This is a genomic window from Nostoc sp. DedSLP04 (genome assembly GCF_034530775.1).
Classification (GTDB): domain Bacteria; phylum Cyanobacteriota; class Cyanobacteriia; order Cyanobacteriales; family Nostocaceae; genus Nostoc.
This window is the reverse complement of record NZ_JAVRCL010000026.1, coordinates 19,210-100,576: the sequence shown is the minus strand read 5'-3', so window position 1 is coordinate 100,576 and position 81,367 is coordinate 19,210. Positions and strand designations below refer to the sequence as shown.

Annotated in this window: 68 protein-coding genes, 2 pseudogenes and 1 CRISPR repeat array; of the genes and pseudogenes, 32 read left to right on the top strand and 38 right to left on the bottom strand. The window is 41.7% G+C overall.

The features are described from left to right. The first annotated feature begins 860 nt into the window (after positions 1–860). From RMX89_RS16895 to RMX89_RS16885, 3 genes are all read left to right on the top strand, one after another. Positions 861–1,745 (top strand): WecB/TagA/CpsF family glycosyltransferase, encoded by an 885-nt coding sequence (locus RMX89_RS16895; RefSeq protein WP_322689711.1) that lies wholly within the window; start codon positions 861–863, stop codon positions 1,743–1,745. A gap of 102 nt (positions 1,746–1,847) precedes the next feature. Further along, positions 1,848–2,093, top strand: coding sequence for an STAS domain-containing protein (locus tag RMX89_RS16890; protein WP_322689710.1), 246 nt, complete (start codon positions 1,848–1,850; stop codon positions 2,091–2,093). 288 nt (positions 2,094–2,381) lie between these two features. Beyond that, a complete protein-coding gene (locus tag RMX89_RS16885) occupies positions 2,382–3,041 on the top strand; it encodes a sugar transferase (RefSeq protein WP_322682876.1) in 660 nt (219 codons plus the stop codon). A 395-nt stretch (positions 3,042–3,436) separates the two neighbouring features. On the opposite strand, the gene RMX89_RS16880 is transcribed toward RMX89_RS16885, so the two are convergent. Next, positions 3,437–4,234 (bottom strand): hypothetical protein, encoded by a 798-nt coding sequence (locus RMX89_RS16880; protein ID WP_292731256.1) that lies wholly within the window; start codon positions 4,232–4,234, stop codon positions 3,437–3,439. Between the two features lie 503 nt (positions 4,235–4,737). Between RMX89_RS16880 and RMX89_RS16875 the strand changes: the two genes are divergently transcribed. Continuing rightward, complete coding sequence (locus RMX89_RS16875; protein WP_322675018.1) at positions 4,738–5,184, top strand: molybdopterin-binding protein; 447 nt, start codon at positions 4,738–4,740, stop codon at positions 5,182–5,184. Positions 5,185–5,743: 559 nt separating this feature from the next. On the opposite strand, the gene shc is transcribed toward RMX89_RS16875, so the two are convergent. Further along, positions 5,744–7,666: a squalene--hopene cyclase gene (shc, locus tag RMX89_RS16870; protein ID WP_322689709.1), complete on the bottom strand. Its 1,923-nt coding sequence runs from the start codon at positions 7,664–7,666 to the stop codon at positions 5,744–5,746. 124 nt (positions 7,667–7,790) lie between these two features. On the opposite strand from shc, the gene RMX89_RS16865 reads away from it, so the two are divergent. Both RMX89_RS16865 and RMX89_RS16860 read left to right on the top strand, forming a co-directional pair. Then, positions 7,791–9,002, top strand: a complete 1,212-nt coding sequence (locus tag RMX89_RS16865; protein ID WP_322689708.1) for a glycosyltransferase — start codon at positions 7,791–7,793, stop codon at positions 9,000–9,002. Positions 9,003–9,027: 25 nt separating this feature from the next. Beyond that, positions 9,028–9,180, top strand: coding sequence for a hypothetical protein (locus RMX89_RS16860; protein ID WP_322689707.1), 153 nt, complete (start codon positions 9,028–9,030; stop codon positions 9,178–9,180). Here RMX89_RS16860 and RMX89_RS16855 read toward each other — a convergent pair. The 3 genes from RMX89_RS16855 to RMX89_RS16845 all read right to left on the bottom strand — a co-directional run bounded on the left by RMX89_RS16855 (position 9,160) and on the right by RMX89_RS16845 (position 10,690). After that, positions 9,160–9,774: a pentapeptide repeat-containing protein gene (locus RMX89_RS16855; RefSeq protein ID WP_322675015.1), complete on the bottom strand. Its 615-nt coding sequence runs from the start codon at positions 9,772–9,774 to the stop codon at positions 9,160–9,162. The genes RMX89_RS16860 and RMX89_RS16855 overlap by 21 nt on opposite strands. 120 nt (positions 9,775–9,894) lie before the next feature. Further along, the gene (locus RMX89_RS16850; RefSeq protein ID WP_322689706.1) at positions 9,895–10,308 is read right to left on the bottom strand and encodes an HNH endonuclease signature motif containing protein; all 414 of its coding nucleotides are present in this window, start codon (positions 10,306–10,308) and stop codon (positions 9,895–9,897) included. A gap of 1 nt (position 10,309) precedes the next feature. Then, positions 10,310–10,690 (bottom strand): hypothetical protein, encoded by a 381-nt coding sequence (locus RMX89_RS16845; protein ID WP_322689705.1) that lies wholly within the window; start codon positions 10,688–10,690, stop codon positions 10,310–10,312. A 253-nt stretch (positions 10,691–10,943) separates the two neighbouring features. Here RMX89_RS16845 and RMX89_RS16840 point away from each other — a divergent pair, with 253 nt between their 5' ends. After that, on the top strand, positions 10,944–11,180 hold the full coding sequence (locus tag RMX89_RS16840) for a hypothetical protein (RefSeq protein WP_322689704.1): 237 nt from the start codon (positions 10,944–10,946) through the stop codon (positions 11,178–11,180). Between the two features lie 227 nt (positions 11,181–11,407). Here the strand turns inward: RMX89_RS16840 and RMX89_RS16835 are convergent, their stop codons facing one another. Then, positions 11,408–11,758, bottom strand: a complete 351-nt coding sequence (locus RMX89_RS16835; protein ID WP_322689703.1) for a helix-turn-helix transcriptional regulator — start codon at positions 11,756–11,758, stop codon at positions 11,408–11,410. An 80-nt stretch (positions 11,759–11,838) separates the two neighbouring features. Between RMX89_RS16835 and trxA the strand changes: the two genes are divergently transcribed. From trxA to RMX89_RS16810, 5 genes are all read left to right on the top strand, one after another. Then, positions 11,839–12,162, top strand: coding sequence for a thioredoxin (gene trxA, locus RMX89_RS16830; RefSeq protein WP_292829099.1), 324 nt, complete (start codon positions 11,839–11,841; stop codon positions 12,160–12,162). Positions 12,163–12,366: 204 nt separating this feature from the next. Further along, positions 12,367–13,161, top strand: coding sequence for an SDR family NAD(P)-dependent oxidoreductase (locus RMX89_RS16825; protein WP_322689702.1), 795 nt, complete (start codon positions 12,367–12,369; stop codon positions 13,159–13,161). Between the two features lie 132 nt (positions 13,162–13,293). Continuing rightward, positions 13,294–14,406, top strand: coding sequence for an alkene reductase (locus tag RMX89_RS16820; RefSeq protein WP_322689701.1), 1,113 nt, complete (start codon positions 13,294–13,296; stop codon positions 14,404–14,406). A 228-nt stretch (positions 14,407–14,634) separates the two neighbouring features. Beyond that, the gene (locus RMX89_RS16815) at positions 14,635–15,066 is read left to right on the top strand and encodes a YybH family protein (protein WP_322684230.1); all 432 of its coding nucleotides are present in this window, start codon (positions 14,635–14,637) and stop codon (positions 15,064–15,066) included. Between the two features lie 98 nt (positions 15,067–15,164). Continuing rightward, on the top strand, positions 15,165–15,830 hold the full coding sequence (locus RMX89_RS16810; RefSeq protein WP_322689700.1) for a nitroreductase family protein: 666 nt from the start codon (positions 15,165–15,167) through the stop codon (positions 15,828–15,830). 257 nt (positions 15,831–16,087) lie between these two features. On the opposite strand, the gene RMX89_RS16805 is transcribed toward RMX89_RS16810, so the two are convergent. Next, the gene (locus tag RMX89_RS16805) at positions 16,088–16,219 is read right to left on the bottom strand and encodes a hypothetical protein (RefSeq protein WP_322689699.1); all 132 of its coding nucleotides are present in this window, start codon (positions 16,217–16,219) and stop codon (positions 16,088–16,090) included. Between RMX89_RS16805 and RMX89_RS16800 the strand changes: the two genes are divergently transcribed. Then, entirely contained in the window at positions 16,218–17,507 is a 1,290-nt protein-coding gene (locus RMX89_RS16800; protein WP_322689698.1) for an MFS transporter, read from the top strand. The genes RMX89_RS16805 and RMX89_RS16800 overlap by 2 nt on opposite strands. Before the next feature lie 14 nt (positions 17,508–17,521). Here RMX89_RS16800 and RMX89_RS16795 read toward each other — a convergent pair whose 3' ends face one another. Then, positions 17,522–18,415: a phosphorylase gene (locus RMX89_RS16795; protein ID WP_322689715.1), complete on the bottom strand. Its 894-nt coding sequence runs from the start codon at positions 18,413–18,415 to the stop codon at positions 17,522–17,524. Between the two features lie 488 nt (positions 18,416–18,903). Here RMX89_RS16795 and RMX89_RS16790 point away from each other — a divergent pair, with 488 nt between their 5' ends. Further along, entirely contained in the window at positions 18,904–20,160 is a 1,257-nt protein-coding gene (locus RMX89_RS16790) for an HhoA/HhoB/HtrA family serine endopeptidase (RefSeq protein ID WP_322689697.1), read from the top strand. 270 nt (positions 20,161–20,430) lie between these two features. Here the strand turns inward: RMX89_RS16790 and aroF are convergent, their stop codons facing one another. From aroF to ldpA, 8 genes are all read right to left on the bottom strand, one after another. Beyond that, positions 20,431–21,489 carry a 3-deoxy-7-phosphoheptulonate synthase gene (gene aroF, locus RMX89_RS16785; RefSeq protein ID WP_322689696.1) on the bottom strand — a complete coding sequence of 353 codons (1,059 nt, stop codon included), beginning with the start codon at positions 21,487–21,489 and terminating at the stop codon, positions 20,431–20,433. 286 nt (positions 21,490–21,775) lie between these two features. Beyond that, positions 21,776–22,246 (bottom strand): PAM68 family protein, encoded by a 471-nt coding sequence (locus RMX89_RS16780; protein ID WP_322668932.1) that lies wholly within the window; start codon positions 22,244–22,246, stop codon positions 21,776–21,778. Between the two features lie 11 nt (positions 22,247–22,257). Continuing rightward, positions 22,258–22,527 (bottom strand): 30S ribosomal protein S15, encoded by a 270-nt coding sequence (gene rpsO, locus RMX89_RS16775; RefSeq protein ID WP_041565894.1) that lies wholly within the window; start codon positions 22,525–22,527, stop codon positions 22,258–22,260. 313 nt (positions 22,528–22,840) lie between these two features. Next, positions 22,841–23,161 (bottom strand): hypothetical protein, encoded by a 321-nt coding sequence (locus RMX89_RS16770; protein ID WP_322689695.1) that lies wholly within the window; start codon positions 23,159–23,161, stop codon positions 22,841–22,843. 13 nt (positions 23,162–23,174) lie between these two features. After that, a CRISPR array of direct repeats spans positions 23,175–25,397; the repeat unit is 37 nt; unit sequence GTTTCAATCCCTAATAGGGATTTTAGTTGATTGCGAT. Between the two features lie 346 nt (positions 25,398–25,743). Next, the gene (locus RMX89_RS16765) at positions 25,744–26,067 is read right to left on the bottom strand and encodes a hypothetical protein (RefSeq protein WP_194046858.1); all 324 of its coding nucleotides are present in this window, start codon (positions 26,065–26,067) and stop codon (positions 25,744–25,746) included. A 179-nt stretch (positions 26,068–26,246) separates the two neighbouring features. Then, positions 26,247–26,426, bottom strand: a complete 180-nt coding sequence (locus RMX89_RS16760; RefSeq protein ID WP_099103697.1) for a chlorophyll a/b-binding protein — start codon at positions 26,424–26,426, stop codon at positions 26,247–26,249. Between the two features lie 449 nt (positions 26,427–26,875). After that, positions 26,876–28,609, bottom strand: a complete 1,734-nt coding sequence (locus RMX89_RS16755; RefSeq protein ID WP_322689714.1) for a R3H domain-containing nucleic acid-binding protein — start codon at positions 28,607–28,609, stop codon at positions 26,876–26,878. Positions 28,610–28,692: 83 nt separating this feature from the next. Further along, the gene (gene ldpA / locus RMX89_RS16750; protein WP_322689694.1) at positions 28,693–29,853 is read right to left on the bottom strand and encodes a circadian clock protein LdpA; all 1,161 of its coding nucleotides are present in this window, start codon (positions 29,851–29,853) and stop codon (positions 28,693–28,695) included. Between the two features lie 296 nt (positions 29,854–30,149). Between ldpA and RMX89_RS16745 the strand changes: the two genes are divergently transcribed. Further along, on the top strand, positions 30,150–34,871 hold the full coding sequence (locus tag RMX89_RS16745) for a PAS domain S-box protein (RefSeq protein ID WP_322689693.1): 4,722 nt from the start codon (positions 30,150–30,152) through the stop codon (positions 34,869–34,871). Then, complete coding sequence (locus tag RMX89_RS16740) at positions 34,868–36,493, top strand: response regulator (RefSeq protein WP_322689692.1); 1,626 nt, start codon at positions 34,868–34,870, stop codon at positions 36,491–36,493. The genes RMX89_RS16745 and RMX89_RS16740 overlap by 4 nt, the downstream gene beginning before the upstream one ends. A gap of 51 nt (positions 36,494–36,544) precedes the next feature. On the opposite strand, the gene RMX89_RS16735 is transcribed toward RMX89_RS16740, so the two are convergent. Next, on the bottom strand, positions 36,545–36,685 hold the full coding sequence (locus RMX89_RS16735; protein ID WP_322689691.1) for a hypothetical protein: 141 nt from the start codon (positions 36,683–36,685) through the stop codon (positions 36,545–36,547). A gap of 244 nt (positions 36,686–36,929) precedes the next feature. On the opposite strand from RMX89_RS16735, the gene RMX89_RS16730 reads away from it, so the two are divergent. From RMX89_RS16730 to RMX89_RS16720, 3 genes are read left to right on the top strand one after another with little or no spacing between them, the layout of a single operon-like run. Further along, positions 36,930–37,760, top strand: coding sequence for a Mu transposase C-terminal domain-containing protein (locus RMX89_RS16730; protein ID WP_322689690.1), 831 nt, complete (start codon positions 36,930–36,932; stop codon positions 37,758–37,760). 3 nt (positions 37,761–37,763) lie between these two features. Beyond that, entirely contained in the window at positions 37,764–38,606 is an 843-nt protein-coding gene (locus RMX89_RS16725) for a TniB family NTP-binding protein (protein ID WP_322689689.1), read from the top strand. Continuing rightward, entirely contained in the window at positions 38,606–39,109 is a 504-nt protein-coding gene (locus RMX89_RS16720; RefSeq protein ID WP_322689688.1) for a TniQ family protein, read from the top strand. The genes RMX89_RS16725 and RMX89_RS16720 overlap by 1 nt, the downstream gene beginning before the upstream one ends. A 40-nt stretch (positions 39,110–39,149) precedes the next feature. On the opposite strand, the gene RMX89_RS16715 is transcribed toward RMX89_RS16720, so the two are convergent. The 3 genes from RMX89_RS16715 to RMX89_RS16705 all read right to left on the bottom strand — a co-directional run bounded on the left by RMX89_RS16715 (position 39,150) and on the right by RMX89_RS16705 (position 40,290). Beyond that, on the bottom strand, positions 39,150–39,326 hold the full coding sequence (locus RMX89_RS16715; protein ID WP_322689687.1) for a hypothetical protein: 177 nt from the start codon (positions 39,324–39,326) through the stop codon (positions 39,150–39,152). Between the two features lie 153 nt (positions 39,327–39,479). Further along, entirely contained in the window at positions 39,480–39,785 is a 306-nt protein-coding gene (locus RMX89_RS16710) for a helix-turn-helix domain-containing protein (protein ID WP_322689686.1), read from the bottom strand. Beyond that, positions 39,778–40,290, bottom strand: a complete 513-nt coding sequence (locus RMX89_RS16705) for a hypothetical protein (protein WP_322689685.1) — start codon at positions 40,288–40,290, stop codon at positions 39,778–39,780. The genes RMX89_RS16710 and RMX89_RS16705 overlap by 8 nt, the downstream gene beginning before the upstream one ends. 172 nt (positions 40,291–40,462) lie before the next feature. Between RMX89_RS16705 and RMX89_RS16700 the strand changes: the two genes are divergently transcribed. Continuing rightward, positions 40,463–40,639, top strand: coding sequence for a ribbon-helix-helix domain-containing protein (locus RMX89_RS16700; protein ID WP_322689684.1), 177 nt, complete (start codon positions 40,463–40,465; stop codon positions 40,637–40,639). 139 nt (positions 40,640–40,778) lie between these two features. On the opposite strand, the gene RMX89_RS16695 is transcribed toward RMX89_RS16700, so the two are convergent. Together RMX89_RS16695 and RMX89_RS16690 are read right to left on the bottom strand one after the other, a co-directional pair. Continuing rightward, the gene (locus RMX89_RS16695) at positions 40,779–41,087 is read right to left on the bottom strand and encodes a HigA family addiction module antitoxin (RefSeq protein ID WP_322689683.1); all 309 of its coding nucleotides are present in this window, start codon (positions 41,085–41,087) and stop codon (positions 40,779–40,781) included. Between the two features lie 14 nt (positions 41,088–41,101). Next, positions 41,102–41,386: pseudogene (locus RMX89_RS16690) on the bottom strand (type II toxin-antitoxin system RelE/ParE family toxin). A 316-nt stretch (positions 41,387–41,702) separates the two neighbouring features. Here RMX89_RS16690 and RMX89_RS16685 point away from each other — a divergent pair. The 6 genes from RMX89_RS16685 to RMX89_RS16660 all read left to right on the top strand — a co-directional run bounded on the left by RMX89_RS16685 (position 41,703) and on the right by RMX89_RS16660 (position 55,199). Further along, positions 41,703–45,101 (top strand): CHAT domain-containing protein, encoded by a 3,399-nt coding sequence (locus RMX89_RS16685; protein ID WP_322689682.1) that lies wholly within the window; start codon positions 41,703–41,705, stop codon positions 45,099–45,101. 193 nt (positions 45,102–45,294) lie between these two features. Beyond that, complete coding sequence (locus tag RMX89_RS16680) at positions 45,295–47,841, top strand: CHAT domain-containing tetratricopeptide repeat protein (protein WP_322689681.1); 2,547 nt, start codon at positions 45,295–45,297, stop codon at positions 47,839–47,841. Between the two features lie 244 nt (positions 47,842–48,085). Next, positions 48,086–50,383, top strand: a complete 2,298-nt coding sequence (locus RMX89_RS16675) for a caspase family protein (protein WP_322689680.1) — start codon at positions 48,086–48,088, stop codon at positions 50,381–50,383. A gap of 59 nt (positions 50,384–50,442) precedes the next feature. Then, positions 50,443–52,641 carry a CHAT domain-containing protein gene (locus tag RMX89_RS16670; protein WP_322689679.1) on the top strand — a complete coding sequence of 733 codons (2,199 nt, stop codon included), beginning with the start codon at positions 50,443–50,445 and terminating at the stop codon, positions 52,639–52,641. 87 nt (positions 52,642–52,728) lie between these two features. Next, on the top strand, positions 52,729–54,048 hold the full coding sequence (locus RMX89_RS16665) for a tetratricopeptide repeat protein (protein ID WP_322689678.1): 1,320 nt from the start codon (positions 52,729–52,731) through the stop codon (positions 54,046–54,048). Continuing rightward, complete coding sequence (locus tag RMX89_RS16660) at positions 54,045–55,199, top strand: tetratricopeptide repeat protein (protein WP_322689677.1); 1,155 nt, start codon at positions 54,045–54,047, stop codon at positions 55,197–55,199. Before RMX89_RS16665 ends, RMX89_RS16660 begins: the two co-directional genes overlap by 4 nt. A gap of 196 nt (positions 55,200–55,395) precedes the next feature. Here the strand turns inward: RMX89_RS16660 and RMX89_RS16655 are convergent, their stop codons facing one another. The 9 genes from RMX89_RS16655 to RMX89_RS16615 form a co-directional block, all read right to left on the bottom strand. Then, a complete protein-coding gene (locus tag RMX89_RS16655) occupies positions 55,396–55,917 on the bottom strand; it encodes a hypothetical protein (protein WP_322689676.1) in 522 nt (173 codons plus the stop codon). 154 nt (positions 55,918–56,071) lie between these two features. Then, on the bottom strand, positions 56,072–56,611 hold the full coding sequence (locus RMX89_RS16650) for a hypothetical protein (RefSeq protein ID WP_322689675.1): 540 nt from the start codon (positions 56,609–56,611) through the stop codon (positions 56,072–56,074). Beyond that, positions 56,608–57,375, bottom strand: coding sequence for a TIGR04255 family protein (locus tag RMX89_RS16645; protein WP_322689674.1), 768 nt, complete (start codon positions 57,373–57,375; stop codon positions 56,608–56,610). The genes RMX89_RS16650 and RMX89_RS16645 overlap by 4 nt, the downstream gene beginning before the upstream one ends. A gap of 134 nt (positions 57,376–57,509) precedes the next feature. Beyond that, the gene (locus RMX89_RS16640; RefSeq protein ID WP_322689673.1) at positions 57,510–57,857 is read right to left on the bottom strand and encodes a M48 family metallopeptidase; all 348 of its coding nucleotides are present in this window, start codon (positions 57,855–57,857) and stop codon (positions 57,510–57,512) included. Continuing rightward, positions 57,854–61,033: an HsdR family type I site-specific deoxyribonuclease gene (locus tag RMX89_RS16635; protein WP_322689672.1), complete on the bottom strand. Its 3,180-nt coding sequence runs from the start codon at positions 61,031–61,033 to the stop codon at positions 57,854–57,856. The genes RMX89_RS16640 and RMX89_RS16635 overlap by 4 nt, the downstream gene beginning before the upstream one ends. Continuing rightward, positions 61,030–62,220: a restriction endonuclease subunit S gene (locus RMX89_RS16630; protein WP_322689671.1), complete on the bottom strand. Its 1,191-nt coding sequence runs from the start codon at positions 62,218–62,220 to the stop codon at positions 61,030–61,032. The genes RMX89_RS16635 and RMX89_RS16630 overlap by 4 nt, the downstream gene beginning before the upstream one ends. Next, positions 62,217–62,396, bottom strand: a complete 180-nt coding sequence (locus tag RMX89_RS16625) for a hypothetical protein (protein ID WP_322689670.1) — start codon at positions 62,394–62,396, stop codon at positions 62,217–62,219. The genes RMX89_RS16630 and RMX89_RS16625 overlap by 4 nt, the downstream gene beginning before the upstream one ends. Positions 62,397–62,441: 45 nt before the next feature. Then, positions 62,442–62,654, bottom strand: coding sequence for a PIN domain nuclease (locus RMX89_RS16620; protein WP_322689712.1), 213 nt, complete (start codon positions 62,652–62,654; stop codon positions 62,442–62,444). Then, on the bottom strand, positions 62,651–62,905 hold the full coding sequence (locus tag RMX89_RS16615) for a DUF2281 domain-containing protein (RefSeq protein ID WP_322689669.1): 255 nt from the start codon (positions 62,903–62,905) through the stop codon (positions 62,651–62,653). Before RMX89_RS16615 ends, RMX89_RS16620 begins: the two co-directional genes overlap by 4 nt. A gap of 459 nt (positions 62,906–63,364) precedes the next feature. Here RMX89_RS16615 and RMX89_RS16610 point away from each other — a divergent pair, with 459 nt between their 5' ends. Then, on the top strand, positions 63,365–63,820 hold the full coding sequence (locus RMX89_RS16610; protein WP_322689668.1) for a hypothetical protein: 456 nt from the start codon (positions 63,365–63,367) through the stop codon (positions 63,818–63,820). A 144-nt stretch (positions 63,821–63,964) separates the two neighbouring features. Here the strand turns inward: RMX89_RS16610 and RMX89_RS16605 are convergent, their stop codons facing one another. Together RMX89_RS16605 and RMX89_RS16600 are read right to left on the bottom strand one after the other, a co-directional pair. Continuing rightward, positions 63,965–65,608 carry a class I SAM-dependent DNA methyltransferase gene (locus RMX89_RS16605; RefSeq protein WP_322689667.1) on the bottom strand — a complete coding sequence of 548 codons (1,644 nt, stop codon included), beginning with the start codon at positions 65,606–65,608 and terminating at the stop codon, positions 63,965–63,967. Positions 65,609–65,653: 45 nt separating this feature from the next. Beyond that, entirely contained in the window at positions 65,654–66,106 is a 453-nt protein-coding gene (locus RMX89_RS16600; protein WP_322689666.1) for a MerR family transcriptional regulator, read from the bottom strand. 68 nt (positions 66,107–66,174) lie between these two features. Between RMX89_RS16600 and cas12k the strand changes: the two are divergent. After that, positions 66,175–68,084: pseudogene (gene cas12k / locus RMX89_RS34530) on the top strand (type V CRISPR-associated protein Cas12k). A gap of 1,331 nt (positions 68,085–69,415) precedes the next feature. On the opposite strand, the gene mutL reads toward cas12k, so the two are convergent. Together mutL and RMX89_RS16580 are read right to left on the bottom strand one after the other, a co-directional pair. Then, on the bottom strand, positions 69,416–71,170 hold the full coding sequence (gene mutL, locus RMX89_RS16585; RefSeq protein WP_322689663.1) for a DNA mismatch repair endonuclease MutL: 1,755 nt from the start codon (positions 71,168–71,170) through the stop codon (positions 69,416–69,418). A gap of 252 nt (positions 71,171–71,422) precedes the next feature. Further along, positions 71,423–72,472 carry an adenosine deaminase gene (locus RMX89_RS16580; protein ID WP_322689662.1) on the bottom strand — a complete coding sequence of 350 codons (1,050 nt, stop codon included), beginning with the start codon at positions 72,470–72,472 and terminating at the stop codon, positions 71,423–71,425. Positions 72,473–72,855: 383 nt separating this feature from the next. Here RMX89_RS16580 and RMX89_RS16575 point away from each other — a divergent pair, with 383 nt between their 5' ends. Further along, the gene (locus tag RMX89_RS16575; protein WP_094352741.1) at positions 72,856–73,065 is read left to right on the top strand and encodes a hypothetical protein; all 210 of its coding nucleotides are present in this window, start codon (positions 72,856–72,858) and stop codon (positions 73,063–73,065) included. A 365-nt stretch (positions 73,066–73,430) separates the two neighbouring features. Here RMX89_RS16575 and RMX89_RS16570 read toward each other — a convergent pair whose 3' ends face one another. Both RMX89_RS16570 and RMX89_RS16565 read right to left on the bottom strand, forming a co-directional pair. Beyond that, on the bottom strand, positions 73,431–73,742 hold the full coding sequence (locus RMX89_RS16570; RefSeq protein ID WP_322684240.1) for a threonine dehydratase: 312 nt from the start codon (positions 73,740–73,742) through the stop codon (positions 73,431–73,433). A 106-nt stretch (positions 73,743–73,848) separates the two neighbouring features. Beyond that, entirely contained in the window at positions 73,849–74,724 is an 876-nt protein-coding gene (locus RMX89_RS16565) for a phosphodiester glycosidase family protein (protein ID WP_322689661.1), read from the bottom strand. Positions 74,725–75,142: 418 nt separating this feature from the next. Between RMX89_RS16565 and RMX89_RS16560 the strand changes: the two genes are divergently transcribed. The 3 genes from RMX89_RS16560 (at position 75,143) to RMX89_RS16550 (ending at position 80,148) form a co-directional block, all read left to right on the top strand. After that, entirely contained in the window at positions 75,143–76,333 is a 1,191-nt protein-coding gene (locus RMX89_RS16560; protein WP_322689660.1) for a sigma-70 family RNA polymerase sigma factor, read from the top strand. 25 nt (positions 76,334–76,358) lie between these two features. Further along, positions 76,359–77,552 (top strand): DUF1822 family protein, encoded by a 1,194-nt coding sequence (locus RMX89_RS16555; RefSeq protein WP_322689659.1) that lies wholly within the window; start codon positions 76,359–76,361, stop codon positions 77,550–77,552. Between the two features lie 208 nt (positions 77,553–77,760). Continuing rightward, positions 77,761–80,148, top strand: coding sequence for a CHASE2 domain-containing protein (locus RMX89_RS16550; protein WP_322689658.1), 2,388 nt, complete (start codon positions 77,761–77,763; stop codon positions 80,146–80,148). A gap of 799 nt (positions 80,149–80,947) precedes the next feature. Here RMX89_RS16550 and RMX89_RS16545 read toward each other — a convergent pair. Next, complete coding sequence (locus RMX89_RS16545; RefSeq protein WP_322689657.1) at positions 80,948–81,262, bottom strand: hypothetical protein; 315 nt, start codon at positions 81,260–81,262, stop codon at positions 80,948–80,950. Between the last annotated feature and the right edge of the window lie 105 nt (positions 81,263–81,367).

The window sequence follows — 81,367 nt, the reverse complement described above, 5'->3', positions numbered from 1 at the left end:
GTAGTTCTTGATACTCTATTAATTAGTGTACCTCACAAACCTCGAAAGTGCTGTAAAAATGACGAGAGAAACAGAAATTCTCACTCGCTAATGGAAATATTTTCACTCAACATATCATCTGTTCAACATCAATTCTGGGTGGCAATAATTGTTTGTTATCTTATTTCTGTAGTTGTCAAAGCTCTGATTTTTTTGGTTTTTTATGTCCTGTAGTCAGTCAATCAGTGTTAAAAAAGTAAGCTATGTAAAGAAATGTAAATTCGCTGAATAGCTTATAAGTTGGTTACTGTACAGGTTTGAAAAAACTAAACATACGTTTGTTTTTCCGTGCCTAATTATCTTATTATGAAATTTATACTATCTGTACGCCACAGCCAAACGGATAGTTAGCTGGATAATTTTATTCCTCATTAGGATACTGTATAAAAAATAATTTAAGTAGCCATCAGATAGTATTTTCTATCGGTATTTGCGTAAGAAAGTATACGTAGAGTTCACTAAGTCTTGACTCAACCTCGCGAACAAAGTCTCAAGTCCTATCAAATCTATGGCGTTGCATGAATGCGGTATAAATTGGCAGTTGAAACAATTGAAAGGCCGTTCAAAACTGAGTGAAATCATCCCATAATTCAGCAACACCAAATCTTTTATGGTGCTTATGCGTAGCAATGCAACTGTATTAAAAGCTTTGACAGATAAAAATTGAAGTCTGGCAACAGACATTGTTCATATTTTTAGCATTTATATGGTTTGATATCACCCAAACGTAACACTCTAAATATACCCGCATAAGCAGAAAACATCGGCAATGTTCTAAATTTTACTATTTCTCAATTGTAGATAGCGAACTTCAAAGTTATATGGCACAAAAAAATAGTCTCTTTAACATTCGCTTTGACCGTATTTTCTCATCTGAAACACTCAGTTTTTTCCTAGTACAACTTTTAAGACATCAGGGTAAATCCTTTGAATGGGAGAACAACCAAGTACAAAAGGTTAATCTCTTAAATATTGAGATTAACAATGTCTTGACAACAGAAGTTTTAGAAAATCTTAAATATGGTACTGTATTTACTCCCAATGTAGATCACATAATGAAATTGCAAAACGATCGTGAATTTCTTGAAGCTTATAAGACTGCTGATTACAAACTATGTGATAGTCAAATTTTAATATATGCATCTCGTTTCTTAGGTCAGCCCATCCAAGAAAAAATTTCCGGTTCTGACTTTTTTCCAGCATTTTATAACTTCCACAAACAAAATGAAACAATTAAAATATTTTTATTAGGTGCAGCACAAGGTGTAGCTATTAAAGCTCAAGAGAAAATTAATGCCAAGGTTCATAGAAATATAATTGTCAACTCATATTCACCACCTTTTGGATTTGAAAAAAAAGAAGCGGAATGTAAAAAAATAGTTGAGATGATTAATTCTTCAGACGCCACAGTATTAGCCGTTGGGCTAGGCGCACCAAAACAAGAAAAATGGATATATAAATACAAAAACCAACTGCCAAATATCAAAATATTTTTAGCAATAGGTGCCACTATTGATTTTGAAGCAGGTAATATACAAAGGGCACCAAAATATATAAGTAATATGGGTTTTGAATGGTTATATAGAATGGTATCGGAGCCTCAAAGATTATGGAAAAGATATTTAATAGAAGGATTACCATTTTTTTGGTTAATTTTGCAACAGAAATTTCAGATAAATAAAATAACAAATAATCCTGGCTCTTAAATACCTTATCAGTTAAATATAATGAAACGAGTATGTGTGGTAAACCACACAGTTTCATGCTTTTGAAAGTCAGCTTCTTAGTTAATTAAATCTATAAAACTTATGACTCTGACACAAGAAAGGCAACCGATCGTGATTCAAACTCAGCAATGCTTAGATTTTGAGCATGGTAATACCTTAAGGGAACAGCTATCTAGCTTAGTACCTCACCCCAAACATCTCTGGGTGATTGATCTAGTCAAAGTAAATTTTATGGATAGTTCAAGCTTAATCGCTTTACTTAAGGAGGTTTTGTCTAGACGTTCAAGTGCCTATTTTTCGGTAATTTGCAAGCACTTGTTCGGATGATTTTTGAACTGACTCAGATGGATTCAGTGTTTGAAATTTATGATAACTAAATGCCGTCGTAATGATGTTGAATGCTTAAATATGAAGCATCGATCGCTACCGTCATTGCAAATATCTTAAAGAACAGATTGACTGGTGACATATTTACTTGCTTAACCTAATTAGAAAATCTCATTCTCGCTTTTACAGGGTACTGAAATAAGTAAATGTACAGACGATCGAGTTGATCGACTTACTACTGAAACTGCAATTACCATGTCTAATACTTTTACTCCCCATCGTTTTGATATGCAAGTTCTAGATGATACCCATACTCTTCCTAAAGTTAAAGTTCCAGTTCATCCCTCTGTCATCAGTAAAGCCAAGCGAATGATTGACATCTTGGGTGCTGTTATTGGGCTATCGATTACAGTATTCTTAGCAATTCCGATTGCGATCGCGATTAAGTTAGATAGCCCAGGTTCTATATTTTACAGTCAAATTCGCTGTGGTTTGAATGGGCGTCACTTCCGAATTTGGAAGTTCCGTTCGATGTCAGTTGGAGCTGACCAACTTAAGCATCTAGTTAAGAATGAAGCTCAAAGCGATCGGATATTCAAAAATGAGAATGACCCCCGCATTACCTGTGTAGGAAGGTTTCTCCGCCGCACTAGCTTAGATGAACTCCCTCAGTTTTGGAACGTGCTGCTGGGGGAAATGAGTCTAGTAGGCACCCGCCCTCCTACTCCTAATGAAGTGATACACTACTCAAAGCACCACTGGGAACGTTTGAATGTCAAGCCGGGTATGACTGGTGAATGGCAGGCTCATGGCCGCTCCAGTATTAAAGATTTTGAAGATATTGTTCATATGGACTTAGACTACCAACGTAAGTGGTCTATAGTTTATGATATTAGTCTAATCTTCAAAACTTTAAAAGTTGTGTCAGATAAGAGTGGTGCCTGCTAACGCAGAGTTAATCGAAAAAAGTTATAACTTCACTGAAAAATAAGCTTGCAACAGTTCCTCCGAAATTGTGTAGGCGAACGCAAGTGCATCTCGTAAAAAAACCGTCGTAGACATCGCAGATTGAAATATTGTCTCTGACTCAATTAAAGGATTTAAGAGGTTGTTTGAAAAGTGTTTTGTTGTGACTTTAGGCACTTTTATATCCGTCCTAACCCACCTGAAAAAGGGAATTTAGAGGAAGCTAAAACTTTTGATAACGACAACGAACTTTTCAAACATCCTCTCAGTTCAACTTTATTCAAACAAGACACGATTTATTGCGTCTCTACATGAGTATTTTGGACAGCAGCGGATTTGATTTGCTAGTTCAATAATTTTAAAAAAACCTAACTAATTTACTCAACTTCCTCACAATGAATTAACAGCTTTTCCATCGCTTCTGCTAGAGAAATCAATTCTGTCCAAGAGGAACCACTAACTAAATTTTGGGCGTGAGCTAATCGGTTTCGCAACTGTTCAGCAGACTTGAGGAAACGTTCGCCAAACCGTTTTGATTTTAGTCCTAGTTGCTGGAGAAGTTCTGGTTGATTTAAAATCAACTCTCGCTTATCGCAGAATTGTAGATAATCTAATAAATCGGTGGCTTCGTTTCTTTCCTGACTTTCTCGCCATAGTCGTTGAGCAACTTCTAAGCGCTCAGGTTTAAGGACTTTTTGCCAAGAATCTTGAGGATAGTAAATCCGCACCAGCCGTAGTAAATTCATTTCTAGCAGCGTTACTAAGCCAAATAGTAACATTCGCACCGGTGCTTTCTGCAAGTCACCACAGGTGACAATACCACTTACCTGATTGCAATCTAAGACAAACAATCGCGGAGTTTGTTGCAAAATGGGTAGCAACTTTATCAGTGGGGTGGAAATGGCAATTAGTTCTTTGGGATGAAACACTCGTTGATAGTCGCTACATTTACCTTTTTTGCCTGGGATCAAACTAGAGCGTTCTACATAACCGCTAATAATATCTCCCGTCTCCACGCCGATAACATCAAAATTTTGTGCTTGCATCCAATGCAGCACTTCTTTCGCCTCCGCATCAGCTGGCATAGCTTTTAGGGGTTCTGCCACGTATTCAATGGTGATATTGTTCTCAAATAAACTCCGCAGGTCTTGAGAACGTGATTTTAGGTGTTTCATCCTCCGGCTGTGAACTCACGTTAAATAATCCTACGTCACTCACGCGATGTCTGCGACGCGCTATTCGGCGTCGCCAGTGGAATTTTCTGTTAGGGACTGACAAATAAAAAAATATCCAATTAACTCTTGTGGGGTGGGCGTCTCGCCCGCCCTATGGACTGGGCGGGCGAGACGCCCACCCCACAATATTGGATAATTTATTTCTTGGAGTTCTCTTAGATTATCCTTGCGTAAGCGTAGCTATCCCAACAAATACCATAGACCAATGTTATACCAACTAAGATGGTATCATTTTGGTGATGATTTAGACAATCTCAAGTAACAAAATATTTCGCATCTAGAAAAAAATAAATATATATGTAGTTAACTATATGAGAATAGTTGATTAATTGCGGTAGAAATGCCGAAAATACCAACAAAAAAATGTTATTACTAAAACGACGTATCGAATTGATACTTGGTAGAATCTTACCAAGATAACCAAAATTGATAATAATATTATTATGCCAAGAAAAGAACAAGGATGGGTTACATTTCAAACCTCAGAGGATGAGCGGAAGATTCTAGAGGAGTTCTGCGAACAGTCTCAACGCACTAAGACTGAGATTCTGCGGGAACTCGTGCGTAGTCTCACTCAGCAAAACTTAGCACCAATATCACCACCAACTCAGCAGGAACAACAGGCAGATATCTATTACACTCAAAAGCCTAACATAGAAAGTAGTATTCAAAAAAAACCACTAAAAGTTAGCTCTCGCAATATTCTTAAAGGTGTGGTTAAACGAGTTGTTTATGGAGCAGTTAATAGTGAGGTTACTTTGGAGATTATTCACAAAGTAGAATTAACTTCGATTATCACCAGAGCTTCCGCAGAAGAGTTAGAATTATCTGAAGGAAAAGAAGCTTATGCAGTTATTAAATCTAACGATATTGTCATTGCCAGAGAATAGAAATACGTTGATTTGGGGCGTTATATAGCAATCCTATTTGATTCCTGATTACTTGTAAAGATCGGGGACTAGGGACTGGGGACTGGGAAGATAGGAATAAAGGTGTACTGAGTTTTTTCAGAAATCAAATATGAGTCCTATAGTTAAATATTAAGAGAATAAACTTTCTTTACTTGAGTAAATATAGTTGATGGATCGCTTATGTAATAACCAATACTTTTGGGTTAAGGGGGAAAGGGAAAAGGTTTGAATTTACCTTTATCCGCAAACCCATTAGCCTTACCCCCAGACCAAAAAAGAGATTGTTGGGTTTATCCGAAAAGTATTGATGTAATAGCTGGTTTTCGTATTAATGGAATACACGCTAAGAGGATGTCTGAAAACTTTTTAGTGTTGTATTCGAGACTTGTAGATCCCCCTAAATCCCCCTTAAAAAGGGGGACTTTTAGAAGTTTTCCCCACTTTTCAAGGGGGGCTAGGGGGGATCGGACGAAATATTTAATACTTCTCAGACATCCTCTAAGGTAGCATAGGCGTGCTACCTTACTAAAAACGAATGTTAACCTTCTTTGATCGCAATCGCTGCTTGATAGCGACCTAGTGCGATTAAAGGAAAGTATTGTTGATACAGATGATACTTGAGATAAAAATGGCAAGGGAAACCAGTACCTGTAAAGTCTGCCTCAAACCAAGTACCATCTGGCTTTTGAGTTGCCACCAAATAGCCAATTCCCCGCTCGATCGCACCAAGAGCTAATTTACCTGTTGCTTCACCTGCTGCCAAAAGACCAATTAAAGCCCAAGCCGTTTGAGATGCAGTACTGTTTCCTTTGCCTTTGAGACTGGGATCGTTGTAACTACGGCAAGTCTCGCCCCAACCACCATCTGGGTTTTGACATCCAACTAACCAAGCTGCTCCCCGTTCTATACTGAGTTTGTGTCTTTGAGGATCGATTAACGCTAAGGCTGACAAAACGCCACTGGTGCCGTAGATATAATTTACACCCCAACGCCCAAACCAACAGCCTTCGGTTTCTTGTTCGCGCAAAAGATAAGTAAGCGATCGCTCCAAATTATCACTATCAATTGACAAATCACAAGCACCCAGCATTTCTAGTACCCTAGCGGTAACATCTGCGGTGTTTGGATCGATCATGGCTTTCAAATCACCATAAGGAATGGAGTTAAGCCAATCTTGATCGTTATCCAAATCAAAAGCAGCCCACCCGCCTGGTTTACATTGCATAGATGCAATCCAGTTTAAGGCACGAGCGATCGCAGCTTGCTTGATTTTTTCATTTGGGAGTTTTACCAAATGTAGTGCCATCACCACCACCGCCGAATCGTCTACATCGGGATAAAAGCGATTGTCAAACTCAAAAGCCCAAGCCCCTGGTTTTCCTTGGCGATTTTTTACAGCCCAATCTCCGTAATCTAAAATTTGTTTTTGCAACAACCATTCGCCAGCTTTTACCACGACAGGATGATCTGGTGCAAAGCCAGATTCTATCAAAGCACGCATCGCCCAAGCTGTATCCCACACTGGTGAAACACATGGTTGTATCCGATAGCTATTCTCTGTTTCAATGACAAAGTTATCAATTGCTTGCAAACCTCGTTCCACAATGGGATCGCTTCGGTCATAATTCAGACACCGCAAAGCCAGCATGGAATTCAACATCGCCGGAATAATCCCGCCCCAGTCGCCTGTAGCTTCTTGGCGTTCTAAAATCCACTTTTCGGCGGCTTTGATGCCTTCTTCACGAAAGGGTACTAAATTCAGGCTTTCTGCCAACTTGAACCCTCGATCGAGAGTGAGGAATAAATCCGTCCAATCGCCACTTTCAGGTAATTCCCACCGGACTCGATCGATACCTTCAGCGTATAGCTCATCTAGGTTGATAGCTGAGTCGGTAAGAAAAACAGGTTTGCGATCGCATACAATCAGTAATGGTACTGTACTAGAACGTGCCCAGCTAGACATCTCGTAGATATTGACAGGGAAAGCTTTCGGCAACAGCATTATCCAAGGTGGTAGCGAGGGAATGCCGCGCCAGTTGTAGCAGCCAATCAAGGCTAGGTGCAACTTGGTAAAAATCCGAGTTTTGCCGATCCCACCCCGTTGAAGAATAAAAGCTTGCGCCCGAATCATCGCCGGATCGGTTGCTGGTACACCTAGCAATCTTAGAGCCATGTAGGCTTCAACCGAAGTGCTAAGTTCTCCGCCATCACCATAGTAAAGTTCCCAGCCGCCATGCTCTCGTTGCTGTTGACGCAAATATGTTTCAACTTTGTGTAAAGGTCTGGTTTGGTCTGTTCCCCAAATTTTATGCAGGAGGACGACTTCAGCAGTGATGGTGACATTAGACTCCAACTCTGCCCACCAGTAACCTGTCGGATTTTGAATTGAAAGCAGATATTCTTGGCTAGCTGCGATCGCATCTGCAACTTTATTGACTTTTACCCTGTCTTGTGTTTGCATGAAAAACTATTTAACCTCAACACCCAACACTAGATATGAACGCGGTATTACAGCAAAAAAATTTTTTTTCCTCTATCAATAGACATAGTATTCTGTCTGAGTCACTGATAATTTGCAATAGGTCATGGATGTAATTGTATTAGGATTGATGCTCTTATCGTTGACAATTTGGTTAGTATTACTGGGTTTTTGGGGACAGTTTTGGCAAACAGACCAGCAATTAGAGTTTACAGAAACTCAGCTAGAATCGTTACCTGTGGTTTGTGCGGTCGTTCCAGCGCGTAACGAAGCTGAGTTAATACCAACTAGTTTGCGATCGCTCCTACTCCAAGATTATCCTGGTTCTTTCAACGTGTTTTTGGTAGACGATCGCAGCACAGACCGGACAGCAAACTTTGCCGAAGGAGTTGCACACGCTGTTGGGAAACCTCAGCAATTGCATATTATTTCTGGCGCTTCACTACCTCCTGGTTGGTCGGGTAAACTTTGGGCAGTTGAGCAAGGTATAAAAAGTGCGAGTTTATTAGCACCTGACTATTTTTTGCTGACTGACGCAGATATCGAACACGATCCTGGTAATCTCCGCCGACTCGTGAAGAAAGCTGTGCAGGAAGATTTAGACTTGGTTTCGGTAATGGTGCGACTCAGGTGTGAGAGCTTTTGGGAAAAACTTTTGATTCCAGCTTTCGTCTTTTTCTTCCAAAAACTCTATCCTTTTCGCTGGGTGAATAATCCCAACAATCCCACAGCAGCCGCCGCCGGGGGATCTATTTTGATTCGTAGAGAAGCTTTAGAGCGAATCGGGGGAATTCAAGTGATTCGTCAAGCTTTAATTGACGATTGCGCCCTGGCTAAAGCTGTTAAGAAGAGTGGGGGACAAGGGGACAGGAAGATTAACTCAATGCCCAGTCAAGGTCGTATCTGGCTGGGATTGAGTGGCTTGACTCGAAGCTTGCGCCCTTATGACTCGCTAGCGACGATTTGGGATATGGTTGCTCGTACTGCCTATACCCAACTGAATTATTCACCATTAATATTATTGGGAACTTTGGTGGGAATGCCTCTAATTTATTTAGCTCCACCTGTATGTGTGATTCTGGGTGCAGTTTCGAGTAATTGGGCGATCGCACTTACAGGTATATTAGGATGGCTATTAATGACTTTTGCTTACTACCCGACGATCCGCTTTTATAAATGTTCTGTCTGGTTCGCTTTTAGTTTACCTGCGATCGCTTTTCTTTATACTTTAATGACTCTAGACTCAGCACTCCGTCATTGGCAAGGGCGCGGCGGCGCTTGGAAAGGAAGAGTTTATCACAGCCCAGATAATTTATAGCTGGGATAAAATTAGATTTAAAAATTTGAATCAAGAAGCAAAAGACCTTATTCAAAATAAGATAGCTTTACGTGTTGATAATAAAAACAAGCCAATTGATTCACCTCTTAAATCATCTTTACTGGCTGAAACTTCAATGACTGATCATCTGCTAGATTCAGGGATTTCTGTAGTATAGACCTTGGATGATCTCACCATCTGGAAACGAGGTTTCCAAGAAGAGAGCGCCTCTGCTACTGGGAAAGAGCATTCCAGTTTGTTCCAAGGGTGGAATACCCAGTTTCTTGGCTCCCCGGAAATCAGTATTGGTCAGGATAGTCCAATCCAAATTAATCCCAGCGAACTCAACATCAGTCAAAGTAGCACTGTCCAAAACAGCCCCCGTAAAATTAGCATTGGTCAAGTTAGCGCCATCCAAGGAAGAGCAAGCCAAATTAGCACATCTCAGGTTACCGCTGGTCAAATTGGCATTAGACAAAATTGCCCCTCTCAAATCGACACCTCGCAAATTGGTGTAACTCAAATTGGCACGCATCAACCTAGCATCCTCAAGATTGGCACCGATCAAGTCAGCCCCTTCCAAGTTGGCATCCTCCAGAAAAATATATGCCAAATTAGCTTCTCTCAAACTAGCTCTAGCCAAATTAGCTCCCCTCAACTTGGCTTCACTCAAATTAGCTCTAACCAAGTTAGCTCCTTCCAAGTCAACCCCACTAAAATCTCTCTCCCCAGCAGCATATCGCTGGAGCAACTCCTGAGCAGTTATCCTCATCTATAGACCTCCGCAATAAATTCTGGAATGAACTATATTTCAATTTCAGTAACATTAACATTTCTTAAGTTTACTCAATTCCCTATTACTCTGAGAGCAAAATTGGACTTGATCTTATATCTACGGGTACTGTCCTTGACTTATCAAAACTTGTCGAGAAAGCACCCGATTGGGAACATTAAATTGAAGTAACCTTGCAGTTCCTTGACCAATCTGAGTTTTTCCTTCTATCCTGGCATTTTCAAGATAAAAATGTTCATCCCAAACCAGGCGACGCGGATTAAACAATGGGACAATTTCTTGAGTAAGTTGGTCTATGGTAGCGAAATCAGAGCCTTTATGACGGTTACAGGATAAACATGAAAGTGCCAAATTGTCAGCAGTAGTTTCACCCCCATGTTTGACGGCAATAATATGGTCTACTTCATGGGTATAAATAGAAAAGTTTTGATGGATTCGGCAATATTCGCAGCGTGCTGAAGCTCTGTGAATAACTAACCTACGGAGTTCCACAGAAATCGAATTAGAAGTCATGTTAGCTCATTGCAGAATAAGCTCGTGCTTTTAATAAAATCATCATCTGCTCTAGCTGCTCGTAAACATCTAATTCTGCTAATTCCATTTGACTGAGTGTTGCAGAGCGATTTTTTTCCAATAATTCTTGTAGGCGTGTTTGAGATTGAAATGAAACTTTAAAATTAATAATTTCTTCTGGTTTTGGCCCCTTAATCAAAAAATCAATAACTTCTTGATAAACTGCTGGAATATTTGTAGTCTCAGGACTAACTGTTGGCTGAATATTTGTTGGTAGATTAACAACGTCTAGTAATCGCCAAAGCAATTCGGGTAAGCGATTTTGCAGAGGTTCTAAACGTTGAGCTAATTCATCGGGAATTTGAATAGTGAATTCTGCCATTGGTGCTTTTGTTGCGATTTTGCACTTTTAAGAATATGTGTTGTATCCTAATTATAGCTTTCAAACCTACCTCTGCATCAGATGCTATTGCCTCAATTAGGGCATCACACCCCAATACTTAGCGGCAGATAGATTTTTTTAGATCGCCCGCTTTATATTTCGTCATTGATTTGTCCTTCTCAAATACCGTGGCGTGATATAAGGCGTGAAAGCTAAAATTAAAGTAAGCCAAAAGTGGTTGATTAAAAGAATTATGACAACCGCAACACAAACAGATAATCTTGTTATTGTCCCTAAAAAGCTGCCTTTTTTGGAATCAATTTGTTGGCAAACTGCTGATGTATATCGGTTTACTCCAGAAGAAATGCTGAGTCGCTACGAGCGTGGTTGGCAATATCGCAACCTATTTAATAATCTTGAGGGTGAAGAACTCAATTTTCTTCAGGAACTCGCCAGACGCTATAAATCCTGGTTGCAAGTTTATTTATGACCTCCAGATTTGAACATAATATATAAAATTCTCACAGTTCTTGAATCCTTAGATTCGGACATACTGTCGATCTAGCAGTTCTCAGGCTGCGATCGCCAATACCTCAAGTATCAATTGAAAAAGCTGAAAAAGCATATCAGGTTATGCGCCCTTTGAAAAGAGCGATTGCCCCATACCCCATACCCCATACCCCATGCCCCATGCCCCATGCCCCATGCCCAATACCCCTAAATCCTTGAAACTGTTTGTTTAGTACTGGCAGATTCAACAGGTAATGGTTGAGCAGCTTTCAATACCACATCCAATAACCCTGGAAACAGCACCTCTAAATCTTCACGCCGCAGGATGTTAATATGGTGTGTCCCTTCTTTGCGTGTCAAGACTATCCCCGACTCCCGCAAAATCTTGAAGTGGTTGGACATAGTTGATTTGGCGATCGCAAAATCAAACTTCGCACAGCATTGTTCCCCCTCAGTCGCCAACAGCCGCACAATCTCTAGCCGCACCGGATCGCCCAATGCATACAACACGCCCGGTAAAGAAATATTTTTTCTATCTGGATGATAAAGGAATCTCATAGTTGCATTATCTCATCAGGTGGCATATATTTTTATTATTCGATATTATCGAATTATAGAATTAAGTAGGAAGGCAATTTATGTCATCCATTACAAACGTCACAGAAGCCACATTCAAGCAAGAAGTCTTGGAAAGTGAAATTCCGGTATTAGTAGACTTTTGGGCACCGTGGTGCGGCCCTTGCCGGATGGTGGGCCCAGTTGTCGATGAAGTTGCTGTTGAATACGAAGGACAGGTGAAATTTGTGAAGTTGAACACAGATCAAAATCCTACTGTCGCTAGCCACTATGGAATTCGCAGCATTCCGACATTGATGGTTTTTAAAGGAGGTCGCCAGGTTGATACTGTCGTCGGGGCGGTTCCAAAAACTACCTTGAATAAGACCTTAGCACAGCATCTTTAATTTAAGTTAAGGGGATTAGGGACTGGGGACTGGGGACTGGGGATTGGGGAGAGACTTGTTGAATATTCTTTGTCCCCCTTCCTTGTTCTTCTAAAGTTCTGAGCGCCGACTTCCGACGCTTAGACCTTTGTGCTTGTCCCCCTCGCATTCTCCCCAGTCCCCAATCCCAGATCATTTTGTTTCAAATAACGGGGAAAGAGCGAAATGGACTTGAAATTGCATGGTAAATCCGCACTGGTCAGTGGCTCAACCGCAGGTATTGGTTTGGCCATCGCTCTTGGGCTAGCTCAAGAGGGTGCATCAGTAATTGTCAACGGTCGTTCTGAAGAACGAGTAGCTCAAGCGATCGCTAAAATTAAGCATTCTACACCCGACGCAAAAGTTTCTGGTGTTGTTGCTGACACAGCCACTGCATCAGGGATAGAGAAACTCATTCAAGAGGTTCCTCACGTTGATATACTCATAAACAATGTGGGTATTTATGAGCCAAAAACCTTCTTTGATATTACTGATGAAGACTGGTTAAAAATATTTGAGGTTAACGTTCTCAGTGGAGTTCGTTTGAGTCGGCAATATCTGCAAAAGCAGCTAGAGCAAAACTGGGGGCGGATAATTTTTATCTCCAGCGAATCTGCTATTCAGATCCCAGTGGAAATGATTCACTACGGCACAACTAAGACAGCACAGCTAGCTATTGCCAGAGGTCTAGCAGAAATGACTGTGGGGACTGGAGTTACAGTAAACTCTGTCCTCCCAGGGCCAACTCGTTCCGAAGGAGTTGAAGATTTTATCACCAACCTGGCACAGGAACGCGGTATTACTCGCGCTGACGTTGAGGCGGAGTTTTTTCAAAATGTGCGTCCAAGTTCCTTAATCAAACGCTTTGCAACAAATGAAGAAGTAGCAGCGATCGTAGTTTACCTTTCTAGTCCCGTAGCATCGGCAACTAATGGTGCAGCTTTGCGGGTAGATGGTGGCGTTATTCGATCGATTGTTTAGTGTGTGGGATTAGGGACTGGGGACTGGGGACTGGGGAATGGGGACTGGGGACTGGGGACTGGGGAATGGGGAAGAGTTACCAATGCCCAATGCCCAATGTCCAATGACTAAAATAATTTGGAGATATAACCAATGACTACTGAGATCGACTTATTCTCTCCTTACCAATTAGGAAATCTGGAACTACCTAACCGGATAGTGATGGCACCCTTAACCCGAAACCGCGCAGGTGAGGGAAACGTACCACACCAACTGAATGCTACTTACTACGTCCAACGTGCTTCCGCCGGACTGATTATTTCTGAAGCAACACAGGTAACTCCTGAAGGACAAGGCTATCCCGCGACACCAGGAATTCATTCACCAGAACAGGTGGAGGGATGGAAGTTAGTAACCGATGCCGTACATCAGCACGGCGGCAGAATTTTTCTGCAACTATGGCACGTAGGCAGGATTTCTCACCCTGATTTACAACCGAATGGAGTTTTACCTGTGGCACCTTCTACTATTGCTCCTAAAGGTGATGCCTCAACTTATGAGGGGCCAAAACCCTTTGTTACTCCCCGTGCTTTAGAAACTTCGGAAATACCGCAGATAGTCGAACAGTACCGTCAAGGAGCCACAAATGCCCTAGCGGCTGGGTTTGATGGCGTGGAAATTCACGCAGCTAATGGTTATTTAATAGATCAGTTTTTGCGCGATCGCACCAATCAACGCACAGATAAATATGGGGGTTCGATTGAGAATCGCGCCCGATTTCTGTTAGAAGTGACAGAGGCGGTAACTAGTGTGTGGGATTCCAACCGAGTAGGGGTACGTCTCTCTCCCAGTGGGACTTTTAACGATATAGGTGATTCCAATCCCCTGGAGACATTTGGTTATGCGGCTCAAGCCTTGAACCAGTTTAATTTGGCATATCTGCATATTTATGAGGCAACAGAAGCAGATATTAGACATGGCGGGATAACTGTACCCACTAGCCATATACGCGATCGCTTTACAGGTACACTGATCGTCAATGGTGGTTATACCCGTGAAAAAGGCGATGCAGTACTGGCAAATAAAGCAGCAGATTTAGTTGCCTTTGGCACATTATTTATATCAAATCCCGATTTACCCCGACGCTTGGCTTTGAATGCACCACTAAATGAACCAAATCAAGCAAGCTTTTATGGCGGCGGTGAAGAAGGATATACAGACTATCCATTTTGGTCGCCTGCTAACGAGCAGATGGTCAATGCCTAATTCCAATTCGTAATTCGTAATTCGTAATTCGTAATTAAGAAAGTCAGGTAGGGTCAGGGTTTCGGGGTTTGAATCTGTTGCCAGATTTTAGAGAATTGGTATAATTCTTCTCATCTAAATAATCAAAACCCACTTTCTGCACTCTAAAGTATCAAATCAAACTGAGGATTTTTAGATTTTTCCCAGATACAACATCAGTAAAATGATTGTAAAAATTGGTTGTGAACTATGAAAGATACTTTAGATGCAGCAAAAATCAAAGAACGCGTTAACGATTGGCTAGCTGCGTTTAGTCCAGGCAACAAATCCTTTGATTTTTCTCTTTTAGACAATCTCTACTGGCAAGATGAACAATTCCTTGCCTTCGATACCCTCTCACCCCAGACTACTCGAATTCAAGGATGGCAATCCTACGAGGAAATATGGAAGCCGTTCATGACAGCAATAACCCAGTGGCAAGTTAAATCAGTTGGGGATATTCAGATATTTCCAGGTGATAACATTACCGTCTCTGCTTTGATCTTCCACAGTACAGCAACCACCATAGGGAATGAGGCGGTTGGAATTACGGCTCATGCGACACTTGTATGGGAAAAGCGAGAGGGACAATGGCGCATTATCCACGAGCATATCTCTAACCCAGTTAACATTGCCAATTAGAGAGGAACATATTTGGATTGTCCTGCTCTTTAGAGCTTTTAATCACTTGAGATATAAAATCTGAAACCCTCTTATAATCCAACTATCAGGAGAATATCATGAGTTCCATCATCCAAACCCAACCTTTAGATGTACCCAGTGCGATCGCTCAACGTCGTTCTATCAAAACTTTTAAAACAGACCCCATCGCCCCAGAACTGCTCAAGCAACTGGTAGAGTTAACCGTAGCAGCACCCAGCAGCTATAATCTCCAGGACTGGCAAATTATTCTTGTGCAAGATGAAGCGCAAAAGGCAGCACTGTCAGCAGCATCTTTTAATCAACAGCAAATTGTTCAAGCACCTGTAACCTTCGTTTTTGCCGCCGATCCTAACGCAGGCGAAAAAAACTTGGCCCCAATTATAGAGCAAGGACTGGAAACTGGGGCATGGAATGAAGGCACAGTAAACTACTTTAAAACCGCCATTCCGCAATTTCAAGCAACGCTAGGCGAGAAGCGACGCGAATATGCGATCAAAGATGCGATCATTGCCGCTACCCATTTGGTGCTAGCGGCAGAAAGTCTAGGATTGTCCACTTGTTTTATGAACGGTTGGATTGAGGATCGAGTAAAACAAGTGATTGGTGCAGGAGATAATCCAGATTTAGCGATCGCTGTTTTAGTTCCTGTGGGTTATGCAGCCGAACCACGCTTAAATCCAGGTCGTTTGCCATTCTCTTCTAACGTGTCTGTAGACAGAATTGGCAACCCTTATGCAGGGTAGTTCTCTCTAAATTGGCAATGGGAAATGGGGAATAGAGAATGAGTCTTTGATACTCATGAATGAGTCTTTGATACTCGCCGACGAGTGTTTGATACTCATGAATGAGTCTTTTATACTCGCCGACGAGTCTTTTATACTCGCCGACGAGTCTTTTATACTCGTGAATGAGTCTTTTATACTCGCCTACAAGTCTTTGATACTCGTGAATGAGTCTTTTATACTCGCCGACGAGTCTTTGATACTCGTGAATGAGTCTTTTATACTCGCCGACGAGTCTTTGATACTCGCCAACGAGTTTTTGAACCTGCTCCCCCTGCCTCCCCTGCTCCTCTGCTCCCCTGCTCCCCTGCTCCTCTGCCCCCTGCTCCCCACTCCCCCCTCCAAACCATGTCCTTACCCTCCTTCCTAGCGCGTCGTTCGTTCCACTATGCTTGGATCGTCGCGGGTTTAACATTCCTAGCCTTGCTGGTGGCAGCCGGAATCCGCTCTGCTCCTGGGGTTTTTATAGTGCCTCTTGAACAAGAGTTTGGCTGGAGTAGAGCGACTATATCTTTGGCAATCTCCATTAACTTAGTACTCTACGGATTAATTGGCCCTTTTGCTGCCACAGTTATGGAGCGAATCGGCATTCGCCGGATGATGGTATTCTCACTTGCTGTCATCGCGCTTGGTGTCGGTTTAACCACTTTGATGTCAGCTTCTTGGCAACTAGTTTTGCTGTGGGGTGTAGTTGTCGGTTCTGGTAGCGGAGTTATTGCCCTAGTTTTGGGTGCTATTGTCGTCAATCGCTGGTTTTTGGAAAAGCGGGGTTTAGTTCTGGGGATCTTAACCGCCAGTACAGCCACGGGACAACTAGTGTTTCTGCCGATGTTGGCCTCAGTAGCCGATCGCTTTGGGTGGCGAACTGCGGCTCTGGCTCTGACTGGTGCAGCACTTCTAATTATTCCAGCGATCGCAGTCTTTATGCGCGATCGTCCGGCGGATGTCGGTTTGCGAGCCTTTGGCGACAACAGCGAAATTGTGCAAGTGTTACAGCCTAGAGCAAATTCTATTGCCTCCACCCTTAACGCCCTTTGGCTGGGAATGCGTAATCGAGACTTCTGGCTGTTATTCAGTAGCTTTTTTATCTGTGGCGCAAGTACAAATGGGTTAATTGGAACTCATCTAATTCCTGCTTGTATTGACCACGGTATCCCTGAAGTCAAGGCTGCTGGGCTTTTGGCAATTATGGGACTATTCGATTTTTTTGGAACTACCATGTCCGGTTGGCTATCTGACCGTTGGAACAATCGCTACTTATTGTGCTGGTACTACGGACTGCGGGGTTTATCTTTGATTTTCTTGCCCTTCAGTTTCAACTTTTCCTTCTATGGACTTTCCATTTTTGCCGTCTTCTATGGACTTGATTGGATTGCCACCGTACCACCAACAGTCCGTCTTGTTGCCAACGCCTTCGGTAAAGAAAATGTCGGCGTGATGTTCGGTTGGATTGTCGCAGGACATCAGCTTGGTGCAGCGACAGCTGCATTCGGAGCCGGAGTCTTGAGAACTTGGACGGGTAGTTATTTACAAGCGTTTATTTTATCAGGCGTTCTCTGTCTGATTGCCGCAGTTTGTGTGCTGCAAATTGGTCAAACTCCCACTAAGGATAATTATCTTGTAGAGAAGAATTCGTAGAGTGTGCGTAAGTATTAGGATACAGCAACATTTTTGAGGATAGTCATCGGCCCTTGGGTTTTGAGAATCTCCATTTCTGCTGCGTTTCGCACCAGCAGCGCACCAGCGAATCCTAATGAATTCACAGAGATAGATTGGAAATGCTCTTGCGATCGCGGTACGATTAACATCCATTCTCGTGTCGCTAACAGATTGTAAGCACCAGATTGCTTGTCATCTAAACCGACAGCGTGACGCAAAGTGTGATAAACTTCCAACGTTGCTTGCCCTCCTGCAAATGGCGATCGCACCCAATTAGAATTTAATGGTGCGAAAGCGTGTACAAAAGGAAGTTTTGCTGAAGGTGGGTTCGATTGAAATTGTGCTGATGTTAGTAAAGTTTCAATCGGTATTTGCAACCCTGAAGGGGCAAGTGGTAGAGGTACTAATTGTAAGTGCTTGTGTCTCTGACTAGCACCTGCGGTTTTGCTACTGTTGTAAAATGCTAAACCATCGAAATCAGCCAAACACGCCCACATAGCCGTAAAATCTTCCAGGGTGAGTAAGCTTTCTTGTTCCTCGAAACCACGGGTGATGATTAGCAGATGATAATCTACAACATTGAATTTATTTAAAATACATACATGGGTATCGGAGATATCCGCCACAAATAAATCCTCTTCGTAGGGCAAAAAAGGATTAAACTCTACACCAGAAGTAACAGATTGTTTTTTCTGTTTATCCTTCGCTGCTTTTTTGCGATTCAGGTTAGACAAAATCCGTACCAAAAAGCGCACGCCATCCTGTTCAACAAATTCAAATTCTGTTGGAATCGAGAGTAGTGCCCCGCATTGCAAAGCATATTCAGTTCGTTCTTTAACACTTGTCCATAAAGTGTCAGATTTAAGTAAAATTTTCCCCTGTGCCATTTTCATTCCTTCAGGCATGATCAAGAGTGCTGAGTTTTGAGTGCTGAGTTCTGAATTTAAAGACCGCCCACAAGGGGTCTTGCTCAAACCCAAGTACATAAATACTGAGTAATTCTTCATTTAACGTGAGTTCGATGAACCTCTCCCAGACAACCTCCCTCTCCCACGGGGAAAGGGAGGAGCAACAACGAAAAATTAGGGTTTTGGCTCCCCTCTCCGCGTCGGAGAGGGGGTTGGGGGAGAGGTCAAAAAAGGGCTTGTCTCACATTAATTTACTCAGCACGCGCTAAACGCCCCGCTTCCGCTAATAGCACTCAGCACTGAGATTGGTAAAGAGTACGCAGCGATGTAGGTCTCTACGAATGACTATATTCCAATACGGTTCAATAAAATACCAAAGCTTTCACAACAACGCAATACCTTTGCAACAAAACTGTCATAAATCATATCTACATTAGTAATACATCTAAATATCCTTCCAGACAGCAATGCAAAACGAATCTCGCGACAGAGAACACCCATCAAATAGCATTTTACATAACACTGCTGATGCCAAATATTATAAACCCTGGCGAAAAGCTGCCGCCTCTCTATCGCTGGTGCTGCTGGGATCGGGGATGACATTGGCAGGCGGTTATATAGCTGGACACTCTCAGCAGGTGTCTGAAAATGCATCTAATTTGGCAGTAAGTCGAGTAAATGCTGCTCCTCCAATACCAGCAGGCACAGATCCTAACTTTGTTACCCAGGTGGTGCAAAAGGTAGGGCCTGCTGTAGTGCGAATTGACTCTTCCCGAACCGTAAAAACCCAGTTACCAGATGAATTTAACGATCCACTCTTCCAACGCTTTTTTGGTTCTCAAATACCGCAACAACAGGATCGCGTAGAACGGGGTACAGGTTCAGGTTTTATTATTAGTGCCGATGGTCGTATTCTTACCAACGCTCACGTAGTTGATGGTGCTGATACCGTAACAGTAACACTCAAGGATGGGCGTAGCTTTAAAGGAAAAGTGTTAGGAAAAGACGAGTTGACCGATGTTGCTGTTGTGAAGATTCAGGCAGATAATCTTCCGTTAGTAGCCTTGGGTAACTCAGATCAACTACAACCCGGAGAATGGGCGATCGCGATCGGCAATCCCCTTGGGTTAGATAATACAGTAACTACCGGAATCATTAGTGCCACCGGACGTAGTAGCAATCTCATCGGCGCTCCCGATAAGCGAGTAGAGTATATTCAAACCGACGCTGCAATTAATCCCGGTAACTCCGGCGGGCCTTTGCTAAATTCTCGCGGCCAGGTAATTGCCATGAATACTGCCATTATTCAAGGGGCACAAGGATTAGGCTTTGCTATTCCTATCAACACAGCACAACACATTTCCAGTCAACTAATAGCTACAGGTAAAGTACAACATCCTTACTTGGGAATTCAGATGGTGGGGTTAACACCTCAGCTAAAACAAAATATCAACTCAGATCCTAACAGCGGTTTGAGTGTGAATGAAGATAAAGGTGTATTGGTTGTAAAAGTTGTACCAAATTCACCAGCTGCTAAAGCAGGGATACGTGCTGGTGATGTGATTCAAACCCTTGGAGGTCAAGCAGTCACAGATGCCAGCAGTGTCCAAAGGGCAGTAGAAAATAGCCAAGTCGGGAGCGATTTACGTATGGAATTACGTCGCAATGGGCAGAATCTTAACATAGCCGTGCAACCTGGTGCTTTCCCCACGCAAGTGCAATAAAAGTTTTGCGATCGTTTTCTATCAATATGAATAAAAGCGAATTTTCTGGGATGGGTATTTTACCCGTCCTTTTTTTAGATAGTTAGGCATAATTAAACATATAAGAAAATCTTAGTTTGTAGTGAGCGATTTATCGCTTCTTCAGATTTATCAAAACTCATGTCCTGACCCTTCGGGTTCGTTAGTCGCTTATGGGGGAAACCCCAAGACCGCGCTAACTCACTACAAACTTTAATTTATTTATGCCTAGCAATAAGTTGCAACTGAATTTTAAGCTAGAGCCACTGCTGGTTGCTTCCAGCGTCCCACTGCCTTACCAATTACTGACAATTCTTGCATCAAGTTATCGAAACGGTCTGGTGTCAGAGATTGGGGCCCGTCGGATAAAGCTTTGGCAGGATTAGGGTGAACTTCTATCATCAGGGAATCTGTGCCAGCTGCGATCGCAGCCATTGCCATTGAAGGCACAAATTCAGACCAACCTACGCCGTGGCTGGGATCAATCATAATTGGTAGGTGAGTCAGCTTTCGCAACACTGGCACTACCGATAAATCCAGTGTATTTCGCGTATATTGACGGTCAAAGGTGCGTATTCCCCTTTCACACAAAATTACATTGGGATTGCCAGATGCCAAAATATACTCGGCTGCCATCAACCAATCTTCAATAGTCGCTGCCATTCCGCGCTTCAGCAGAACTGGTTTCGGCTGCGCTCCCACTTTTTTGAGCAAGGAGAAATTTTGCATATTTCTTGCCCCCACCTGAATCACGTCAGCAACTTCGGCAATTTTCTCCAGGTCTACCGCATCCATCACTTCTGTAATAATACCTAGTCCGCTAACTTCCCGCGCCTTCGCTAACAAATCCAAAGCACTCTCGCCGTGTCCTTGGAAAGCATAAGGTGAAGTCCGGGGTTTGTATGCCCCTCCGCGCAAAAATGCGGCTCCAGCAGCCTTGACGCGCCGCGCTGTCTCTACAATCATTTCTTCATTTTCTACGGAGCAGGGGCCAGCAACGACTACCAAAGGCTGATGTTCGCCAAATACTACCGCTCCATCAGGAGTATCAACCACGACATCTGACGCTTCGCCGTGGCGGTACTGACGGCTAGCTCGTTTGTAAGGCTGCTCTACCCGTAACACCTGCTCAATCCAGGGGCTAAGTTCCTGAATTTGTAGCGGATCTAAGCTGGCGGTTTCACCTACTAGACCAATAACCACTTTGTGTTGACCAACAATTTTTTCTGGAGTTAGCCCCCAGCTACTAAGTTCCTCATCAATGCGGTTTATTTCCGCCTCTGGGGAACCACTTTTCATTACTATAATCATCTGAAAGTTCCTGATTAATTAATTGAGTAAAATTTTCTATGAATAGGCTAACTTTATTGTTGCCTATTGGCCTAATTACAAATAGTTAAAAATAAAATTTGTTTACAAAATAAATAGATAAAATGCAGCGCTCAGTCAGTATTTTTACTGCTAAATAACTAGAAATAGGGTATAAAAATGATTGTAAAATTTTAACTAGCAATGTTGAACCGATCAAATTTCAACTTCAACATTAACTTTTTCATTTACCCAATATCACAGTTACTTAATACCTGAGCGCCGTTCGTCATAAGTTTTTTTGCCGAGTTTCGCGCCAAGCTGCCACCATTCGTCCCAAATTGGTGTTGAACTCACCCAAACCCAGAAAACTTCCGACTTTTTCTTCATCCCAAGAGGCAGAGAGAACGCCATAAGTTATCCCTAAAACCCCCAAACCAAATAATCCCATGTTCACCAATAACACGGCGATGGGAGGTAGTCGGATATCAGAGTAGGCAGCAAGCAGATAGCTAGCAACCAAAGCGCTAATGCCCAAAGCTGTTGGTACACCAGAGAACCCAGCTACCCGTCGGATCATCCGTTGGCTGACTACTTGGGGAATTGCCATCTCTTGTTTGGTGTAAACCACTTTTTTATCAGCCTTTTTGACAGATTCTTGGGGCTGTGCTGCTGGTTTACTTTGAGCTTTTGCGGGTTTTTGGCGCTTTTTGTTCGGTTCAAAAGGCAAACGACTGCGTTCAGATTCTTCAGCAGACATAAGCGGTAGTCCTATCCACGAATACCGAGACGAGCAATCAAAGCTTGATATTTTTCCCGGCTTTCCTGCGATATATAAGCTAGAAGACGCTTACGCTGTCCGATTAGCTTCAACAGTCCTCTTCGGGAAGAATGGTCTTTTTTATTTGCTTGGAGATGTTCGCTGAGGCGGTTAATGCGCTCAGTTAGCATAGCGACTTGGACATCGGCCGAGCCAGTGTCAGTTTCGTGAACTTGGTAGTTGGAGATTATTTCTTGTTTCCGCAGTTGCGTGAGGGCCATGGTCGATTCAGTTTCTAGTTTTTCTAAAATGTATGCAGCAGTCTCCTATAATATCACAGCCCTCAAGCTGGATGTGGAATGACCCTTGAAGTAATTTTTGTAATTTTTAATACTATTTTCAGAGGCTAGCTCTCGGTATACTTCGTTCCAATACCTGATAGGGATATTGATTGCGATCGTATTGCACCATCAGGCGATCGCACCAAGACGATAGAAGAAAAGTTTCAATGCCTAAAGGGATTTTAGTTGATTGCGATCTCTACAACATCGATTCTGGCTCTGAGAGTTTCTGTTTCAATGCCTAATAGGGATTTTAGTTGATTGCGGTCGTTGGATCTTCCCGTCCAATTCCTAAGTCTAGTAACTTACTTTTTACTCCCACTGGCTCAGTCCCACAGTAGTAATATTTTTTGTTACGGAGATCAGCCAGGTAATAGCCAGCTTTGTCGCTGTTAATTTTGCGTAGCTCAACCGCTACCTGTTGCTTGCTGATGCCGTACAGAAGCTCAAAGTCGCTCATGTCAACAGCAAATGGTAATGTTGTGTGAAATAATTCACCTTTCTTAAATAACCATCCATTAGAGACGCGCTCAATTATGCGGTAGTAATCAGGATGATAAACAATTGTATTCATAAGCTATGATCCTATTTCAATCCCTAATAGGGATTTTAGTTGATTGCGATCCAATCTGGAAATCATTGGCGGTTGCCGATGTGTTTCAATCCCTAATAGGGATTTTAGTTGATTGCGATCCGATTATCCTCAAACGCGATCGCGCCTTCATGCGGTTTCAATCCCTAATAGGGATTTTAGTTGATTGCGATCTGTTGAAGCTGCTTTAACTAGTGGCGGCACTTACAAGTTTCAATCCCTAATAGGGATTTTAGTTGATTGCGATGCTGTTGGTCGCTATCACCTGGAAAAGGAGCGATCGTGTTTCAATCCCTAATAGGGATTTTAGTTGATTGCGATACGCATCGCTGACGAGCGTCTGTTCACGATTCAATATTACAGTTTCAATCCCTAATAGGGATTTTAGTTGATTGCGATTTATTTGGGATGTAGTACAAACATTATTGATTATGTTTCAATCCCTAATAGGGATTTTAGTTGATTGCGATTTTGAATATTTTGTAATCCAGTCGCACCCAAATAGCCGTTTCAATCCCTAATAGGGATTTTAGTTGATTGCGATTTGAGCATTCCACCTTGCAGCATGAGTCTTAAGGTTTCAATCCCTAATAGGGATTTTAGTTGATTGCGATTTGCAAAGTGCTAGGAAGATTCATGCAATGCAGAGTTTCAATCCCTAATAGGGATTTTAGTTGATTGCGATGGAAAAATAAACTAATTGTCACTGCAAGAGATAGAGGTTTCAATCCCTAATAGGGATTTTAGTTGATTGCGATCATCATCGCTATAGCCTAGATCGGATGGTTTTTGTGTTTCAATCCCTAATAGGGATTTTAGTTGATTGCGATTTGAGCGCGCTACCTCCCATGTTGGCATCAACGCCCCGGATGGTTTCAATCCCTAATAGGGATTTTAGTTGATTGCGACTTAGGGTGCTAATCGTCACGGCGGCTGATTCGTTTCAATCCCTAATAGGGATTTTAGTTGATTGCGATTAGGAACCCAGAGAGCTACTGTCAGCCTTAGAGGTCGTTTCAATCCCTAATAGGGATTTTAGTTGATTGCGATATGTCAAGCTAAAGGGTAACCGTGATTTCTGCTTCTCTTAGAGGTCGTTTCAATCCCTAATAGGGATTTTAGTTGATTGCGATTTTACCCGACAATGCGCTAGTAAGTGCCGATGATGTGTTTCAATCCCTAATAGGGATTTTAGTTGATTGCGATATAAAATAGATTCGTCTGTATTATCTGGGGCTAAGTTTCAATCCCTAATAGGGATTTTAGTTGATTGCGATGCGAAATCCGGCGAGGATTCACACGCATTAATGGGTTTCAATCCCTAATAGGGATTTTAGTTGATTGCGATTCGCCGACCTGTCGTGGTCTTAGGGGCGTCGGGGGTTTCGTTTCAATCCCTAATAGGGATTTTAGTTGATTGCGATATACCAGGACACCCAAATAGGATTAACTGGCTAGACGTTTCAATCCCTAATAGGGATTTTAGTTGATTGCGATGCCGTGGGAGACTACCGAGGTGTCAGGGGTTTCTTGGTTTCAATCCCTAATAGGGATTTTAGTTGATTGCGATTTAGATTCCGTACGGCGTTCGGGTTTGGTAAACAGGTTTCAATCCCTAATAGGGATTTTAGTTGATTGCGATGTGTGCCTCCATTACCGATTGTAAAAAGGTACGATCGGTTTCAATCCCTAATAGGGATTTTAGTTGATTGCGATGCCTAAGTTGATTACGGATTTACAGGAGTTCATAGGTTTCAATCCCTAATAGGGATTTTAGTTGATTGCGATCTAAGGTGCGCACAAACGAGTTAGCATACACAGGTTTCAATCCCTAATAGGGATTTTAGTTGATTGCGATTGGGGGTTTTGCCATGAAGGTTGGTTGGGCGTAGCGTTTCAATCCCTAATAGGGATTTTAGTTGATTGCGATCCTAGCGTACACATCAGGCTCAGTCAGGTTAACTGTTTCAATCCCTAATAGGGATTTTAGTTGATTGCGATGCTATGGGCGCAGGTTCTACAGTTACCGTAGTGCTGTTTCAATCCCTAATAGGGATTTTAGTTGATTGCGATTTGAACTACTTTGACCTCATCAGCTACGACTTGTCTGTTTCAATCCCTAATAGGGATTTTAGTTGATTGCGATATGCACACAGGGGAATCTATTTTGGCAGCCTACAGGTTTCAATCCCTAATAGGGATTTTAGTTGATTGCGATGCAGGCGTCTGAAAGACTTGTGTTATTTGGTTTTCAAGGTTCAATAGCGCGAATGCAAAAATCATAACATAAGGAGTGGCAATTGTGCTAAATGTAAATAGCTGAAACTCAGTCTACATAAGGTGCGCGGATGGTTTGAAGATGCTACAGCCCTCAAAACCTTACATATAGGGCAATTCAGCTATTTTTGTATTCCCCCCTTCCTCAACACCTACCCATCCGCGCATTTAGCTAAAAAACTAATTTGATTAGAAAGCTGTTTACTATAGATATCCCACTCAACTAGGTCAGATGGCTTTAAGGTGATGCCTACGCTTACGCAATTCCAACATCCCCATAACTAGCCTTATTTGGCAACGTCTTCAAAGTCTGTTATCGCATAAGCAAATTCTCTAAAAGCTGTTTTAATCAGAACCTCTTTCGTTCCTCTTTCCAGAGAAGAGTTGCGGATGAGGTCTGTTAATTCTATGAACAACAGAGAAAACATAAAACGATCTTGGCGGTCAACTTGTTTTAAGCAAGACGATATAAACTGATAAAGCTCTGTTTTTCTGGGTTTAGTTTGTTCATCCCATATTTGCAACCCAAGCCGAAAAGTTCTCAAGCGGATTTCATTGGTGTTGAAGGACGCGTCTTTGTAGCGGACTGATACGCGTTGGGGTAGTTCCATGAGTTTTAGCTATACATATTCAATGTAAAGTAATTATTCACTTATATTTTGGCTTAACCGGAAAAATCTGATATTTTGCACCAATGGCAATAGCCGCCAGATGTTAGAAACGAATGACTGGCGTAGAATATAGAGAATTTTGCAGGGTAGTATAGCAGTTCTACCCTGCGATCGCCAATTTAGAGGATACCCCAGAAATGGAGTAGCCCTTGACCAGAAAAAGCTTCAATTAAAATTGCAGAGACAAAACCAATCATTGCAAGACGACCATTCCAATTTTCACTCTGAGGAGTGAAGCCAAAACGCACAGCATTAGGATCTTCTGAAACAATAGACGCAGAATTCTTAAAATCTGACATGAGCATAACTCCAAAATTCAAGTGTTGTAGCAGTTATAACTGTCTGTAAAGTAATGTAACAGATGTTTAAAAAAATGCAAGATTGAGTGAATTAGGGCTTACTCACTCTTTACGAATTCTTTGTCTATGAGACGCTGCGTAATGTTGATGATAACAGCGAATTAGGGCGAGAAAATTGGACTATTAGCTTGAATGTAGATAATGATTTTGGCGATTTTTGATAGTTAAAGCGCTTTCCAAATCCATAAACTTTTCTCCTAAAAGGTTACGCTGTACACATAAGTTATCCGATTACCCGAAAGTCCTCCAAAACTTCACCCTGTCTTATCCTTAGTCAGGATAGGACAGGGTGAGGTATCTCAGGGGCTATCTACGAGACTAACCGTAAATTACCTTGACAAAAGCTTGTGTGTACATCGTAAGTAAAGTTTTTGGTAGAGTTATTAAAGTTACGCCGGATAAATCCGTAATCTTCTATTTGGTTCTTCGCCAAAACTATGCGACTTGAGGCGATAATGTTCTACCAACTCATGTTGCATTTTGCGGACTTGGGGAGAACGCGGCAATAACTCGACTGGTTGTCCTTTAGGAATCACAATTTGCTCAACGGCAAGTCTAGCTTCTTCAAGAGCATCCATCTCATCATCGCTACCATTGTGTAAAAACAATTGTAGTTCTCTATCATCGGCCATCTCTGGGTCGTCAATATTCAGCAACCGCCGCAAACCACGGGTAATTTGGGGAATGGTGCTGGACTTAATCATGTGAATGGGTACATGACGAGCTTTGGCCATTTGGCGTAATTTGGCGTGGTTTTTGACGTGCGATCGCAGTGCTAAAATTGCATCAGCACTATCTATATCTTTTGTCAATAGTACGGGCAAAGTTAGCACGCTAATCACCTGTTCCAGTTGGTGACGGCTAACGCCATAAGGGTAAACGTGCAATGGCAAATCTTCACCATTGGGCCCTGGGTGTCTGGTAACAGTATCAAAATCAATGCTCTCAGAATAATTGAAGGATTCATCCAGCAAACGGTCAAACTCACTGCGTCCAGTTACCCGCTCTACAGGCAATTGCGGTAGTGCAACCATTTGTCCAGATGAACGCCAGCCATTAGACGGTCGCGCCGGTGGGAAAGAATCCTCTACTGTTCCTAGCTGTCCACCACGACCGTTGACAACAGCTAACTGCCTTGTAACCGCGATTTTGCCGTGGTCATCAACGGTTCTCGTTTGTGGAGTAGGCTGACGCCCCCGCAGCAGATTATCTACGGTGTCAGCAACACTTTCGTGTACTGTCCAGCGTTGGCGTTCCAACATTTCCACTGCAATTTCAAAGGTAGGTGGGGCTTTCCGCTCCAAAACAGTCTTTTGAGAGCCTCGCCGTCTGGCTTCATCGTCTCCCAAGGTCACAGCTTGGATACCCCCAACTAAATCAGCCAGGGTGGGGTTTTTAATCAGATTTTCGATCTGATTCCCGTGGGCTGTACCTACCAACTGTACGCCCCGTTCTGCAATGGTACGAGCCGCTAAAGCTTCCAGTTCCGTGCCAATTTCATCAATAACAATGACCTCTGGCATGTGGTTTTCCACTGCCTCAATCATTACCTGATGCTGTTCGTTTGGATGAGCCACTTGCATCCGTCGAGCGCGACCAATGGCGGGGTGAGCAACATCACCATCCCCAGCGATTTCATTGGAGGTGTCAATAATCACTACTCGCTTTTGCAAATCGTCCGCTAAAACACGGGCTATTTCCCGTAAGGCGGTAGTTTTACCCACGCCTGGACGCCCCAGCATGAGAATCGATTTACCAGTTTCTACCAAATCGCGGATCATGCCAATGGTTCCGAATACGGCTCGACCAACGCGACAGGTCAAGCCAATAATCTTACCAGTGCGGTTGCGAATAGCGCTGATCCGATGCAAAGTTTGCTCAATTCCTGCCCGATTATCTCCGCCAAAGATTCCGACTCGTTGAATGCAATCATCTATTTGTTCTTGAGTAACGGGTACTTCGCTCAAATACTCAGCTTGATTAGGAAAGCGAGCCTCTGGGCGACGACCCAAATCCAAGACCACTTCTACTAAACTATCTCGTTTGGGATGACTCTCTAGTACTTGTTGCAGGTCTTGGGGCAAAATGTCTAATAACTTTTGGAGATCGTCTGTAATCGTCATGCGTTCTATGGTGACGTTTTTAGAGATAGCGAGGACATTTGCGTGCAGGAGAACCCGCTCTGGGGATTTTTCCGAACGAGCAATTAACGCTCCTGCTGTGACTTGATCTGGGAAACGAGAGAATGGGCAAGTTCTACAGCTTGCCAAAGTAATACTTCATCTTCTTCTAGGCGAACAGTCGCCTTCATATTGGTGTTACTTACCTCCTTATTCTCTAACTGTTCGAGAATTGGTGACAGCAGTACGCGGGCGTAGCTACCGTAGGCGACCCCAGAAATTTTGGATTTTGGATTTTGGATTTTAGATTGTGGATTAGCTTCTTCTAATCTAAAATCTAAAATCGGCAATCCAAAATCTTTGAGTAGTTCCATTGCCTTTAACTTAGCAACGGTATACTTATTTGTGCCGCCTGCTAACTGCACATATCCTGGTAACTTAGCTGCCAAAACTTTTTGCCCTAATTTCACTGCGGCTATTGTAGTGCCATCGCCAATATCACCACTCATCGGACGACCATCGGTTTGCCAAATTAAAGCACCCTTGAATGGGGCAATCCTCTCGTAGAGCGTTCTTAAGTAATCAATCATCCCTTCACTATCAGGACAGCTGATGGCTAGTAACTTTAGTTTATCGACCCACGGTGAAATTGCTTGCCATAATCGCTCAAATTCTGCCAATCGCCCGACTTTTGTATGGATTTCTACGGCATCTACTCCCGTTGACATTACCAATGGCGCGATCGCTCCTGGCGTTGTCACGTATGAAGCTGTATAAATTATACCATAAGGGCAAACTGGAATGCAACGACCGCAGCCATAACACTTTTCGGATACTACTCCTGAAAAGTCTTCTTTGATACTGTCAAACACAATCGCTTGTGCCGGACAAATCCGTTCGCAGGGTCTAGGGCAGTCTGTAGGACACTCATGAGGATTAAATTCTGCTTTGCGAAAATGGGGGTCTTCTCCATCGTTTAGGCTGACCATCAAAAAGGGTAAATTGCCTTTGTAGTCAAAGCCTCGCTTTTGGGCATCCTGAGCCAGAGATTTGGCTGCTTGTAGCCCTGATTGCGCTGCTGCAATTACTGCTGGATCAGCTGCAACATCTATGCAGTCAGCGCCCGCCAAAGTATAGGCTAACGTTAAACTTCTGACTGCCGGCAAATGCTGGAAGCTGGCTCCGCAGATCAGCTTGAACCAGTCACCTTGTTTGAGAGATTGTAAAGGGGCGAACAGATCAGTCACTATTCTATTATGCGTTTATACGACTAAAAATAGTAGTCTGCGATCGAGAAAAAGTCCGAATTTGCTAATTTAGGGGGCATGGGGCATTGGGGACTGGGGATTGGGGACTGGGGATTGGGGACTGGGGATTGGGGAAAACAGTGTTGAGTAATGAGTAATCAGTGCTGAGTTAGGAGTTATTCTCCCCCTGCTCCCTGCTCCCTGCTCCCTACCCCCTCATCTCCCTGCCTCCTGCTCCTCTGCTCCTCTGCTCCCCCACTCCTCACTCCCGCAGCTGTCTTTAGGAGGGCGACAACATGACAACTATATTTTTTGTAGAAGACTCTGCTGAAGATAGAGCTTTGTATCGACGCTTCCTAGAGCGGGACGATCGCTACACTTATGATATTTACGAATTTGAATCTGGCAATCAGGCGCTACAAGCTTGTCAAGGGAAAATACCAGATGTGATTTTGTTGGACTATCGATTACCAGATTTAGATGGGCTGGAATTTCTCACTCGGCTACAGAGGCAAACTTCTAACAGTCAAATTTCAGTAATTCTACTGACTGGACAGGGAGACGAAACGATCGCAGTTCAAGCGATCAAGAGTGGGGCGCAAGATTATCTAGTCAAGGGAAAACTGACTTCTGATAATTTACGTCGAGCGGTTCATGGGGCGATCGAGCAGATGCAGCTAATGCGGCAGCTAAAACAACAACAGGAACAACAAAAGTTAGTAGGAGCGATCGCTCTTAATATTCGCCAATCGTTGAAGCTTCAAGATATCCTTGCCACGAGCGTTCAAGAAGTCCGCCAGTTACTAGATGTCGATCGAGTACTGCTGTATCAATTTACGCCTCAAATGCGGGGCAACATCGTCGCGGAGTCGGTATTACCCCAATGGACACCAATCTTCGGAATGCAGATTGAAGATACCTGTTTTCAGGAAAATCAGGGGGGAGAATATCGCCGAGGAAAAATTTGGGCGGCGACAAACATCTACGAAGCAGGTTTAAGTGATTGCCATATTCAACTTTTGGAACAGTTTCAGGTGAAGGCGAATTTAGTTGTCCCGATTTTGTTTGAGAGCAAGGAGACTCAAACAGTTGAACTTTGGGGGTTATTTATTGCACATCAATGTTCTGCCCCGCGACAATGGCAGACATTTGAGGTAGAATTGCTCTCTTCACTGACGGTGCAACTAGCGATCGCTATCCAACAAGCCGAACTCTATCACAACCTCCAAATTCTCAACACTGAGTTAGAAGCCAAGGTACAAGAACGCACTGCCAAATTGCACCAAAGCGATCGCCGTTTCCGTGCCATCTTCAATAATACTTTCCAGTTCATCGGACTGCTAACGCCAGCTGGCATTTTACTGGAGGCGAACCAGACGGCGCTAAGTTTTGCCGGACTGAAACTAGAAGATGTCATCAATCGCCCTTTTTGGGAAGCACACTGGTGGACAATTTCACCGCAAACTCAAACAGAATTAAAACAAGCGATCGCTCGTGCAGCCCAAGGAGAGTTTATCCGCTATGAAGTTGATGTTCTCGGTGCAAATAATCGGGTAGCAACAATCGATTTTTCACTCCGTCCGCTTTTAGATGAGACAGGTCAAATTGTTTTGTTGATTCCAGAAGGGCGAGATATTACCGAACTCAAACAGGCTAAAGAAAAACTCCAACAAAGTGAAGCACTGCTAGCCACTACTCAACAAATCGCCCATGTAGGCAGTTGGGAATTGAATTTAGAAACGAAAAAGCGCTCCTGGTCAATGGAAACCTTTCGCATCTCTGGTCTAAATCCCACTCAAGGCGAACCCAACCAGACGGAACTTCTCCAAATAGTTCATCCAGACGATCGCGCCTGGATAGAGGCTCAACTGGAACAGGCGATGTCTACGACAGACTACGCTCAACAAGCCCCTTTCAATCTTGAGTATCGAATTATCCGACCTGATGGTTCGGTGCGCTACGTTGAGTCGAAAGCAGAGATAGCTTATGATGCTCAAGGGCAGCCAGTTAAGCTATTGGGAGCGGTTCTAGATATTACAGAACGTAAACAAAATGAGTTAGAAATAATCCGTAGTCGTGACCTGCTAGAAGCTGTTTATAACGAATCCGCTGATGCACTTTTTTTGGTAGATGTTGAAACATTACTGATCGCTGACTGTAACGATCGAGCAGTGAAGCTATTTGCAGCCTCTAGCAAAGCCGAATTAATTAACATTAAAGGTAACACTCTGCAAAAACAACCGTTTACTTCCGATGAGATTGCCACCTTTATACAAGAAATTCACCAGCAAGGGTTTTGCAGTCGAGAAGTTGAATATATTACTAAGCAGGGCAAATCCTTTTGGGGAAACATCGCAACCAAACAAATTACGGTCGCTGGTACTGTGATGCAACTAGTACGAATCACGGATATTACTGCCCGGAAGGATGGTGAAAAAGAGCAGCAACGGGCAGAAATAGCTCTCCGAGAAAGCGAGGAACGACTACAATTAGCCCTTGAGGCTTCTGGGGATGGTTTGTGGGACTGGAATTTTTTGACTGGAGAGGTGTATTACAGCCCTCGCTATTTAGAAATGCTCGGATACCGCTTTGATGAACTCCCACAGAATTTGAGTACTTGGGAGCGATTAGTTCATCCAGACGATCTACCTTGGACAAAGAAAATCTTGGCAGCTCATTTCAAGGATAGTTCAATACCGTACAAATTTGACTATCGACTTTGCACTAAATCGGGCGAATGCAAATGGATTGCCAACTACGGCAAGGTTGTGATGCGAGATGCAGATGGTAATCCTCTGCGAATCACTGGTACTCATCGGGATATCAGCGATCGACAAGCCGCACTACGCGAACACAAACAAGCCGAAGCAGCCTTAGCCAAAAATGAAGAACAACTGAGACTAACGTTGGAATTTAATCACATCGGTCTTTGGGATTGGAATGTTCAAACAGGCGAAGTTATCTGGAACGACAACCATTTTCGTTTGTTAGGTTTAGAGCCAGAAATATCAGCCAGCTATCAATTATGGCGCGATCGCGTGCATCCAGAGGATGTTGACGGAATTGAACAGACTGTATCAAATGCACTGGCACAACATATTAATTTTCAAGCTGAATATCGAGTGATTTATCCCGATGGCAGGGTTCGCTGGCTCACGGGAAAAGGGCGTGCTGCTTACAACGAAGCAGGCGAACCTGTACGGATGTTAGGAGTAATTATTGATGTAAGTGAGCAAAAGCAAGCAGAAGCAGCTTTGCAAGAAAGTGAAGCCCGATTTCAGGCATTTATGAACAACAGCCCAGTGCTAGCTTGCATCACCGATACAGATGGGCGTGTACTTTACTTAAATCAAACATACCTGCGGACATTTAAATTACTACCCGAACAGGTGATTGGGCAATATATTTCTGACCTCTACCCAGATGAAATTGCTAGGCAGCATTTCGATCACCTTCGCACAGTCATAGAGACAAATCAGGCAATTGAGGTGATTGAATTTGCTCCTCAACCAGACGGTTCCCTCGGTGAGTTCTTGGTATACAAATTCCCGATTCTCGGATTGTCCGCACAAAAGCTAGTGGGTAGAGTGGCGATTGATATCACAGAACGCAAGATTCTAGAGCGAGAAGTAGCTCACAAGCAAAAGTTATTGGATACCTTCATCAATAATGCACCTGTTGGTATAACCATTCTCGATCGGGAACTGCGTTATTCATTGATTAATGAAGCATTAGCAGAAATTAATGGCATTCCCGCAGCAGAGCATATTGGTAAGACACCGTGGGAGATTGTCCCTGATATTGCACCAAAGCAAAAGCAACTCTTTCGACATGTCTTAACAACAGGTGAACCAATTTTAGATTTGGAAATCAGTGGAGAAACCCCAAAATTTCCAGGTGTAATCAGGACTTGGCTAGCTTCCTATTTTCCAATTCAGTCTGAAGCTGATGAACCTATTAGCATGGGCATTGTGGTAGTTGAAATCAGCGATCGCAAACGCGCTGAACAAATGTTAGAGTTGCAAGCAGTCATTACCCGCAACATGGCGGAGGGAATTTGCCTAGTTCGTGCAACAGATGGCGTGTTTGTCTACGCCAATCCTAAATTCGAGCAGATGTTTGGTTATGAGCCTGGTGAATTAATCGGTCAGCATGTATCGATCGTCAACTATGGTGATGAAAATAATACACCTGAAGATGTTAATCAGGCGATTAGCACTGCTGTTTTAGAATGCAGTGAAGTAATCTATGAAATTTATAATATTAAAAAAGATGGTACTCCATTCTGGTGTAGCGCTACCGCTTCCGTTTTTGAACATCCTGAGTATGGAAGTGTCCTTGTGGCTATCCAACAAGATATCACCGAGCAAAAGCAAGCGGAAGAAAAAATCAAAGCCTCTCTAAAAGAAAAGGAAGTATTACTCAAAGAAATTCATCATCGTGTTAAGAACAATTTAGGAATTGTCAGCAGTTTGCTGCAAATGCAATGCAGACGAACACAAGATCCTGTGGTGACAGCTATTTTGCGCGATAGCCAAAACCGCATTGCTTCCATTGCCCTAGTTCATGAAAAACTATACCGTTCTGAAGACCTCGCTGATATCGATTTCGCTCAATACATTCCAGATTTAACAACTCATTTATTTGATTCTTATAATGTCAGTTCTAGCCAGATTCAACTACATATTCAAGTTGATAATGCTAGCCTTGACATCGAAACCGCCATTCCTTGTGGTCTAATTATCAACGAACTGGTTTCTAATGCTTTAAAATACGCTTTTGTTGGTAATCGTGGAGGCAAAATTGAGGTTAAGTTTTATCAAGAACCCGCATCTACTTTGACACTCATTATTAGAGATAATGGTGTTGGCTTACCCGAAAACTTTGATAGTAAGAAAACTAAAACACTGGGTATAACACTTGTCCAGGGTTTAGTCAAGCAGCTAAGAGGAAAACTTGAAATTGACTCTCAACAAGGAACAGAGTTCAAAATTACTTTTACAAACAGCCGGATATGAACATAATTGACCTCTCACCAAACACGCACACAAAAGAGACAGTTCGAGTCCTTGTTGTTGAAGATGAATATATCCTTGCTATCAACTTACAAGAAACTTTAGAGTCTTTAGGATATGTTGTTTTAGATATTGCCGATTCTGCCGAAGAGGCAATTGCAAAAGCAACTGAATTACGCCCAAACTTGATTTTAATGGATATCAGATTACGCGGTGAAATAGATGGTATCCAGGCATCAGAGCAAATTTGGCATCATTTGCAAATCCCGATTATCTACGTCACCGGGCACTCCGATCAAAGTACTGTCGAGCGAGCAACGCTGACATCCCCCTTTGGATATATTCTTAAACCCATTAAAGAGCAAGAACTTTACGTTGCCATTCAAACAGCACTCAATCGCTACGATCGCGAGCAATTTTTGAGTTCTGTGCTTCGAGGAATGGGCGATGGGGTAATTGTAGTCGATACTAATTTAAATATTAAATACATCAATCAGGTAGCTGAAGCTCTAACAGGGTGGCAATGGAATGAAGCTAAAGACAAGACGTTAACTGAAGTTATCAAAATCATTGATGAACAAACTCAGTTGCCGACAGAAAATCCAATTATTGCAGCCCTCCAACAAGAAACTACTATATATTTAGGCAGTGGTGTTCTACTAGTTGCTAGAAACGGGACAACTACACCAATAGCTGATAGTGCTACTCCCCTGAGAAATAATAATGGTGTAATTACAGGAGCCGTATTTGTTTTCCGAGATGACACGCAACGACGGTTAACCGAAGAACGCAATCTCGCAGCTGAACGTGCCCAACAACTAGAAGTTCGAGTGGCAGAACTGCAACGCCTGAACCAATTAAAAGAGGATTTTCTGGCAACCACTTCTCATGAAATGCGAACGCCCTTGTCAAACATCAAAATGGCAATCTCTGTGCTAGAAAATATTCTCGATCGCCAGGGTATCTTAAATTCAAACACACTTCCCCCATCTGAATCTGTAGACCGCTATTTACGTATTGTGCGCGAACAGTGCGAACAAGAACTGGATTTGGTTGACAATTTACTGCATCTACGAATGATTGATGCAGATGTCTATCCATTGGAATTAACATCAATTCAACTCCAAAACTGGCTGCCTCACGTTGCCGAGTATTTTCAAGAACGCGCTCAAGCTAGAGAACAGTCTTTGCAAGTTAGTGTTTCTCCAGATTTACCACCTTTAGTTTCAGACTTGGCTAGCCTGACTGAAATTATCTCAGAGTTACTCAACAATGCTTGTAAATACACTCCACCTGATGGACAGATTGTGTTAAACGTTCAGCTAATTTATATCACAAAAAGTCCGATCGATGAGGATGCTAAATCTGGTGTATTAGATAATTTTCAAGTTCCTTATTTTCAAATCACATTTAGCAATTCTGGGGTGATAATTCCAAAAAAAGAACAATCTCGAATTTTTGAGCCGTTTTACCGGATTCCTGAAAGCGAACGCTGGCAACAAAGTGGCACAGGATTAGGTTTAACATTGGTTAAGAAGTTAGTAGAATATCTCCAAGGCACGATTGAAGTTACCAGCTCTCAGGGCTGGACAACGTTTACAGTTCAGCTGCCTTTAAGTTTGTGATGGTATTTGTCATTTGTTATTTGTCATTAGCTCGACTTTATCCATTTTTGCCTACGGGTCATCACAAATGTAGGCGATCGCTAAAAGATGCGGGTTTCTGCTGCATACATAACATTTAAATACAGCCTTGGCGAATAGTGATGGCACAAGTAATACACTGAGGCTGAAGGATAATTGTGTGTATCTTCCCATGAATACAACAATACCATTTGAAATTGCCAATATCCTACTAACGTAATGGATATAGTCGAACTTAGGACAAATAATTTGGCAAACGACACAGGTAGTAGCCCTTGCACTGCGTCATGCAATCTTACCAAAGCAGTATGGGTCAGAATATGCACTCCATTGTGATTGGGGAACCTACGGGAAGCCAGAACACTTTTATACTGATGGCGGTAAAGATTTTCGCTCCAACCATTTGCAACAGATTGGTGTGCAGTTGGGATTTGCTTGTCATTTACGCGATCGCCCCAGTGAAGGTGGCATTGTTGAGCGTCCTTTTGGCACTTTTAATACTGATTTATTTTCCACTTTGCCAGGGTACACAGGCTCAAATGTACAAAAACGTCCAGAGCAAGCTGAAAAAGAGGCTAGTCTCACTTTAAGAGAGTTAGAACGTCTGCTTGTACGCTACATCGTGGACAAGTACAACCCAAGTATTGATGCCCGTATGGGCGACCAAACTCGTTATCAACGGTGGGAAGCAGGGTTAATAGCTGCTCCTAATTTAATTTCAGAAGAAAATTTGCGTATCTGTTTGATGAGGCAAACTCGGCGCTCAATCTACAGGGGTGGATATCTGCAATTTGAAAATCTGACCTATCGCGGGGAGAACTTGGCAGGTTATGCAGGGGAAAACGTGGTACTGCGATTTGACCCCAAAGACATTACAACTGTTTTCGTTTATCACCAAATAGGTTCTAAAGAAGAGTTTCTAGCTCGTGCCTATGCTCAAGATTTGGAGACTGAGCAATTGTCTCTGGATGAGGCTAAAGCAATGAGTCGTAGGATTCGGCAGGCTGGCAAAGAGATTAGTAATCGTTCGATTTTAGCAGAGGTACGCGATCGCGACACTTTTGTAAATCAAAAGAAAACCAAAAAGGAACGCCACAAAGAAGAACAATCTGTAATGCAAAAGGCTAAACAACCTTTGCCACTTGAACCAGAAGAGGATGTGGAAGTGGCATTTACTGAAAGTGAAGCAGAATACCAGATGCCAGAAGTATTTGATTACGAACAAATGCGTGAAGATTACGGGTTTTAGAAAATGAATTCCAAACAAGCCCAAGTAGTTGCTCAACAATTAGGTGATATCCCACAAAATAATGAAAAATTACAAGCAGAAATACAACGATTGAACCGAAAGATTTATATCCCACTGGAGCAAGTGGAGATACTGCATGAATGGCTGGAAGGAAAGCGTCAAGCACGTCAGTGCTGTCGAATTATAGGAGAGTCGCGTACAGGCAAAACTATTGCTTGTGATGCTTACAGGTTGAGAAAGACAAATAAGCCAATACAGGAGCCAGGTAAACCTCCAATAGTTCCTGTTGCTTACATTCTAGTTCCTCCTGAATGCAGTTCTAAGGATTTATTTAGACTAATTATTGAGCATCTAAAATATCAAATGACGAAGGGAACCGTAGGTGAAATTCGAGAGCGGACTCGGCGGGTTCTCAAAGGTTGTAGTGTGGAGACGTTAATTATTGATGAGGCTGACCGCTTGAAGCCAAATACATTTAAAGATGTACGGGACATTGGTGAAGAATTAGAAATATCTGTTGTTCTAGTGGGAACTGACCGTTTAGACGCTGTAATAGGGCGGGATGAGCAAGTAAAGCGCCGCTTTCAGGCTTGTCATCGGTTTGGCAAGTTTTCTGGGGAAGACTTTAAGCGGACAGTAGAAATTTGGGAAAAGAAGGTTTTGCAGCTGCCAGTTGCTTCCAATCTTTCTAGTAAGACGATACTCAAGGTTTTGGGAGAGGCAACTGGGGGTTATATTGGGCTACTGGATATGATTCTGAGAGAGGCAGCAATCAGATCATTGAAGAAAGGATTACAAAAAATTGATTTGGAAACGCTGAAGAAAGTAGCAGGAGAGTACAAATAATGGAAGTGGCAGAGATTAAACCTTGGCTGTTTCGAGCGGAACCCTATCAAGGTGAAAGTCTAAGTCACTTTTTAGGACGTTTTCGACGGGCAAATGATTTAACCCCTACTGGGTTAGGTAAAGCCGCAGGACTTGGCGGTGCGATCGCTCGTTGGGAAAAGTTTCGGTTTAATCCCCCACCGTCTCGGCAGCAGTTGGAAGCATTGGCTGTTGTAGTGGGGGTTGATGTCGATAGGTTAGTGCAGATGTTACCACCTGTTGGGGTGGGAATGAAAATGGAGCCGATTCGGTTATGTGCTGCTTGTTATACCGAGTCGCCCTGTCACAAGATTGAATGGCAGTTGAAGGTGACACTGGGATGCGATCGCCACAAGTTAAGCTTGCTTTCAGAATGTCCCAACTGTGGGGCAAGATTTAAGGTTCCAGCGTCATGGGTGGATGGTTGGTGTCAAAGGTGTTTTATGACATTTGCTGACATGACAAAGTATCAGAAGTGTTATTAAATACTAATATTTGTCCTAACTAGAGAGGGATTCTGTCTAACTACACCACTTCCAGATTAAATATAATTGTAAAAGTCGCACTTGGTATAAGTTGGCGCAGTACTTGTGAATGGGCTTCTGCATCGCTTCGACGACGAAAACGAGCAACAATTTGGTGTTGCATACTGGGGAAATGGCGGACGACACACCAAGGATGAAGTTTGTCAATGTAGCTCACAAAAACCTCCTGACAATACTTGTGATTTAGCCGATTACTTGAGTGGTTAAAGCTTACTTGCTCACAAAATTTCCTAGACAAAAGCCACTCTACTGTGAGAGTGGCTGGTAAAAAAATGTCAGAATGATATTGAAATTTGTTGACTTTTAATCTCTATTTACTCTGGTTAGTTAAACAGAGCTTGTTTAAAAGTCCTTCAGGAATCTCCTCAAAGTCTTCTAGCAATAAATCCATGAGGGCAAGATGGCGTAAATCGGAAGGCATGGGACGGCGGTAGTTGCGCCCTTTAGAGAACCAGCGCCGGACAGTTGAAAGTGAACGAGAGCAAATTCGAGCGATCGCCTCATGATTAACGTCCCATTTGGTATAAAATTTATTGGGTGTCATCCCTAGTTGACAATGGCTGTAAAAGTCAATCAGGTTTTGCTCGCGTTCTTGTAGAGGGCGGGGATTAATCATATACTGGCTCTCCTTCCAGTGGTTCTAAGTCCTCCTCCCAAGCGATATCGGCAGATGTCCAAGCTGCACTGAGGCTGTCTTTGCTTAACCAAATTAGGTAGCACCAACTCCAGCAGCAAAGATGTGCGGCAAAGCTGTAAAATCTGCCGATCGCAATTCCCCAGTCGGTGTCAGAATCAAGCCAGCGTAATCTATCGCCGTACAAAAAGCGGGGTGTTTTAGCTGTATCAGGAAAATCGTCGGGTAAATCAACAGAAAGTTTCTGGTTAGTCAACTCTGGAAATAAATCTTGGTGATTTTTAGCGATCCCACTCAAATAATTAGCTATCAGTTCAGCATCGATGCTCTGGGTTAGTTGATAAATCAACACTGCCGCTAAAGTTTCTTGTTCTTGCTGCTCACCATAATCGCTGAGTTTTGCCAATAGTTGAGTTATTCCGAAGTCATCTAAAGCTTGTAGATAACTTCTGTGTTCATCTGTTTTGTAGCAAACAGGCTTTAACATGGAATATGTCTCCTGTATAGAGGGGGCCAAAAGTCAGCGTCTTCCCTGCAAAAGTTGAGCGCTGGCTTTTGACTTATCAGTAATTATACATAATTTTAATGATATTTTATTTTTATTTATGTGTTTTTAGTGATTTAATATAGAAACACATAACTAAGTTGATGATAGTCACATGGGGAAAGTTGTAGTAAGTATTTACATGGAAGAAGAAGACAAGGAAGCTCTGCAACAACTGGCGGATGCAGAGGAGCGTTCTTTGTCGCAAATGGCAGTGTTAATTCTGAAACGAGCTGTTAAACAAGCGCAGACGGAAGGGATAATTTCGCTAACTCAGGAGAAGGGTAAATGAGGCGTAGATGCTTGCCCTTAGATATCACCTGTAAACCAATTAAGTTTTGAGAAAAAATATCAGGAGATTACATCAATAGAAAATAATGGTTAAATAAAAATATTTACAAAATAAGTAGTTTCGGTATCTGAAAATAAGTTCAGGCTACATCATTAAACGGAAGTTGAGGAATTTGATTGTAAACTTCTGCATTTTCTTCAAGAGCTTGACGTAAATCGTATTGCGTTTGTAAATTCAACCAAAACTGAGCGCTGTTCCCAAAATAGCGCGATAGACGCAAGGCTGTATCTGCTGTAATACTACGCTTTCCTTGTACAATTTCGCTAATTCGTGTTTGATTTACACCTATATCTTTGCTTAATCGATAAGGTGTGATATTCAACGGTTCCAAGAATTCTAGTTGCAGGATTTCGCCAGGATGGATATTTGGCAGACGGTTGTTATTCATAATCATTTTTATACTTAGTGGTAATCGACTATTTCAATTTCCGAAGCATTGTTTTCATTTGTCCAAACAAAGTAGATTCGCCATTGATCGTTAATACGAATACTGTACTGCCCAATTCTATCGCCAACTAGCTTTTCTAAGCGATTTCCAGGTGGAACACGCAAGTCATTAATTGATGTTGCTGCGTCAAGGACAAGCAGTTTTCATAAAGCAGTCTTCTGGATATTGGGCGGCTATTGAGGAGATATGAAGCCTTCAAAGATTAGCTTTGTCTCTTCAGATTTGAAACTGACAATCACAATACTATCGTTTCGCATTACTATCGTCAAACGTTAGTATACATTGTCAAGTGATGGATTTTTACTGTCCCCTTCAACCTGTAAACTTGTATTTGCTTGGGCAAAGGCTGTGCAAGTTCCTCTGAATTTTAGAGCAAGTCAATTTTTTTATGGAGTTTGACGTTTATTCTTATCCCTCGCAGCCAGATTTTAATGACGTAGTTTAGCAAGAAATACCGAATTAGAAGCTGATTTAATAAATTTCCGAAAATTCTGCTCGAAGTCTTGTGTTTATTTCATAGAATTTGCGGATACATCAAATTATTAAATTGACATAATGCTTCTAAGTAGTGTTGATCGCTTGAGAGTCATGCTTGTAACTCTACTGTTATCGTTTGCTGTCACGGGAGAACTCAAAGCTGTTGCAGCCGTTGCAAACCTAACTTTGGCACAGGCACAAACTGCTCAAAATCCAAAAGATGAGGCAGATAGACTGCTAAAAGAGGGTAAACAAAAACTAAACCAAAACCAGTTTCAAGCAGCACTAGAGGCATTTGAAAAAGCCTTGGCTTTATACCAGCAAGGTAAAGACCGCAAGGGTGAAGGTGATACACTCTACAGTATTGGCGATGTTTACTACTATCAAGATAAATTTTCCCAAGCTATAGAATTTTCTCAGCAAGCTTTAGTAATTCGCAGGCAACTAAGAGATCGCACTCAAGAAGGCACAACACTCAATCATATTGGCATATCCTACAGCAATTTAAGCCAGTACCCCAAAGCCTTGGAGTACTTACAGCAAGCTTTAGCGATTCGTAAACAAATCGGCGATAAAGCAGGTGTTGGCGGTAGCCTCAACAACATTGGCTTTATTTACAAGAGTCTCGGACAGTACCCCAAAGCCTTGGAATACTATCAGCAAGCTTTAGCCATTAGCAAACAAATCGGCGATCGTTCAACTGAAGGCACAACGCTCAACAACATTGGCGGAATTTACAAAAGTCTCGGACAGTACTCCAAAGCCTTGGAGTACTTACAGCAAGCTTTAGCGATTCGTAAACAAATCGGCGATCGCTCTGGTAAAAGTCAAAGCCTCAACAACATTGGCTTAATTTATTTTAGTCTCGGACAGTACCCCAAAGCCTTGGAGTACTTACAGCAAGCTTTAGCGATTAGTAAACAAATCGGCGATCGTTCAACTGAAGGCACAACCCTCAACAACATTGGCTTAATTTATTTTAGTCTCGGACAGTACCCCAAAGCCTTGGAGTACTTACAGCAAGCTTTAGCGATTAGTAAACAAATCGGCGATCGTTCAACTGAAGGCACAACCCTCAACAACATTGGCTTAATTTATTTTAGTCTCGGACAGTACCCCAAAGCCTTGGAGTACTTACAGCAAGCTTTAGCGATTAGTAAACAAATCGGCGATCGTTCAACTGAAGGCACAACCCTCAACAACATTGGCTTAATTTATTTTAGTCTCGGACAGTACCCCAAAGCCTTGGAGTACTTACAGCAAGCTTTAGCGATTAGTAAACAAATCGGCGATCGTTCAACTGAAGGCACAACCCTCAACAACATTGGCTTAATTTATTTTAGTCTCGGACAGTACCCCAAAGCCTTGGAGTACTTACAGCAAGCTTTAGCGATTAGTAAACAAATCGGCGATCGTTCAACTGAAGGCACAACCCTCAACAACATTGGCTTAATTTATTTTAGTCTCGGACAGTACCCCAAAGCCTTGGAGTACTTACAGCAAGCTTTAGCGATTAGTAAACAAATCGGCGATCGTTCAACTGAAGGCACAACCCTCAACAACATTGGCTTAATTTATTTTAGTCTCGGACAGTACCCCAAAGCCTTGGAGTACTTACAGCAAGCTTTAGCGATTAGTAAACAAATCGGCGATCGTTCAACTGAAGGCACAACCCTCAACAACATTGGCTTAATTTATTTTAGTCTCGGACAGTACCCCAAAGCCTTGGAGTACTTACAGCAAGCTTTAGCGATTATTAAACAAATCGGCGATCGTTCAACTGAAGGCACTACCCTCAGTAATCTTGGTTTTCTCTTAGATACACAAAAACAACAGGAACTAGCAATTGTTTTCTTAAAGCAATCTGTCAACGTCACAGAAACGATTCGGCAAGATTTGCAAGTGCTACCCAAAGAACAACAGGAATCATATACAAAAACCGTTGCATTTACCTATCGCCGTCTTGCTGATTTATTACTACAAAAAGACCGCGTACTTGAAGCGCAACAAGTTTTAGATTTGCTAAAAGTACAAGAACTGCAAGAATACCTCCGCAATGTCCGGGGTAATCAGCAGACACGACAGGGACTAGATAATCTGCCGCCAGAACAAAAAATTTCTGACAGCTACAATCAGCTTTTAAATCAGGCAATTGAAATCGGCAAAGAACTTACCGAACTGCAAAAGATTCCCTATCCTCAACAAACTTCTACACAAAAACAACGTCTTGCTCAACTTACGAACCAGCAAGGGCAAATCGTCAAAATGTTTGAAGAATTTACCCGTCGTCCAGATGTGGTTGCCAGTGTGCAACAATTACGCCAAACTGCTAAAGACGAAAACGTCAGTTTGCAACGATTGAGAAACATTGCTGATGACCTGAAGCGATTAGAACAAAATGCCGTCCTGCTGTATCCTTTAATTTTGGAAGACCGTTTAGAACTAATTTTAGCAACACCTGGTTCACCACCCATCCGGCGTACTGTGGCTGTCAAGCGTCAAGATTTGAACCAAGCAATTGTCAACTTTCGCAGTGCTTTGCAGAATCCTAACATGGATGCAAAAAAACCAGCAAAACAACTATATGACTGGTTAATCAAACCTATAGAAAACGATCTGCAAAAGGCAGATGCCAAAACTATTATTTATGCTCCCGATGGGCAACTGCGTTACATTCCTTTAGCAGCTCTGTACGATGGTAAACAATGGTTAGTAGAACGTTTGCGGGTAAATAATATTACGGCTGCATCCTTAACTGACTTTACTACAAAACCGCAACCACATCTAAAAGTTTTGGCAGGTGCTTTCACCCAAGGGCATTATGAATTTCAATTAGGCAAGCAGCACTTCAACTTGTCTGGACTACCCTTTGCTGCAAAAGAAGTTGCCGACCTGGAAACATCTATTCCTGACACAACCAAACTGTTAGATAAAGATTTTAGCACAACCGCCATAATTCCCCAAATGAATCAAAACTCAGTGATACATTTCGCTACTCACGCGGCTTTTGTTCCTGGTTTACCAGAAGATTCATTTATTCTATTTGGTAATGGCGATAGAGTGACTCTGCGAGACATCCAAGACAAATGGTTTTTAACCAACGTTGATTTAATGGTGTTGAGTGGTTGTGAAACAGGATTAGGCGGGACATTAGGCAATGGCGAAGAGATTTTGGGATTTGGCTACTTGATGCAAAATGCCGGAGCAAGAGCTGCGATCGCTTCTTTGTGGTCAGTTAATGATGGTGGTACTCAAGCTTTAATGGATGTCTTTTACGCCAAACTCAAACAAGGTACTTTTACCAAAGCCGAAGCTTTAAGACAGGCACAAATAGCTTTGATTAATACTAGCAAAAATACTGAAAGCAAACAACGCGGGAGCAGTATTGAAATCGAAGCCTTACCATCAAATGTCAGCGATCGCCTCAGTCATCCTTACTACTGGGCACCATTTATTTTAATTGGTAACGGATTGTAATTCGTAATTCGCAATTCGCACCTCAACCTACATATTGCGATTTCGAGAGTCGCTAACATAGATTTTGCTTTAAGTTGATTTAGCAATAAATTCTTAGTTAAAAGCTTATTTAATAAATTTTCCGTAAATTCTGCTTGAAATCTTGTATTTTTCCCTAGAGTTTGCGTGCATATAAAATTATTAGGTTGACAATATGCTTTTAAATGGTGTACAGCGTTTGAGAGTTATGCTTGTAACTCTGGTGTTGTCGTTTGCTGTCACAGGAGATTTTGGATTTGTTGCAAACCAGACTTCGGCACAGGCACAAACTACTGAAAATCCAAAAAATGAGGCAGATAGACTGTTAACAGAAGGGAAACAGAAACTAGAGGAAAAGCAGTTTCCAGAAGCACTAGAGGCATTTGAAAAAGCCTTGGCTTTGTATCGGCAAGCTAAAAACCGCAAGAGTGAAGGTGATACTTTCTACAGTATTGGTGATATTTACTATGCTCAGGCTAAGTTTTCCCAAGCGATCGCATTTTATGAGCAAGCTTTGGTAATTTGCAGGGAAGTAGGCGATCGCACTCAAGAAGCCAGAACGCTCAACGGTATTGGCACATCTTACACTAATTTAAGCCAGTACTCCAAAGCCTTGGAATACTTTCAGCAAGCTTTAGCCATTATCAGACAAATCGGCAATCGCTTTCAGGAAGGACGAAGCCTCAACAACATTGGCTCTATTTACTCCAGTCTGGGACAGTACCCCAAAGCCTTGGAATACTTTCAGCAAGCTTTAGCCATTATTAAACAAATCGGCGATCGCTCTGGTGTTGGCACTACCCTCAACAACATTGGCTTGATTTACTCCCGTCTGGGACAGTACCCCAAAGCCTTGGATTACTATCACCAAGCTTTAGCCATTCGTCAACAAATCGGCGATCACTCTGGTGAAGGCACTACCCTCAACAACATTGCCGGAATTTACTTACGTCTGGGACAGTACCCCAAAACCTTGAACTATCTTCAGCAAGCTTTAGCCATTATTAGACAAATCGGCGATCGCTCTAGGGAAGGCGGTAGCCTCAACAACATTGGCTTTATTTACTCCAGTCTGGGACAGTACCCCAAAGCCTTGGAGTATCTTCAGCAGGCTTTAGCCATTCGTCAACAAATCGGCGATCGCTCTGGTGTTGGCACTACCCTCAACAACATTGGCTTGATTTACTCCAGTCTCGGACAGTACCCCAAAGCCTTGGATTACTATCAGCAAGCTTTAGCCATTATTAAACAAATCGGCGATCGTCCTCATGAAGGCATTAGCCTCAACAATATTGGCGGAGTTTACTATGATTTGAAACAGCACGCTGATGCTGAAAAAAGCCTATTAGCCGCCGTTGAAATTTGGGAATCTCTGCGACCTGGATTAACTGATGAAAATAAAATCTCCATCTTTGAAACTCAAGAGTTTACTTACCGAGGTTTGCAATTAGCCTTAGTTGCTCAACAGAAGAATAATCAGGCGTTAGAAGTGGCTGAAAGGGGGCGGGCAAAAGCATTTGTTGAGTTATTAGCATCTCGGTTATCCCCCGAACTGCAAAAGCAGAATCCCGAATCTCTGCAAAAAAAATTCATCATTAATCTTGAGCAAATCAAACAAATTGCTCAAACACAAAGTGCTTCTGTGGTTGAATACTCCATAGTTTCCGATAAATACCTCTACATTTGGGTTGTCCAGCCTACAGGTAAAGTAGAGTTTCGCTCGGTTGATCTCAAAAAATCTTTAAACACCTCTCTAGCAAACCTTGTTACTAACAGCCGTGAGTCAATTGGTGTTAGAGGACGTGCAAGCATTGAGATAGAGGCTATAAATGATACCGCAGAACAAAAAAACCGATTACAGCAACTCCACAAATTGCTGATTGATCCCATTGCTGACATTCTCCCCAAAGATCCGAACTCTCACGTCATCTTCATTCCTCAAGGTCAACTGTTTCTAGTTCCCTTTCCAGCTTTACAGGATGCTAATGGGAAGTATTTAATTGAAAAACATACAATTCTCACTGCACCTGCAATTCAGGTTCTAAATTTAACCCATCAACAAAGGCTAAAGCCACACCCCGCAGATTTGCAAGAAGCATTGGTTGTGGGTAATCCCACTATGCCTAAAGTCACCACAAAACTTGGCGATCCACCTCAGCAGTTGTCTAACTTGCCAGGGTCAGAAGGGGAAGCAAATGAAATTGCTAAACTATTTAAAACTAAGGCATTTATAGGCAAACAAGCCGTCAAAGCCAAAATGTTACCCAAGCTATCGCAAGCGAGGATAATTCATTTAGCAACGCATGGGTTATTAGATGATTTTAAAGGGTTGGGTGTACCTGGAGCGATCGCACTTGCTCCATCTGGTAATGGTCAACTCAACGATGGCTTACTTACCGCCGATGAAATTTTAGACTTGAAACTCAATGCAGAGTTAGTTGTCCTGAGTGCTTGCGATACTGGGCGAGGTCAAATCACTGGTGATGGTGTAATTGGTCTATCCCGTTCCTTGATTACCGCAGGTACACCCAGTGTTATTGTTTCGTTGTGGTCTGTACCCGATGCACCTACGGCTGAGTTAATGACTGAATTTTATCGAAACTGGCAAGAGCGCAAGTTAGATAAAGCTCAAGCATTACGTCAAGCAATGCTCAAAACTATGGAAAATCATCCGAATCCCAAAGACTGGGCAGCATTTACGCTTATTGGCGAGGCAGAGTAATATCTAAAATCGATGCCAAATTGATGACTCTAGACAGCGTTTTTTGCTCAACCTGATGGCAGCTTTGTTTGTCTATAAATATTGGTAATAGCGTTGTAATCTTTCTTTCATCCTCAATACTACAAATTATTTCAACACACTCAATTTTCTTGCTATTTCTGTATTAATACGTATATACAGATGATAATCTTCATCAGCGAATCAAAATTTATCTATTTTGGAGATGTGGGGAAAAGACTAGGCTATGTCAATCATTAAGCGTCGTCAGTTTTTGCAGTTCGCTGGTTCAGCTTTAGCCACTCTGGGGATTAGCCAATTAGAAATTGAGCAGCAAGCTGTTCGCTATGCCCAAGTTTTAGCCCAAAATACGCCACGCAAAAGGGCTTTGTTAGTAGGGATTAATGATTACCTAAAAGTAAATGATTTTCAATGGTATCCACTGGAAGGGGCAGTCAATGATACTCAAATTCAGAAAGAACTTTTGATTAATCTCTTTGGCTTTCAATCTGATGACATCCGCATTCTACACGACCAAGAGGCAACCCGTAAAAACATATTACAGGCTTTTGAAGAACATCTAATTAAATGGGCGCAACCTGGAGATGTGGTTGTATTTCATTACTCTGGGCACGGTTCTCAAGTTGCCGACGCAGATAAAATTTTTGAAGATGGACGAGTCAGCACAATTGTACCCATCGACAGTCACCTCCCACCTGGATATCCAAATAAAGGAGGTAAGGTTAATGATATTACTGGGCATACTCTGTGGTTATTAATGCAAGCCATCAATACAGAAAACGTCACCTTTGTGCTGGATAGCTGTTACTCAGGTGGCGCAAGAAAAGGAATTTTGACAGTGCGATCGCGTCCCGGCGATCAAGAATTATTGCGTATTAAAGATTCTAAAATCCAGCTTTTAGCAAATACCGAAGAACAAGAATATCAAAAACAACTGATGTCTCGGCTGAAGTTGACAAACTCAGACTTTGTAAAATTGCGTCAACAAGGTGTGCCGAAAGGAGTCATGCTTGCTGCTGCTAGACGAGACCAGTCAGCTATTGATACGCGCTTTGCTGATACGCCTGTTGGTATTTTTACTTATATACTCAGTCGTTATCTTTGGCAGCAAACATCCTCTGAGTCAGTTAATCAGGTAATGCTAAGTGCGATCGCCACAACCCAAAGAATACTGCAAGAATATTTCCCTACATCCGGCATTGTGCAACAACCAGAATTTAACGTCAAACAGGGAAGTAATAACGACAAACAAATAGTTTACTTTACCAATCGAAAAAAGACACCAGCCGAAGCAGTAGTTACCAAAGTACAAGGAAATCAAATTGATTTGTTTTTAGGCGGGATAGATCCTCGGAGTTTAAAAGCCTTTGGACGAGGTGCAACCTTTACGGTGGTAGATAGTCAAGGGCGAGAACAAGGGCAAGTAAAAATCGAGTCACGGCAACAACTTAAAGCACAAGGCAAACTGATCCAGACAACAACTAGAGGAGCGGCGATCGCAGCTGGTGCATTATTACAAGAGCGATCGCGGGCAATTCCCAATGACCTGACTTTGCGAATTGGACTAGATTCATCGTTAGGGCAAGATATAGAATCAGCACGACGGGCACTTAGGGCAATTAACAAACGAATTGAGCCTGTATCAGCTAATCAGCCAGATATAAATTACATCCTGGGACGAGTGACACAGGAGTATGTCAAGCAGTTGCAAAAATTGAATATTAAAAAGTTACCTGAAGTTGGCAGTATTGCCCTGTTTTCTCCAGCTGCCGATCTAATTCCTGGTTCTGATGGTTCTGGTGGAGAACGTGTATCTGAGGCAGTAAGTAATCGCTTGAAGGCAAAACTCAAATCTTTATTAGCCGCACGCTTGGTAAAACTGACTTTAAATACAACCTCTTCAAAATTGAGTGTGGCCGCTGCAATGGAAACAGTGGATGGCGGTGCTATTCAGGCAGAAGCATTTACGGTCAGAGGAGCAACTGTTGCACCCCTGAGTCGTAGTCGAGGACAAACCACTCGCTCATCTAATGTCCAACGCATTACACCTGGAACCTTAGTCCGCTTTTTAGTTCAGAATAACGAACCTCACGATCTCTACATCAGTGTGCTGCTCATCAGTGTAGATGGCGAGTTGTTAGTTCTCTCACCGCTACCGGGAAATGAAGATGCTCCTCCCATTGCCGCAGGGCAACAAATTCAAGTCCCTGACCCAGATCGCGGCGAATTGTATAAATTTAGGATTGCTGGTGAGCCTGGTGTCGCGGAAGTACTAGTAATTGCCAGTACGACACCTTTCAAAAAGGCGATTGAGTTATTGCAGGCACTTGCAGCAGAATCAGATAGCCAACGGGGAATACCTGTGAATTTAGATAAAAAACCAGATGAGGCAATTGTCAGTTTACTAAACGATCTCGACGAAGGTACTCGTGGTGCAGGCATAACGCGAGTTGATGGAACCAGCCAAATAGACACACAGCAGATGGCTGCACTATCGATTACATTTGAAATCTTGCCATCTTAGTAAGTCGATCGGTTGGGTCATTGCTAAGAATGAATATTCACTTTTGCATTTAAAGTAGTATGCGATTTAAATTTTCCTGGCTCAAGCTTAATGTTGCTTGCTTCTCAGCACTTCTGGTTTTCCTGACAACTAGTTTATTGACTCCTTTGCCAGGGTTGACACAGCCCCAACAGAATCAAATAAACGCTGAAACGGACAGGCTATTGAAGCAAGGGCTAGAACAGATCGCACTTCAGCAATTTGAGCCAGCAATTCAATCCTTGAAGCAGGCGATGCAGATATCGCAACGATTAGGCGATCGCAAATCTACCATCCTTGTCCTCAAGCATCTAAATACAGCCTTAGACAATTTGGAGAAATCTTTTCCCGTTAAAGCAAAAGAGCAACGCGAGCAAATTCTGTCTACACTACCTACTGACGAACTGACCGTCTTTCAAGGATGGAATGGCGAATTCGATCTGAATTTGGCAGGTTGGCAAATGCTCATGGATTTAGGCGATGACTATGTTAAATCAGGTAATTATACTGCTGCAACTCAGCAATATAAGAAAGCGACGATTATTGCCGAACTTCCAACAGAGCAAAACGGAATACCACCGTTCATCGTTCCCAAGCAGGAAAGAGGTCTATTGATTGCTCAAGCCAGAACTTTAACAAAACTGGGATGGACTTTGGAGAAATTGGGTGATTTACCAAATGCAGAAAAAACATTACGATCTTCTGGAAAAGTCTGGAGCGAACTCTGGAAAAAGACGCAAAGAGAAGATCAAAAGCAGCAGGTTGATTTTCTATCTAGAAGCAATGCTGTACGTTTAAAGATATTTGATATTGGAGAGCAGCAGGCTCTAACTTATAGCTATCTGCAATCTATTCTAGTCAAACTAAAGCAAAAAAACCAAGCTTTGACAGCATCTGAGCAAGTAAGGACGATTGCCCTGATTGACGATTTGGGTTTTCGACTTTCTGAATTTTCTCAGCAAGAACTAGGTAGTAAACCAGTAACATTAAAGGAACTACAGCAGGTTGCTCGTCTGCAAAATAGCACGTTAGTTGAGTACTCGATTATTTATGAAGATATTGTAGATAACAATCAGTATCGAGATGATGAAACAAATGCCTTTTCATCTGGTGCGTCAACTGCCAAACAGTTTATACAAATTCAAGAACTATCTCTTGAGAATTTGCTCCCCAAACCTACAAAATTATTTATTTGGGTGATTCAGCCAACTGGGAAAGTTGATTTTCGAGAAGTTGATTTGAAGTTGTTGAAAAAACCATTAGCCCAAGTGTTAATTGATAGCCGAGAGGCTATGGGTGTAAGAGGTCGAAGCTCGTCCATCAGCATTGAGCCTATCAATGATACACAACAATTAACTCAGCTACATCAGCTATATCAGCTTTTAATTCAACCAATTGCCGAGCTACTACCTCGTGATGCTAATAAAAAAGTTATTTTCATTCCACATCGGAGCTTAACGCTAGTTCCGTTTGCTGCCTTGCAAGACGAACATGGACAATATTTAATCGAAAAAAACACAATATCTATTGCACCTTCTATTCGCTCGCTATTTCTTACACATAAGCTAAGACAGCGTGTTCGGGAAAGACAGAATGAGCTTCATGATTTCATTAAACCAGCACTTGTTGTGGGTAACCCTACAATGCCAGAATTTTCCAGTATTCAAGGGCAAAAGTCTGAGCGCTTGCCTAGTTTATTAGGTGCAGAACAAGAAGCTCAAGCGGTTGCTAATTTCTTTAAAGTGCAAGCTTTAACAGGTGATAAAGCAACGGTTGCAGAAGTGAATCATTTAATTACAGGGGTAAGATTGATTCATCTAGCAACACATGGATTACTGGAAGTTTTCAGTGAGGATGGGCCTGGTGCGATCGCACTGGCACCATCTTCTAATAATTCAGGTTTTATGACAACAAGTGAAATACAGAATATGCCGGAAATGGCAGCCGATTTAGTTGTTCTGAGTGCTTGTGATACAGCTAGAGGACAAATCACAGGTGAAGGAATCATCGGATTATCCCGTGGATTTATGACTGCTGGTATTCCTAGTGTTCTTGTTTCTCTATGGGCAGTGAATGATGTATCAACCGCAGAATTAATGATTGAATTCTACCGAAATATGCAAGAACGTCATCTCAACAAAGCGCAAGCACTGCGACAAGCAATGTTAACTACAATGCAAAAGTATCCAAAAAATCCTAAAAAATGGGCAGCATTTACCTTAATTGGTGAATCAGAGTAAAGTGATGAAGATGAGTTCAAAGGATTAGGCAGCATTCACTCTTATTGGTGAACCAAAATTAATAACACTCTCTGCTTTTATCTGCTTATGACTGATTCTCGCCTGCAACAGGCAATAAAACGTTATCAAACAGCTGTTGAGCAACTTAAGACTACTATTGATGCATCTACAGATCCCAATCATATAATCGCAGATGCTGCTCAACCAACTCAACCAGAAGAAGTAAAACAGCAACTTACACGCACACAAATTTTAGAAGTGTTCACAGCACGAGACGAAGTACAGGCAGCACTGGCAGATACTATGCAGACATCTGGAGAGAGTTTAGCAGCGATCGCTCAACTAGACAAGATACTCAAAGACAATGCTACAGCGATCGCCACCATCTGCGAAACTGTTGATTGGCAAACCAGCTTCAATCCTCCCAAAGAAGCGTGGTGGTGGTCATTACAACCTGAAAGAAAGCCTTATAAATTTTGGGATCAGCTTGATTGGTTTTGGAGTGCCGTTTCTATATCTTCGCTAACTATTTCTCTTGGTTTAGTCGGAGACATTTCATCTCGTTTCCTCACAGGTGGGCCAGATACACTAGGCGCACTGGCAGTTAGTACCCAAAGCATTTTGACCTTACTAACTGCTGGCGGCGCACTTACTCTAGCAGGACAAGAAGCTTACAAAAGTATTCTTAAAAGTAGGAAAATCCCAGAGCGATTTTGGCATGAAATTAGTGCAGGTTTTTCATTATTATTAGTAATTGGTTTAGTAGGTTTGCGGATATCTTTACCACAAATTGCTACCCAATATAATAAATGGGGCTTCAACAATTACAAAGAAGGTGACTGGGGAAGCGCGGAAGAGAATTATCAACGAGCAATCAAACTCAACCCTGATGATACCCTAGCCCATTTTCGGTTAGGTTTACTTTACGAAGAATTGCAAAAACTCGATCTTGCTCGTACCGAATATCAAATTGCAGCACAAGATAATATTCCCGATGCCATCAATAATCTATCTCGTCTTTACATCCTAAACAAAAACTATCCGGCTGCGACTCATTTGCTCCAAAAATCATTGGCTGATGAACAGAAGTTAAAACTTAGTGCAGAGACTAAACACGCTTTACTAAAAAATCTAGGTTGGGCAAGGCTAATGCAAAGCGATTATCCAAAGGCACAAGCAAAACTACTAGAAGCAATTGACTTACAACAATCCGCCAAAGTAACAAACAATATTGCCGCTCCTCACTGTTTATTAGCACAAGCTATGGAAGCCCAAAAGGATAAAAAAGGCGCTTTAAAAGAATGGGAAACTTGCATTCAATATGCCGATATTACATCTAGTACTGATGAAGATAGTTGGGTGATTACTGCTCAAAAACGCTTGACAGAACAGGAGAATCAGAAATGAGTAACTTGAATTTAACTTGCAAAATATTGGTATTAGGGGCTGTAGTGTTGGGGATGGCAAAAACTGCGATTGCCCAAGATAAACCAGCAGTTGTCTACTCAGCCAGAATTGACTCCTCAACAGGCAGAATCTTCCTCAAGCGCCCTGATTGGTCAAATTTTCGTCCTGTTTCTGTGGGAACAGAATTAAATCAGGGAGATCAGATCAAGCCTGATAAGGGTGTCAGGGTGAGAGTAGTTTGTCCTAATCTCTCCAAACCATTTGTTCCTATAGGAGTGCCATCAGGTTTAAAAACAATCTGTCCTGTTTGGCAAGCAATCATCTCTAAAGCACCTCCACCTGCTGGGACTTTAGGCGGTACTAATCCGCTGATTCCCTATTTAATTACTCCTCGTCATACTCTACTGTTGAACAATACTCCTACTTTCCGTTGGAATGCTATACCTAAAGCTACGCAATATACGGTAACTTTGCAGAGTCCCACAGGAATAGTGTGGCAAAAGCAGGTCAAAAACAATTCTCTAGTTTATCCTGGCTTACCTCGATTACAACCAGGAACAAACTATTCATTAGTTATTAAAGCCAATACTGGCAAAACATCTCAGGACGAAGGCACATCTAACCTAGATTTTAGTGTGCTACGTAAATCTGAGGCAACAGCTATCCAATCAGAAGTAACTAAAATAACTAAATTAGGTTTAAATGAACAAGTAACTGCTCTAATGTTGGCAAATTTTTACAGCCGCTACACTTTACCGCAAGATGCAATTCAAGCCTATGGTCTGACTACTGATACCTTCAAAAGCTATAACTTGAGTGCAGATGCGATCGCAACTTTAGAAACTTTAGTAAAAAAAGGTAAGCGATCAACAATCATTTATCGCTCCTTAGGAGATATTTACTGGCAAACTGGATTAGCCCAAAAAGCAGTGGACAATTATTTGGCAGCAATCAAACTTGCCAAAAGTGATGAAGATTTAGAAGAGAAGATATTAGCCCAATTCGCTTTAGGGGAAGTCTATGCTGCAACAGATGATAATAAGCAGGCTATAAGTTGGTATTCTCAAGCTAAGAATGGATACACTTTGTTAGGTGATAGTAGACGTGCCAATTTTTTACAGCAGCAAATAGAAAGCCTAGAACAACAATAGCCTCTCTTACTCAAACTTTTGGTGCGATCGCTCCATGAATCCGTCTTCCTTGTCGCTGCTGAAACAATCAGCTTACGTAATGCATGAGGCGATCGCTTGTGACTTCTAGGAGAAAACCAAACCAAATGGTAAAAAAGTGTTTGATAACTCTTATAAAAATGCGATCGCCACAAATTAAGCTTATATGGCTAAACTCTCATTGTAAGTATTCTTTAGCCCACTCTTGAACTTTGTGCTGATATTGTTTGCTGACTTCATTCATATACTTTGCAGCTACTTTCCGCATATTGTTTTTATTAGGATCTGACTTAACAAAATCTGCAAAGTCACCATTACATTTAAGAAATAATTCTATTGCTGCTGTTAACTCAAGGTCATCTGTGGTACACAATTCATAATGCAAGTGGCCTACTGTAGGTATAGGGAAATTGGTATCTTCTACTTTACTCACCTCAATTCCCACATTACTAAAGCAGCATTCATTAAAGCCAAGTAAATTTATGGTATCGAGATGTCCTTTTCTCAACAGGATTCCTAAAGAAATTTTCTCTAAGTCTTCAGAACATGAAGGTAGCCATAAGGAGGGAAAACCTTTTCCCTCCTTAATATCTCTTAAGTATCGATTCGCGTGTTCTGGAGATGGAATTGCCTTTTGTTGCTTACCTGCTTTCCACGTTGCAAGGCTTTTCACACTTCTGTAGTAACGTAATTCACTCACACCTTATATAGCAATCCTAAATTACATAACACCTAATGATACATTTATACTAACCTGAAGTTCTTTATTAATCACCAAGAATTTGATTTTTCAAGCTGCATCAGTGTACGCCCTGTTCGGATCTCAAATAAGATTGCTACCTCAAATAGGATTGCTATAGTGACTCCAAAAATTCACGTACAAATGTACTTTCTTCATTTTTAAGCAAATTCTTGGCTTCTGCAAGTATTTCTTCAGCAATAGGAACTTCACCTAGAGCAAAACTAATTGCTTCTAAAGCAGCATATCTCACTTCGTCTGCTGGATGCTGTAGAAGCACACTGATTATGGAAGCTGCATCCTGAGAATAGGCTTCATTTTCTAAAAGAGGACTCAAAAGCCTTGCCACAGCTAGAAGTTGGAAAACACTTAAATGTCCAACTAGTTGCTTAAGAATATTTACATCTCCTTTGGAAAGTGCAAGATGACCTTCCAAGAGTTCATCTCGAATTTCTTCTACTCTATTCTCAAACTCAGAAATATCTAAATTTGAGAATAAATATAAGGATGCATTATACTTCCATGCTATAGTTTCGAGCCTGTGTACTTGAGCTTCTCGAACTTTATGGACTATTTCATAGTGTTGGGTACTAGTACCCCTACTAGAAATATGACTTGAAAATTGGCCGTTAGTTGGAGCAAGTAATGTACTCATCTGAAAAGTTCCTGTGTTTTTTCTGTAATACTCTTAAAAAATATCTCGTCTCGAAAAGTTCGCAAATTGACTTCAAATATATTTTTTATTAAATCATCATCAGGGTCAAGATTAACTTGTTGAAATACATCAATATCAAATATTAAAGGATATACTTTCTCTCCTTTTTCATTTTCGCTTATTTGACCAATTGTTTGATTAATAATTGCTCTTGATGGTTGATAATCTGAATGAGCTACAACTATTTGCATAAAATAGCTTTCCATTACGACTGATAAATTACTTGATATCTCTGGTAATGTTTTTACGTAATCTTTTAGCTCTATAGTTCCTGTGGCAGGTATCATAATTTGGTTTACATACCGTAGAGCAAGACGGACGACTTCTGTAGGAGATGTAATTTGAGCATACTTTTCCCATAATTGATATGCCTCTCCATAAAAGCTTTCCCAACTTTCATAGGGCTTCAACCTACTGAATGTAAAGCCATTTAGTTTAGCTTGAATACTTCTTTTTTGGTCAGAAGAAATAAAAATATATCCTTCAGGCTTATTAGATACTGAAAACAATTGAGAATTGATTTCATTCGGATTCTCTAAGTTAAATTCAAAACCTCCTTCAAGTGCCATTCTCTTTTGAATATTTGGAAAAGAGTCTTTAATACTTTCATGAAACTTCAAAATTTCTTCATGATTAAAATTATCATGAAGATTGACTGTTATATCAAGAATAGCTTCAGTGATGGGTGGGTTAAGGAATCTCATTTTTCATTTATTTAGAAACCAGTTAAGACTTATAACTAAAATTTAGTATCTATAATCTTAGTCTACAAGACTTTAAGCTTCTTGTCCGTATCAAAATCATAATGATATAAGACCTTTAAAGGCAGTTTCCCGCATCATCCCACAAAGCCCTGCAATCGCTTCTCTTTCTCTTCCCAATCAGGCAAATAAGCAGACATAAAGCACTTAAAAAGCTTACCGTGGTTGGGAACGAGGAGATGCACAAGTTCGTGAACGATCGCAAACTCACCCAATTCTTTTGGTAAATCTAGCAGTTCAGTATTCAGCGTTAAACGTCCTGTAGTAGAAATGGATGCCCACTTGCGCTTCATCGGACGGAGTTGAATTTGTTTGACTTGGACTTTAATGCGATCGCTCCATTCTCGCACAGCATCCTTAAGTGCTTGCGCGTCTTTCCATTGCGTTGCGGCTTCGAGTTTTTCTGGTAAAGGAGTCGTGTTCATGATTCGACTCGTTCGAGTTTCAGCAGATTATTGGTGACTTCAATGGTTTGGTCAACTGAGCTTGTAATAGGATAAATAGTAGCGTAAAGTTCGGTTCTTAAATCAATTTCCTGACGCGCATCCCACCAGTAATCAGGGAAGTTGCTATAAATGGCGTTGATGGTTTCGGCTTGGTTGATATCAATGAGAGCAACTGCTTGCTTGATGACAGTGTAAATGGCAAAGGTGTTTTCATCAACCTTGAGCCGTTGCCGTTCTGACTCTGCCTCTATGCATTCATTGGCAATTTCATCTAATTTAGCTAAAGCTTCTTGCGCCTCTATTTGGCGGTTTTCAAAGCTGGCGCGGACAGTTTCTGCACGTTCGCCAATGGAAATCAAAAAAGGCGATCGCTGACTTTGCTCGTGTACATCTCTAAACAGTGCCTTACTCAAGTTTAGAACTTTTACAGTATCCGTCGTGCTATTTTGGCGGAATTGCTCTAATTGTTGGGCATTGAGTTCGTGGATTGTCCCTGGCATTTCTAACTCGCCGATTGTGATATTGCGGCGTACCAGTTCTTTGGTTTTGGCGGTGAGTTCAATATCAATGTAAGGACTGGTATTGTAAGCAGCGCGTATCGTTCCGTAAAGCCTGACGATCGCTTGATAATTTTCCATGAAGGGGCGCAAGTCAGGATCGGGAGAGAGGATCTCGTAAATTGATTGTAATTGCCGGACAAATTTAAAGAATTTCTCCCGCAAATCTTTGTCTGCAAAGTGCGCCGCAGCCCTTTCTTTTGCTTTGTCGTCCCATCCCTTAGCTAGCGGTAAATACTCAGGTGCAGTATTTTCCATCATGGTTTGCAGCAGGTTTTTGATCACATCAACATTTTGGATGATGTCGTTAACTTCTCCTGACTCAAAGGCAAGGGCTTGCTCTAGTTTGTCACCAAAGATACCGATAAAATCTAGAACAAAGCCATAAGGCTTAACTAAACCTTCTGCGTCTTCATAGGGGCGATTCACACGGGCGATTCCCTGCAAGAGAACGTGATCCCGCATGGGTTTGTCGAGATACATACAGTAAAGTATCGGCGCATCAAACCCCGTCAATAGTTTCTCGGTGACGATGAGAATTTTGGGCAATGCTTTGCGGTAGTCTTCGTAAAGTTGGCGAATTTTTGTCACAGCATCAGCATCGCCACCGCAAAGGGTTTCTAAATTTTGAGCATCTTCAGCAGAACAATAACCTGTAAAACTTAGGGTTTTGCTAGTGTAATTAAAATCTTTGGGTCGCAATCCGATAAACTCGATTACTGCATCCGGTAAGGATATTCTGGCAGAAACAACGGATTTTTTAATAAAGGCTTTGCGGACTTCTTTCTCTTGGACATCAGTCAGGTTGTACTCGCGCAGTCCTGCGGCTGTAGTTCGGGAATAGACGACTGTTGAGTATTCAGCAGGGAGATATTTGTCTAAGGCTTGTTTATAAAGTCTACAAGCTTCCCGATCTACACCAACCATAAAAGCTTTAAAGCCCATTGGTTCAACGTAGTCGCGGAAATGTTCGGCGACAAATTTCGCTACTTTATCTACTCTATCTTCACTTTTGAGAAACTCTTTTAATTTAACTGCACGATCGAGAATGCCATCAAGTTCTTCTATATCGTTAATACCTTCTGCGGCTTGGAGTTGGAGAAATTCTTTTTCTAAAATTTCTTGGGGAACGCGAAACTCTGATTTCGCCAAGGCATAATTTAGCTTCAGAGTTGTGCCATCTCGTACTGAGTCGGCGGTTGAATACGAATCTAGGCTGTATTTCGGGTCACTAGGTTCGCCGAAGGTTTGGAAAGTGTTTTGTCCTTTAGCTGCTTTACTGACAGGTGTACCTGTGAAACCGATAAATGTGGCGTTGGGGAGGGCAGCCATTAAATATATGCCGAAATTACCACCTGTGCTACGGTGTGCCTCATCGACTAAGACGGTAATCGTAGAACGCTTATTTTCTACCTTCATCTTGTCGAATTTGTGAATCATGGCGACGATTAACCCGCGATAATCATCTTGAATTAGTTTTTCTAAGTCTGCTTTACTGGTTGCGACTTCATAACTTTTGATGCTGTATGCTTTGAGGTTTTTGTCTAGTTGGTTTTCTAGTTCGTTGCGGTCAACAATCATGATTACGGTATTATCGCCGCTAATATTGCGGAGTTGGGCGGCAATTGTAATCATCGTGAGGGTTTTACCACTGCCTTGGGTATGCCAAACTAGTCCGCGTTTTTTATTCGGGTCTTGGATGCGTTGCAGGACTTTTTTGACTGCACGGGTTTGGTGTTGGCGTAAAATTACTTTGGTTAAGCCGTCATCGCGTTCGAGGAAAACAATGTAATATCTGAGAATCTCTAAAAAGCGTTGATGGTCGAAGAAGGTTTTGATTTTCTCTTCGTAGTCGCCTTCTTGGATAATCGAACCTAACCCCCCAGCCCCCTTCCCTGCGAGGGAAGGGGGAGTAATATTGTTGTTCCCCTCCCCTTGCAGGGGAGGGGTTAGGGGAGAGGTCAGTTTCCATTCAAACAAGTTTTTGCGGTTGGTATTCCAGGTTAAGCCATACCAGAAATTCCACAGTTCTGTGACTTCAAAAACTTGGGGAAAGGCTAGCAATTCGGGGGTTTGGTTGTGGTAGCGGCGAATTTGGTCAATGCCTAGTGCTAAACCATCAGTTTTCTTTTCTCCTTTGGTTTCAGCAATGGCGACGGGAATACCGTTAATTAGAAAAATAACATCAGCGCGGTTGGGAAATTTTACGCCTTTTTGCGACCATTCATCTGTGACTTGGAAGATGTTATTTTCTGGGTTGTTAAAGTCGATGAGGGTAATGTTTCTGTCGCGGTTTTCTTGGGCGACAAAAATAGATTGTTTGCCTTGCAACCAGTTTAAAGCTTCGCGGTTGCCTTCGATGGTGTTGTCAATGTTTCGCAGGCGGCGAAGAATTTCATCTATGTTGTTAGAGGTGACAACGCCAGGATTTAGTTTAATTAGTTGACTGCGAAGAACATCGGCAAAGTATCTTTCTTTAAGCTTTTCCTCTCCCTTCCCTTCCCGCCGTTGTAATGCTTCTTTTGAAGTTAGGTATTCCCAGCCAATTTGATAGGCATATTTCAGCATCGGTCTTTGCACGGCGGAACTTTCGCTCATACGTAAGTCTCAGTTAAGGGTTGGGTGGAAATTTTACCTGTCATCAGTTGTTCTAGCATGGCGTGAAAGAGTTCGTCGATAAGGGTGAGTTCTTTTTCTAGGGCTTGAATTTTGCGATCGCAAGCTTTTAGAATCGCAGCGATTTCTTGCTGTTCTTCCTTTTTTGGATAAGCAATCGTCATTGCATGAACTGTATTTCTATTTAGAGTTGGGTTACTAGCACCAGAATCAAAACGTTTTAAATTGAGAAAATATAACAAATAAGCAATAAAGAGAGGATTGTTTTCGTTAAATTCTTTTACCCAAAGTGTGGTGTCATGAGGCCAATAATCACAATCAACATAATAAACAGTTCCAAGTGTTCCTTTTCTGCCAATAATAACTCCTGGCCCATTAACCTTAACCAAGTTGTGATAACTACTGATTCCACCTGATGAAATTACAGGGATTTTACCAGGCTTCTGTTCTTTTTTAGTAATGTCAAATCCACGTTGAAGGACACATAAGCTATCAAAGCGTGAGACTATCCAACTCTCAGGAATCTCCCCTATTTCCGTTTGCTTGCGCGGTTCGTTACCAGTGCCATGAGTAAAGAGATACTGCATCAGTGCTGCTTTGCGTTCGCGTTCCAGTTCTAACTCTCGCTGGCGGGTTTCTTTGGCTTTCTGGATGGTTCGCAGAGTGTGGGCGATCGTTTTTTGTTCGGGGAGTGGGGGGATAATAATTGGCAATGATTGTAAATTTGCCTGGTTAATATTAGTAACTCCTACTTTCCCAGACTTAGAGATAAGAATTTTTCTAACTGTATCTCGACGGAGATAATTAACTAAAAAGATAGGTTCAATTTCCTGTGTTTCTAATCGCGCCCTAATTATAAACCCACAGAATGTTACAGGCTCTGTAAAATCAAGAAATAAAGAAGCCCAACCTACTCCCTCCTGCTTCAAAGATGAGCGTACAAATAAAATATCGTTTTTTTTAAGCAGATAATCATCTTTAAGCTTAATATCTACTCTATAAAGTTTATTCATTGAGATAAATGAACTTTCACAATACATATTCAGAACATCTACTGTGAGAGTACCACTTCCTTTTTGCTCTTTATTAAAATTGATACCATTCTTTAATTGGGCAATATCTCCCAATTTCACTATCCTCCAATGAGGCGGTACTTGTATCTCACTCATCCGTACCCCTCGCATATACCATCAGCAATAATCAAATCCATCATTTCATTCTTATTCTTCCGATAAACCCGAAAATCACTATCTAGAGTTAACACACTACTACCATTAATCAACTCACTCATTCTTACCAAACACGCATCAGCTAAAGACATCGGTACATTCTGATATCGCTTCATCAACTCTCTAACCGTTCCTATTTCATCACTGAGACGAAAAGGGATTTAAATTATGCCAGTATCTAGTAAAGACATAACAGTATCTTCACCACCATAGAAATCTCGCAAGAGAAAACACGTCTCACTAATTACTGCTTCGCAAGTTAATAAAGGCGGTTCAATCTTTTTCCACTCATTAACCGCCCAATTATGCGAATTTTCCCGATGATTGATAGATGCAACTAATGGCCCTGTATCTAGAAGTACCTTTTTCCTCATTTCCACCCGTACCCTTCTAAATACTTCTTATTGGTAGCTAAATCACCAGGGCCTCCATCAATACAACCAATATACTCCTTAGCAGCTTCATAGGCGGAAATAGGTTCTTTCTCTTCTTTATGCTGTACATCCTGCTTTTGTGCTTTAAAATGCAAAAATTCAATAAAATTTAATACCTCCTGCTGCTTCTCAGGAGATAACTTTTTAAATTCATCAATTATCATTTGTTCTTTATCAATTGCTTGAGTCATGGGTTTATCCTCGATGAAAATAAAAACAATAAGAGCCTTGTAGCTGATTGAAACTTTAGCAATTTACACTATACTACTCATTGCAAACAAACTTAAATACGACTTACACACTGAAGCCTAAAACCTAGATCCCCCCTAGCCCCCCTTAAAAAGGGGGGAACTTCTAAAGCCTTCTTTTTAAGGGGGTTGGGGGATCTCAGTGCGTAAGTCCTGTTAAATACTCAAAGATCGGCTAGCCTAAAATGTGTAGGTAGGTTTGAGGAACGAAAGCTAACATTTTGCAGGGTTTGTTGGGTTTCGCAAAGCTTCAACCCAACCTGCGAATATTCTAACCCCCAACCCCTTCCCTACTAGCGTTGGGGAGTAAGCCTTAAAGCCTCTCTCCTTGTAGGCTAGGGTGTACACACAAGTATGATCAGCATAGGTTTCAACTCTTTTAGTAGTTTCGTAGGGTGCGTTATGACAATTCAGGTTATGTGGAAAAGTCCACGAAAACCTAACCCCCTAACCCCCTTCCCGACACGGGAAGGGGGAAAATTCAAAGTCTCTCTCCTTTTAGGAGAGAGATTTAGAGAGAGGTTTTTCAGATACCGTGAAAAGTCAGGGGTGCGTTATGGACACGCCAAATCAACAAATGAGTACCCTGAAATAACAAATGAGTACCCCGAAATAGCAAATGAGTACGCCGAAATAACAAATGAGTACCCCGAAATAACAAATGAGTACGCCGAAATAACAAATGAGTACCCCGAAATAGCAAATGGGTACGCCGAAATAGCAAATGGGTACGCCGAAATAGCAAATGAGTACCCCGAAATAGCAAATGAGTACCCCGAAATAGCAAATGAGTACCCCGAAATAGCAAATGAGTACCCCGAAATAACAAATGAGTACCCCGAAATAACAAATGAGTAGGCGTAGCCAGCCGTAGGCATCGCCTTATATAAAAAACGCAAATTCCAATACGGTTCAAAGGGCTACTTGTACAAAATTTTGGGTTTTCGAGACGCGATAAATCGCCGTCTCTACAAGTGTTTTGGTCTTATCTGAACTGTATTGCTATAAATTCAACTTTGCTAACACCTCAGCTAAATCTTTATCCGCCCATTCCCTCTCTTGTCTTGCTGCTGCTAAATCTGTCAAAATATCTTCAATGGAACGATGCACAACTTTATCGCTAACATCCACAAACTGCGACGGACTAAGATTATAATCCGCTTCCCTCAACTCTTCTAACTTAACAACTTTACTCAGCTTATCTCGCGTTTCCCAATTGCGATAAACCTCACCAACTGCCTTAATCCCTTCCTTTGTGAAAATATTCTTCGGATCGCCCTTCACAAAATAATCAGCAGCATTAATCAGCAAAAACTCGCCCTTACGATTCAGAGGTTTCAGGCGATTTAACAAAATTACCACCCCTGGCGCAGTCGTGTTATAAAACAAATTTTCAGGTAGTAAAATCACCCCTTCAACTCTGTCCCTTTCCACAAATACCTTGCGAATGTCTCTTTCTTGATTTTTGTTCTGACTCCCCGAACCGCGCGACACCGCACCTGTATCCAAAACAACCGCCGCCCGTCCGTTATCTTTCAGCGATGCCCAAATATGCTGCACCCATCCCCAATCTGCTGAAGATTTAGATGCAATTCCGTCCTGAAACCGTTCAAAAGAATCTTCTTCATAAGCATCTGTGCCGTAGTTGTCCTGATTCCACATCGGATTAGCAACCACATAATCAAAGCGCATCACCTTTTTGTCAACCGTAAATTTAGGTTGTCTAAATGTATCACCAATTTCAATCTGAGTATCAGTAAAATCCTGCAAAAACATATTCATTTTAGCGATCGCAAAAGTCGTCCAGTTCAACTCTTGCCCAAATAACCGGGGTGCTTTACTCTCCTCGCCTGGATGCTTGCGATTGAACACCAGACGCGGCTTAGTTAACAACCTACCCGATCCACAAGTGGGGTCATAAATCTTCGTGTAGGGTTCAGGGTCAATAATTTCCGCAATCAACCAACCCACCTCTGATGGTGTGAGAAACTCCCCCGCACTTTGCCCCTGTCCTTCGGCAAACTTCCGCAGCAGATACTCATAGGCTTCCCCCAAAACATCTGCATTGGTATTTTTTAACCCCAACCGATGCCGACTGATGACTTCAATCAAGTCCTTTAAACGGTCATCATCCAAAACGCGCTGATTGCTTTGCTTCTCGTTATAATCCTTCAGCGTCAGCGTTCCCGATAACCCAGGATTGCGCTTTGCCACTTCCCGCATCGCCGTTGTGATAAACTCTCCTAAGCCATCTTTAGGATGAAAGCGAATCGCATCCCAACGGTATTCATGGGGGACATAGTAACGCACAATCGGCTGACGGTTATTTTTAATTGCATCTTTGTGATCTGCTTCAATGAAAGCACGGGCTAAGTCTCCACCCCCAAATTTCTCGGCGCACTTTTCATACTCATCATCAAACACATCAGACAGCCGTTTGTAGAAAATTAGCGGCAGAATAAAATCTTTGAATTTTGGTGCATCCGTCGCACCGCGTATCTTACAAGCAGCATCCCACAGCCATTGTTCCATTGCCGGAATGTCCAAGCGCTCATCAGCTTGGTTCGCTAACTGTAGAAGTGGTAAATCTCCAGAACCGCTTTCCTCTGCTTGCTTTTTGCTGTTTTTCCTTGTTCCACGCGGCACTATACTTAACTCCTGCGATCGCTTCTATCTTATGAAAGAGAATCCCTATTTTCCCAGTTTCTCGGCTAATTGTTGATAAATGATATCTAACCACACAGGAATCACAGGTTGACCTTGTTCTAGAGATGCGATCGCTTTTTTTTTGTCAAACTCCACAAGCTCAAGCGATACCTTCGGCACGCCTAACGGCGAACGCTCCTGCGCTTGGGACAACAACATAAACCGTTTACCTTTACCTGAAGTAAATAACTCCGGCTCTTGGTCTTTCAGCTTTTTGAGCGTGGTGCTGGCTATGTCAAAACTTAACCCCACAGATAGCCAATATGACATTGCAGCCAGTTCCAGCAGATTTGACTTTGAGTAATAAATACTACGTCCTGTCCCAGTATCACTGATTACAGGAACAATCACCCCTCTCTCTCGCCAATACTGTAGCTGACGAAGGGTGCAGCCTGCGATTTCAGCCGCTTCCTTGCTTGTAAAAAATGTCTCCTGCATACAATTTATTTTACAGAAGACTTGTTTAATACAATTGTGTTAGTATTAGACAATATTGTTTTAAAGCAATGAGCCAAATCACTATTCAGTGTCGTCTTGTAGCCTCAGAACCATCACGCCACCAACTATGGAAGTTGATGGCAGATTTAAATACGCCACTGATTAATGAACTACTACGTCAGGTAAGTCAACACCCAGAGTTTGAGAGTTGGCGACAAAAGGGCAAACACCCCACCAGTATTGTCAAAGAACTCTGCGAACCTTTGAAAACTGACCCTCGCTTTATTGGTCAGCCTGGACGGTTTTATACGAGTGCGATTACCACAGTCAATTACATCTACAAATCTTGGTTGGCACTGATGAAGCGATCGCAGTTCCAACTAGAAGGCAAAATTCGCTGGTTGGAAATGCTCAACAGTGATGTTGAATTGGTAGAAAGTAGTGGTGTCAGCTTAGATAGTCTTCGCACTAAAGCTGCTGAAATTTTGGTTCGATTTGCTCCTCTCAATACTGCTGAAACTCAATCAACGAATGGGAAAAAAGCTAAAAAGCGCAAAAAACCTCAAAATTCAGATAGCGATCGCAATTTATCAAAGAATTTATTTGAGACTTACCGCAACACAGAAGATAACTTGACTCGTTGCGCCATCAGCTATTTGCTCAAAAATGGTTGCAAAATCAACGAGAAAGAGGAAGACGCTAAAAAATTTGCTCAACGTCGCCGTAAACTTGAAATTCAGATTGAACGCATCAGAGAACAGCTAGAAACACAAATTCCCAAAGGTCGAGATTTAACTGCTGCCAAATGGTTAGAAACTATTTTCGTTGCCACTCATAACGTTCCAATAAATGAAGCCGAGGCAAAATCTTGGCAAGACAGCCTTTTAAGACAATCTAGCAAAGTACCTTTCCCGGTAGCTTACGGAAGCAGCGAAGACATGACTTGGTTTAAAAACCAGTTTGGGCGCATCTGTGTAAATTTAAATGTTTCAGTAAGCATAGTTTTCAAGTGTATTGTGATTCTCGCCACCTTCACTGGTTTCAACGCTTCCTAGAAGATCAACAAATTAAGAAAAATAGCAAAAATCAACACTCTAGTAGCCTATTCACCTTGCGTAGTGGGCGTATTGCTTGGCAAGAAGAGAAAGGCAAAGGCGATCCTTGGAATGTTAATCGCTTAACTCTCTACTGTTCTGTAGATACCCGCCTATGGACGACTGAAGGAACCAATCAAGTAAAAGAAGAAAAAGCCGGAAAAACCGCTAAAATTATCACTAATACAAAAGCCAAAGGCAAGCTTAATGAAGAACAGCAAGCCCATATAAAACGGCAAAACTCTATTTTAGACACAATTAATAACCCTTTTCCTCGCCCCACGAAACCTTTGTATAAAGGACAATCTCATATTCTTGTTGGTGTTAGCCTTGGCTTAGACAAGCCTGCAACGCTAGCGGTAGTATATGGCACAATAGGTCAAGTAATTACCTATCACAGCATCAGACAACTACTGGGTGATAATTACAAACTCCTAAATCGACAGCGACAGCAAAAGCATTTTTTATCCCACCAACGCCAAATAGCTCAAACGCTTGCTGCACCAAATCAGTTTGGAGAATCGGAGTTAGGGGAGTATATTGACAGATTACTAGCGAAAGAGATTATTGCGATCGCCCAAACATACTCTGCTGGAAGTATTGTTCTACCCAAATTGGACAATATACGAGAGCAAGTTCAGAGTGAAATTCAAGCCAAAGCTGAACAAAAATCAGACTTAATAGAAGTTCAACAAAAGTATGCCAAACAGTACCGAGTTAGCGTTCATCAATGGAGTTATGGCAGATTGATGGCAAATATTCACTCGTCAGCTGTTAAAGCTGGAATTGTGATAGAGGAGTCAAAACAGCCAATTCGAGGTAGTCCACAAGAGAAAGCGAAAGAATTAGCGATCTCCGCTTACCATTCTCGCAAAATAAACTGATTGACAAAACACCGAACCTTGACAATAAAATAAGAAAATTCAACAGCGCCGCAGTTCATGCTTGTTACAAGCCTCTGTGCTGTGTAAATTTGGGTTAGTTTGACTGCTGTTAAACAGTCTTGCTTTCTGACCCTGGTAGCTGCCCACCTTGATGCTGCTATCCCTTGTGGATAGGAATTAGGTGCGCCCCCAGTAATAGAGGTGCGGGTTTACCGCAGTGGTGGCTACTGAATCACCTCCGAGCAAGGGGGAACCCACCTTAATTATTTTTTGGCATGGTAAAGCGGGAGCGATTTCCCTGGGACTCCTGCCAAAACTTTAAATCGCTTGTTTAATAAGGTTTATAGCCTTTAATATGTCAGTTGATTTACTTTTTTAAGTATTAACTGACGGGCGATTTTGGGAGACGTTACAAAAATGCCTTCATAACTATTGGTAAATCAAGGGTTTGAAGCGCAGAGTTTCAACACCCCTCCCAGCTAGAGGCGGGTTGAAAGATGCCTAATTGCTGCTGCAACTCTGCGATTTTTTGGTTTCAACACCCCTCCCAGCTAGAGGCGGGTTGAAAGAGCATTTCTTGGGCTTTACCAAAAGCAAGCATAGCGTTTCAACACCCCTCCCAGCTAGAGGCGGGTTGAAAGTGCTGTACTCAGACGATGAATTCACTCAACTCCCTGAAGTTTCAACACCCCTCCCAGCTAGAGGCGGGTTGAAAGATTTCAGTTAAATCGTAATGTACGCTGCCTATACCAGTTTCAACACCCCTCCCAGCTAGAAAAGGCGAGTTAAAAGGAGGGACACACAAAAAACAAAAGCAATCAGAAGTATTTCAACACCCTTCTCAGTTAAAGATGGTTTAAAATCAGGAAAAATGAGACTTTGCACGATAATACTTTTTTACGTTTCAAAAGCATTCCTAGCTAGAGAAGGGTTGAGAGGATGTTTGGAAATTGACAATTTTTTTGGAGAGAGTTTTACAAACTTATCTTAAAAATAGGTGGGTTGAAAGATTGGTAAAAGTCATGGAATTATTGAACTAATGGGACAAGAACTTGTCAACTTACAGCAATTTTCATTTATTTGAACCACAAATCCTCATAGGGGGGTAAGGTCTTGCTGTCAAGGTTGATGTATGACAGTAACACACCACGCTGAAAAGTTTAACGATATTTTTAACGATATTATTTTGTTAATGGTTAGCTAAGACAATTTGATGACATAGTGAATGCAGACATTATTTTGGCAATACTGACATTAATCTGTCAACGCGGACAAATAACTTGGCAATCTACAACAGCAAACGACATTTAGTATTAGCATTACTGAAAACATCAAATTCCATGACTTTTTCCAATTACCCAATTACGTCGGAAAAACCGAGCTAAAGCTGATTCTTCTAAAGATAAATAAATTGGTCGTCCATGAGGACAGGTGCGAGGGTTGCGAGTACGTTGCCAATTATCTAAAAGTGTCTGCATTTCTTGCTGATTCATGGGTGTACCATTACGAATAGCACTGCGACAGGCAACAGCGACTTGGGCTGTTTGTAAATCCCCTCCCCAACTAAGCTCTAAAATTGCTTCTGCACAGTCGTTTCGCTGTTGCAAAGGTGCGGGGATATTACGGACTGCCCAAAGTTGTTCGCCAAAGGGTTCTATTTCTAAACCGATGCGTTGCAATTGTGATACTTGCGCTGGCGATAATTGATAAAGAATTATTGACGGTTCGACGGGGACAAGTTGCCAATTATCAGACAATTGCTCATATAAAACTCGCTCATGGGCAATGTGCTGTTCTACTAACCACATACCACTTGAATGTTCCGCCACAATATAAGTGTTGCTAACTTGCGCGACAGCTTTTAAAGAGTTAGGAGTTGGGAGTGAGGAGTTAGGAGTTTTGGGATTTTCATTAGGATTTTGAGAATTGAAATTATAGCTGCCTTTGGCTTCTGCGGCTTTGAGTAATTTACTAACTCGTGTTGTGTGAACAGCTTCTTTGAGATTGTTAGAAGAAATGCTGAGTGCTTGGTTAATTGCTTGGGTAATTTGCTCTTGCCAATAAATGATTTCGTTGAGGTAAATTTCTGTTTTTGCTGGATTACGATTCCAGTTAATTTGATCGGGGGAAATGGCAAGATGTAAGAAACAAATTGGATAGCGATCGCGTGGTAATGTTCTATGAAATGCTGATAATATGGTTTGCTCTAGTTCCGGTGTCTTAATCATGCGTCTGTTGATAGCTACACGTACCCAATCTGGACGATGACGATGAGTGCGATCGGGTAATCCTACCACTAAATTTAGTGCTGAGTGAGGAGAGACGCGATTCATCGCGTCTGTACAAGTGTCCGTAGAGACGCGATTCATCGCGTCTGTACAAGAGTTGGGGGGGTTGGGTATTTCGAGTTTGACTTCTTGCAAGTCACCTTGTCGCACTTGTGGTAAAATCTGCGGTAGCAATTGCCCAATTGTCGCTGCCGGACAAATGGTGAACCATTGACGGTCATTTTGCCAAATCTGCCAGGTGACGTGGGGATGACAGAGGGCGATTTGGTGAATTGTGGCTTGCACAGCTTTCATTTGCTGTGCTGTTGTGGGTAATCCCTGACGACGAGATGAGCAATTACCGAAAAGATGAGAAACTGTAACTACTGTACCAGGTGCGATCGCAGTTGCTTCAACTTGTACAACTTTCCCGCCATCGCCATAAATTATCCGCCATCCTAAATTTCCCTCCAGAGGGCGACTCAAAATTTCTAAATCAGCCAAAGTCGTTAAACTGTGCAACGCCTCACCACGAAAACCCAAACTGTTAATTTTCCACAAATCGGCACTAGAGCGAATTTTACTAGTGCTGTGGGCTGTGGCTGCTTGTTGCAAATCATCTAGGTTCATTCCACAGCCATTATCTGCCACGCGAATTCGCCATTGCTGCGGCCATAGATAAACCACAATTCGCGTTGCACCTGCGTCTAGGGAATTTTCTACCAATTCCCGCACCACAGAGGCTAAAGAGTCGATTACCTCTCCAGCTGTAATGAGATATACAACTTCTGTTGGTAGAGCTTGAATAGTAGATGCCATAAATTATAGTTTATAGCTTCTGGGGCACGCTATATACGACTTATATCAAGAATCCTTTCTCAGCAACAAAAGAACCACAAATAAACACTGATAAATTATCTGTGTGCATCTGTGGTTTAATTTATAAAACATTAATTTTGCAAGATATCTATTGTGTATTACAACTTTTTCTATGGCATCAGAAAAAGTTAGTAATTGCAACATTAATTAACATTAAATCACCTGACTTTATAAATATTTTTAGGCGATTCGTTAATTACTATCTCTCATGGACAAAATTTTCGGTGGTTCAGGTTTGAGCAAACCGTTCAACAGTGATGCAGGACGTTGACTATAAGGCCAAGCAAAAGCATGACGGAAAGCCGCATCTTGACAAGCTTGTAGTTGTGCAAAACTAATAATGTTGTAAGTCAAGAGATTCTCATACTCAAATGGTAGACGCACATTGTGCAATCCGGCATTATCAGTACAGATAGCGATATCAACTCCAGCATCAAGACAACGGTCAAAAACTAATTTGAGTTGACGTATATCTTGCAAAGTTCCAGTTTTTAGGTAAGTTGTCGGACAAACCTCTAAACATTGCCCGCGTCTAGCTACATCATTAAGTAGCTCTGGATATAGTAGGGGAATTTGAATGCCGTGACCAATCCGCATCAAATATGGTAACAGTTCTGGGTAACAACCAGCGGTGGTTTCATATAGATGTCCCGTGGTGTTAACGCCCAGCGATCGCGCATAATCATATAAGCTAATCCATTCTTCTAAGCGATCGGCGTAATAACTATCACCTCCTGCTACATCTACTGCACAGACATACTGTTTATTTTGCGCCGCCAAATCAACAATCGCCTTGTTCACCTCATAAGGTAGGCGCGTATGCATACAGAGAATTTGGCTAGTAACAATCGGATATTCTGGCTGCTGGCTGGCAAGCCCTACTACTCGCACAATTTCTGCCATCTTGTCAATTCTTGCAGATTGACTCAGATGCTCAGGTGTCCGCAAATAAGGAGTGTAACGCAGTTCCAGATAAGCCAAATTTTCAAATATGTAAGCACCCCGCACCAAGCGATAGATAAAGTAAGGCAAAGTTTCTACAGTTTGGACGCTTTCTACCAAGGTGTGTAATTCTAGATACTCATCTAGAGTGTTACGTGGGCGGGTATAAAAATCTTCAAAATCTGAATAGTCAGCAAAGCGGGAAATTAACTCCGAAGAATGCCGCTCGAAATATCGCCATAAAACTCGTGGTACGACCGAGCCGCCTAGATGTCTATGTAATTCAGCGTATAAAGCCATAGTGGTATTTTTAAGTAAAAATTTCAATGATTGTAACAAAAACATCGAAAGAAAAATTTGTCTTCAAACAAATTTTGCTCCAACTTCTTTGGAGTAGAGGTTTCCCTACATCTTAATTTCAACAAATACTCCGACCTGTAAACTGTGCAAACGATTTGGTGGCTTGGAATTAGATAGGGTTGAGAGCAACAGATAAATTTCTGCTTCCTACCTCCTGCACTAATATTTGCAGCCCGAACAAACTTGACATTACCAAGATTAAATTGATAGCATTGATATCCTTTTTGTGCTATAGTAAAGAAACATTGCTATTGTTAAGCGAGTGAAATATAGCAATATATTTTTTCTTTAACAAAGCAAATTCCTGGCAAGGTTGGTATTAATTGAAAATTCAAGCGTTGGAAGTCAAGGCTGGCGATCGCATTATTGCTTACTGCAACAATAAAATGCAAACCTGCAAGGTAAAACGCATTTTAGATCCAGGTCAAGCCAATATCACACTATCAGTATTCACCTCTGAGAATTATCGCGGTTGCTCAGTTTCATCTATAGTTCGCTTCCAAAGCAACGCTTTAGTTGATTTGGTAAGTTAGCTAAAAACCAAGTAAATATTCAAACTCAAAAATATTTCTAGCTATTGTCCAGCCTCAAACTGGACAAAATTTTTGTGAAAGGTGCGATGCCTGCCGTAAACGATCGCCTACGCACATCCAAATTCGTTAATTGTGGCTAGATGATTTTTCTAAAAATGTAAAGCGCAATTTAGGTATTGCTAAACTGTTCCAGATATAATTTGTACATCTAAATTTAATTAAAATATTGTGGGGTGGACAGCGTTCGGCTGACTTGTACTGAGCGTTATTAAAGTAGCGCTGACGCCAAATTATTGCCCACCCTAATTATGCAAGTTAAAGGTGGAACAGCTTATTACTATTAACCCTCTACTTGATGGCTTTTGTTAGTTCTTTTTCACATCACGAGCCATGTTGAGGTAGTAGTCGTCAAGTTTAGCATTAGAACGACGGCGGTTAGGGGCAGGAATTTTAGTAGTGTTATCCCGATTCGTTTCAATTGGCTGTTTAGTTGAAGCTTGATTTACGTCTTGCACCCGATCGGATTCTAAGAAATAACCAGACTCAGAGAATCCGAAAAGCTTGGCAAACAAACCAAATAAATTTCCGAAAAAATTAGAAATACTTTGGAATAAAACACCAAACAAGCCTTCAAGACGAAGGAACAAGTTCCGAATAATTTGAGTTAGACGAAGCATAATAGCACCTTCAATGATTGCCTATTACTATTGTGACGCAATTCGGATTCGGGAATTGCTGATATGGAAAAAATCTACCAGTAGGTAGGTATAATTCCCACAATCCCTACCTTTTCTGAACCAGCAAAACCGACTTTACAGGACGCTTGATAAAATTTCCCTCCAAATCAACCTTCCCGTAAAAGGTTTTCCCATTGTAATAAAGCGAAGACGAACTTCCTCCATCCAGATTCATGGCGCGATCGGCTCCAAGAGTTTTCATCAAATCAGCTAATGCTGGCAAAGATATTCCATTCGCGGGAGCCGAGGGTTTTTGAGCCACCATAACTAAAATAACGCTGCCATCAGGGGTGATACCTACAGCAGTTCTGGCATTGGGTTGATTGCTGCCAAGCGCATCTCGTTTATTAGCGTTGTCTACAAAGCCCTCTTTTTCTAAGGTGAGTTCTGGTAATAGGCGCGGGCCAGCACCGATAGCATCAACTAACTGACAACCTGCTGGTGGTGACTGACTGTGTAGGGCAATGGAATAGCGGCTAGTTTGCCCGCATAAGTAGCGACGGAATTCTGTGCGATTGAATATTTGGCCCAAATAAGATTTTAAGTTGGGATTGTTCACCAGCCGTTCGTTTTGTTTGGGATCGGCTATCAATTTTCCTTGTTGGACAACATAAGATGTAGTTTTTTGGTTGACTGGATCAAAAAAGCCTGCATTCAAAATAGCCACGGCTTGATGCTTTTGGGCAAATTCCTCTACAGTGGCTACCTTCTGTGATAGTGCAGGAGTCACCAAAAATTTGCTATTAACTGGAATCAGCACGATGTGAGCGATGCCTTGGGGCAAAGTGCGATCGAAGTAGCGGATAGTTTTTGCTGGTGAAGCTGCAATAGTGGGTATTGAAGGTGTTGAAAAACGCAAATTAAACCACAACACCATTGCTAAACTAATTAATATCAAAGCCAGTAGTTTGATTTTTCTCACTTTTAAACTCACGTGCGGTTAGCTCAAAAAAGTTGATTTAATCGATTTAATTAAAATACTTTAAGCTGAAAAATAAGCAATTAACTTTAATTATTCCCGGTTCGCCCATTTTTTAAGGATTTAGGAAAAATAGATAGTCAAAAGTATACCGAAGGGCGTATTCCCAAAAAGGCTCAATTAGGTATATGTTCGCAATTATGGCTACTAAACCCATAATTACAAAAATTTAACTTTAAAATAACTAAACTATCTAGATTCAACAGAATATGAATAGAGTTATCTTCAAAAACATCAAGGAATAAAATATGTGCGCTATTGAATTGGAAATTAGCAAACCAGTATCTTGCAATTGTCCACAGAGATATCTGCGGTTTTGATAGTTGCTTAAGTTCGGATCGATTGAAATTGTTAACTGCTTATGCGTCCTCGTCAAAAAATTATCGAGATGTTCTCAACCTTCGTTGAGTTGGAAGGAGACAGATTCAGCAAATGGTTGATTGATATCAAACTACATCGAAATATTCAAAATTGCTTGGAGTCTTCATCATTCGTCCCTAACTCAGAAAACTTTTGGGCATTACATTGGTACAAATGCTGGCGAGAGGAATCTAATAGCCTTGCTAGAATGCATTTATCTGCTTATTTACAGGAACAAAATTATTGGGCTGCTAAAAAGACTATTGCCAAATTTACAAATAGTCAACATAGCCTAGCAGATTATTTTCAAATGGCGAATGCTGAAATTGAAACAATTCTCAAAAATTTTAATCTAGAAAAATGCTCTAGCTTAAAAGCCTATGCTACTATGGCAGTTCCGAGTCGGCTAAAAGATATTTTACGCCAACGCAAGGAAGCTGATATTTGCACAAATTGGGCATTGTTACGCAAAGTAAGCAAAAAGCAGTTTTTAGAAGCTCTTGCTCAAGCTGGATTATCACCGATTCTAATTGTTCAATATCGATTAGCCTGGACTTGTTTCAAAGAACTGTATGTTCAAAACCAACCAGGTGGCACAAAGTCACTACCAGAACCAGAACCTCAACTTTGGGAAGCTATTGTCAAGCTCTACAACCGCGATCGCCAAAATCAGTTAACTCAACCTACTCCAGAATCCACGAGAGAGAAAATTGAACAGTGGCTAACCCAAGCAGCTATCTACGTGCGTGGTTATCTGTATCCACCTGTTAGTTCTCTAAATGTAGTGATACCAAAAGATGACTCCACAACAACTTTTGATTTGCCAGATCCATCCTCTGAATCATTAATCACGGAGATGATAGCCCAAGAGGATGCCCAAAACCAACAAAATCAACGATCTCAGATTGAAGCTGTTTTGTTAAAAACTTTACAAGCTTTTGAGGCAAAAACTCAAGAAATACTTCAACTTTATTACCAACAGGGATTAACTCAGCCACAGATTGTAGAACGCCTACAAATGAGTCAGCCTACTGTTTCTCGTCGGCTGATCAAATGTAGAGAATCAATGCTGAAAGCATTGATCCAATGGAGCCAAGACACGCTTAATATTTCTGTGACTTCCAACCTAGTTAATGATATGAGTAGTGCTTTGGAAGAATGGTTGAAAGTTAAGTATGGGGAATATCGCTGAAATTATGAATGATGAGGTAGTAAGAATGACTTCGGCTTTTACTGAACCGCAGGAACTGTTGTTAGAAATATCACCATCATTACAGACAAGTTCTTGGCAAGAAAGCCAAATGTACGCCACACCTAGCAGTCGCTGGCGTGCTTACATAAATCAAATTTGCGTTTATGGGTTTTTGAATTGGGTAAAAGCTGAATATGTTCCAGAAGCAAGTATCTGGCATAGTTCTCCTGGTATTCCTGCTTTTTGGGAATTTGTCAATGGCACAGCAATTTTGTTAAATCAAAAGCGAGTCGTTTTAATTCCTAGCGAGGCAATTGATGATAGTGAGTTAGAAGTTCCTCAAGAATGGGTAGACATTCCTAGTTGGGCAGCAGACTATTATTTAGCAGTGCAAGTTACAGCAGATGGGAAGTGGGTAAGAATTTGGAGCTATATAACCCATCAAGAACTTAAATCACTAGCAGACTACGACCAAGTAGATAGGACTTATTGTATAGATGCACGGCACTTAATTAAAGACCTTAATGCTTTTTGGATCACCTACCAATTTTGTGGAACAGAGGAGATGAAAGGTGCGATCGCTCCACTCCCACAATTATCGACTCCTCAAGCAGAAAATCTTGTGCAAGAGTTAGGAAATCCCTCTGTAACATTTCCTAGACTGGCAGTACCATTCACAACCTGGGGAGTGCTATTAGAAAATGAGCAGTGGCGGCAGCGTTTGTACCAAGAAAGACTGCAATCTGCACCTACGCAATTTTCACAAGTACAAGTGAGTCTCAGTCGTTGGTTGGAGCAGATTTACGATGCTTCTTGGCAAGCTATAGAGACTTTTTTTGAGCCAAACTCCAGTAGCCTAGCTTTTAATTTCCGCACTTCTTCCGGGTTAAATGCTGCCGCGATCAAACGCGCCAAGCTGATTAACTTGGGAATAGAAATAGAGACTCAAAAAGTTATTTTATTAATCGCCTTAATACCAGAAGCTAACCAACAAGTTAGTATTCGCGTGCAACTACATCCAGCTTGTAATCAACTTGACCTACCTGCTAATATCAAGCTAATTTTACTTTCAGATCGAGGGGAAATACTTCAACAAGTACAAGCAAGAATTCAAGATAGTTATATGCAGTTAAAACTCTTTGATGGGGAAGTAGGAGAATGTTTCAGCATCCAGGTTGGTCTTGATAATTATCAAATAACAGAAAATTTCATAATTTAGTTATTATGAGCCAGCAGTGTCAAATTGGTTGATGCAATCTCTTTGCGGTGGCTTGTAAACGTTGTTTTTGCTCGAAAGTCATAGGTTTAGACCAAATTTGTCTTGTGTAGTCCTTACACTGCACTTTTATTTGGTATTTTTGCATAAGTAGAATGCTCTCTGTTGATTAGTCATTAGTTAATCACGAATGGCTAAGTCCATTTAACTTATGAGTAAGCTAGTTGTCTTCAGCTTCTTGGGAGGAGATTTAAATCAAGGATTTCCTGTTGTCACGGCTCAAGTTTGGTGTGATAACCAATTTGTACCTGTGAAATTAACAGGGAGTCTACCGCCAGCACCAGAACTAAGCGAACTCTACCGCAGATGGCAATTACTCTACGCAGCAGTTCATCAACGCCTGGGTAGGAATCAACGGATAAAAGTACATTCGCAAGACATAACCAATATTTCTGTCAATGACTTTAATGAAGTGTGTCAACAGCTACAAGCAAATATCAATGCTTGGTTAAAATGTGAATCATTTCAGAATATTGAACGGCAGTTGCGAACTCTACTTAGTCGTAATGATGAAATTAGAGTAATTATTGAAACAAATATAGTTTTACTGCATCGCTTGCCTTGGCATCTGTGGCATTTTTTTGAAGATTACCCGAAAGCGGAATTAGCTTTAAGCAATCATGAGTATGAATCTACTCATTTATTACAAAAATCTCCTACAGGTAAAGTCAAAATTTTGGCAATTCTAGGCAATAGAGTTGGTATTGATATTGATAAAGATGCCTCTGCTTTACAAGGTTTAACAGATGGCAAAACCACTTTTCTTATAGAACCAACACGACAAACACTTGACGAGCATCTATGGAATCATGATTGGGATATTCTATTTTTTGCCGGACATAGCACTAGTCTTACTGACGGAGAAATTGGGGAAATTTGTATCAATCAAACAGAAAGTTTAACAATTTCGCAGTTGAAAAATGGACTTAAGGCAGCAATTATACGCGGTTTAAAACTAGCAATTTTCAATTCTTGTGACGGAATTGGCTTAGGACGAAATTTAGCTGATTTAAACATTCCCCAAATGATTGTAATGCGGGAAGGAGTGCCAGATTTAATAGCACAGGAATTTTTAAAAAACTTTCTTACCGCCTTTGCAGATAGCAAACCATTTTACTTGGCTGTGCGAGAAGCGCGAGAAAGACTTCAAGGACTGGAAAATGAATTTCCTTGTGCCAGTTGGTTGCCAGTTATCTATCAAAATCCTACAACTATTTCTACTACGTGGCAAGAATTGTGCGGTAATTTTGCTGATACTAAATTTGTAGGTGAAGTTTTGACAAAAGGTAAAATTGCAACACCAAAACTCAAACTTTTGACTGTACTACTTAGTACTTTGATTGTGGCTCTTTCAACATTAGGCTTGAGATACTTGGGAATTTTTGAAAAAATCGAACTACAAACTTTCGATCAAATGCTACGGTTGCGACCTCAAGAAGAGCCAGATCCAAGGTTAATAATTATAGAAATTACTGAAAAAAATATTCAATCACGACAAGAGATGACCAAAGGACTGAAATCTATTTCGGATAGTACGTTAGCTAAATTGCTCAACAAAATACAAAAGTATCAACCGCGAGTTATTGGACTGGATATTTATAGAGACTTAGCCGATCCTCCAAATAAATCAAATCCAATACAACTTCCGACTGAACTTAATAAAGATAATGTTGTTGTTGTCTGCAAAAGCCGCGATCGCAAATATGACCCACAAGGTGTTAAACCTCCGAAAGACGTACCTGTAGAACGCCAGGGTTTTACTGATGCAATTCAAGACTCAGATGGTATTGTCCGCCGCCAAATTTTGATGATGGCACAAGAGCCTTCTTCAACTTGTACAACGCCTTATTCGCTCTCGTTGCAATTAATTACTCGTTACTTATCTTATGAAAATATTAAACCTAAATTTAATGAAAATTATGTACAGTTTGGCTCTAAAGTATTTAAACGCTTAAAATTTAGCCGTAGTGGTGCCTATCAACAAGGAGTTGATTTAGGCGGAAATCAAATACTTATCAATTACCGTAATACAGATTATCAGAGAGTTTCTCTTGATGAGGTATTGAGCGATAAATTCGATCGTAAATCAATGAAAGATAAGGTAGTGCTCGTTGGCGTGACAGCTAATACAGTCAGCGATACTTGGTCAACTCTCTACAGTACTGCACAGCAAGATTACCAAGAAATACCAGGGATATTTATACAAGCACAAATGGTTAGCCAAGTTTTGAGTGCAGTTTTAGACCAACGTCCAATTCTTTGGGTTTTGCCTTACTGGAGCGATATTCTTTGGATATGCGGCTGGTCTGTAGTTGGGAGTCTGATTATTTGGCGGGTGCGATCGCTCTCACATCAGAGATGCGCCATCTTTGTAACTGTTGTTATATTATATGGAGTTTGTGCGATCGCTCTTTTAAAACAAGGGTTATGGTTGCCATTTATTCCTTCTGCCTTTGCCGTGGTTGCAAGCGGTGTTGTTATAGTGTTGATTCAACGCCGTCAGGAATTTTTTACCCTTCCAGAACCCTTAGTTAAATAAAATTTTCCTTTATAACTGAAAAATAACGTCAATTTGATTGATATGACATCTATGGATTCGGTGCGTTGACATCGGGGGAGTCAGTATTTACAATGTTTGTATTCATGATTAAGTACCTTTTTAGAACATTTAGATTTTGGATAAATTCGCACGCTCATCAACCATCATCCATGAGCGATCGCATTTCTTTTAAGACTGTCGCTACAAGGATCGCACTTGAACAAACAGACATCGCAATAAATAAACCTTTATCCATGAGCGATCGCCTACTTTTAAGACTGTCGCTACAAGATTAGCGATCGCACTTGGACAAACAGACATCGCACTCTTATTAACCTTCTTACACGAGCGATCGCCTGACTTTTAACACAGTCCCTACAAAAAGAGCGATCGCACTCTTGAGAACAGACATCGCACTCTTATCAACCGTCCTACATGGGCGATCGCATTTCTTTTAAGACTGTCGCTACAAGGATCGCACTCTTGAGAACAGACATCGTACTCTTATCAACCGTCCTACATGAGCGATCGCATTCCTTTTAAGACTGTCTCTACAAGATTAGCGATCGCACTTGGAAGAGCAGACATCGCACACTCATCAACCGTCCTACACTCGCTTTCGCATTCTTTTTAAGATAATCTCAACAGTCACTCCGTTATGCTTTGTGCAACAGTTCCACCAAGATTTCTCAAGTCACAAATTCAGCATATTTGTGATGAACGGGGTGAAGAAAATCGATTTACCCTACCGTTTCCATCCGTAGATCTCGGATTAAAATCTGGTTACCTGCTATCTGCGCTATTGGCTAAGTATGCCTAATTGTGTTAACTCTTGTCTATAGTTATTAGGCAATGCTTTTGAGTCGTCTTTCCAAGAGAAATAACCCGTTTGCGAATCATGCGTCAGTCTCCCGTAAAACTGATCATTTATTTTAATTGAAACGTAAGTAACGAAAACATTGGTATCTTCTGCAATTCGCGTATGAAGACCGTAACCAACACTGGTAGGAACACCGAGATGAATATGGTTGCGTTGATCGTTTGCAGGCCAATAGGCATTACCCTGTTCAAGATGCCAGTTTCTATTTCTTAATCCGAGCTCTGAAACTTGCAAATACCGTGGTTGCGGCGGCGGGCTGGGGGGACGTGGCGGTCTGGAGGAATGTGGCGGTCTGGAGGAATGTGGCGGTCTGGAGGAATGTGGCGGTCTGGAGGAATG

Bases quoted from the DNA above. Each gene is read 5' to 3' on its own strand.
- RMX89_RS16735 (WP_322689691.1), bottom strand. From the start codon at position 36,685: ATGGGAAGATACACACAATTATCCTTCAGCCTCAGTGTATTACTTGTG.
- RMX89_RS16600 (WP_322689666.1), bottom strand. From the start codon at position 66,106: ATGCAGGAGACATTTTTTACAAGCAAGGAAGCGGCTGAAATCGCAGGC.
- RMX89_RS16835 (WP_322689703.1), bottom strand. From the start codon at position 11,758: ATGAGATTCCTTTATCATCCAGATAGAAAAAATATTTCTTTACCGGGC.
- RMX89_RS16885 (WP_322682876.1), top strand. From the start codon at position 2,382: ATGCAAGTTCTAGATGATACCCATACTCTTCCTAAAGTTAAAGTTCCA.
- RMX89_RS16645 (WP_322689674.1), bottom strand. From the start codon at position 57,375: ATGAGATTCCTTAACCCACCCATCACTGAAGCTATTCTTGATATAACA.
- RMX89_RS16875 (WP_322675018.1), top strand. From the start codon at position 4,738: ATGCCAAGAAAAGAACAAGGATGGGTTACATTTCAAACCTCAGAGGAT.
- RMX89_RS16790 (WP_322689697.1), top strand. From the start codon at position 18,904: ATGCAAAACGAATCTCGCGACAGAGAACACCCATCAAATAGCATTTTA.
- RMX89_RS16780 (WP_322668932.1), bottom strand. From the start codon at position 22,246: ATGTCTGCTGAAGAATCTGAACGCAGTCGTTTGCCTTTTGAACCGAAC.
- RMX89_RS16760 (WP_099103697.1), bottom strand. From the start codon at position 26,426: ATGTCAGATTTTAAGAATTCTGCGTCTATTGTTTCAGAAGATCCTAAT.
- RMX89_RS16810 (WP_322689700.1), top strand. From the start codon at position 15,165: ATGAGTTCCATCATCCAAACCCAACCTTTAGATGTACCCAGTGCGATC.
- RMX89_RS16725 (WP_322689689.1), top strand. From the start codon at position 37,764: ATGAATTCCAAACAAGCCCAAGTAGTTGCTCAACAATTAGGTGATATC.
- RMX89_RS16615 (WP_322689669.1), bottom strand. From the start codon at position 62,905: ATGACTCAAGCAATTGATAAAGAACAAATGATAATTGATGAATTTAAA.
- RMX89_RS16765 (WP_194046858.1), bottom strand. From the start codon at position 26,067: ATGGAACTACCCCAACGCGTATCAGTCCGCTACAAAGACGCGTCCTTC.
- RMX89_RS16580 (WP_322689662.1), bottom strand. From the start codon at position 72,472: ATGGCTTTATACGCTGAATTACATAGACATCTAGGCGGCTCGGTCGTA.
- RMX89_RS16640 (WP_322689673.1), bottom strand. From the start codon at position 57,857: ATGAACACGACTCCTTTACCAGAAAAACTCGAAGCCGCAACGCAATGG.
- RMX89_RS16840 (WP_322689704.1), top strand. From the start codon at position 10,944: ATGACAACCGCAACACAAACAGATAATCTTGTTATTGTCCCTAAAAAG.
- RMX89_RS16550 (WP_322689658.1), top strand. From the start codon at position 77,761: ATGAGTAAGCTAGTTGTCTTCAGCTTCTTGGGAGGAGATTTAAATCAA.
- RMX89_RS16755 (WP_322689714.1), bottom strand. From the start codon at position 28,609: ATGACGATTACAGACGATCTCCAAAAGTTATTAGACATTTTGCCCCAA.
- RMX89_RS16635 (WP_322689672.1), bottom strand. From the start codon at position 61,033: ATGAGCGAAAGTTCCGCCGTGCAAAGACCGATGCTGAAATATGCCTAT.
- RMX89_RS16570 (WP_322684240.1), bottom strand. From the start codon at position 73,742: ATGCTTCGTCTAACTCAAATTATTCGGAACTTGTTCCTTCGTCTTGAA.
- RMX89_RS16890 (WP_322689710.1), top strand. From the start codon at position 1,848: ATGACTCTGACACAAGAAAGGCAACCGATCGTGATTCAAACTCAGCAA.
- RMX89_RS16795 (WP_322689715.1), bottom strand. From the start codon at position 18,415: ATGGCACAGGGGAAAATTTTACTTAAATCTGACACTTTATGGACAAGT.
- RMX89_RS16695 (WP_322689683.1), bottom strand. From the start codon at position 41,087: ATGAATAACAACCGTCTGCCAAATATCCATCCTGGCGAAATCCTGCAA.
- RMX89_RS16685 (WP_322689682.1), top strand. From the start codon at position 41,703: ATGCTTCTAAGTAGTGTTGATCGCTTGAGAGTCATGCTTGTAACTCTA.
- RMX89_RS16820 (WP_322689701.1), top strand. From the start codon at position 13,294: ATGACTACTGAGATCGACTTATTCTCTCCTTACCAATTAGGAAATCTG.
- RMX89_RS16865 (WP_322689708.1), top strand. From the start codon at position 7,791: ATGGATGTAATTGTATTAGGATTGATGCTCTTATCGTTGACAATTTGG.
- RMX89_RS16845 (WP_322689705.1), bottom strand. From the start codon at position 10,690: ATGGCAGAATTCACTATTCAAATTCCCGATGAATTAGCTCAACGTTTA.
- RMX89_RS16770 (WP_322689695.1), bottom strand. From the start codon at position 23,161: ATGAATACAATTGTTTATCATCCTGATTACTACCGCATAATTGAGCGC.
- RMX89_RS16855 (WP_322675015.1), bottom strand. From the start codon at position 9,774: ATGAGGATAACTGCTCAGGAGTTGCTCCAGCGATATGCTGCTGGGGAG.
- RMX89_RS16625 (WP_322689670.1), bottom strand. From the start codon at position 62,396: ATGAAGCGATATCAGAATGTACCGATGTCTTTAGCTGATGCGTGTTTG.
- RMX89_RS16745 (WP_322689693.1), top strand. From the start codon at position 30,150: ATGACAACTATATTTTTTGTAGAAGACTCTGCTGAAGATAGAGCTTTG.
- RMX89_RS16620 (WP_322689712.1), bottom strand. From the start codon at position 62,654: ATGAGGAAAAAGGTACTTCTAGATACAGGGCCATTAGTTGCATCTATC.
- RMX89_RS16665 (WP_322689678.1), top strand. From the start codon at position 52,729: ATGACTGATTCTCGCCTGCAACAGGCAATAAAACGTTATCAAACAGCT.
- RMX89_RS16660 (WP_322689677.1), top strand. From the start codon at position 54,045: ATGAGTAACTTGAATTTAACTTGCAAAATATTGGTATTAGGGGCTGTA.
- RMX89_RS16705 (WP_322689685.1), bottom strand. From the start codon at position 40,290: ATGTTAAAGCCTGTTTGCTACAAAACAGATGAACACAGAAGTTATCTA.
- RMX89_RS16670 (WP_322689679.1), top strand. From the start codon at position 50,443: ATGCGATTTAAATTTTCCTGGCTCAAGCTTAATGTTGCTTGCTTCTCA.
- RMX89_RS16740 (WP_322689692.1), top strand. From the start codon at position 34,868: ATGAACATAATTGACCTCTCACCAAACACGCACACAAAAGAGACAGTT.
- RMX89_RS16710 (WP_322689686.1), bottom strand. From the start codon at position 39,785: ATGATTAATCCCCGCCCTCTACAAGAACGCGAGCAAAACCTGATTGAC.
- RMX89_RS16805 (WP_322689699.1), bottom strand. From the start codon at position 16,219: ATGGTTTGGAGGGGGGAGTGGGGAGCAGGGGGCAGAGGAGCAGGGGAG.
- aroF (WP_322689696.1), bottom strand. From the start codon at position 21,489: ATGATTATAGTAATGAAAAGTGGTTCCCCAGAGGCGGAAATAAACCGC.
- RMX89_RS16610 (WP_322689668.1), top strand. From the start codon at position 63,365: ATGACAATTCAGGTTATGTGGAAAAGTCCACGAAAACCTAACCCCCTA.
- RMX89_RS16880 (WP_292731256.1), bottom strand. From the start codon at position 4,234: ATGAAACACCTAAAATCACGTTCTCAAGACCTGCGGAGTTTATTTGAG.
- RMX89_RS16825 (WP_322689702.1), top strand. From the start codon at position 12,367: ATGGACTTGAAATTGCATGGTAAATCCGCACTGGTCAGTGGCTCAACC.
- mutL (WP_322689663.1), bottom strand. From the start codon at position 71,170: ATGGCATCTACTATTCAAGCTCTACCAACAGAAGTTGTATATCTCATT.
- RMX89_RS16680 (WP_322689681.1), top strand. From the start codon at position 45,295: ATGCTTTTAAATGGTGTACAGCGTTTGAGAGTTATGCTTGTAACTCTG.
- RMX89_RS16800 (WP_322689698.1), top strand. From the start codon at position 16,218: ATGTCCTTACCCTCCTTCCTAGCGCGTCGTTCGTTCCACTATGCTTGG.
- RMX89_RS16650 (WP_322689675.1), bottom strand. From the start codon at position 56,611: ATGAGTACATTACTTGCTCCAACTAACGGCCAATTTTCAAGTCATATT.
- RMX89_RS16815 (WP_322684230.1), top strand. From the start codon at position 14,635: ATGAAAGATACTTTAGATGCAGCAAAAATCAAAGAACGCGTTAACGAT.
- shc (WP_322689709.1), bottom strand. From the start codon at position 7,666: ATGCAAACACAAGACAGGGTAAAAGTCAATAAAGTTGCAGATGCGATC.
- RMX89_RS16555 (WP_322689659.1), top strand. From the start codon at position 76,359: ATGACTTCGGCTTTTACTGAACCGCAGGAACTGTTGTTAGAAATATCA.
- trxA (WP_292829099.1), top strand. From the start codon at position 11,839: ATGTCATCCATTACAAACGTCACAGAAGCCACATTCAAGCAAGAAGTC.
- RMX89_RS16700 (WP_322689684.1), top strand. From the start codon at position 40,463: ATGGGGAAAGTTGTAGTAAGTATTTACATGGAAGAAGAAGACAAGGAA.
- RMX89_RS16895 (WP_322689711.1), top strand. From the start codon at position 861: ATGGCACAAAAAAATAGTCTCTTTAACATTCGCTTTGACCGTATTTTC.
- rpsO (WP_041565894.1), bottom strand. From the start codon at position 22,527: ATGGCCCTCACGCAACTGCGGAAACAAGAAATAATCTCCAACTACCAA.
- RMX89_RS16675 (WP_322689680.1), top strand. From the start codon at position 48,086: ATGTCAATCATTAAGCGTCGTCAGTTTTTGCAGTTCGCTGGTTCAGCT.
- RMX89_RS16630 (WP_322689671.1), bottom strand. From the start codon at position 62,220: ATGAGTGAGATACAAGTACCGCCTCATTGGAGGATAGTGAAATTGGGA.
- RMX89_RS16560 (WP_322689660.1), top strand. From the start codon at position 75,143: ATGCGTCCTCGTCAAAAAATTATCGAGATGTTCTCAACCTTCGTTGAG.
- RMX89_RS16850 (WP_322689706.1), bottom strand. From the start codon at position 10,308: ATGACTTCTAATTCGATTTCTGTGGAACTCCGTAGGTTAGTTATTCAC.
- RMX89_RS16720 (WP_322689688.1), top strand. From the start codon at position 38,606: ATGGAAGTGGCAGAGATTAAACCTTGGCTGTTTCGAGCGGAACCCTAT.